The sequence below is a fragment of the Nocardiopsis sp. NPDC055879 genome, assembly GCF_053615935.1.
This window is the reverse complement of the sequence record NZ_JBSHCT010000005.1, coordinates 225,093-313,994: the sequence shown is the minus strand read 5'-3', so window position 1 is coordinate 313,994 and position 88,902 is coordinate 225,093. Positions and strand designations below refer to the sequence as shown.

Sequence of the window (88,902 nt, the reverse complement as noted above, 5' to 3'; positions counted from 1 at the left end):
TCCAAGGCGGCCTGGATCAGCTCGTTATCGGCCCCCGGCCCCCACATCCGTAGCAGGAACCCACCCTCGAAGGTGGGCGAGAATTGGGCACCCCGACTCTCGAACGTCGCGTCATAGTCCCGGTCGGCCTTATCCGGGTCCAGGCGGGCCACGAACCATTTCGCCGCGGCCCGCAACCGGCGCACCGAAGCCTGCGGGCACTCCTGCTTATAGGCGATCAGCCCGTATTCCAACCGGGCCCGAAACCCCTCCGCGTCCGGGTGGGTGGCACGGAAATCCTTATCGCCCTTTTCCCACACCTGCGCCCAATCGGCCACAGCTTTTTCGGTGGAGGTCGCGATCGCGCACGCCTCACCCAAAGACAGAGTCTGCTTCCCGAACGCTTCTTCCACGAGCGGCAGCTGTTGTTTGTACAACGCCCGAGCGAGGGTGGCAAGGCTCTTGGCCTCGGCCGGAGAGGTGCCCCACTGGTGGGTGATCCACGCTTGGATGCTGCGCTGGCCACCCTCTTCCAACAGGGCACCGGTGGCCTCCATGCGGGCCAGGGCGGGCAGCATCCCATAACGGATCCGGTCGACTTCCCCATTGAGCCGGCGAAACTGTGCGAGCACATCGGCTTCGCACCCGAATGGGATATCCCGGCCGGAGAATTCCACCGCGATCTCCCGGGCACCCGCCATCGCCTTATCGACCGGGGTGTTCCCGGTCGGGCGCGGTGCGTGGGGAGGAAAGCTCATACTCTGATTATATGCGAACACCCCAGGAAATGGCAGGCTTACCGGTGGGTATATTCAACCTATTTCCATGTCGGTGAATGCGCCTATCATAGATGGGGCGGCCATTCTGGATTATCCACAACCCCTTCCCCTATGACCGGATCCACCTATCACGGAGATGCTCCTAGCGACTTCGATGGAGGGGCTCCGAAGAGAAACGATCTTGCTCCTAGCGCCATGTTGGGCGCCCAACATGGCGCTAGGAGCAAGATCATCGCTGAGAAGACCAGAGCCGGCTACCGCAGGGACGCGCCCCGCCCCGAACCCCACCTGTAGCGGGCCCTTCGTGACCGGACCCGTCACGTAGTGGCGACGCGCCCCACGAGGACACCAGAGGGGAGGGAAGGGATCCGGCCGCTTGCGGCCGGAGTGGGCCGCAGGCCCGTTAGGGACCTCAACCACTCTCCCCCCTTCCCCGATAGCCGCCAAACCGCCGCCCGTGCCGTACGGGTCAAGGCCACCAACCCCGCTGCCAGAGCACTCAACATTGCCTTGACGCGTACGGTGCGGGCGGCAACAATCACGCGGCGGGGAAGGAGGGAGAACCCACCCCCACCCCGCCAGACCACCGGCAGGCTCTCGACCCGGGGCGCCCCACCAACCACCCGAGCAACCCCCAACAACCCCAAGAGCAGAGACCTCAGGCGCCCCACCCACACCCCACCCACCAACCCCAAGACTCCCGACCCCAGGCGCCCCACCGGCCTCGACGTGAATGCGGGTGTCCTTCGCCTTGTGTGTCAGATGTGTCGACCCAAGTGTTCGGTGGTCAGCCCACGTACTCGGCGCGGACCGCGTAGATGGCGGCCTCGGTGCGCGAGTGCACCTGGAGCTTCTCCAGGATGTTGCGGACGTGGTTCTTCACGGTGTTCTCGGTGATGAACAGGCGCCCACCGATCTCGCGATTGTTCATGGACCTGGCCAGGAGCTTGAGCACCTCGGTCTCGCGGGGGGTGAGCTGGGGGAGCGTCTCCTTGGGCCGATGGGAGGTCTCCTGTTTGGCCAGCTCGGCGAACTCGGCGATCAGCTTGGTCGCCATGGAGGAGTCCAGGCACGAGCGGCCGGTGGCGATGGTCCGCACCACGCGGGGCAGGTCGGTCACGGCCATCTCCTTGAGAAGGTAGCCGGTCGCGCCGGCCTTGAGGGCCTCGAACAGGTCGGATTCGGACTCGCTCATGGTGAGCATCACGAACTTGGCGTCCGGCGCGATGGCGCGGATGCGGGGGCCCGCCTCGATGCCGGTGGTGTGCGGCATCATCACGTCCATGATGATGACGTCCGGTTGCAGCTCGCCGGCCTTCTGGACGGCCACGTCACCGTCGCCGGCCTCGCCGACCACGTCGATGTCGTCCTCGTCGTCCAGGACCGACACCAGGCCACGGCGGAAGAGGGCGTGGTCGTCGACGACCATGATGCGCAGCGGGCGGGTGGGGGTGGGGCCGTCGACCGGTCGTATCTCGGCGGGGGCGGATTGAGGGGTCACCGGAACAGCTCCTGATTTTCGTTCGGACCGGAAGGAGAATGGACGTCGGGCCTTTGTCCGCCTGCGCGGGAACCGCTGTGGCGCGGGGCGAGAGGTGGTCGAGGGAGAGCGGCCATACCCATGGGAACTCCTGATGCCGAGGGTCGGTCCCATGTTCTCACGGGCGGTCGGCTCGTGGCTGTCGATTCCGATTTCCCGCCTGATCGACAGGACCGGCCCGAGCGACGTGACCCGTCCGAGGGGCATGAAAAAAGCCGCGCGCTGAAGGCGGCGGCGTGAATGCACTACGAGTCTGTGCGGGGGCGAGATGGGTCGAGATCGGGCGAGAGCGATTCCAGAGACCTCTCGCCACTTCTAATTTATAGCGCACCCCCGGGCTTGCGGCAAGACCCCGGTGGTGGTTCACAATCGACCATCGTGAGCACAACCCACGATCGGGGAAACGACGTGAACACCCAGGCCACCAGCGCCTTCGACCTTTCCGAACACCTCGCTCCCAAGGCCGACCCGAAGCTGATCGCCGACGACGAGCGACACTTCTCCGCCATCGCGCGCAGCCTCGAAAACGGCATCGCCGACCTGAGTGAACGCCTCGACGTCCAGCGCCGGTCCTCGGGCGGCAACATCCGAGAGACGGTCGAGCGAGACATGGAGATCCACCGCCTGTCCTCCCGGTTGCGCGCCCTGCGTCGCTTCGGCCTGGACCTGTGTCTGGGGCGATTCGTCCGTGAGGGCGAGGACGAGCCCGTGTACATCGGCAGGCTCGGCCTCTCCGATCCGGAGGGCGACCGCCTGCTCATCGATTGGCGCTCGCCCGCCGCCGAACCGTTCTTCGCCGCCACCCACGCCGACCCGATGGGTCTGGTCAGCCGCCGCCGCTACCGATGGAAGCTCGGCCGGATCGGCGACTACTGGGACGAGGTGTTCACCGAGGACGGCTTCGAGGGCCACGCCGCCCTCGACGACCAGTCCGCCTTCATCGCGAGTCTGGGCGCCAACCGCTCCGACCGGATGCGCGACGTGCTCGGCACCATCCAGGCCGACCAGAACGCCATCATCCGGGCGGGTGCCTCCGGCGCCCTGGTCGTCGACGGGGGACCGGGCACCGGTAAGACCGTGGTCGCCCTGCACCGCACCGCCCACCTGCTCTACGCCGACTCCCGACTGGGCTACCGGCGCGGTGGGGTGCTGTTCATCGGCCCCCACCAGCCCTACCTGGCCTACGTCGCCAACGTCCTGCCGAGCCTGGGCGAGGAGGGCGTACAGACCCGCACGCTGCGCGACCTGGTCCCCGAGGGCGCCATGGCCGGCGAGGAGACCGATCCCGAGGTCGCCCGGCTGAAGGAGTCCGCGCGCCTGGTGGAGGCGATCGAACCGGCCGTGCGGTTCTACGAGCGACCGCCCACCGAGGCCATGACCGTGTCGACCCCGTGGTTCGACCTGTGGTTGAGCGCCGCCGACTGGAAGGAGGCGTTCGACGCGGTCGACCCGGGCACCCCGCACAACGAGGCGCGCGAACGCATCCTGGAGGAACTGGTCGCGATCCTGGACGACCGGCACGAGGAGGAGGACGTCACCACGAAGATGTTGCACTCCTGGCTACTGCGCGACCGGGAGCTGATCGGTGCCCTGTACCGGTCCTGGCCGCTGCTGGAACCCACGGACCTGGTGGGCGACCTGTGGTCGGTCCCGGCTTACCTGCGCCTGTGCGCGCCCTGGTTGGAACCCGACGAGGTCCGCGCCCTGCAACGCGAGGACGCCCAGGCCTGGACGGTGTCGGACCTGCCGCTATTGGACGCGGCCCGGCGGCGACTCGGCGACCCGAAGGCCTCCGAGCGCAAGCGCCGCCACGAGACCGCCGCCGAGACCGAACGCGAGCGCGTGTCCTACGTCATCGACGATCTGATGGCCGCGGACGACGACGGGGAGGGGCTGGTGACGATGCTGCACCACGCCGACCTGCGCGAGAACCTGGTCGACGAGGCGGCCCTGCCGACGGGTGACGCGGACCTGCTCGCCGGCCCGTTCGCGCACATCGTCGTGGACGAGGCCCAGGAACTGACCGACGCGGAGTGGCAGATGCTGCTACAGCGTTGCCCCTCTCGAAGCTTCACCATCGTGGGCGACCGCGCCCAGGCCCGGCACGGGTTCACCGAGTCCTGGTGGGAGCGGCTGGAGCGGGTCGGCTTCGACCGGGTGGAGTCGGCGTCGCTGAGCATCAACTATCGGACCCCGACCCAGGTGATGGAGGCCGCCGAACCGGTCATCCGGGCCGTGTTGCCGGACGCCAACGTGCCGACCTCCGTCCGTGAGGGCGTCCCTGTGGAGTACGGCCGTGTCGAGGAACTGGAGTCGGTCGTGGCGGCCTGGGCGGCGGAGAACGACGAGGGCATCGCCTGCGTCATCGGGGCGCCCGACTTTCGCTCCGGTCCGCGAGTGCGGTCACTGACCCCGACCCTGGCCAAGGGGCTGGAGTTCGACCTGGTCGTACTCGTCGACCCGCAGGACTTCGGGGAGGGCACCGAGGGCGCGGTCGACCGCTATGTCGCCATGACCAGGGCCACCGACCGGCTCGTCGTTCTCACGAGTGCCTGACACGAATGTGTGCGGGACCTCCGGTAAAGGAACTTTCGTTCGCCGTGGGTCCCGCGTTAGTCTTGAGCCATGATCCAGTCGGTTCTCTACCTTTAACGGCGTCGTCCGCCGCCCACGCTCGTCGAGCATCTCCGAGCGTCGCGTCGCGGCCATGACGACCTGACCCCATCGAGGGTCGCCGTTTTCGGCATGCCCACCAACCCGGTCACCGGGTGACTTCGGCGTGCCCGTTGTAGAGGACACACATGCCCACCGCCCTTCCTGCGCGTTCGCGCGCGCAACTCGTCGTGTCCGGGGTCTCCGTCGCCCTGGGCGCCCACCGAGTGCTCTTCGACACCGACCTCACCGTCACCCCCACCTCCCGGATCGCGATCGTGGGGGAGAACGGACGGGGCAAGACCACGCTCCTGCACGTACTCGCGGGCACGCTCGTCCCCGACGAGGGCACCGTGAACCTGGTCGGCACGCTGGGCCTGGCCGAACAGGAGATGTCCACCGCCGACCGACGCACCGTGGGAGAGGTGATCGCGGACGCCTTGGCCGACTCCCTGGCCGCGCTCGCCGAACTCGACACCGCCGGGCTCGCCTTGGGCGAGAACGCCGCCGGGGCCGAGGAACGGTACGCGCGGGCCCTGGAACGCGCCGAGGCGCTGGACGCCTGGGACGCCGAACGCCGGATCGACATCGCCCTGGACGCGCTGGGCGCCGAAACGGATCGCTCCCGTCGACTCACCGAACTGTCGGTCGGCCGGCGCTATCGGGTCCGCCTGGCCTGTCTGCTCGGCGCCGAGGACGACTTCCTCCTGCTCGACGAACCCACCAACCACCTGGACCGTGCCGGTCTGGACTTCCTCACCGAACGCCTGCGTCGGCGCTCGGGAGGCGTGGTGGTGATCAGCCACGACCGCGCGTTGCTGTCCGACGTGGCCCACACCGTGGTGGACCTGGACCCCACCGACGACGGCCGTCCCCGAGTCCACGGCGGCGGGTACGAAGGCTACCGCCGGGGTCGCCGGGCCGAACGGGAACGCTGGGAGCAGGAGTACGCGCAACAACAGGAGGAGAGGTCGCGCCTGCGGGACCTGCTGAGTTCGGCACAGAACCGGCTCGTGTCGGGGTGGCGCCCGGACAAGGGCACCGGCAAGCACCAGCGCGCCACCCGCGCGGGCGGACTGGTCAAGAACGTGCACCGTCGTCAGGCCGACCTGGACACACACGAGGTCACCATGCCCGAACCACCGCAGCGGTTCCGGTTCCCCGACCTGCCCACACGGTCCGGTACGACGCTGTTGGCGGCCGAGGGGATCACCGTGGCGGAGCGACTCACCACCCCCGCCTCGCTGACCCTGCGGGGCGGGTCGAGGCTGGTGGTCACCGGCCCCAACGGAGCCGGGAAGTCCACGCTGCTCTCGGTACTCGCCGGTGAGCTGGAACCCACCACCGGCCGGGTGCACGGCTCGGGTGAGGCCCGCGTCGTGCTGTTGCGGCAGGAGTCCGAGCCGCCATTGGATCGCCGGGCCGCCGACGTGTACGCCGACGCGAACGGCTCCGTCGGCCTGTCCTCGCTCGGGTTGTTGCGCCCACGGGAGATGGGAAAGCGGGTCGGTGAACTGTCCATGGGTCAGCGCCGCCGCCTGGACCTGGCACTGGCCCTGACCCACCGGCCGCACGTGCTGCTGTTGGACGAGCCCACCAACCACCTGTCGATCGCGCTGGTGGACGAGCTCACCGCGGCCCTCGAAGCCACCGAGGCCGCAGTGGTGCTGTCCACCCACGACCGGCGATTGCTGCGCGACGTCGGAACCTGGCCGCGCCTGGACCTGTCCGCCTACGCCCGGGGCTGATCCCGAACACGAGGAAGGGGCGGTGGCCGTCTCATCGGCCACCGCCCCTTCCAAGGGTGTGCGATCACTCCGCGGGCGCGGAACGACGGACCAGGAAGGTCGCGAAGAACGCCAGGGTGGTGATGGCGGCACCGAGCATGAACGCGACGTGGATACCGCCGGCCTCGGCCGCGACGGTGCCCATACCGCCCTCGACATGGCTCGCGGCCACCGCGGTCATCACCGCGATGAACGCGGCCGTGCCCGCGGCGCCGGCGACCTGCTGCACGGTACCGACCACGGCGCTGCCGTAGGAGTAGAGCCGCTTGGGCAGGGAACCCAACGCACCGGTCAGCAACGGGGTGAACATGAAGCCCAGTCCGATGCTCAAGAACACGTGCGCGGTCACGATGGAGGCGATCGTGGTCTCGGTGTCGAAGGTGGTCATGGACCACATCACCAGGGTGACCACGGCCGCGCCCGGCGTGACCAGCGGACGGGGTCCGAACCGGTCGTAGAGGCGGCCGACGATCGGGGCCAGCAGACCCATCACCAGACCACCGGGCAGCATCGCCATACCGGTGGCGAGGGTGTCGTGGCCCAGCACGTTCTGCATGTAGACCGGCAGCAGGATGATGACGCCGAACAGCGCCATGAAGCTGGCCAGCACCAGGCTGATCGAGATGGTGAACTGGCGGGATTCGAAGACCCGCAGGTCCAGCAGGGCCCGGTCCTCACGCTGCAATCGCAGCTGACGCCACACGAACAGCGCCAAGGACACGACGCCCACGCCGATGGCCAGGACCGGAGACACGCCGGACCCGGCGTCGGAGGCCTCTCCCAGGCTGGAGAAGCCGTAGACCAGACCACCGAACGCGAAGGCCGACAGCACGATCGACAGCACGTCGACGCGGGCGGTGGTCGGCTCGGTGATGTTGCGGATGAAGACCGCGCCCAGGGCCAGGCCCACCAAAGCGATCGGCAGGACCAGGCCGAACATCCAACGCCAGTCCAGCACGTTGAGGATGAGCCCGGACAGGGTCGGTCCCACGGCCGGCGCCACCGCCATGACGATGGAGATGTTGCCCATCACACGGCCGCGACGGTCGTTGGGGACCATGTTGAGCACGGTCGTCATGAGCAGCGGCATCATGATCGCGGTTCCGGAGGCCTGCACGATCCGGCCGAGCAGCAGGACCGTGAAGTTCGGCGCCAGGAAACAGATCAGGGTGCCCAGACTGAACAGGGTCATCGCCGTGATGAAGACCTGTCTGAGGTGGAACCGCTGCAACAGGAAACCGGTGATGGGAATGACCACGGCCATCACGAGCATGAAGGCGGAGGTCAGCCATTGTCCGGTGGAGACGGTGATCCCCAGGTCGCGGCTGAGGGCGGGCAGGGCCACACCCATGATCGTCTCGTTCAGGATGACGACGAACGCCGAGACCAGGAGGAGCGGGATGACGAGCCGGGTGGCGCGTTGGTCGACGCCCTCGTCGATGGTGGTGGATGGGGTGTGCCTGGTCACGTATTTCCTTGGGCGCTCATGGATGGGCTGGACGTCCGGGGGATCGCGGGGGAGGAGCGGGCCCGCTTCGATGACCGTTTCGTCCCCGACGCAGAGTGAACCCCGCCGAACAGGGCAGTATTCCGCGTCGGGGCGAGTGCGCAAAGTGGTTTTTCGAAGCGAAGCGTCCGCTTTGTCCAGTCTAGAGGACGGGACGTCCCGTCTCGCCGGATTTACCAGCTGCGGCGCCGCGTCCACAGGTGGGCCACACCGACGAACGCCACCGCCCACGCAGTCAGTACCGCCAGGGCCATCACCGGGTGGAGGGTGTCCGTGCCGGCGCCGAAACCGGCGACCGCGTGCACCGCCTCACCCGGCAGGTAACGCAGGACACCGTCCAGGGAGTCACCCGGGACCCAGGCCAGGAGCGTCGGTAGGACGAACAACACCAACGTCCCCACCACACCGCCGGGCAACGAACGGGCCACCGTGGTGCAGGCCAACGTCACCGTGCCGTAGAAGGGGACCATCACCACACTTCCGAGCACGACGCGCGCCACCCCCTCCGCGGTGAACGCGACGGTCGTCCCGTCGGAGAGCACGCTCACCAACTGCCCGGCCGCGAAAGCGCTCAGTCCGGCCGCCAGTCCGCACAACAGCCCGCCCCCGGCCACCACCAGGGCCGAAGCCGCCAATCGTCGCCCGCGCCGGGGCACGGCCAACAGAGCGATCCGGTTCAGGCCGGTGGACTGTTCGGCGGCGACCAGTGAGGCGACCAGGACCACCACCACGAACGTCGCCGCGTCCACCCCCAACATGGAGGTGGTCACCACGTCCAACGCCGACATCCCCGACACCGAACCTCCGGTCGTGGTCTCGGCGGTGAACAGGAACATCGCGGCCACCGCGGCACCCACCACCGCGCACACCACCGGGGCCAGGCGTGTCTGGACCAGCGTGGTCGAACGGGACCACTCGGCGGCCAGCACCGCCCCGAACCCGGGCTTCCTTCGACTGTCAAGCATGGTCGACCCTTCCCCTCTCGTCCTCTTCCTCGCTGTTCAGAGTGAGGAAGGCCTCCTCCAACCCGGTGCGCAACGGGGTGAGTTCGTGCAGTTCCAGGCCCTCCCGCGCGGCCAGCGCACCCAACGCCGGGGCGTCCAGCCCCACCACCTCCACCGCGTCGTCGTCGCCCGGGCGCACCGTGGCGCGCCCCGCCACCAAGCGGGTCAATCTGTCCACCTGGGGGGAGACCACCCGCACCCGAGCGGCGCCGGTACCGCGAGAGAGTTCCTCGGCGGGAAGGTCGGCGATCAACCTGCCCCGCCTCAGCACCAGCACGTGGTCGGCGGTGGCCTCCATCTCGCCCATCAGGTGGCTGGAGACGAACACGGTGCGCCCTTGGGCGGCCAGGTCGCGCAACAGGGCGCGGACCCAGGCGATGCCCTCCGGGTCCAGCCCGTTGAGCGGCTCGTCCAGGACCAGCACCGCCGGATCGCCCAGCAACATCGCGGCGATCCCCAAGCGCTGGCGCATCCCCAACGAGAAGGAACCCACCCGCCGGGTGGCCGCCTCGGCCAGACCCACCTGGTCGAGTAGGTGGTCGGCGCGGGAGAGGGGGATCCGTCCGGCCCGGCACAGCCACCGCAGGTGGTCGCGGGCGGTGCGACCGGGGTGCGGGGCCTGCGGGTCGAGCAGGGCGCCCACCGTGCCCAGCGGGTCGGGCAGGTCTCGGTAGGCCAGACCACCGATCCGGGCGTGACCCGAGGTGGGTTCCTCCAGGCCCAGGAGCATGCGCATCGTCGTGGTCTTACCCGCCCCGTTGGCCCCCAGGAAGCCGGTGACCCGTCCGGGATGGACGGTGAAGTCGAGATGGTCGACGACGGTGGTGTCGCCGAAGGTTCTGGTGAGCGAGTCGACCTCGATCACCGGTGTCGTCGTTGTCATACCTCCACGTTGCCTCTGAGGGAGGGATCCGACCTCGTTCCTTTGTCAGTGGGACACCGTGACGGTTGTCAGGGGTGCGTCGGTCCTCACCGCCATAGAGTCGCCCCATGGCCAGAACAGAGGAGCGATACCCGCTCGTCCGGATCGGCGGCGCCCTGTTGGGGCTGCTCGCCCTGCCGGGGTGGCCGCCGGCCGCCCCGGACCGACCGGTCGCCCTGGTGTTGCTGGTCGGCGCGCTGTACACCGTCTCCTGTCTGGCGTCCATCCCCCTGGTGATGGAGCGTCGGCCCGCCCTTCGACTTCCGGTCTGTGCGGGATTGCTCGCCGCCGGATGGGCGATCCTGGTCTGGCTCGGCCCGCACAATCACTGGGTGTTGCTCTACGCCCTCGTGGTCATCGCCGCGATGTTGCCCCTGTTCTGGACCCTGGCCCTGACCGGGGCCACCATGGTGGGCCTCCTGGTCTGGGGCGCGGCCACCGGAGACGCGTTCGCCCGGGTCCCCGACCTGATCATGATCGCCTCCGTGACCGCCGTGGTCGGGCTCTTGGCCTCCCTCGTGGAGGCCAACACCGAATTGCGCCGGGCCCGCGAGCAGGTCGCCGAACTGGCCACCGCCCGCGAACGCGAACGCGTGGCCCGTGACCTGCACGACATCCTCGGCCACAGCCTCACCACCGTCGCGGTCAAGGCCGGACTGGCCCGCCGGGTCCTGGACAAGGGAGGTCCCCCGGAAACGGCGTCCGCGCAGATCGGCGAGGTCGAGGAACTGGCCCGGCGCGCCCTGGGCGACGTGCGGGCCACCGTCGACGACTACCGCGAGGTACGCCTGCCCGTGGAGCTGTCCAACGCCGCCGAGGCACTGCGCTCCATCGGGGTGGACGCCGACCTGCCCCGTGCCATCGACGACCTCGACCCCGCCCTGCGCTCGGCCTTCGGATACGTGCTGCGTGAGACCGTCACCAACGTGGTCCGGCACGCCCACGCCGACCGGGTACGGGTGCGTCTGGGGAGGGACCACATCGAGATCACCGACGACGGAGACGGCCACCCCGAGGGCCGGTTCGGCAACGGACTGTCCGGTCTGAGTGAGAGGATGCGTGCGGTGGACGGACGGCTGAGCACCGGCCCGGGACTGCTCGATGGCGACCGAGAGGGGTTCACCGTGTACGCGTACGGCGGACGGACGGGGGAGTCACGATGATCCGGGTGCTCGTCGCCGACGACCAGGCCCTGGTGCGCGGTGCCCTGGCCGCCATGCTCGACCTGGAGTCGGACTTGGAGGTCGTCGCCCAGGCCGCGTCCGGGCAGGAGGCGCTGGACGAGGGACTGCGCACCAGACCCGACGTCGCTCTGCTGGACGTGCAGATGCCGGGCCTTGACGGGTTGGGCGCCGCCGAACGCCTGCGCGAACGGTTGCCCTCGTGTCGGGTGGTCATGTGCACCACCTTCGGGCGTCCCGGTTACCTCACCCGCGCGCTGGCCGCGGGCGCGAGCGGGTTCGTGGTCAAGGACGCACCGCCCGAACACCTGGTCGACGCCGTCCGCCGCGTCCACCGGGGCCTGCGCGTCATCGACCCGCAGTTGGCCACCGAGTCGTTGGCCGGTGGTCCCAGCCCGCTCACCGATCGCGAGCGTGACGTGCTGCGCGCCGTGGCCGATGGCGCCACCGCAGCGGCGGTCGCGGTCCGTCTGCACCTGAGCCCGGGTACGGTGCGCAACCACCTGTCGGCGGCCATGGGCAAACTCGACGCCCGAACCCGAGTGGAGGCGGCCCGCGCGGCCGAGGACCGCGGCTGGCTCTGAATCGGGGTGCTCACCCCGGGGTGCCGTTCGGGAGGACCCACAGCTCCCGGGGGTGGCGCATCATCCAACTCTCCACCGGTGCGGTGCCCTCTGGTCGCGGGTCCAGGGCCAGGCGCGGGAAGCGCTCGAACAGGGCCCGCAACGCCACATCGAGCTCCAGTCGGGCCAGCGGGGCGCCCAGGCACAGGTGGGGGCCGTGACCGAAGGCGAGGTGACCGCGGGTGTCCCGGCCCACGTCGAAGGCGTCCGGATCCGTCCAGGCCCGCGCGTCGACATTGGCCGCGGCGAAGCCCAGCAGCAACATCTCGCCCTCCGGCACGGTGACCCCGGCCAGTTCGGTCTCGCGGGTGCTGAAGGCCGCCGGTAGCAGGCTCACCGAGGAGTAGCGGCGCAGGATCTCCTCGACGGCCGCGTCCCACTCCACCTCGCCACCGGTGACGCGCTCCAACTGGTCGGGGTGGTCCAGCAGTGCCCGGATTCCGTTGGTCAGCGTGCCCATGGTGGTTTCGAAACCGGCCATGACCAGGAGGAACACGTTGGCGACGATCTGGTCGTCGCCCAGACGGTCCTCGGGGCGGGCCTCGGCGTCGGTGACGATCAGGGCGCTGACGAGGTCGTCGCCGAGGTTCTCGCGGCGTTCGGCGACCAGCTTCCGCAAGAAGGCCCAGGAGTCGGGGAAGACGCTCGCGTCGGTGAGTTCGAACAGTCGGCGGGCCAGGTCTCCAAGGACCGGGGCGTCGTGGGCGCCGATCCCCAGCAGTTCGACCAGGACCCTCACGGTCAGCGGCCAGGCCAGCCGTTCCTTGACGTCGATGGCGTCGGTCCCGTCGAGGTCGGACAGCAGCCGGTCCGTGATCTCCTCGACCCGGGGGCGCAGGGTCTCCACGCGTCGCCGGGTGAAGTGCGTCTGCAGGGGTCTGCGCAGCCGGGCGTGTTCGGCGCCGTGTGTGGTGAGCAGGCTGCCGATGGCGCCGCCCACCAGCCGGGCGAGCGGGCTTCGGGGGTCGACCTCGCCTTCGCGCAGGGCCCGCCAGTTGCGTCCGGCGTCACCGCGCACGAAGGTTCCGTCGCGGTCGGCCAGGACGGTGCGCAGCGGCTCGTGGTGGGTGACGGCCAGGGCGTTCACCCCGCCCAGGTCCACTTCGACCACCGGTCCGGCCGCGTGCAGGGTGCGGGCGAGGGCGTCACGATCCAGGTCCTGGGGGTCGATGCTGATGCGTCGCGGTGCCACGGAGCTCCTTCGGGGTGGGGGGCTTTGTGGGTCTACCAGCGGATCGGGCCGGAGAAACCCGTAACCCGAAAATCTACGACGTAAAGCCAGCTGTTCTCCTCACTCCACGCGACAATGATCGACATGGACTTCTCCGATCCCCTGCCCGGGACCACCAGCGAGGAAGAGCGTCGAAGCGGTGCGAGGGTGGCGTTGCTGCCCGTGGGCAGCCTCGAACAGCACGGCCCCCACCTGCCGCTGACCACGGACACCGTCATCGCCTCGGCTCTGGCACAGGTCGTGGCCGACGCGAACCCCTCATTGAGGCTCCTGCCGCCGCTCGCCTTCGGTTGCTCGCACGAGCACGCTTCCTGGCCGGGCACGGTCAGCGTCTCGGCGCCCACCCTGCACGCCATGGCCGCCGACATCGCCGCTTCGCTGCGCGCCTCGGGCACCCCCAAGCTGGTGGTGGTCAACGGGCACGGCGGCAACCACGTCCTGGCCAACCTGGTGCAGGCCTCCGGCGGTGACATGGCGCTGTTCCCCGGCCCACACGATTGGGAGGCCGCTCGCAAGGCTTCGGGGATGGGCACCACCAACGACCGGGACATGCACGCCGGGGAGTTGGAGACCTCGGTGCTGTTGCACATCCGTCCCGACCTGGTCCGTGTCGGCTATGAGGAGTCCGATCACCTGGCCGACCGGCGCGACCACATGCTCACCACCGGGCTGAGCCGTTACACGCGGTCGGGGGTGGTGGGTCTACCGTCGCGCGCCACGGCGAACAAGGGGCGTGACCTGTTGGCGTTCCTGGCCGAGTCCTTCACCGGGTACCTGAACGCGCTCGACGGGGCGTAGCCGCCACAGCAGCACCACCACGCCGGGCAGGGCGGCGATCAGGGCGAGCAGCCCGTAGAGCACCGACACGGTCAGGCCGGTCGCCGCACCCAACCCCGCGGCGCCGAAGGTCAGCGTGGTCACCGCCTCGCGTGGCCCCCAACCACCGATGCCGGCCGGCACGCTCATGGCGACCAGGGCCGCGATCGCCAGTGGTACCAGGACGGGCACGGGGGCGGTGACCCCCGCGGCGTGCGCCGCGACCAGGAACAGGGTCACGTGCCCGGCCAGGGCCGCCACCGACACCAGCAGGACCCCGGGGCCGGTGGAGGCGGTGAACAGGCCCGAGCGGGCGTCGGCGAGGGTGGCCGTCAAGGCGTGCCGGCGGCGGGTGCCGTGCCGCCTTGAGAACAGCAGGCCGACGCCCACCACGGTGGCGACCAGGACCGGTGGCGCCAGGGCCGCCGCCAGGGTGAGCAGCCCGGGGCCGAGCAGGGCGGCGGGCAGTGTGAACAGCAGGGTGGCGCCGGTGGCGGCCAGGACCACCTGCCCGGCCGCGCGTTCGAGTACCACCGCGCGTACGCCCCGGGGTAGGTCACCGGCGTAGCGGCCGTGGCCCAGGGCTCGGTGTACGTCGCCCAGGATCCCCGAGGGCAGGACGGCGTTGAGCAGGATGGCGCGGTAGTAGTCGCCGATGGCGCGACCCCAGGGCAGTCGTAGACCCACTCCGCGGGCCACCAGGATCCAGCGGGCCGCGCAGAGCACGGTCGTGACCAGGCCGATGGCCAGGGCGGCGCAGACGGTGCGGCCGTCGAGGGAGGTGAAGGCGTCGGTGAAGGCCTCCACCGGGTACCACCAGACCAGGGCGGCGAGCAGGGCCGCGCCGATGAGTGGTCGGGCCCGGCGTCGCAGGTTCTCGCTCATGGGAACCTCACGGGTGTCCCGGATAGCCGTTGGGGAGGGCGAGCAGGTCGGTGTGGTGTACGAGCGCCACGAGTTCGTGCCGTTCGCACTGGTCCATGCGGTGCCGTAGGTGGTCGGCGGGGATCTGCGCGTGCTGTTCGCCTGCGGCCCGGAGCCTGCCGCGCAGCCAGGCGAGGGTCAGGTCGCGGTGTTCGGGGAGCAGCCGCCAGGGGCTGGGATAGGTCAGGACCCGTCGCCCCAGGGAGCGGAAGGTCCGGGTGGTGAACGCGGTGGCGTCGGGCCCCAGGCGGCCGGCGCGGCGTTGGTGGTCGTTGAAGGCGTCGGTGATGGAGGCGTCGGCCGGGTGCGCGGGGTACAGGTCCACGCGGCCGGTGACGGTCAGGGTGAACAGGACGGCGCAGCCCGCTTCGTCCGCGGCCCGGGCGATGGACAGGACCTGGTCGCGGGTGAGCAGGTCGAGCAGGGCCGAACCGGTGACCAGGTCGGTGTGGGCCAGGTCGGCGGCGGTGACCTGGTTCAGGTCGCGCAGGCACATGCGGGCCTGGACGGTGGATCCGTCGGCGGAGACGCGGGGCATGCGGGCGCCGGCCAGGTTCAGCAGGTGGGGATCCAGGTCGTGGAGCATCCAGGTCTGGGGGCCGGCCAGGCGTGGGGCGAGCCAGCGGCCTTGGGAGCCGGTGCCACAGCCCAGGTCGGTGATGCGGATGGGGCGCCTGCCGGGGCCCGCGCCGCGTTGGGCGAGGTGGGTGCGCAGGGGGTCCAGGGGAGCGGTGGCCCGCGCTTGGCCGTCGGCGTCCTCTCGCAGCGCGAGCCACTCGGCGGTGAAGGCCTCGGGCGCTTGGTCGGATGTCGGGCTCAACGGGATTCCTCCGTGCGGAGAGGGCCGCCGGGGGGCGGATGTTCTTGCCTCCACAGTGCCGGTTCGGTCGGGTCGAAGTGGGTGGTTCACCGAACTGCGACCCGTGTTCTCCCTCTGCGCCGGGTCCTACCCGTTGAGCCGCGGTTTCATGGGGCGGTCGGTTCCTCAGACCTTCTTGGCCAGCTCGGCGTACTGGGGCAGGTCGCGGACGGTGCGGCGTAGGAAGACCCGGTCCGCGAGTGCGACGTCGACGACTTGGGGGGCCAGTTCCTTGATCCTGTCGCCGATCTCGCGGTCGACGGGGTAGTTGTCCTTTCCGCCCAACCAGTGGTTCCAGACCCGTGCGGTGTGGGCGATGGTGGAGTCGATGGGGGAGTCGGTCATGGGGGGCCTTTCAACTCGGATGCCCGTTGTGGGGCGGGTTCTGCATCCGGAGTCTGGTGCCCGGGTGGGCCGGTGGGCAAGCCCGATCAGGTGGGAAGTGGGCGGTTTCCGTCCTTGTTCCGGGGTTCGGGGTCCTGGGTGGTGGGCTCGGGCATGTCGATGGTGTCGCGCAGGCGGACGTCGGGCAGGAAGAACGCCACGGCCAGGCCGACGACGGCGATGCCGGTGGCCACGAGGAACAGGTCGCCGGTGGCCGATCCGTAGGCGTTCTCGACGATGGTGCGTAGGAACGGCGGCATGCCGGCCAGGTCCAGGGTGTCGGCGTCGGCGCCGCCCTTGGGGAGTGTGACGCCGGAGGCGGTCAGGCCGTCGGTGATGTTGTCGGCGACCCGGTTGGCGAGGATGGCGCCCAGGACCGAGACGCCGATGGTGCCGCCCAGGGATCGGAAGAAGGTGATCGCTCCGCTGGCGGCGCCGAGTTGGCTCAGGGGCACGGAGTTCTGGACGACCAGGACGAGGTTCTGCATGGACATGCCCACACCCATGCCGACGGCGAGCATGCCCAGGGAGACCAGGAGTAGTGGTGTGTCGGCGTCGATGAAGGACAGGGCGACGAAGCCGATGGTGAGGGTGGCCAGGCCGGTCAGGACGTAGGGCTTGACGCGGCCGGAGCGGGAGACCATCCAGCCGGCGATGGTGGAGGCGCCCATGGTGCCGAGCATCAGTGGGGTGGTGAGCAGGCCGGCGGCGGTGGGGGAGTAACCGCGGGCGAGTTGGAAGTACTGGCCCAGGAACACGGCTCCGCCGAACATGGCCATGCCCACGGCGACGCTGGCCAGGATGGCGATGGCGGTCTCTCGGCGGGTGACCAGGTGCAGGGGGATGACGGGCTGGGCGACTCGGCCTTCGACCCATACGGCCAGGGTCAGGAGGATGACGCCGCCGGCGACCATGGCGGCGCTCTGCCAGGAGAGCCAGGCGAAGGATCCGCCGACGAAGGTGACCCACAGCAGCAGGGTGCTCACGCCCGCGGCGATGAGGGTGGCGCCGACGTAGTCCACGCGGGTGTCGAGCTTGCGGACGTCGTTCAGGTGCAGGGTGCGGGCCAGGACGACGAGGGCGACCACCATGAAGGGGATGCCGATGAAGAAGCACCAGCGCCAGCCCAGCCAGGAGATGTCGGTGAGGGCGCCGCCGATGAGGGGTCCGCCGACGGTGGCCACGGCCATGACCGATCCGAGGAGGCCGTTGAGCCGGCCGCGTTCCTTGGGGCTGACGAGCGCGCCGATGATGGTCTGGACCAGGACTTGGGAGGCGCCCATGCCCAGGCCTTGGATGGCGCGGAAGCCGATGAGTTGGCCGGTGTTCTGGGCCAGGCCGCACAGGAGTGAGGCCAGGATGAACAGGACGATGGAGATCTGTAGGAGCAGTTTCTTGTCGAAGAGGTCGGCGAGTTTGCCCCATACGGGTGTGGACGCGGTGGAGGCGAGCAGGGTCGCGGTGACCACCCAGGTGTATTGGGACTGGGTTCCTTGGAGGGAGCCGACGATCTGGGGGAGGGCGACCGAGACGATCGTGCCGCTGAGCATCGTCACGCCGAGCACGATGAGGAGTCCGGTGAGGCTGCGCCTGACGGTCTTGCGTGCGGTTTTGTGGGTTTGAGGGGTACTCAAGGGCCGACCTCGGGAAGCTGAAGGCGCAGGTGGAGAAATCCTGCTTGCGGAGCAAAAATACAGAGTAAGAATTTTTGCAGTGAGTGCACGATATCATCGCGGATGTCCGTACCACGTGCGAAGCGGGCGAGAAGCGGATCACACCCGGGGTGGACTCAGACCTGGTCCAGGACGTGACCAAGGGCGCGGGCGGACTCGTCCCAACCCCGCAGGGTGGTGCGGCGCGCGTGCGCCGCGACCCGCCATCGGTGGCGCGTGCGGGGATCGCTCAGCCAGAGGCGTAGTGCCCGGGCCCATTCCTCGACCCTCCCGGCGGGCACCGACATGCCGGGTGTGCCCGAGTGGGAGGATCCGCCCAGGGCCTCGGGAACCCCGCCCACGTCACTGGCCAGAACCGGGACGCCCCGGGCCAGGGCCTCGGTGACGACCATTCCGTAGGTTTCGGCCAGGGAGGGCAGTACCAGCAGGTCGGCCCGGTCGTAGGCGGCGTCCAGGTCCGCGCCGCGCAGGGGGCCGGTGAAGCGCACACCCGCGGGTGCGGGTGGGGGCCTGCCCGGGCCCACGCACACGCATTCCCAGTCCAGGTCGGTGAGGTGTCGCAGTGCCTCGAAGAGCACCCGGTGTCCCTTGCGAGGGGTCAGTGAGGCCACGCAGAGCAATCGGGGCGGGGTCCCGGGCGCCGTGCCACGGGCGAGAGGGGCCGTTTCCACGCCCGGGGGCACCACGGCCACCTCGGGCAGGCCATGGTGCGCGCTGAGGTGAGCGGCCGCCCACCGGCCGGTGGCCACCACCGCGGAGCACGATTCCAACACCCGGCGTTCGCGCGAGTCCAGGTCACGTGCGGTGTCGGGGTCCAGTCCGCCTTCCATGGCCAGCGGTAGGTGGACCAGTACCACCGGGCGTAGCCGCCGCGCGTGGGGAACGATCACCTCGGGCAGCGCGCAGGCCACCAAACCGTCGAGCAGCACCCGACCGCCGTCGGGCACCCGGTCCAGGGCCCGCTCCAACGCCCGTGTCCCCGCCGGGCCCGGGCACGGCCACGCACCCGGTAGGGCGACGATGCCCAGCCCGGTCCCGGCCCGGGCCAGGCGCAGGTCGTACAGGGTGCCGCCGCTGGGCGTGGTGGAGTCGGGGACCAGGAACGGGATCGTCAAAGGTCGCGTTGGTAGCGGGCCCAGGCCACGTGGGACTCATGCAGGGTCACCGAGATCGAGGTCAGGCCCCGCGCGTTGGGTCCCATCGCTCCTTGGGCGACGCGTTCGGCCAGGCGGTCGGCGATCACCTTGGCCAGGTACTCGGTGGAGGTGTTGACGCCGGCGAACTCGGGGACCTGGTCGAGGTTGCGGTGGTTCAGCTCGCCCACGACCCGGCCGAGTTCGCGGGTGGCGGCGCCGATGTCCACCACGATGTTGTCGGGGTCCAGCTCGGGTCGGTGCAGGGTCGCGTCCACTACGAACGTGGCCCCGTGCAGGGCCTGGGCGGGGCCGAACACCTCACCGGTGAGGCTGTGGGCGACCATGAGGTGGTCGCGGACGGTGACGCTGAACAAACGGTCCTCCTCGCTTCGGGTCAGTGCCGGGGCGGGTCGTAGGAGATGCGGTGGCACAGCGCGGGCCGGTGCCCCTGGGCGAGTTCGGGCAGCAGTGCGGGCAGTTCCTCGAAGTGGCTGTGTCCGCTGAGCAGGGAGTCGAAGGCCGGGTCGGTGAGCAGACGCAGAGCCAGCGCCAGGCGTTGGGCGTGGTCGTAGCGGGACCTGCGGGCCGGGGAGATCATGCCGACCTGGCTGGCGCGTACGGCCAGGCGGTGGGAGTGGAAGTCCTCGCCCAGCGGCAGGATGACCTGCCGGTCTCCGTACCAGCTCAGTTCCACGACCTCGCCCTCGGGGTGGAGCAGTTCCAGGCAGCGGATGAGGCCCGCTTCGCTGGCGCTGGTGTGGAAGACCAGGTCGCGATCGCCCACGGCGTCGTCGGGTAGGGCGAACTCGACCCCCAGGCGTTGGGCGACCTCGGCCCGGTCGGGGTCGATGTCGACCAGTTGTACGTGGGTTCCGGGCATCTGGGAGAGCAGGCGGGCCACGCAGCAGCCCACCATGCCGGCGCCGACGACGGTGACCTGGTCGCCGATGAGGGGCGCGGCGTCCCAGAGGGCGTTGACGGCCGTTTCGACGGTGCCTGCCAGGATGGCGCGGTGGGCGGGAACACCTTCGGGTACGGGGGAGACGGCCGCGGCGGGGACCACGAAGTGGGTCTGGTGGGGGTAGAGGGTGAAGACGGTGCGCCCGAGCAGGTGGGAGGGGCCTTGTTCGACCACGCCCACGTTGAGGTAGCCGTACTTGAGGGGCCCGGGGAAGTCGCCCTCTTGGAAGGGGGCGCGCATGACGCCGTACTGGTTGGGTGGGACCCCGCCGCCGAAGACGAGGGTCTCGGTGCCTCGGCTGATGCCGGAGTGCAGGGTGCGCACCAGGACCTGGTCGGGGGCGGGTTCGGGTAGGTCGACCTGTCGGATCTCGCCTTGTCCGGGTGAGCGTACCCAGAAGGCGCGTGCGGTCCGTCCCATTGACTCAGCTCCCTTCGGTGGCGGTGGTCCGGGGTGGGCGCGGGCGCCACAGTCCCGCCACGTCGCGTGTGAACGACCACGACAGCGCGGTCAATGCCGTGGCCACGGTGATGGTCGTTGCCGGTGGGGGAAGTATGCCCGAGACGGCGACGGTGAGCACGATGGGTTGGGCGGCGGCGATGGTCTTGCGGGCCGGGGCGGGCGGTAGGGGGTCGTGTAGTCGGGGCAGGACCAGGGCGGCGGCGCCGAACAGGTAGCGCATCGCGCCGATCAGTAGTACCCAGGGCCCCAGGTCTTGGGCGACCTGGACGCTGAGCACGAGGATGAGGAAGGCGTCGGCCTCCATGTCGAAGCGGGCGCCGAAGTCGGAGCAGGTGCGGGTGCCGCGTGCGACGAGGCCGTCGACCGCGTCCAGCGCCATCGCGGGCACGGCGAAGACGATCAGGGCCCAGGTGTGGTCGCCGTCGGCGACCAGGGCGGTGACGACGCCGATGAGGACGACGCGGGCCGAGGTGACCAGGTCGGCCGGGCCCAGGGGCCGGTGGTGGTAGCGGCGAAGGGCCGCCCCCAACAGTGCCGTGGCCAGGAGCGTGTACAGGATGGCGGCCGTCCAGCCGGGTGCGCCCAAGCCGGTGGTGAGGGTCAGGAGCGCCAGTAGGGCCGCTCCGGCGCACACGGCGATGGTGAGCGCGGTGGCCGGCCGGGCGCTCAGGTGGTGGCCGGCGCGGTCAGTCACGGGTGCCGCCGGCTCCGAGGCCGGGGGAGTGGTCCAGGTGGGGGAGGTCGTGGCCGAGCCGGTCGCGTTTGGCGGTCAGGTAGTCGATGTTGTCGGTGTGGGCGTCGACCAGTAGCGGTAGGCGGGTGGTGACCTTGAGGCCGTGGTCTTGGAGGGCGAGGACCTTGTCGGGGTTGTTGGACAGCAACCGGATCGAGCGCACGCCCTGGTGGCGCAGGATGCGGGCGGCGGGGGCGTAGTCGCGTACGTCCACGGGCAGGCCCAGCGCGGTGGCCGAGTCCACGGTGTCCAGGCCACGGCGGTCCTGTAGACCCATGGTGCGGACCTTGTCGAGCAGGCCGATGCCGCGGCCCTCGTGGCCGCGCAGGTAGACCAGGACACCGCGTCCCTCGACGATGACGCGGTCCAGGGCGGCGTGGAGCTGGTCGCCGCATTCGCAACGCAGCGCGCCGAAGACGTCACCGGTGACGCATTCGGAGTGCACGCGCACGAGGACGTCCTCGACGTCGGTGACCTCGCCCAGGACCAGGGCCAGGTGTTCCCTCCGGTCGACGGGGTCGCGAAAGGCCAGACACCGCAGGTGTGCCCCTCGCAGGGCCAGTCGGGATTCGGCGACGTCGTCCTCGCCCAGTGGGTGCTCGCTCATCGGCCTCCTTCTCCCGCCGCCGGAGGCGGCACACCCGGGCGCTTGCCCCATCGCCGTGGCCACGAAACCTGGTCCGGGCCCTGGCCCATGATCCACGGGGGTTATCGTTCGGGCGCCGTCAAGGTTCTGGAGGTGCCGGCGGTGGGATAGCACGCTTTTTCGCTATCACGCCAAAGGTGCCGAAGGTTCTTGACTCCCAGGCGCCCGAACACGCTGAAGCGCTAGCGGAGGCGCTTAGAGATAGGGCAGTTGGATTCGGATCTCTCCGCCCAGGGTGGACTCGCCTTGCAGGGTCAGGGAGTCGCCGCTCCAGAACCGGCCGGGGTCGTAGTAGCCGGGGCTTTTGCCCTTGGGCAGCAGGCCCATCTCCTCGTAGGTCAGGGCGACGACCTCGGCGCAGTAGGCGGTCTCCAGGCGTCGCTCGCGCGCGGCGCGGCCGAAGGGCATGCGTCCCAGGGCCCAGCGTCCGGCCAGTTGGGCGGTGGAGGGGAAGGGGGTGCCGTTGAGTCGGGCGACCGTGCGCAGGGCGGCGTCCTCCATGGCCCGGTCGGCGAGTGGGTCGAGTTGGCGCAGCCAGCCCTGTTGGCCGTAGCGGCGGCCCCACACCAGGACGGCGTCGCGCAGGTCGTGCAGTTGGACCCCGCGCTGGTGGGTGCCGGTCCACATGTCCACCAGGGAACGGCCCAGTTCGGCGTGCCACATCAGCGGGGGCAGGTCGTCGATGACCAGCGACATCCCGACGTGGTTGACGGGGCTGTTGGTGGTGATCTGGATGGCCCGGTCGGGCACGCTGGTGCCCCGGAAGACCCACAGGTCTCCGGTGCGGGTCGACTCCACCGCCTCGTCCAAGGACATGCTCATGTTCGTCACAAGGCCTAGCCTAGGAGCCATGAAGTGGTGGAAAGCGTTGGGAGTGGCCGCTTTCGTGGGTGTGGCGGCCAGTGGGGTGGCGATCGTGCGTGCCGAGCGGCAGCGTCGTGCCTACACCCCGGACCAGATCAGGGAGCGTCTGCACGCCCGGGCGGCCGAGATCGGTCAAGGTGAGGGCGGTGGGGTGGGGGCGCCGGACGTGCCCCAGGAGAGGGCCGAGGATCGCTCTTGGGTGGGTCGGACGCGGGCTCTGTGGCGGCGTCTTTCCCGGGCGGCGCGCCCAGGGGTGGGGCGCTCCGGTCGGGACGGGTAGCGCGAGGCCTCGCCCTCGCCCCCACCTCCGCCGGGTTCTCACGTGCCCGGCGCCCTAGCCCTGGATGTAGGCCAACAGGTTGCGTTCCACCTGCGGGTCGGGGGCCGGCTCCAGGGGTGGTTCGCCCCGTTCGCGATCCCACGCCAACACGTCGGCGGCGGTGGTCTCCAACGGGGTGGAGGGCAGTCCGACCTCGCGTGCGCGACTGAAGTCGCGTTGGAAGGACTGTTCCCAGGTGCGGTCGGAGCGCACCAGGGGGAAACGGGCCATGACGGTCTCCGGTGGCACCAGCACCAGGTCGATGCCGGCCCGGGCCGCCCGGGCGCAGGTGTGGATCATCTCGGACAGGGTGAGGGGGCGGGCCGGGCCCATGGCGTTGTACACCCCGCCCAGGTCCTGTTCGAGCAGGCGCACCACCAGGTGGGCCAGGTCGCGCACGTCCAGGATCTGCACGGGTTGGCCGGGGTCTCCGGGTAGGACGACCTTCCCGCCCCGGGCGACTCTTCGTACCCAGTAGGTGAACTGGTCGACGTTGTCGTGGGGTCCGGCGAGCATGCCGGGGCGCACGATGGTGGCGCGATCACCGAAGTGGGTGTCGAGTTCGTGTTCGCAGGCGACCTTGAGCGTCCCGTAGGTGGTCGCGCCGATCACCTCGGTGTTCCACTCCGGTTCCTTCAAGGGGGCCGTCTCATCGGCGCCGGGGCCGGCCCCGGGGGCGTACACGGCGTTGGTGGAGATGAACAGGTAGCGGTCCACCCGGTCCTGGAGAACCCGGGCGGCCTGGCGCACGTGACGCGGGACCATGCCGCTGACGTCCACCACGGCGTCGAAGGAACCCTCCTCCAGGGAGGACAGTTCCCCGTCGTCACGGTCTCCGACCAGGCGTTTCACCCCTGGGAAGAGCTCGGTGCCGGTCCGGCCCCGATTGAACAGGGTGACGTCGTGGCCCCGCTCTATGGCGTTGGTGACGATGAACCGGCCCACGAAGGAGGTACCGCCCAGTACGAGAATCCGCATGAGTGTCGACTCTAGCGGGAGGTCATCGCACCGCCCCGCACCGGCACCAGTGGTGGTTCACATGGGTTTGTCCAAGAACCCGACGTTTTCGAGCAGGGTGATGTGGTCGGTGTTCAGAGTGTGCAGGAAAGCGCCGATGTCGCGGTGCGGGGCCCGGTGCAGGGGAGCGCTGGTGCGCACCAACCCCACCTGGGACAGGCCCTCGCCGCCCAACCGGGAGGCGGGGGTGGCGGGTGGATCGACCCGGTACAGACGCCAGGCGCTGCCCCTGGGGGCCGAGGCCAGCAGCATCATCGGTCGGCTCCACACCAGCAACGCCCAGGCCTTGGGGCCTTGGGCGTGCACCAGCACGGGCCCCGGCCCCTGGACTCGCCGGTCCAGGAGTTCGACGACCCGGGCCGCCACGGGTACGGGGTTGGTGAAGGAACCGTGCACCCGGTACAGGCCGGAGTCGAACCCCACGGTCCAGCCCGGATCACCCGACTCCACCAGGAGATCGGCCAGGTGATCGTCGTCCTGGGCGGTGACGGGTTCCGGTGGCGCGGTGGCCGGGACCAGGGCGGTGAGCGTGCCCTGCCCGGTGCGGGTCAGGGCGCTCAGGCGCGAACCCAGGGTCAGGGCGTACCGCCCCTGGTGGTCCTCCCACTCCAGGAGCCCACCGTGCGCGGGGTGGCCGTCGGGGACGGTGCGGGCCTGGGCCTTCAACCCCGCGTCGGCCAGGACGCGCAGCGCCCGCTCGGTGTCCTCGTCGGGCCAGTCCGGGGGCAGGGCCAGCACCACCCGCTCCGGGGCCAGGTGTCGGGCCAGGGACCGCAACGTGGGCGCGTCGGCGCCGCGCAGCGGGGCGTACAGGCACAACTCGCTCACGGGGCCTTGCGGTAGCCGGGTCAGCAGGGAGTCCTCACCGTCGTGCAGGATCCGAGCGTCGGACTCCACCGGGTCGGTCAGCAGCAGATCCTCCACGAGGTCGGCCACCAGGGAGAGACGCTCGGCCATGGCGGCGGGCACGGCGGGCGCGCTCGCGCGCAGACGCAGCCACGCGCCCAGGTCGGCCAACGCCCAGGGCACCCCTTGGGGGCCACCGCTCAGTACGGTCCAGGGACGTCGCTCCGCGGCCGGGGCGCCACCGCCGAAGGCCGCCACCACGTGTGCTCCACCCACCAACAGCGCCAGTTCGGGCAGCGGGTCGGGGGCATCGGCCTCGATCAGGGCCAGGGTGCGGTCGGGCCGGGACAGCGCCGCCGGTTCGGCCCCGGGCGCGGTGACGCCGAGCACGGTGATCGCGGCGCCCATCTCCTGTGCGGTGGGCAGCACGTGACGTTCCAGGGCCGGCAGGTCGAGCCGGTTGCCGATGAGCACGAACTCCTGGAGGGCCGTGTCATCGGTACGCGCGGGCCACTCGCGCAGTAGGGCGAGCGGGGACAGGGTCACAAGCGGGCCTCTTCTCACACCGGGAACGTCGTCGAGTCTAGAACAGGGGACGAGGAGTCCTCCTACCCCGGTACGCGGGTGGCGTGAGCGGGTGCGACGATGAGGGCGATGTCGAAGAGTCCGCCTTGCCGAGCGCTGCGCGCCGGGGTGTTCACCCTGGTGTGCGCGAGCCTGTCCGCGATCGGACACGCGCTGAGTTCGGGGCAGGACGTACCACTGCTCGGATTGGTGCCGGGCGGCGCGCTGGTGTGGGTGATGGCCTGGGCCTCGACCACACGGCGTCTTGGGGTGTGGGCGTTGACCGCCCGCATGCTCTGGGGCCAGTTCGCGCTGCACGTGACCTTCAGTGCCGCCCAGGGATGGGGTGGCGGCCACGGTGGCCACGGTGTGGGCGAGATGGCCGCGCAGTCGATGCCGGCGTGGGCCATGATCGCGATGCACGTGGTCATGGCGTTGGTGAGCGCCTGGTGGTTGCGGTTGGGCGAGGACGCCCTCTTCGCCTTCTTACGGTTCATGGCGCTGTCCCTGGTGCCGTTGTTGCTGGTGGTCGGGGCGCTGCCGAGCCCGGAGCCGGTGCTCGCCTCCCGGTTCGCTCCACCGGACCGGCCGTTGCCGGCCGGGCCTTCGGTGCTGCGCCACACCCGGGTCCTGAGAGGTCCACCGGTCCTGCTCGCCGCCTGAGGGCGAGCGTGAACCGGCCCCTGTGGCGCGCCCGGCGCGCCGTGGCTGTGGTCGGCGTGTTCGTCCGCGGGGCGGCCCTGGCGTGTTCCCTCGGCGCCTCGTGGCGTCGCCAGGACGCCCGCGCCCTCCTGACCTCGGTCATGCCCTCCATAGGTCGTGCCGTGGCCGGGTGTGGACGCGTGCGATGACCGAAGGCTCGAATGTGATGACCGTGGGTGAAGGCGGTGTGCGCGCGACAGTGGCGACCACACCGGTGACCTCGAACGAAGAAGACCCCTCGAACCTGTCCCGTCTGGCGTTGCGCGCCGGGCGGGGCGCCCCCGAGGCGATCGACGCGCTGTTCACGCTGACCCGTGAGGACGTGCGGCGCTACATCGCTCGCAGGGTCGACCCGACCTGGGTGGACGACCTGACCCAGGAGACCTACACCCGTGCCCTGCGCGGCCTGCCCCGCTACTCGGGTCGGGCACCGGTGCGGGCGTGGTTGTTGTCGGTGGCCCGCCACACCGTGGTGGATCGCTACCGGGCGCGCGAGCGCACCCCGCGTACCGATCCGGTACGGGACGTGGAGGGCTGTCTGGGCGACGGGGCGGCCTCCCCTGGCCGTTTCGACGAGTACCTGGCGCTGGCGGCGCTGCTGGAGGAGTTGCCCGAGCAGCGCCGCCGGGCCTTCGTGCTGACCCAGGTGCACCGGGTGCCCTACGCCGAGGCCGCGGCGCTGTTGGGGGTGCCGGTGGGCACGGTGCGCTCGCGTGTGGCGCGCGGGCGCAGGGACCTGGCCCGGCTGGTGCGCGAGGCGGCGTGAGGGTCCACCGCGTGTCCTTGGACGTTGATCAGATGAGAACGGAAAGACCTGACGTGAATGAACCCGTGACCGCCCGATCCGCCTCGTCCCGGCTGTGGCGGCCTGTAGGTGCGGTCGTGGCCGCGACCGCGCTGTTGAGCGGGGTGGCCTGTTCCGCCGGTGGTGGCCTGGACGAGGTCGAGCACTACATGGACCTGTCCGATGAGCCGATGGCGGCCTCCGCGGCGGAGTTGGTGGACGTGGACGGTGAGGCCTGGCGGTTCACCGACGTGGACCCCGACCGGCTCACCCTGTTGTTCTTCGGATACACGAGCTGCCCGGACGTGTGCCCGATGACCATGGCCGAGATCGACCTGGCCCTGGAGGAGGCGGGGGAGGTCGCCGATGACGTGGACGTGGTCATGGTGACCAGTGACCCGGCCCGGGACACCGACGAGCAGTTGCGTTCCTGGTTGGACCGCTTCGACCCCGGGTTCCAGGGGGTGCGGGGCGAAATCGAGGACATCGTGGCGGCCGCCGGCGACTACGGGATCCCCATCGAGGCGCCGCAGGAGACCGAGGGCGACTACCTGGTCTCCCACGGTGGGCGGATCATCGTCCTGACCGAGGGTGGTGAGGCCGCCGGCATGTTCGACGAGGGGGTGGAGGCCGACCAGGTGGCCGAACTGCTTCCGGTGTTGGCCGAGGAGTTGTTGTGAGGGGGCCCTCCCGGCGTGGACTGTTGACCGGTGGAGCGGCCGGGGCGGTGGGGTTGGCCGCCGGTGGCCTGTTGGGTGCGGGTGTGAGCCGCCCGGAGCCCGACCCGGCCTTGGCGGTGACGCTGTCCCGGGGCGGGTACCGGGACGGGTTGCCGCCGGCGTTGCTCACCCCCACCCCTTCCCATGTGCGGGTGGTGGCGCTGGAGGTGGTCGGGGACGGCCCGGAGGAGGTGGCGGCCCGGGCCGGCGAGGTGTTGGAGTCCTGGGGGGAGGAGATCCGGGCGTTGCACGAACACGGGCTGGAGGGGGTGGTGGAGGGCGCGCCCACCCAAGGGCTGCGTCCGGCCTCGTTGGGGGTCACCCTGGGGTTGGGCGGCTCCCTGTTGGAGCGGGCCGGTCTGGGCGATCGGAGACCCGAGGAGCTGGAGGATCTGCCTGACTTCGCCGGCGACCGACTCCGTGAGGAGTGGTGCGGCGGGGATCTGATGCTGCACGTGGGCGCGGAGGACCCGGTGGTGGCCGGGGCCGCCGCCCGCCACCTGGTCGACCTCGCGGGAGGGCGTGTGCGGGTGCGGTGGGCGCTGCCGGGCTTTCGGCGCGGCGCGGTCACCGCCAAGGACCCCTCGGCCACCCCGCGCAACCTCATGGGCCAGGTCGACGGCACGGTCAACCCGCACCCGGACCAGGCGGTGTTCGCCTCGCAGGTCCTGGCCGCCCACCCCGAACCGGCCACGGCGTGGATGGACGGTGGCACCTACGTGGTGGTGCGCCGGATCCGCATGCTGTTGGAGGGCTGGTTCGCGCTCTCCGAAGACGAGCGGGAACGTGTGGTGGGTCGGCGTCTGGACGATGGGGCGCCCCTGGGCGGTTCGAGGGAGGACGATCGGCCGAACCTGGTGGCCCGGGACGATGGGGGGCGGCCGGTGATCGCCCCGGACGCGCACATCCGGTTGGCCTCCCCGGAGAACACCCTGGGGGCGCGCATGCTCCGGCGCGGCTTCGACTACGACCTGGGGTGGGACTCGGAGGGGAGGGTGGACGCGGGATTGTTGTTCACCGCCTGGCAGGCCGACCCGCGTACCGGTTTCACCGCCGTGCAGCGGAGTCTGGACGAGGGCGGGGACGCGCTCGGTGAGTACATCCGCCATGAGGGGAGCGCGGTGTTCGCGGTGCCGCCGGTGAGGGACGAGGGGCAGGTGCCGGGATCGGAGTTGTGGGGGTGAGCGGCGTCACCGGGTTTCCACGTGGGTCGTGGGAACCCGGTGGGGTGCGTGGGCGACGTGTTGGGGTGAGCGTCCCCGACGGAGCGTCCCCGAAGAAAGGCACCCCCATGCGTTACCCACATCGCATCGCCCTGGCAGCCCTCGCCCTGTGTTCGGTGGTGGCCTGTGGCACCGTCACCGACCCGGGGGAGGCCGATCCGGCCGGGGCGGCCGCCGAGCCCGGTGGTCGGGCCCGTGTGGGGGAGCTGATGGTCGAGGACGCCTGGATGCCGGAGCCGGCCAACCCCGAGGTGGGGGTGGTCTATCTGACGATCACCAACACCGCCTCCGATGACGACGCCGTGGTGGGGGTGCGCACCAGCGCCTCGCCGCAGGCCGGTCTGCACAACAGCGAGAGCAACGAGGAGGGGGCGGTGATCATGCGACCGGTCGAGGAGATCCCGGTACCGGCCGGTGGCACCACCACCTTCGTCCAGGGTGGCTACCACGTGATGGTCGAAGACATCCCCGACCCGCTGCGGGTCGGGGACGAGGTCACCGTCACGATCGATTTCGCGAGTGGGGTCGAGGCGCGGTTGGAGGTTCCGGTGCTGGAGATGACCGGGGGTGCGGACCAGGGCGAGCGTTCCGAGGGGCACGACCACCACTGAGGTCACCCGAGCGCCTCCGGAGCCGTGCCCACGCCCGGGAACAACAGTAGGGAGGCCCCCCAGGACCGGCGTGGCCCGGGCCAGGGCGGCGGCCACGGCCACGAAGTGGTGATCGGTGCTCGACCACCGACGTCGCCGGGGGAGGGCGTGGGGTTCCCGAGAAGGGGCGGGCCTTTCAGCGCTCGGGTTCGGGGTCGGCCAGACGGTCCACCCCCGGAACCAGGAGCGGCAGCAGGCTGGTGGTGATGCCCACCACGGCCGCCCAGTACAGGACCGGCCGGGCGCCCACGGCCTGGGCCAGGGCGCCGGCCACCGCGTATCCGACCGGTTCCAGTCCGAAGCTGCCGACCTGGTCGACGCCGATGACCACGCTCAGTCTCTCCTGGGGGATGGAGCGTTGCAGGGCGGTGTACCAGTACACACCGAACAACATGAAACCCGCGCCGGTGGCCACGTAACCGGTCAACAGGATCGGCGCCGGCACGGTCAGGGCCAACCCGAGCAGGGTCAGCGGGAAGAACAGCGTCCCTACCAAGGACACCAGCCCCGGACGGGCCGGGTTCCACCGGGTGGACAGGACTCCGCCCACCAGTTGCCCGGCGGCCATGCACGACAGGGCCAGTCCGTAGACGGGCGCGGGATAGGAGTCGGCGACCACGATCGGCAACAGCACGAACCCGGGGGCCAGCGTGGTCGGGGCCTGGAGGGTGGCCACCGCGATGATGGCCAGTACCCAGGGGCGGCGCACCACCTCGCACAGGCCCGCGCGCAGGCTCGCCCCCATGGTCTCGGTGGTCCGCTCGCCGATGGGCGGGGTCTCGCGGATCAGTGCCAGCACACCCGCGCACACCACGAACAGGGCGGCGATGAGCCAGAACACGGTGCGCACGTCCAAGACCACGACCAATACCCCGGCCAGAGCGGGACCGGTGATACCGGCGGCGCGGCCCACGATGTTGCGCAGGGCGTTGGCCTCCCGTAGCCGCTCGGCGGGCACGATCAGTGGCATCATCGAACCGGCGGCGGGTTCGGCCACCGATCCCGACACCCCGCTCAGCGCCGCCAGGACCAGTGGCCACCAGGCCGCGTCGGGGCCCAAAGCGAAGGCGGCCATCACCGCCGCCTGCACGGTGTCGTTGAAGACCAGTGCGGTGGACTTGCGCACCCGGGTGAGCAGGGCGCCGGTCAGCAGTGCGAACAGTGACCCGGTGGCCCCTCGTCCCCCCAACACCAGGCCCAGCAGCAGGGGACCATGTTCGACCAGCACCAGGCCCACCATCGCCACGGGGAGCATCTCGGCCCCCAGGTCGCCGAGGCCGCGGCCTGTCAGCAGCAGGCGTAGACGCCGGTGCCGTAGCGCCCCTGGAACCCACCCCACCGCACGCCCCTCGCTCCGGATCGTCGACCAGCGGTCAGTGTGCCTGACCCGGAGCCGCCCACACGAGTGGTTTTCGCGCCTGCGGGTGGTGGGCAGGCGAGGTGGTAAGGGCCGGTGTGGTCCGGTGCCGAGGCGAGAGCGGGTGGACGGCTGATGGACGTGTGCGAGTTCGGTCACGGGGAGGAGGCGGGTGGGTGCTCCCGGTTGTCCGAAAATGATTACCGACTGGTAGGTTCGCTTTGTTACCCGTAAGTAAGAAGGCGAGCAGACCCGTGCACGAGGGCGCCCTGACCCGGCTCAGATCCGTACCCCACAGCCGTTTTCGGCTCTTCGTCCTGCACCACGCGGGCGGCTCGCACCTGGGATACCGCGGGTGGGTTCGGCACTTTCCCTCCGACTGGGAGATCTGCCTGGTGGACGCCCCCGGGCGGGCGCGCAGGTCCGGCGAGGAACCCTTCCGCGAGGCCGGATCCCTGGCCGATCACCTGTGCGACGTCGTGCGTCCCGAACTCGACCGCCCCTACGGTCTGTTCGGGCACAGCATGGGCGCCCTGATCGCCTACGAGATGACCCACCGCCTGACCGAAACACCGCCCGCCTGGCTGGGCGCCTCCTCTTGGAGCCCCGCCCCCGGCCCCGAACGGGCCCAACCCCGACATCGCGTCCCCTCCGGACGCCTGCGTGAGGCCATCGCGGAGATGGGCGGCACCCCGCACCACGCGCTGGAGGACCCCGAGCTGTGGGCCTACGTCGAACCGCTGGTCCGCGCCGACCTGCAGGTGGTCGACACCTGGAGCCCCGACCCCCAGGCCCCGCCCCTGCGGGTTCCGCTGTCGGTCTTCGGTGGCGCCGAGGACCTCGGTATGACCCCCGAGCGCCTGTCCGGTTGGGGCGACCACGTCCAAGGCGACTTCGCACACCACACCCTGCCCGGCGGTCACTTCTACTTCACCGGCCGCACCGGCGAGCTGGTCGCGCGCATCACCAAGGACATCCAGGCCGTCCTTCCCTGACCCCCGGACTTGTCCACAGGCCACCTCACCGAGGGTGGCGCGGGGGCCTTCGTTGTGGTGACCTGGACCTATCGGGGGATCTCGCGCGCCGCCGGCCGCGGTGTGACCGCTCCCTTCCACGAAAAAACCTTCGCCCGGATGTCGAGAACCCGTGGCCCGCTCCGTCCCAGGGATGAAGGCGACCATGATGGGTCGCGGAGACCGAGGAGGATCACCATGGCCAAGTATCTGTTGCTCAAGCACTACCGGGGCGCTCCGGCGGCGGTCAACGACGTGCCCATGGACCAGTGGACGTCGCAGGAGATCTCCGCGCACATGAAGTACATGCGCGACTTCGCCGACCGGCTGGAGAAGAGCGGGGAGTTCGTCGACGCCCAGGCCCTGGCCCCAGAGGGCACGTTCGTGCGCTACGACGGAGAGGGCCGGCCGCCGGTCACCGACGGTCCCTTCGCCGAGACCAAGGACCTCATCGCCGGATGGATGGTCATCGACGTCGACAGCCGTGAACGCGCCCTGGAACTGGCCGCGGAGCTCTCGGCGGCCCCCGGCGCCGGCGGGCGGCCCATCCACGAGTGGCTCGAACTGCGACCCTTCCTGACCGAGCCGCCCACCATCGAGGACTGAGCCGGTGGACGAGGTCCTGCTGCGCGGCCTCACCCCGAGCGTCCTGACGATCCTGGTCCGTCGCGGAGCCGAATTCGCGGCGGCCGAGGACGCCGTGCAGGACGCCCTGGTCGAAGCCCTACGTGTGTGGCCCACCGATCCACCCCGGGACGCCAAGGGGTGGTTGGTCACCGTGGCCTGGCGACGGTTCCTCGACGCGGCCCGTTCCGAGAGCGCCCGCCGTCGACGAGAGGAGCTCCTCCAAGGAGAACCGGAGCCCGGGCCCGCGCCCGGGGTGGACGACACGCTCCGGTTGTACTTCCTGTGCGCCCACCCGTCCCTGAGCTCCTCGTCGGCGGTCGCGCTCACCCTGCGCGCGGTCGGTGGGCTGACCACCCGCCAGATCGCTCGCGCCTACCTGGTGCCCGAGGCGACCATGGGTCAGCGCATCAGCCGCGCCAAGCGCACCGTGGCCGGGGTGCGCCTGGACCGTCCTGGCGACGCGGCCACCGTGCTGCGCGTCCTCTACCTGGTCTTCAACGAGGGCTATTCCGGTGAGCTCGACCTGGCCGCCGAGGCGATCCGGCTCACCCGCCGGCTCCACGCCGCCTTGGAGCATCCGGAGTCGGCCGGGCTGCTCGCCCTCATGCTGTTGCACCACGCCCGGCGCCCCGCGCGGACCACGTCCGAGGGGGCTCTGGTGCCGCTGGCCGAACAGGATCGGCGTCGTTGGGACACCGGGGCGATCTCCGAGGGGATCGGGATCCTGCGGGCGGCCCTGGACCGGGACCGGTTGGGCGAGTACCAGGCCCAGGCCGCCATCGCCGCGCTGCACGCGGACGCGCTCAGGGCCGAGGAGACCGACTGGGTACAGATCGTGGAGTGGTACGACGAACTCGTCCGACTGAACCGGAGCCCGGTGGTGAGACTGAACCGAGCGGTGGCCGTCGGTGAGGCCGACGGACCGGCCGCCGGCCTGGCGGCGCTCGCCGAACTGGACGAGTCGTTGCCCCGCCACAGCGCGGTGGCGGGGCATCTGCACGAGCGTGCCGGTGACCTGGACACCGCGGCCCGCTTGTACGTCGAAGCCGCCCGCAAGGCCACCAACCTGGCCGAACGCGAACACCTGACGCGCCGGGCGGCACGTCTCGACCACCGCCCGGGGCATTGAGGTTCGACCACCTCAGCCGAGGGTGGACAGGGTGCTGGTGCCCATGGCCACCACGAACCCCGGACCGTCGGCCTCCAGCGCCACCTCGCCCTCCAGCCGGGCCTTGATCCCGCCGCCGCTCTCGACCACCTTCAGGTCCCGGGCGTCCAGGTCGCCCAGGGCACCACCGACCTCTCCGTGCGGCCCATCGGTCAGGTGCACCAACACCACCTGCTCGCCCAGGGTGCGCAGGAACGTCATGTGGTGCTCACCGGTGTCCAACCAGCGCAGACCCCCCGACTGCAGCGCCGGCAGCTCCCGGTGCAGCGCCAACAGTCGACGGTGGGCCGCCAGCACCTCGGTGTCCCAGTCCCGGGTCCGGTGCCAGGGCATCGTGCGCCGCGAGTTCTCCCCATCGCGCCCCAGCAGCCCGATCTCGTCCCCGGCGAACACGAACGGGACCCCCGGCAGGGTGGCCTGGGCGGCCACACCCACCGCCTGGCGCACCGCGTCACCCACCACCGTGCGAAAACGCGCCGAGTCGTGGGTGCTCAGCGCGTTCACGCTGTGCGTCCGCACCCGCCAGGGCAGCCCCGCGTTGGCCGCCCGCAGCGCCCGCACCGCCTCGGCGGCCCCGCTGGAGGGCAGCGGAGCCGAGGTGTGCGTGGCCGCGTACCGCACCCCCTCGGGGCCGGTGTTCAGCCACGCCCACACCGGGCGGGTGAACCCGGCGTAGTTCATCACACCGTGCCAGCCGTCGTGGCGGGTGTCGGGGCCGGCGTCGTAGAAGTGCTCGGCCAGCAACCATGCGCGTGGGGCGGCCTCGCGCATGCGCGAGGCGATCTCACCGGACACCTCGTGGTTGAGGTCCAGGGCGCCCAGGCGACCGGTCATGTTGGCCACGTCGATCCGCCACCCGTCCAGCGGATCCTCGCCGACCAGGCGTGAGACCAGCACCGAGTCATCGGCTCCGTACACGCGCTCGCGCAGTTCGGTGTCGGTGTAGTCGAGCTTGGGCAGGGAGCGCACCCCCAGCCAGCTCACGTACTCCTCCGGATGGGAGGTGAAGTGGTAGAAACCGGCCTCGGCCGAGTCGGCGTCGGCCTTGGCGGCGCGGAACCACTCGTGCTCGTCGCCGGTGTGGTTGGTGGTCAGGTCGCCCATCACCCGCATACCGCGCGCGTGCGCCTCGCGGACCAGGGCGCTCAGTGCCGCGTCGCCGCCCAGCCAGGGGTCGACCTCGTCGAAGGAGGAGGCGTCGTAGCGGTGGGTGGACCTGGCGGGGAAGAAGGGGGTCAGGTACACCACCTCGGCGCCCAGGTCGGCCAGGTGGTCCAGGTGCCGGCGCACGCCTTCCAGGGTGCCGCCGTAGAACTCCCGGGACGCCAGGAGGCCGGACCCGGCGGGTTCGTGGTCCCAGTCCCGGGGCAGGGCCCACTCGGGGTGGTCGGCCGGGGAGTCGACGGAGTCGTCATCGCGGGCGAAGCGGTCGGGGAAGATCTGGTAGACGGTGGTCGCCGGTACCCAGTCGGGTGGGGCGGGGGAGTCCAGGAACCGGAAGTCGCCGTCGTCGGTGACCTCGTGGTCGTGCGGGCCCTCCTGGTTCAGCCAGGTGTAGTGGCGATCGCGCACGATGGCGAACCGGTAGGTGGTGACCACCTCCAGCCGGGGCAGGTCCACCCCGTACCAGCTCACCCCTTCGGCCTGGTGTTCCAGGCGGGCCTCGACCAGTACGGCCTCGCCGTCCTCCACCAGGCGCGCGTACACCCCGTCGGCGTCGCCGGGGACCCGAACCCGCACGTGGACGTGGTCCCCGTTCACGGTCAGGTAGTCGGGGGAGCCGTCGTGATGGGGGTCGTGGCTGAACCGCATGTGGGGACACTCCGATGAGGCCGGTTGGAAGAATCTCCCACATCATTGCAAGAAAACGTCGCGTACGCGAAAGAGTTTTCGCCCGTTTCTTGCGTTGAGGGGTGTGAAGGCCGCCGGAGCCGGAACCGGTCGGCTCCGGCGACCTCCTTCACGCGACGGGAACCGGCCGCCGCGTGCGTTCGGTCAGGCGCCGGCGTTCTCGGCCAGTTCGTGGGCGATGTCGGGGATGAAGGAACCGGCCGGTCCCGCGCACCCGTCGGCCTCGCCGGGCAGCTTCACCCACACGAAGGCGTCCACGACCGGGCTGCCGGTGTCGGAGGTGGTCGGGGTGCCCAGGGCGCGGCCGGGCGGGTCGCACCATTCGCTGTCGTCGGCGGGGCCGTTGCCGTTGCGGCTGGTGTCCACGATCGCGGTCAGGTCCAGGCCACTGGCGGCCACGATGGCCTCGGCGTGGGAGACCTCGTCGGCCGTGGTGCGGTAGTTGGAGACGTTGGTGGCGATGCCGTGGGCGGTCTCGCCCGCGTCCACGCCGTGCAGCAGCTCGGCGATGTCCTCGGGGGTGTGCCAGTTCGAGTTGCCTACGTCGAGGTAGACGCGCGCCTGGTCGGAGGCCTGCCGAAGGGTGCCGCCGGCGTAGGAGATGGACTCCATGACCTCGGCGGGCGGTTGGCCCTCGCAGCTGCCCATGAGCGAGAGCGCGTCGGGCTCGATCACGATGGTGGCGGGGCGACCGTCCAGGCCGGCGGCGAAGGAGTCGATCCAGGAGCGGTAGGACTCGTGGTCGGGGGCGCCGCCGTCACTGTGGTTTCCGCAGTCACGGCCGGGGACGTTGTAGACGACCATGACGGGTACGGTGCCGTCGGCCTCCGCGGCCGAGGCCAGGGCGTCCACCTCGGCCTCGATGGTGGTGGGGTCGTAGTTGGCGAACCAGGTCGCCTGGGCCACGCTCGCGATGCGCTCCTCGATGAGCGCGGCCCGTGGGTCGTCGGGGTTGTCGGCCACCCATCGGGCCGCGGAGGCGTCGGGGTTGACGTAGAACCCGCTGTCCTGGGTCGCTTCGGGGACTTCTTCGGCGTGGGAGACGGTCTGTGCGGGGGTGGCGCAGCCTGCGACGAGCAGGCCCAGCGCCACTGTGGTCACGGCCCTCAGGGCCGTGCGTGGTGTCGTCATCTCTCGTTCACTACTCCTAGCGGATCGGAGTCGGGGGATAGGGATGGACCAGAATGTGGGAGCGCTCCCAATTTGGAACCCTAGCGACCGCCGCGCTCCGTGTGAAGGGGGTCACGGAAAGCTTCCAGCGTCGGAACCTCCGGTCGAGGAGGCCCTGTCGGTCAACGCCCAGGCCTGCCGGGGCAAGGTATTCGGACTCATGTGGCAGCCCCCCTGTGCCGGTGCTTCGTAGAGCGCTAACGTTGTGATATGAGCCTTGAGCTGCCAACCGACCGACTCCTGATCAGGGAGTGGGAGCTGGACGACGCCGAATCGGCCCTGAGGGTGTACGGGGCCGACGAGGTCGCGCACTGGCTGACGCCGGAATGGCAACCGGTGACCGACGACAGCGCCATGCGCTCGGTGCTCCACGCCTGGATCGAGGCGGGACCGAACCTGATCCCACCCGCCGGGCGCTGGGCGATCGTTCGCAAGGAGGACGGAGAGCTGGTGGGAGGGCTTTCACTGAAGCTGCTCCCGCCCTTCGAGGAGGACTTCGAACTGAGCTGGGCCCTTCGACCGGAGGTGTGGGGCCAGGGGTACGCGACCGAGGCCAGCCGGGCCATCATCGCCTGGGCCTTCGAGCAGGGCATCGAGGAGGTGTTCGCGGTCGCCCGGCCCAAGAACGAAAGAGCCATCGCGGTGGCCCGAAGACTGGGTATGGAATGGGTCGGCGAGACCGAGAAGTACTACAACATGCGTCTGCAGGTCTTCCGCCTGCGACCGGGATAGTCCCACCTTCCACAGGCACGGGGTCCGCCGGAGGCATCGACGGGCCCTTCGCCATGGCGGGCTCGCCCCCGCCGACTCAGGGTGCCGTCGGGCGCGGGGGATCGGCGACCACGCCCACCCCCACCAGGTACCGGTACACCTGGCCGGCCAACGCCGAGGCCAGCCCCACCGGCACGGCGTTGCCGATCTGGCGGGCGATCTGCAGCTTGCTCCCGCACCAACGGAAGTCCTCGTCGAAACCCTGGATGTGGGCGGCCTCCATGTGCGTGATCGGCCGGTGCTCACTGGGATGCAGGTAGCGCCCCTTCTCGGGTTTGAAGAACTCGGTGCGGATGGTGACCGAGGGGCGATCCGTGCGCAGACGGCCCATGACGTCACCGGTCCCGGTCCGGTGCCGCAACCAGGCACGCGTGGACAACTCCGGTGGCAGGTCGTTGCGGTTGCCCCCGGGCGGGATCGCCTCATAGCGCAGGCGCGACAGGGGCCTGGGGTTACGGCCCAGGTGCAGCTCGAAGGTCCGGTAGGCCCCGGGAAGCTCGACCCCCAACGGTGCGCAGGAACGCGCGGGCAGTTCGGTCGTGGTGGTCGCGCGCGGGGTCTTGGCGAAGATCGACTCCACCGTCTCCCACGGCGACAGCGGCGCGCCGCCCCCCAACATGGGTTCGACCGGTCCGGGCATCGGGCCACCGTGCCGGACGCGGGTGTGCGTGGGGCGGGGGTGGTCCAGGCCCAGCCCTTCGGGGGCGGCGGCGAGCACGTCTCGTCGGGTGGCCAGCACGATGGCCCGCCGGCGGGCCTGGGGGACCCCGTAGTCGGCCGCGTTCAGCACCCGGGCCTCGGTCAGTTCGTACTCGCCCAGCAGCCCGCCCGGGTCCTCGGTCTCGGCGCGCAACAGCGCGTACTCTCCCGAGTCCAGGAACCTCGCCACGTTCTCGATCACGAACACCTTGGGACGCAGGGCCCGCACCACCCGCACGTACTCACGCCAGAGCACGTTGCGCACGTCGCCCTGGTCGCCGAGCAGGTTCTTCTTGTTGAGCGCCGAGAACCCCTGGCAGGGTGGGCCGCCCAGGATGACGTCCACTTCCTCTTGGACCACACCGGGATCCCAGGCCTCGATGTCACCGGCGTGGACGCGTTCGATACCGGTGTGCTCACCGAAGTTGGCCGCGTAGGTGGAGGCCGCCGCCAGGTCGTGCTCGACCGCGCCCACGGTACGGAAAGGGGAGTCGTCGCGTCCTGGTGTCCGGTAGGAGTGGAAGCCCGCGGTGAGCCCGCCACACCCCGAGAACAGGTCGACGATGGTGATCGAGTCGTCCGTGAGCATGAGGTTCAAGATAGATGAGGCGTCTCGCGTGGGCGAATCGTTAGGATCGAGGGCGATGGACGCGCGACGGCCGACACGAGCGGCGAACGAGGGCACCCGTAAGAGCATGCGGTCCAACAAGGGGCGTGACACCCGGCCCGAGTTGGCGATCCGCCGCAGGGTGCACGCGGCCGGGTTGCGCTACCGGGTCTCGGCGCGACCCCTGGCGGGGTTTCGGCGCACGGCCGACCTGGTGTTCTCCCGGATCAAGGTCGCGGTGTTCGTCGACGGTTGTTTCTGGCACGGTTGCCCCCAACACCACACCAAGGCCGCCACCAACGCCGGCTACTGGGCGGAGAAGGTGCGCGTCAACCGGGCACGCGACGCCGAGACCAACGCCCGGCTGAACGAGGCGGGGTGGCACGTGGTGCGGGTGTGGGAGCACGAGGACCCCGACGCCGCGGCCGCGCGCGTGATCGCCGAGGTCCGCGCCGTGCGCGGAACACGCCCTAGGACAGGAAGCGGCTGATCCGCTCGACCTCTTCCTCGGAGAGCCGTACGGCGGCCGCGGCCGTGTTCTCCTCCAGGTGCGCCACCCTCGAAGTGCCCGGGATGGGCAGCATCACGGGGGAGCGGTGCAACAGCCAGGACAGTGCCAGCCGGACCGGGCTGGTGTCGTGTTCGGCGGCGATGGAGGCGAGCGGGGAGTGGGGTGAGGCCATCTCCCCGCTCCCGACCGGCGCCCAGGGCAGGAAGGCGATGCCGTCCTTCTCGCACTGTTCGAGTACGTCCTCGGACTGGCGAAAGGAGGGGGCGTACTGGTTCTGCACCGAGACGATCGGGGTGATGGCGCGGGCCGCCGAGAGCTCGTCCACACTCACCTCGCTCAGCCCGATGTGTCGGATCTTGCCCTCTTCGCGCAGTTCCACCAGGGCGCCGAGCTGGTCGGCCAGCGGCACCTGGGGGTCGATCCGGTGCAGTTGCAGCAGGTCGATGCGTTCCAGGCCCAGGTTGCGCAGGCTCAGCTCCACCTGCTGCTTGAGGTAGGCGGGGTGGCCCAGTCTGTGCCACTGGGAGGGGCCGGTGCGGGCGAACCCGGCCTTGGTGCCGATGACCAGGTCCTCGGGGTAGGGGTACAGGGCCTCCCTGATGAGCTGTTCGCCGATCTGGGGGCCGTAGGAGTCGGCGGTGTCGATGAAGTCGATGCCCAGTTCGACGACGCGGCGCAGCACCGCCAGGGCCTCGTCGCGGTCACGGGGCGGGCCCCACACCCCCTCGCCGACGAGGCGCATCGCCCCGAACCCCAGGCGATGGACGCGCAGGTCACCGCCCAGTGTGAGTGAGCCCGCCTGCCGTGCGATGGGGGTGGTGATGTGTGCGTCGGTCACGGTGTCCCTTCCGAAGCGGCGCCAGGGCCGGATTCCCGCCATGGTGTCAGTTCACCGGCGGCGCGGCTCGTTCTCGCGTGGTCGTGTCGCCGCCGGGTTCGGGCAGGATCCCAGCCCGGGCTCGGGCCCCGCAAGGCCCGAGCCCATGCGCGGGTGCGAGGTTCCGGGTCGGGTGAGGCCTTCAGCGGGTGGCGTCGCGGCGGGCCACGGCGGCCAGGTCGGCCTCGATCCGGGCGGTGGTCTCCAACAGCGCGGGCAGCAGGTCGCGGCGCACGTCGTCGATGGAGGAACGGTTGGCGTGGGCGGAGACGTTGGCGGCGGCGATGACCTTGCCGTCGGTGTCGCGGATGGGCGCGGCCAGGGAGCGCAGACCTTCCTCCAGTTCCTGGTCGACGATGGCGTAGCCCTGTTCGCGTACCTTGAGGATCTCCGAGCGCAGCCGGGCGGTGTCGGTGATGGTGAAGCGGGTCAGGGAGGGGAGTTCGACCCGGTCCAGGTAGCCGGTGAGGGCGGCCTCGCCGAGCCCGGCCAGTAGGACACGGCCCATGGAGGTGGCCGCGGCGGGGAAGCGGGTGCCCACGGTGATGGCCACGGCCATGATCCGGGAGGTGGCCACGCGGGCCACGTAGAGGACGTCGTCGCCCTCCATCACCGATACCGAGGCGGACTCGCGCACGCGCTGGGAGAGGTCCTCCAGGTGTGGTTGGGCGACGTCGGGCAGGCCGGCGGAGGCCACGTAGGCGTAGCCCAGTTCCAACACGCGCGGGGTCAGGCAGAACATGCGCCCGTCGGTGCGCACGTAGCCCAGGTCCACCAGGGTGAGCAGGAAGCGTCGGGCGGCCGCGCGGGTGAGGTCGGTGGCGCGGGCGACCTCGCTGAGGGTCATGGAGGGTCGTTCGGCGGAGAAAGCGCGAATGACGGTCAGTCCCCGTTCCAGGGACTGGACGAAGTGGGCTCCGCGTCGAGGCGCGTCTTCGGTGGTCATGGAGCCTTCCGGGTCGGGGGGTCGGGTGCGTTCCGCCGTCGGGCGCTGCTCGGCCCACGGACGATGTTCTCATACCGAACACATGTCGAATCTCTTGACCCGTTCTGTGACCGGCGCTACTGTCGTACCCAAGATGTTCGCACTGTGAACATGCATTCGCTATACGAACGGGAGGGTAGCTATGGCCGTGCCCCTGGACGAGGCGGTCGGGCAGCTCGTCCACGACGGAGACACCGTCGCCTTGGAAGGCTTCACCCACCTCATCCCCGTGGCCGCCGGGCACGAGATCATCCGTCAAGGTCTGCGCGACCTCACCTTGGTGCGGATGACGCCCGACATCGTCTACGACCAGCTCATCGGCGCCGGTTGCGCGCGCAAGCTCGTCTTCTCCTGGGGTGGCAACCCCGGGGTCGGCTCGCTCCACCGTTTTCGAGACGCCGTCACCCACTCCTGGCCGGTCCCGTTGGAGATCGAGGAACACAGCCACGCCGGGATGGCCAATCGCTACGTCGCGGGCGCCTCCGGGCTCCCCTTCGCCGTGCTGCGCGGCTACAGCGGTACCGACCTGATCGGCAACAACCCCCACATCAAGACCATCGTCTGCCCCTTCACCGGGCAGGAGTTGGCCGCCGTCCCCGCGCTCAACCCCGACGTGACCGTCATCCACGCCCAGCGCGCCGACGCCGCCGGCAACGTGCAGCTGTGGGGCATCACCGGGATCCAGAAGGAGGCCGCCATGGCCGCCGACCGGGTCCTGGTCACCGTCGAGGAGGTCGTCGACGAGCTCGAAGCCGTGCCCGGCCAGGTGGTCCTGCCGGCCCGGGTCGTGGACGCGGTCAGCGTGGTCCCCGGTGGGGCCGCCCCCTCCTACGCCCACGGTTACTACGAGCGCGACAACGCCGCCTACCGGGACTGGGACGCCGTGGGGCGCGACCGTGAGGCCTTCGGCGCCTGGCTGGCCGAACTCACCGGGCCCACCGGTTCCCAGACCCCATCGACCTCCGACCCCGAACCCGTGGGAAAAGGCGCATGACCACCCTGACCTGGACCTCCGACGAGATCATGACCGTGACCGCCGCGCGCTCGCTGCGCGATGGCATGTCCTGCTTCGTCGGCATCGGTCTGCCCAGCACCGCCGCCAACGTGGCGAGCCGCACCCACGCCCCCGACCTGTGGATGATCTACGAGTCGGGAACCCTGGGCGCCTCCCCGGACCACCTGCCGCTGTCCATCGGTGACGGGATCCTCGCCGAGACCGCCGACACGGTGGTGTCGGTGCCCGAGGTGTTCAACTACTGGCTCCAGGCCGGGCGGATCGACGTCGGTTTCCTCGGCGCCGCCCAGATCGACCGCTACGGCAACATCAACACCACCGTCATCGGTGACTACGCCGACCCCAAGGTGCGTCTGCCCGGAGCGGGTGGTGCCCCCGAGATCGCCGCCTCCTGCCGCGAGGTCATCGTGATCATGCGGCACGGTCGACGGGCCTTCGTCGACAAGGTCGACTTCGTCACCTCGGTCGGGCACGGCGCGGGCCCCGGTGATCGGGAACGGTTGGGGCTCACCGGTGCCGGACCGGTGCGGGTCATCACCGACCTGGGCGTGCTCGAACCCGACCCGATCACCCGCGAGCTCACCCTGGTGGGCGTGCACCCGGGTGTGGAGGTCGCCGACGTGCGCGAGGCCACCGGTTGGGACCTGAGGGTCGCCGAGGATCCACGGCGCACCCCCGAGCCCACCGGCACCGAACTGTCCGTTCTGCGCTCCCTGACCGGTGCGGCCCGACCCTGACCCGATACCGTTTACCTAACGCCGTTAGGTAACTGTACGCCCCACACCCCAGGAGACACCGGTGACCGACGTCCACGTTCTCGACGCCGTCCGCACCCCCTTCGGTCGATACGGCGGCGCCCTCTCGGGCGCCCGCCCCGACGACCTGGCCGCCCACGTGGTCCGCGCCCTGGTCGAGCGCGCGCCCCACCTGGACCCCGCCGCCCTCGACGAGGTCCTGCTCGGCAACGCCAACGGCGCGGGCGAGGAGAACCGCAACGTCGCCCGCATGGCCGCCCTCCTGGCCGGCCTTCCCACCTCCGTGCCCGGGGCCACCGTCAACCGACTGTGCGGCTCCGGGATGGAGGCGGCCGTCCAGGGCGCCCGCGCCGTCCAGACCGGCGACGCCTCCCTGGTCCTGGCCGGGGGAGTGGAATCCATGAGCCGGGCCCCCTGGGTGATGCCCAAACCCACCAAGGCCTTCCCCGTCACCGACGGCGCCCTGCACTCCACCACCCTGGGCTGGCGCATGGTCAACCCGCGCATGCCCAAGGAGTGGACGCTGTCGCTGGGGGAGAGCACCGAGAAGCTCGCCGACCGGTACGGCGTCGACCGCGCCGACCAGGACGTCTTCGCCCTGGCCAGCCACACCAAGGCCGCCGACGCCTGGGCCAAGGGCGTCTTCGACGACGAGATCGTCCAGGTCGAGGGCGCCCACCTGGAACGTGACGAGAGCATCCGCGAGACCTCCCTCGACAAGCTCGCCTCCCTCAAGCCCGCCTTCCGCGAGGAGGGCACCATCACCGCGGGCAACGCCTCACCCCTCAACGACGGCGCGGCCGCCCTGCTGTTGGGTGACGACGCCGCGGTCCGGGCCACCGGGCACGAGCCCCTGGCCCGCCTGGTCAGCCGGGGCGTGGCGGGGGTCGATCCCGACGTCTTCGGCATCGGCCCCGTGCGCGCCGCCGAGGTCGCCCTGGACCGTGCGGGCATCACCTGGTCCGACCTGTCGGCGGTGGAGCTCAACGAGGCCTTCGCCGCCCAGTCGTTGGCCTGTATCCGCGGCTGGAAGGGGCTGGACCCCGACATCGTCAACCCCAACGGCGGCGCCATCGCCATCGGTCATCCCCTCGGTGCCTCGGGGGCGCGCGTCATCGGCTCACTGGCCCACCAACTGCGCCGCAACGGTGGCGGTTGGGGGTTGGCCGCCCTGTGCATCGGGGTCGGTCAGGGGTTGGCCGTCGTCCTGCACGCCTGAACGGGCACGCCTGAAAGGAACAGCACCATGTCCGACACCTCCCACGAGGGTCTGTACGTGCCCGGCTACGTGCGCGACCACGACACCCATCCCCCGCTGGACTACCCGTTCTACAAGAGCACCTCGCTGCGCCACCCCCGACGTCCGCTCACCCTGCTCCCGCACATGCTCACCGAGATCACCTCACCCGTTCTGGGCGAGGACCGCGTCGTCGGTGACGACCACGACCTGACCCGCCAACACGACGGCGAAGCTCAGGGTCAGCGCATCATCGTGCACGGGCAGGTCCGTGACAGCGACGGCCGCCCCGTCCCGCACACCCTCGTGGAGATCTGGCAGGCCAACGCCGGTGGCCGTTACCGGCACACCGCCGACAACTGGCCCGCGCCCCTGGACCCGAACTTCAGTGGTGTGGGCCGTGTCCTCAGCGACGACCAGGGCCGCTACCGGTTCGTCACCATCCGCCCGGGCGCCTACCCCTGGAAGAACCACCAGAACGCCTGGCGTCCCGCCCACATCCACTTCTCGCTGTTCGGCCGCGCTTTCACCCAGCGCCTGGTCACGCAGATGTACTTCCCCGACGACCCGCTCTTCTTCCAGGACCCCATGTGGCAGTCGGTCCCGGACGAGAGGGCCCGCGAGCGCATGCTCGCCCGTTTCGACTACGACACCACCGAACCCGAGTGGGCCCTGTCCTACCGGTGGGACATCGTGTTGCGCGGACGCGAACAGACCCCGTTCGAGTCCGAGGAAGAGGTCCTGGAGGACGACGAGTGAGCACCCATCCCACCACCCCGTCCCAGACCGTGGGCCCCTACCTGCACATCGGCCTGCCCTGGCCCGACGGCCCCTTCGCGGTCGCCGAGGGCACTCCGGGCGCGGTGTGGTTGCGCGGCACCGTCTACGACGGCGCGGGCTCGCCGGTCACCGACGCCCTGATCGAGACCTGGCAGGCCGACCCCGACGGTCGCTTCGACCACCCCGACGACCCGCGTGGGGCCCGGCACCTGCCCGGCTTCCGCGGGTTCGGGCGCTGCCCCACCGACGACACCGGCTCCTACGCCGTCCTCACCCTCAAACCCGGCCCCGTCCCCGGGCCCACCGGGGACCAGGCCCCGCACGTGGACGTGTCGGTCTTCGCGCGCGGCATGCTGCACCGCGTGGTCACCCGCCTGTACTTTCCGGAGGAGGAGGGCGCCAACGCCCAGGATCCGGTGTTGAACACCATCGAGGACCCGAGGGCGCGCGCCACCCTCATCGCCCACCGTGAGGACGACGGCTACCGCCTGGACATCCACCTGCAGGGCGAGGACGAGACCGTCTTCTTCGACATCTGAGCACAGCGAGGAAACCGCCATGACCGGCCTGTTCGACGGGGTTCTCGACCGAGGCCCCGTGGGTCCGCTCACCGACGACACCGCCTGGCTGCGGGCTCTGCTGGACGCCGAGTCCGCCCTGGCCGGGGCGTTGGCCGACACCGGACTCATCACCGTCGAACAGGCCGGTGCCATCGCCGACGCCTGTGTCGCCGACCGCTACGATCCCGTGGCCCTGGGCGCGGCGGCCGCCGGCGGGGGCAACCCCGTCATCCCCCTGGTCAAGGAGCTGACCGCGCGGGTCCGTGCGAGGGACCCCGAAGCCGCCCGGCACGTACACCGCGGTGCCACCAGCCAGGACGTCATGGACACCGCGGCCATGCTGGTGGTGCGCCGGGCCGGTCGCGCGTTGCACACCGACCTGACCCTGCTGAGCGTCGACCTCGCCGACCTGGCCCACCGGCACCGCACCACGCCCATGCCGGGGCGCACCCTCCTCCAACAGGCCCTGCCCACCACCTTCGGCGCCGTCGCGGCCGGCTGGGCCCAGGGGTTGAGTTCGGCCGCCCGGCGGCTCGACGAGGTCCTCACCCACCATGTGGCCGCCCAGCTCGGCGGCGCGGTGGGCACCCTGGCCTCCCTGGACCCGCACGGCCCCGACGTGGCCGCCGCCTACGCCGCCCGCCTGGAACTGCCCGAACCCCCGTTGCCCTGGCACACCGAACGCGGGCGCGTGGCCGAGGTCGCCGCCGTCCTGGGACGGGTGTGCGGTGCGGCCGGAACCGTCGCCCAGGACGTGGTCCTGCTCGCCCAGACCGAGGTCGGGGAGGTCACCGAGGAGGGCGGTGTCGGGGTCGGGGGGTCCTCCACGATGCCGCACAAACGCAATCCGGTCGCGGCGGTCTCCGCCCTGGCCAACGCCCGACAGGCCCCCGGGCTGGTCGCCACCCTCCTGGCCGCGCAGATCCAGGAACACCAGCGTGCGGCCGGTTCCTGGCACGCGGAGTGGCTGCCCCTGACCGACCTGCTGCGCCGGACCGGTTCGGCCGTGTCCTGGCTGCGCACCGGCGTCGAACGTATGCGCGTGCACCCCGACCGAATGCGCGCCAACCTCGACCTCACCGGCGGCCTGGCCCTGAGCGAACGCCTGACCACCGACCTGATCCCCGAACTGGGTCGTATGGAGGCCCACCGCCGGGTCACCGAGGCCTGCCGGGAGGCGGTGGCCCAGGGCCGCGACCTCGTCGACGCGGTCACCGAACGCCTCGAAGGGGCACGCACCTCCGAACAGGTCCGTGCCCTGCTCGACCCGTCCGCCTACCTGGGCGCCGCCCCCGTGTTCACCGATCGGGTCACGGGTAGGACCGGCCCGGATGGGATCGGCCGGCCGAGTCGTACCGACAGTGAAGAAGGAAGTCCATGAGCGTTGAACTCCACCACACCGTGAGCGGCCCGGCGGACGCCCCGCCCCTGGTCCTGGGGGGTTCCCTCGGTACCACCCTGGACATGTGGGAGCCGCAGGTCCAGGCCCTGTCCACGAACTTCCGGGTGATCCGGATCGACCATCGCGGACACGGGGACTCGCCCGCGCCGGAGGGCCCCTACAGCATGGCCGACCTGGGCGGGGACGTGTTGGCCCTGCTGGACCGGCTGGGCATCGAACGCGCCCACTACGCGGGGCTGTCCATCGGTGGGATGGTCGGTCAGTGGTTGGCGATCAACGCCCCCGAACGGATCGACCGGCTCGTCCTGTTGGCGACCTCTCCCCACATGGGTCCGGTGCGGAACTGGCGCGACCGCGCCGCCACGGTGCGGGAGAAGGGCACCGTCGCCCTGGCCGGCACCGTGGTGGAACGTTGGTTCACCCCCGGCTTCGTCGAGGAGTATCCCGATGAGGTCCGTGTGCTGCGCGAGCAGATCGTGGCCACCCCCGACCAGGGGTACGCGGGCTGTTGCGGGGCCATCGAAGGCCACGACACCCGCGAGGACCTGCACCGTGTTTCGGCCCCCACCCTGGTGGTCTCCGGGGCCCAGGACCCTTCCACCCCGCCCGAGGAGCACGGCGCGCTACTGGCCGAACGCATCCCCGGGGCCCGCTCCGTGGTGCTGGAGGGTGCCGCGCACCTGCTCTCCTGGGAACGCGCCGGGCGGGTGAACACGCTCATCACCGAACACCTGACCGCCGCGGACCGGTACGCCGCCGGCATGCGGGTGCGCCGGGGCGTGCTCGGTGACACCCACGTGGACCGGGCCGAGTCGCGCAAGACCGAGTTCACCGAACCCTTCCAAGACCTGATCACCCGGTACGCCTGGGGTGAGATCTGGACCCGCCCGGGGTTGGATCGCCGTACCCGCAGTTGCATGGTGCTGACCGCCCTGGTCGCGAAGGGGCACTGGGGCGAACTGGCCATGCACGTGCGCGCCGCGCTGCGCAACGGGTTGAGCCCGGACGAGATCGGTGAGGTGTTCTTGCAGGCCGCCATCTACTGCGGGGTGCCGGCCGCCAACAAGGCCTTCGCCCTCGCCCAGGAGGTCTTCGACGAACAGGACTGATCCCCTACCGGGCGGTCCAGGGTCGGAAGTACCCCACGCGGGGGTGCGCCGGTCATGGCTTGAAGGCGACCCCGGAGAGCTCCCAACGTTTGACGCCGGGATCGGCCGGCCGGGAGATGGGGTCGCGGTCGGGGTTGCGCCAGGTGGAGCAGTCCACCTTGCGCGGCTCCTCCTCGCGACCGTCGGTCCAGGCGCTGACCACCTCCAACCCCTCGAATACGGCGGCGGCCTCCTGGGGACTGCGCACCCGGCCCCAGGGGGTGCCGAAGGACAGGATCTTGTCGGTCATCCAGGCTGCGGCCTCGGGGTCGTCGGAGACGATGTGGGAGAAGATGATCGCAGACCCGGGGGCGAGCCGTTCCACCAGCCCGCGCACCATCCCGAAGGGGTCGCTGTCGTCGGGCAGACAGTGCAGCAGGGACACCATCATGACGCAGACCGGCCGGTCGGGGTCGATGAGCTTGACGGCCTCGGGCGAGCGCAGGATGCGGTCGGTGTCGCGGATGTCGGACAGCAGGAACGCGGTGGTGTCGGTGTCACCGAGCAGGGCGCGTCCGTGGGCGAGCACGATCGGGTCGTGGTCGATGTACAGGACCCGGGCCCGGGGGTTGGCCCGTTGGGCGACCTGGTGGGTGTTGTCGGTGGTGGGCAGGCCGGCGCCCAGGTCGAGGAACTGGTCGATGCCGCGCGAGCTCACGTAGTCCACGGCCCGGCCCAGGAAGGCCCGGTTGTCGTTGGCGAAGGAGACGAGTTCGGGGATGCCCGCGGCGAGTTCTTCGCACGCCTTGCGGTCGGAGGCGAAGTTGTCCTTTCCGCCCAGCAGGTAGTCGTACATTCGTGCGATGCTGGGGGTGTCCATGTCGATGTGCGGGGGGAAGCGATCGGCCATATGAGAATACCAATCAGGGCTAGTTGTTCGAGTTCGTCTCCAGGTGAATGGTAACCGTGTTTCGTCGGACTTACCGGCGTTCGGCGAAAGAAAAACGGGTGGGCCGTTCAGGGGGTCTCGAATTGGGGGAGCTCGTCGGCGACAAGTCCCGGTGCGGCGGCTCTGACGCGGTCTCCGGTGCCTGAGGGGAGGGTGGGAACAGGGGGTTGTGGTATCGGGTTCCAAAATGAGTCGGGCGAAAACCGATCCGTGGTTATCGCCCCCGCGGCCAAAACATCACCGGAGCCTTCTTCCCTCGAATACGAAGAGTCCTCCCCGTCGTTCTCGACGCTCGGAAGTTCCCTATCACCCGTGGAGAGGTCCCGGACCAGCGCGACCAACGACCGTCGGTCCAGGCCCGCCCACCGGGTCAGCACGAACGGGTCCGCGTCGGCCTGTTCGCCCAGTGCCGCGGCCACCGCTCGCAGATGGGCGCACCGTCCACGCCAGTGCTCGCACGAACAGGTCGTGACCAGGTCCCCCCACCCCGCCGGGACCAGGTCCAACCCCAACAGCGCGAACACCCGCGCCGCGGCCTCGGGCAGTTCACCGGCCAGTAGCCGGGCGCGGAAGAGCGGTTGGGAGGCCAGCGCGGCCCCGACCCGGGACCACTCACGCTCGGGCCACACGGCGCGGATCAGGCTCACCTCGTGAGGGCCCACCCGGGCCAGCGCCTCGCCGGGGCGCACCCGCAACCCGGTGACGGTCTCGGCGCCCCCCGAACCCGCCAAGGCCTCGCCCACCAGAGTCGACCAGCTCATCCGGCCACCGCCTCGGGTGCCAGGCGCACCACCTCGCGCAGGTCCTGTACCGACAACCCGCCCAGCCACTCCTCGCCGGTGGTCACGGCGGCGTCGGCCAGCGCGCTCTTGCGTTCGATCATCTCGTCCACACGTTCCTCCACGGTGCCCACGCACACCATCTTGCGCACCTGCACGTCGCGGCGCTGACCGATGCGGAACGCCCGGTCGGTGGCCTGGTTCTCCACCGCCGGGTTCCACCAGCGGTCCACGTGCACCACGTGGTTGGCGGCGGTCAGGTTCAGGCCGGTTCCGGCGGCCTTGAGGGAGAGCAGGAACACGGCCGGTCCCCGCAGCGTCTGGAAGTGCTCGGTCATGTGCTCGCGGTCGGCCCGGGAAGTGCCCCCGTGCAGCCACAGCACCGGAACCCCCAGACGAGAACGCAGGTAGGGCGCCAGACGCTCGCCCCAACGCGCGTACTGGGTGAAGCACAGCGCCTTGTCGCCCTCGGCCACGGCCTCGCCCAGGATCGCCTCCAACCGCTCCAGCTTGCCCGAACGCCCCGCCAGGGCCGACCCGTCCCCCAGGAACTGCGCCGGGTGGTTGCAGATCTGCTTGAGCCGCGACATCGTCGCCAACACCAGCCCCTTGCGCTCCTTGTCGTCGGCCTCGGCCAGACGCTCGCCCATCTCGTCCACCACGGCCTTGTACAGCGAGGCCTGCTCGGGGGTGAGCGTGCACCAGGTGCGCATCTGGTGCTTCTCGGGCAGGTCGGCGATGATCGACCGGTCGGTCTTCAACCGGCGCAGCACGAACGGGCCGGTCAACCGGCGCACCAGGTCCGTGCCTCCACCACCACCGTCGCCGCCCGAGCCGCCGGGACCGTCCAAGGACGCCGCGCCACCGTCCACCTCGGCCTCGGCGCGGTCGGCCACCGCGCGTTGGAAGTCGGCGGACGTGCCCAACAGCCCGGGGTTGGCGAACTCCATCACCGACCACAGCTCACCCAGGTTGTTCTCCACCGGGGTTCCGGTGAGCGCGATACGGGTCGCGGCCGGCAGTGAACGCACCGCTCGCGCCTGGCGGGTGTCGTGGTTCTTCAACGCCTGCGCCTCGTCGCACACCACCCGGTGCCAGGGCATGCCCGCCAGTTCGTCGGCGTCGCGCGCCACCACTCCGTAGGTGGTGACCACCAGGTCGCAGTTGCCGACGATGCGCGCCATCGCGTTGCCCGTGGGCCGGTCCGGTCCGTGTTGGACGTGCACCCGCAGGTCGGGGGCGAACCTCTCCGCCTCGCGCCGCCAGTTGCCGACCAGCGACACCGGGCACACCAGCAGGGTGGGACCGGGGGCGGACCCCTCGGCGCGTTCGTCGGTGAGCAGCGCCAACAACTGCACGGTCTTGCCCAACCCCATGTCGTCGGCGAGCACCGCGCCCAGGCCCAGTTCGCCCAGGAACCGCAGCCAGGAGGCACCGCGGTCCTGGTAGGGGCGCAGCGCCCCCTTGAACCCGACCGGGGTGCCCATGGGGCGGGGCTCGGCCTTGGCGCCACCGTTCAGCAGGGCGCCCAGGGGGCCGTCGGCCACCACGTCCGCCACCGGCAACGGGACGGGCGCGGCCCCGATGGCGGCCCTCAGCGCCTCTTCCCGGCCCATCGGTCGCCGTGCGCCGCGCCGCATCAGCTCCAGCGCCGAGGCGACCCGCTCGGGGTCCATCTCCATCCATCGGCCGCGCACGCGTACCAGCGAGCGTTTGAGCCGGGCCAGTTCGGCCAGCTCGGTGAGTTCGTCCTCGCTCAGCGCGGTGGTGTCCTCGGGGCCGGTCAGCAGCGCCTCGAAGGACACGTCCACCAGGTCCATGGGGCTCACCCCGCCGCGACGGCGGCGCGCGGGTTCCTCGGCGACGGTCATCCGCAGGGCCAGGCCGTCGCGCCGGCTCCATTCGGGCAGTACCACGGAGAACCCGGCCTCGGTCAGACGTCGGGCCCCCTCGCCCACGAAGGCCTGGGCCCCCGCGGTGTCCATGAACAGTCGGGCCGGGGCCAGGTCGGCCAGGGCCCGGCTCAGGGCGGGCAGGTGGCGGGCGGCGCGGCGCAGGTCGGCCAGGGCCGTGCTGGCCACGTCCCGGGGCAGCCACGCGGCGCCCTCGCCGAGCCAGACCTGTTCCAGGGGCAGTCGCAGGCCGGGATCGGTGGTGGAACGGACCCAGAACTCCAGGGTCCAGGGGCGAGGGCCGTTACGCGGCCCCTCTGGTTCGGGTTCGCGCAGTACGAACACCAGTCGGGCGCGGCCACCGCCGCGCACCCGGTCCCGCCACTCGCGCAGGGGGCCGCGCAAGGCGTCTGCGGCGTCGTCGTCCAGGCGAGTGCGTTCGGTGGTCAGGGCGGTGGCCAGCCGTGCGGCGGGGGAGGGGAGCCCGTCCCCGTGGACGTGTTCGGGGGCCCGGGCCAGCCGGCGGGCCACGGCGTCGGTGAGCAGTTCCAGGGGCGCCAGCACGCAGGAGCGGGCGGCCTCGGCGCGTTCGGGGCCGTTCAGGTGGGCGATGGCCGCCGGTGGCAGTGCTTCGGTGAGGGCGGACAGGTGTTCCTCGGCGGTGTCCAGCGGGGCGGGCCGCCAACGAGCACGCGGTGGGGTACCGACCAGGTCGGGTAGTACGCACCCGGCGTGGACCAGGCGTTCGGCGAAGGCGTGCACGCCGCACAGGTGGGTCAGGGCCGGTCCGATCCGGGGTGCGTCAGCGTCGGTCGGTCGCGTGCGCAGGGAGCCGAGGAGGAGGTCGGCTCCGACCGTGTCCAGTGCCAGGGCGGGGACACGCCAGGTCCCGAATCCGCCGGCCGGTCCCGACGTTCGTTCTCCAGGGGCGGGGGAGAGGGAGCGCAGGGGGAGACCGTCGGCCTCGGGCAGGGTCAGGAAGGACTCGTTCGGTGCGAGGCGCTCCGGTGGAACCCCGGCCCGGGTGAGCAGCGCGCGCAGCCCGGCCAGATCCTCGGCGAAGGGGTGCGCGCCCGGTGCCGGGTCGCTCACCGCCTCGCCCTCGGCCCACACCATCAGTGTGTCCCTGGACCACATCCCGTGCAGAACCCGCACCGCGCCCCCCTGTTGAACACGCCCGACGTCGCCGGCCCCCAGTATGGCGGGGACCGGCGACGTTTCCGTGTTCGGGTGGGGAGGCCCGCCCTCAGAGCCTGGCGGGCACGGTGTTGCCCACGGCCAGGATGCCCTCGCGCATACGTACGCGCCACAGCAGGAATCCGCCGAGCACGAAGAAGGCCAGCAGTGACAGGATCGCCACCCGGTAGCCGCCGGTCATGGCGACCGCGATGGTGACCACCAGCGAACCCAGGAACGTGGAGCCCTTGTCGGAGATCTGGAAGAGGCTGAAGTACTCCGCCTCTCGACCCTTGGGGATGAGCTGGGAGAACATCGAACGGGCCAGGGACTGGGTACAGCCCAGCACCAGGCCGATGCCCACGCCCAACGCGATGAACAGGGGCACGTTGCCCGCCGGCATCACGTAGCCCAGGCCCACCAGCAGGCCCCAGACCACCAGGCTGCCCAGCACGGTCTTCTTGGGGCCGATGTGGTCGGCGATCCGGGCGGTGGCGAACGCCCCGGCGAAGGCCACGAACTGGATGATGAGGATCGTGACGATCAGCACGTCCTGGCTCAGGCCCAGGTCCTGGGTGGCGAAGGGCGCCGCGTAGCGGATCGCGGCCTGGACGCCGTCGTTGAAGAAGATGAAGGCGAAGAGAAAAAGCACCGTATTGGGATATTTGCGCATGTCGCGCACGGTTCTCCCGAACTGGCGCAGTGACTCGCCGACCTTGGCGCGTCCGTCCCCGCGCGCGGCCAGTGCCCCGTAGCGGTTGCGCAGCGGTTTGATCGCCACCACGGTGAACCCGGCCCACCACAGGCCGACCGTGACGAAGGCGATGCGGGCCGCCATACCGATGTCGTCGGAGGTCAGCACCAGAACCAGGTGGACCGCCAGCAGCAGGGCGCCGCCCAGGTAGCCCAGGCCCCAACCGAAGGCGGAGACCCGGTCGCGTTCGTCGGCCGTGGCGATCTCCGGCAGGAACGCGTTGTAGACCACGATCGACAACCCGAACAGCAGGTTGGCGCCCAGGAACAGGACCGAGGCGAGCAGGTAGCCGTCGGTGGCGAAGTACAGCCCGGTGGTGCAGGCCGACCCGGCCACGGCCAGCCACAGCAGCCAGCTCTTCTTGTGCCTGGTGTGGTCGGCCAGGGCGCCCACCAGCGGCAACAGGATGATCTGTAGCAGGATCGCCACGGTGGTCAACGCCGGGTACAGCGCGTTGGGGTGGACGCTCAGGAAGTCCAGGCCCAGCGGGGTGAGGGCCAGGGAACCGTCCCGGCACGCCTCGGCGTTGGGGGCCCCGGCCGACGCGCAGGCCAGGTTGCTCAGGTAGGGGCCGATGAGGACGGTGACCACCGAGGTCATGAACACCGAGTTGGCCCAGTCGTACATGTACCAGCCGCGTTGTTCGCGTTTGCGCTGGGCCGGGTCGGGCGAGGGGTCCTGCCCTTGGATCCGGTCGGGGGTGGTGGACATGGGGGGCTATCCGTTCTTCGGGGTGGGGCGCGTGTCCTGGTTCCAGCGGCCCCGTCGGATGAGCAGGTCGCGCAGGGCGGAGGTGTTGTCGGTGACGATGCCGTCGACACCGGCGTCCAGGAGGCGTTCCATCACCTCGGGTTCGTTGATGGTCCACACGTGCACCTGCATGCCGATCCGGTGCGCGGTGCGGATGACGTCCCGGCTCAGCAACGGGAACCCGTTGCGCTCCAGCGGGATCTGGGCGCACACCGGGGTGCGCCCGGCGATGGGACGCAGCAGCGTCGACAGGGAGGCCACGCGAAGGCGGGCCACGTCCACGGGGCCGCAGGAGGTGGCCACGCGAGGACCGTACAGCCGGCGGGCCCGGTCCAGACGGTCCTGGTCGAAGGAGCCCACGCACACCCGGTCCCAGGCGTTGGTGCGGCGCAGCACCTCCAGCAGGGGCAGGACGGCGCCGTCCGACTTCAGGTCGATGTTGAAGCGGGCCTCGGGCCAGGTACCGAGCAGGTCCTCAAGGAGGGGCACGGGTTCCTTGCCGGCCACCCGGGCGCGGGCCACCTCGGCGTAGGGCAGGGCGGAGATGGCACCGGTGCGGTCCGTGGTGCGGTCCAGGGTGTCGTCGTGGAAGGCCGTGAGCACACCGTCTCGGGTGGCGTGCACGTCCGTCTCCAGGTACGTGTAACCGAGGTCGACGGCGTGTTGGAAGGCCACCGCCGTGTTCTCCAGTTCGGTGCGGCGCACTCCCTGGTCGTCGGTGAGCCACCCGCCTCGGTGCGCGAGGGCCACGGGGACTGGGGAGGAAAGGTAGGCGTGTGTCACGTGGCCCAGTATGACGGTTGTGGTGTTGAGGCGTTCGCGGTGGTCGGGTCGTGCCCGAGCGGGAAAAGCCGGAATGCCAGGTGGCACGGGCGCGGGTTCGGCCGCTCCTTGAAGGGGTGTAGGTAGTTCGTCCCCCCGAGGAAGGGAACTGTTCATGTCGCACACCTGTGGGACCCACCGTTGCCACCGTGCCTCCTGCGAGGGTCGGCGCTCGCCATGGGCGCCGGTGCGCACCCCCGCGCGCACCCCGCTGCGGCGCATGTCGGTGGGTCGTTGCGGCGCGCCGCTGTTGGAGGGCCACCGCACGCCGGCCGACGTGCGCCGGCTCGCCCAGCACATGGCCGAGGTGCTCGTGGGTCGCCGTGCGCCCGAGGTGCTGCGCGCGCACCTGACCGTGCCGGTGCGCGAGGAGTTGCGCCGGTTGCGGGGCAGCGTCGTCTGCGTGATGACCCCGCGTCTGACCAGGGTCTTCCATCAACCGCTGGGCGCCGGCGGGATGGAGGCCAGCGCGGTGATCGACTGTGGCGACCGCGCGCGGGTGTTCGCCTTCCGGCTGCGCAAGGAGGAGGGGCGGTGGGTCTGCACGAGGTTGGAGACCGACCGACGCCGCTGACGGTGCGGGGATGGAGCACACGCCGAATCTGTCCGGAAAGCCGGAATAGTCATGGATTTTCCATGGTGGGCGCGGATAAGGTCCCCAAGGAAACGTCCCCCGGACCGGGGGCCGGCCCGGCCGACGGGCTCCCAGTACCCAAGGGAAGGAGACGGCGGGCGGCACCCCGCGCCCGCCACTCATCGAATGAAACCCGCTGACATCGCACACCTGCACGGCATCAGCGCACCGTCCCTGGCACCCGACGGCTCCCGCGCCGTCTTCGCCCTGGTCCGTCCGGACCTGGAGGAGGACGCCTACCTCGGTTCCCTGTGGAGCGTGGCCACCGACGGTTCGGAGCGACCGCGTCGGCTCACCCGGGGGCTTCGCGACAGTGCGCCCCGTTACTCCCCGGACGGTCGTTGGATCGCCTTCCTACGCCCGGACGAGAACAAGAGGGCACAGATCCACGTCCTGCCCGCCGATGGCGGCGAGGCCTGGAAGATCACCGACCATCCGCTCGGCGCCGGTGACCTCTCCTGGAGCCCCGACTCCACCCGGCTGGCCTACACCGCCCGGATCCCCGAGGAGGGGCGCTACGTCGACGGCACCCCCGGCCAGGAGGCGCCGCGCCGGATCAGCACCCTCAAGTACCGGATCGACAACCTGGGCTTCCTCATCGACCGGCGACAGCAGATCTTCGTCAGCGCCCCGATCGATCCCACCGGTGAGGTGGGCGAACCGGTTCAGGTGACCGATGCCGAAGCCGACCACGGCCGTCCCCTCTGGACGCCAGACGGCACCGAGCTGGTCTTCGACGCGTCCCTGCACGAGAACAGGGATCACGACCTCTACGAGGACGTGTGGGCCTGCGCGCCGGAGAAGGGCGCCGAGCTCCGCCGTGTCACCCGAGGCGACCTGGGCGTGACGTCGGTGGGCCTGTCCTCGGACGGCTCCACGGTGTACTTCGTCGCCGACGAGCTCGGCGACGAAGGCACCGACTTCGTGGGCAGGGTCGGTGGTCTGTGGTCGATGCCCCTGGACGGCTCTCGCGAGCCTCGGCGCCTGACCGACACCGAAGGTCCGCGTATCAACGGCCTGGGCACCCTGGCCACGGACCGGGGCGTGCTGGTGGCGGGGGAGAACCGCGGGGCCCTCGAACTGTACCGGGTCACCCCCGAGGGGGAACGTGCCACCCTGCTGGGCGGGCGCGTGGAGGTGCAGGGCTTCGACCACGCCGGCGGGGTCACCGTCGCGGTGGCCGCGGGCGAACACGACAGCGGTGAGCTGTACGTGGTCGGGGACGGCGGGACCCGTGCCCTGACCTCGTTCTTCGAGGGTGTGGAGCCGCTGCCGGTCACCGAACTGCTCGCGCACGCCCCCGACGGTCACCCGGTGCACGGTTGGGTGTCCACGCCCCGGGGCGAGGGCCCCCACCCGGTGATCCTGATGATCCACGGCGGGCCCTTCGCCCAGTACGGGTGGCAGCTCTTCGACGAGACGCAGGTGTACACCGAGGCCGGGTACGCGGTCGTCTACTGCAACCCGCGGGGTTCGTCCGGCTACGGCCAGGAGCATGGACGGGCGATCATCGGTTCGGTGGGGTCGGTCACGGCCACCGACCTGCTGGCCTTCCTGGACGCGGCGCTGGAGGACGAGCGGCTGGACGGTTCCCGGGTCGGCGTGCACGGGGGCTCGCACGGCGGGTTCATGACCACCTGGATGGCCGCGCACCACGGTGAGCGGTTCCGGGCGGCGATCAGCGAGCGCGCCGTCAACGCCATCGACAGCTTCCAGGGAGCGTCCGACATCGGGGCGTTCTTCCCCGAGCCGCTGTACGGGCCGCCGGACTCCTGGCCCAAGGAGAGCCCGCTCACCTACGCCGACCAGATCGACAAGCCGTTCCTGATCATCCACTCCGAGCAGGACTGGCGCTGCCCGCTGGAGCAGGCCCAGCGGTTGTTCGTCTCGCTCAGGAAGCGCGGGCACCAGGCGCAGATGCTGCTCTTCCCGGGGGAGGGGCACGAGCTGTCGCGTTCGGGCCTGCCCAGCCACCGGGTGGCCCGCTTCGAGGCGATTCTGGACTGGTGGGAGAACCACCTGTAGGGGTCGCTCATGGGGGCGCCCGATCAGGGCGCCCCCAGGGTCGGGGGCCGGATACGCACGTGTGTTCGGCCCCCTTCCCTCGTCCGGTGTGAGTCGCGTCACGGTCAAGCGGGGGCTTGGTCTGGTTTTGACCCCGATTCTTCGGGAAGAATACGCCCTCATCCTCGCCTACTGGGGGATTCCCGAGCAAATGACACTCACTCGCAGGTCAGCGGGGGTCCCAATGGAAGGTCACGAAAAGGTCGCGTCCACCCCGGGGGATGAATTAGTGTTCCCTCAGGTCGGTTCGCCCCGATTCGTCACCACCCGGTGACAGTGTTCCGGCCTGCCGTTGCACTCTGCTCAGCTCGCTCAACAGCCGCCCTTTTCCCAGGAGCAGAGGCCGTCACGACGCTCGGCGACCCCTCGCGGCCCATCTTCGCCGCCCGCCGGATCCCCCTTACTCGCAGCCCCACGCCGACCCTCGGCGTGCCTTCGGGCTGCCCTGTGTCGGTAAACGGGTGTGGGAGAAAGGCAGTCGGTGTCTTGACTCGCAACCCCGAACCCACCCGCCGTCTCACCACGGTCGGCTTCGTCGCGCTGGGCGCCGTGGTGCTCTCCAGCGGTGTGGCGCTGGCCGACCCCTCCGAGTCGGAGGCCCGGGAACGTTACGAAGAGCTCCAGGAAGAGTTGTCGGTCCTCAACGAGGCCTACAACACCGCCGAAGAGGACCACGCGGCCGCCGAGGAAGAGCTGGAGGAACTGCAGGAGCAGCTCGAAGAGGCGCAAGAGGCCCTCGATGACCGCTCCGAGCGCATTTCCAGCATCGTGCAGAGCTCCTACACCAACGGCTCGGGCGACAGCTTCGGCATCTTCTTCGGTGGTGACGCCGACAGCGCGCTGCAGAACATCGCCGACGTCGACTTCATCTCCACCGGCCAGCAGGAGATGCTGTCCGACTACGTGATCGACGTCGACCACTCCGAGGAGCTGTACAACGCCGCCCAGGACACGGAGGAGGAGGCCGCCGAGGCCCTCACCGCGGCCGAGGAGGCCATGTCCCAGGGCGAGAGTGCCCTGGACGAGCAGGCCGAGGTCCTGGAACAGCTGGGCGGGGTCGATCCGACCGCCTCGCAGGCCTCCACCTCCGCCGACGCCGGTTCCTCCGGTGGCACGGCCGCGGTCTCCGGCGACGTGCAGGCCGTCCTCGACTTCGCCCGCGCCCAGATCGGCAAGCCCTACGTGTGGGGCGGCACCGGACCCGACGGCTACGACTGCTCCGGGCTGACCCAGGCCGCCTGGGCGCAGGCCGGCGTGAGCCTGCCGCGCACCACCTATGACCAGGTCAACGCGGGCACCTCGGTCTCGCGCGACCAGCTCCAGCCGGGCGACCTGCTGTTCTTCTACAGCGCCTCCGCCCCGAGCCACGTGGGCATCTACTCCGGCAACGGCATGATGATCCACGGCTCCAACCCGTCCAAGCCGCTGGAGGAGATCGACCTGGCCTCCTACTGGGACAGCGTCTTCACCGGAGCCGTCCGGCCGGGCTAGACACCGGTTCCCGCGCCAGGGCACGAGCTTGATTCGGGCCTGCGCGTCCTCGCTCCGACGGGTCGCGTATTCTTCCCCGCATGGGACGACTCATCCTCCAGATCGCCGCGGGTGTGGCGGTGGTGATCGGAGTTTTCTGGATCCTGTCGGTGCTGGTGGGACTACTGGTGTGGTTGTTGATGATCGCCCTGGTCATCGGTGTGGTCTTCCTGGGCGTCAAGATGCTCCAGACCGATTCCCGCCGCTGAACCCGCCCACGCGCCCCTCCGCCGGCCCCTCTTCGGGGCCGGTGGAGGAAACGGCGAGAAACCGACACAGCGGGCGAGCGTGACGCTCACACTCGGTGAGGAATCATCGCTATAGTGACTCTGTGTCACTGAATAAGCACGTGGGGTCTCATGTCGACGGGGTATCGCACCGCGGCCGGGTGGAACGCGTCAGCGCCCGGGTCTTCCGCAACGACTGGAACGCGCTGACGCCCCCCATCACCGGCCGCTGGACACCGGAACTCACGGTGAGCGTCGTCATCCCCGCCCGCGGCGGCCAGGACCGACTCGACCTCGCCCTGGCCTCCCTGTCCGTCCAGACCTACCCGGACCACCTCCTGGAGGTCGTGGTCGTGGACGACCACTCCTCACCACCACTGCTCCTACCCGAACACCGCCCCCGCCGATGCCGGATCGTGCCCGCCCCCGGTCACGGCTGGGGCGCCGGATACGCCCGCGCCTACGGAGCCCACGCCAGCACCGGCGACATCCTCGTGTGGATGGACGCCGACATGGTCGCCACCGGCGACTTCGTCGAGGCGCAGGCCCGCTGGCTGCACACCCACGCCGAGTGCGTCACCCTGGGCCGCGTCCGCTTCAGCGACACCGAACCCGACAGTGTCGGGTCCCTCCTGGACGCCCTGCGTTCGGGCGGGCCGGAGCGGATCCTGACCGACGACCGACGCCATACGTGGGTCGAGCGACTCCTGGACCACAGCGACCGACTGCGCGAGGCCGACCACCTCGGCTTCCACGCCCACATCGGCGCCGCGGCCGCTCTGCGACGCAGCCTCTACGAGGCCGCCGGTGGTGTGGACCCCGACCTCGACCTGGGGCAGGACACCGAGTTCGGCTATCGCCTGTGGCAGGCGGGTGCGGTCATGGTGCCCGAACCCGCGGCCACCGCCTGGCACGTGGGCCCGGCCGTCACCGCCCGCACCCGTCTGCCCTCCGAGCGCTTTCGCACCGAGGTCCTGGCCGAGCTCATGCCGCACCCGCACGCCTACCGCGAACGGGTGCCCGTCGAACGGCGCCGCATCCCGCTGGTGCACGCCGTGGTCGAGGTCTCCGGCGCCTCCTACGACCTGGTGCGCGGCTGCGTGGACCGGCTGCTGGGCGGTACCGAGGCCGACCTGGTGGTCACCCTGGTCGCCGACTGGGCGGGGGTGCGTGAGACGACCCTCGAACACCAGGGTCTGGACCTGCGTCTGATCCAGGCCAACTACCTGCGCGAACCCCGCATCACCTTCGCCTCGGTCGCCCCGCGCACCGGGTTCCCCTCCCCGTTCCTGTTCCAGCTGCCGGTGGCCTGGGGGTTGGGCGAGCTGAGCCTGTCACGGTTGCTGGCCGGCGCCGAACGCTCCCGATCCGGTCTCATCGAGCTCTTCCAGGCCTCCTCGCCCACGCGGGACACGAGGGTGCGATTGTGGCGCACCCGTGCCCTGGCCCGGGCCATGCGGGTGCGGCGAGAGGACGAGGAACTGACAGACGTGGTCGCCCAACTGCACGGGCGTTACCGCATCCACGGCGGCGAGGGCACCCTGACCGATCTGACCCTGCACCGTTCGGTGCCGCCGATGCCCGTGCCGGCGTCCGAGATCCGATACGAGGAGGATCCGGGTGTTGCGGGTGGCCCGAAGGGGGAACCGGAGGAGGAACAGGACGGGCGTGGAGCGGCCGAGGACCATCACCCGAAGGAGGAGCCCCCGCACGGCATGGTGCGACGGCGCGGCCTGGGGCGAAGGATCCGGGCGCTGTGGCACCGGGCCTGCCGTGCCTGTGGTCGGGATATGCCCGAGGGCGACGAGTCCGCCGACCCGGGAGGTCCGCCCACGGCCGGGTAGATGGGGGAAGACACCCACCCGAACGGGGACGGACCCCTTCGTATACCGCCACTTCGCGCCATCGGTGACTCTGCGCGATACGGTCTGCGCACAAGGTATCGGATCGCGAACGTGAAAGGGGCGCGCCACAGTGGTGACGCGCCCGCGATTCCCACACCTGTCGAAGATCCCCGCAGTTGGCGGACGGTGCCCTCAGATCAGGAGTTGATCGCCTCGATCGAGTCCAACAGGTTCTCCCGCAGGTTGTCGTTGACCGGCGTGGAGTCGGTCTCGGCGGAGGCCGCCTCCTGACCCTCGGGGCTGACCACGTAGTTCAGGAACGCCTTGACCCGCTCGGCCTCGCCCTCGTCCGGGTAGTCCAGGCAGGCGGTCTCATAGCTGACCAGGACCAGCGGGTAGCTCCCCGGCTCGGTGGTGCCGTAGTCCAGGTCCAACGCCAGGTCGTACTCGCTGGTGTTCTCCTCGCGGCGCGGGGAGTCGGCCACGACCTGGGCGGCCGCGTCGGGGGCGATCTCCACGAACTCGTCGCCCACACCGATGTTCGCGGCGGGCAGGCCGTGCAGGTGCGACATCTCCACGTACCCGATGGCGCCCTCGGCGCGCGAGACGGTGTCGGCGATACCGCTGTTGCCCTGCGCGGACTCGCGCGGGGCCAACGGCCACTGGCCGCCGGGCTCGTGCGGCCAGGAGTCGGGAGCGGCCTCGGACAGGTACTCGGTGAAGTTCTCCGTGGTACCGGAGTCGTCGGCCCGACTCACCTGGGTGATGGCCAGGTCGGGCAGGTCCGCGTCCGGGTTGTCCTCGGCGATCTCGGGGTCGTTCCAGTGCGTGATGTCCTGGTTGAAGATCTTGGCCAGGACGTCCGGGCTCAGATTGAGCGAATCCACGCCCTCGACGTTGAACACCACCGCGATGGCCACCACGTAGGCGGGCAGGTTGATGGTGTCGGAGTCACCGCAACGCGCCAGGGCGTCGGTGTTCTCGTCGGGGTCCATGGCCGCGTCCGTCCCGGCGAAGGCCACCGCGCCGTCGATGAACTGGTTGCGCCCACCACCCGAACCGATCGAGTCGTAGTAGATGCGCGCGTCCTCGCAGGCCGACTGGAAACCCGCGATCCAGGTGGTCATCGCGTTCTCCTGGGCACTGGAACCGGCGCCGTTCAAGCTGCCGGAGAAGCACTCCAGGTCGTCGGGGACCGCCGGCCCCGCGCCCTCGACGGCGTTGTCGCCGCCGCAGGCGGTGGTCGCCAGCATCAACCCGGCCAGTGCGGCCGAGGCGGCGCCCCGGTAGACGTTGGCCCGGCGTCCGGGACGGTCCTGGGTGCGGGTGCGCTTGTTGGGCGGGAGCACGCTGCTTCTATCCCCTTCGTCGGTGGCGGTGGTCCTCGTCGTCTTCACCGTCGGCCGCCGATATCCGGCGCGTTGTCGCTGGTAATGGAACACCGCCGATGAATTCAACCATGATCGGACCGCCTTCCCCAACGCGGGTGTGTGTGGAACCGGACGCATCCGTGGCGACTCGGGGGACTATAGGTGTACAAGAGATGAACTAGGGGTTTTCGACCGGTGAAAGGTAGCGGGACGCGCCCTGGAAGCGGGTTCCGTTCGGGCCCCTCACCAGGGCCGGAACCGTGTGCATGACACGCCGACGACCGGGGCACGGAATCGGATGATGAGCGCTGACAGAACGCCCCACCGCACACCCGAGTCCACCTACCGCCTGCAGTTGGGCCCCGATCTGACCCTGGACGAGGCCACCGGAACGCTCGACCACCTGCACCGGATGGGAGTGGACGCCGTCTACCTCTCACCCGTGCTGGCCGCCACCCCCGGATCGGACCACGGGTATGACGTGGTCGACCCCACACGGGTCTCCGATGTCCTGGGCGGGCCGGCCGCGCTGCGGGCGTTCGCCGAGAGAGCCCACGCCCTGGGACTGGCGGTGGTCGTCGACATCGTCCCCAACCACATGTCGATCGCCCGACCCGACGCGAACCCGTGGTGGTGGGACGTGCTCGCCAACGGGCGCGATTCCGTCCACGCCCGATGCTTCGACATCGACTTCGACTCCGGGCCCATCCTGGTCCCGGTCCTGGGCGACGACGGTGACGACGGACGCGCCGCCTTGAGCGAACTCACCATCGCCGACGGCCACCTGGTCTATTTCGACAAACGCTTCCCCCTGGCCGAGGGCACCCACACCCCTGGCGAGGACGTGGCCGACGTCCACCCGCGTCAGCACTATCGGCTGGTGTCCTGGCGGCGCGGTGACGGCGAACTCAACTACCGGCGCTTCTTCGACGTCGACCACCTCGCCGCGGTGCGGGTGGAGGACCCCGGGGTCTTCGACGCCACCCACGCCGAGATCCTGCGCTGGGGCCGCGAAGGCCTGGTCGACGGGCTGCGCGTGGACCACGTCGACGGACTCAGCGACCCCGGCGGATACCTGCGCCGCCTGGCCGAACGCTTCGGCGGCCGGATCGTGGTGGAGAAGATCCTCGCCCCGGGGGAGAACCTTCCCGCGTCCTGGCCGGTCGCCGGAACCACCGGCTACGACGCCCTGCGCCAGGTGTGCGGGGCGTTCGTCGACCCCGGAGCCGAACCGATCCTGACCACCCTGGCACGCGACCACGGGGTGGCCACCGACGTCCCCGAGATCGACATCCAGGCCAGGGGTCACGCGGCCGGGGAACTCCTGCACACCGAGGTGCGCCGCATCGCCGCACTGATCCCGCCGGAAGGAACCGACCCTCGCCGGGCGGAGGAGGCGGTGGCCGAACTCCTGGTCTCCTTCGACGTCTACCGCTCCTACCTGCCCGAAGGCGAGGACGACTGGGCGCGCGCCGTACGCGCCGCCGCCGACCGCCGCCCCGACCTGCAACCGGTCCTGAAGGGCATCGACCGCTCGGTGCGCACCGACCCCCACGGTGAACTCGCCCGCCGCGTCCAACAGACCAGCGGCATGGTCGTGGCCATGGGCACCGAGAACACCGCCTTCTACCGAGGCACCCGGTTCGTGGCCCTCAACGAGGTCGGCGGCGACCCGGCCGCCTTCGGGACGAGCGTGGCCGACCTGCACACCGCGCAACTGCGCCGAGAGGCCACCGAACCGCACACCATGACCACCCTGTCCACCCACGACACCAAACGCTCCGAGGACGTGCGCGCCCGCTTGGCCGTGCTTTCGGAGATCCCCGGCGACTTCGCCGACGCCGTACGCCGATGGAGTCCGCGCGCGCCCCTGCCCGAACCCGCCCTGGACCTGCTGGGCTGGCAGACCCTCCTCGGCGCCTGGCCCATCGACGACGAGCGACTGACCGACTACCTGCTCAAGGCCGCCCGCGAGGCGCGGCTGGGCACCTCCTGGACCCACCAGGACCCCGAGTTCGAGGAACGGATCCGTTCCTGGCCCGACCGGCTGCGCGCCGACGCCGACCTGTACGCCCAGGTGCGCGCGTTCGCCGAGTCCATCACGGCGCCCGGATGGAGCAACTCCCTGGGCCAGAAGGCCGTCCAGCTGCTCGGTCCCGGCGTGCCCGACGTCTACCAGGGCACCGAACTGTGGGACCTGTCCCTGGTCGATCCCGACAACCGGCGCCCGGTCGACCACGAGGCGCGCGCCGAACCACTGGCCCGGATCGAGGCGGGGTGGCGTCCGCGCGTCGACGCCGACGGCGCGGCCAAACTCCACCTGGTCCGCACCTGTCTGATGGCCCGCCGCGACCTGCGACCCACCGGCTACCTGCCGTTGAGCGCGCAAGGGCCGGCCGCCGACCACGCGTTGGCCTTCGCCCGTACCACCCGCGGCTCCCACGGCCCGGCGCTGGCGGTGGTCGCCACCCGCCTACCGCTGACCCTGGCCGACGCCGGTGGTTGGGCCGACACCGTGCTGCCCTTGCCCTCGGGGCCGGGGGACTGGGTCGACCTGCTGACCGCTCGCCCCATCGTGCCCGAGCGCGTGGACGGCCTCACCACCGCCCACCTCACCGAGGTCCTGGACCGCTACCCGGTCGCGGTGCTGGCCAGAGGTCGAACGCCGGTAGGCTGACCGCGATCATGACGAACACCCACACCGGTCCCCGCCTGCGCATGCCGCAGCGCGTGGCGGACGCCCTGGCCTGCCCCGTCTGCGGGAGGGCACTGACCCGGGACCCTCGCGGGCTCACCTGCCCCGCACGGCACGGCTTCAACGTCGCCCGCGAGGGTTACGCCGGGCTGCTCACCGGCGCCACCCCGCCCGGAACGGGGGACGGCAAGGAGATGGTCGCCGATCGGCTGCGCTTCCAGGCGGCCGGGCACTACGACCCCATCGGCCGGGCCTTGGCCGAGGCCGTGGCGGGCGTCGGCGCGGCCCCGTTGATCGTGGACGTGGGCGGTGGCACCGGCCATTACCTGGCCCAGGTCCTGGAGGCGACGCCCGGCGCGGTGGGACTGACCACCGACGTGTCCAAGTTCGCCGCCCGCAAGGCGGCCAAGGCACATCCTCGCGCCGGAGCGGTCACCGCCGACTCCTGGCGGGTCCTGCCCCTGGCCGACGGGGTCGCCGACGTCCTGCTCAACGTGTTCGCCCCCCGCAACGCCGCCGAGTTCCACCGCGTCCTGGCGCCCACCGGGACGCTGCTGGTGGTCACCCCCGAACCCGACCACCTCACCGAGCTGCGTTCCGCCCTGGGGTTGTTGGACGTGGACCCCCGCAAGGAAGAGCGTTTGGCCCAGAGCCTGCACACCCACTTCACGCCGGTCCAGGCGCGACCGGTCCGTTTCGAGATGGACCTTCCGCACCCGGACGCGCTCACCGTCGTGGGGATGGGGCCCAGCGCCCGCCACATCACCCCCGAGGAGCTGGCCGAACGCGTGGCCGACCTGCCCGACCCCGTGCGCGTCACCGCCTCGATTCGTCTGGGAACCTACCGCCCCCTGTCCCAGGGCGCCTGAGCGGAACGGTCAGAGGATCCCGCCCAGGGGCAGACCCGCTCGCCTGCCCTCGGCGTAGGACAGCGCGTCCTCCAGTTCGGCCACGGCCAACCGCATCCGCTCCACCACCGCCGGGTCGTCGTACTCACCGCGTTCGTCCACACGCGACCCCGCACGGGAGACCACCACGCAGTCGACCAACACCGCGCCCAACAGGGTCAACGTCGGCATCAACGGTGCGTGGGCCCGCATACCGCCGGCCTGACCGGGGGAGGCGCTCACCAACAGGGTCGGCTTGCCCACCAGTCCACCCGAACCCACCAACCAGTCGATGGCGTTCTTGGTCACCCCGGCGGGGCCGTGCGCGTACTCGGGCGTGGCGATCACCAACCCCTGGGCGCGCGCGGCCAGGTCCCGCAACTCGCGCACCGAATCCGGCCAGGAGCCCTCATCGTTCTCGACGTCGGGATTGAACAACGGCAATCGACCGGCCAGGTCCTCACCGGCGAGCGTGAGCTCCGAACCCACCCGTGGCACCAACCGCAACAGGGCCGCGTTGAGCGAACCCCGCCGTAGGCTTCCGCAGATCCCCAGCACCAGACGTTCTTCCATCGCCACACCGTCTCACGGCGCGCCGGTCCCGGCATCCCTGTTTCCGGGATCCGGCCCCTGCCGGAATCGGGGCCCGCCGGATCCCGCCCGTTGAGGACGCCGCGTGGGGCGGTTCGACGCTCGTCGTCCCTGGGTAGGTCACCGTGCGTGAACGAACCGAACCACCCCGCCACCCTCGGACGCGGCGTCCACGGAGACTTCTCGGTCTGGGCCCCCCAAGCCCACCGGGTGCGCGTGCGCGTCGACGGCACCGACCACCCCATGGACCGCGACGACCACGGATGGTGGCACGTCACGGTCGCCGGGGCCGGACCCGGATCCGACTACGCCTACCTGCTGGACGAGGACGAACGGGCCCTGCCGGACCCGCGCTCGCTGTGGCAACCCGAGGGCGTCCACACCAGCAGTCGGGTCTACGACCACGACGCCCACGTCTGGACCGACGCGGACTGGACCGGTCGCCCCCTCGCCGGGGCCGTGATCTACGAACTCCACGTGGGCACCTTCACCCGTGACGGCACCCTCACCGGCGCCATCGACCGCCTCGACCACCTGGTCGAACTCGGCGTCACCCACGTCGAACTCATGCCGCTCAACGCCTTCGACGGCACCCACGGCTGGGGCTACGACGGGGTCCTGTGGTCGGCGGTCCACGAACCCTACGGCGGGCCCGACGCCCTCAAGCGGTTCGTCGACGCCTGTCACCGGCGCGGCCTCGCCGTGCTGCTCGACGTGGTCTACAACCACCTGGGCCCCTCCGGCGCCTACCTGCCGCGCTTCGGCCCCTACTTCCTCGGCGAGAACGCCTGGGGCCCCTCCCTCAACCTGGACGGCCCCCACTCCGACCCCGTCCGCGACCTGATCGTCGAGGGAGCCCTGGACTGGCTGCGCCACTACCACCTGGACGGGCTGCGCCTGGACGCCGTGCACGCGATGAGGGACGACCGCGCCGTACCGATCCTGGTCGAACTCTCCGACGCCGTCGACGCCCTGGCGACCGGACTCGGCCGCCCCCTGTCCCTGATCGCCGAGTCCGACCGCAACGACCCTCGCACCGTCCTGCCCCGCGAGGCCGGCGGTCTGGGCATGACGGCCCAGTGGTCCGACGACCTGCACCACGCCCTGCACGTGGCGCTCACGGGGGAGACCCACGGCTACTACGCCGACTTCGCCGGCCCCCACGTGCTCGCCGACGTACTGCGACACGTGTTCCGGCACGACGGTGGGCCCTCTTCGTTCCGAGGGCGAAGCCACGGCGCACCGGTCGACACCCACCGCGTCCCGGGCAACCGGTTCCTGGGATACCTGGCCACCCACGATCAGATCGGCAACCGCGCCCGTGGCGACCGCAAGGGCGAACACCTCTCACCCGGTCTGCTCACCTGCGGCGCGGCGCTGGTGCTGTGCTCGCCCTACACCCCGATGATCTTCATGGGCGAGGAGTGGGGCGCCACCACCCCCTGGCCGTTCTTCGCGTCCTTCACCGACCCGGCCCTGATCGAGGGGGTACGCGCCGGGCGCCGCCGCGAGTTCGCCGCCCTGGGCTGGGCCGAGGAGGACGTCCCCGACCCCATGGACCCGGCCACCCGCGACGGCGCCGTCCTGGACTGGTCCGAGCCCGAGCGCGAACCCGGGGCGGTGGTCCTGGAGACCTATCGGGCGCTCATCGCCCTGCGCCGCACCGAACCCGAGTTGGCCGACCCGCGCCTGGACCGCTTCGAGGTGAGCGCGAGCGATGACGGCCGGGTACTCGTCCTGCACCGTGGCCGCTTGCGGCTGTTGTGCAACCTGTCCGCCGAGAAGGCCTCCGTCGAGTTGGACGCCGACCCCGGGGAACCCTTGCTCGTCACCGGACACACCCGGGTCGAAGGCACCCGGGTCGAGCTGCCGGGCGAGTCCTTCGCCGTCCTACGTGTCCGGCCCGCCCGTTCGGGCCGTTTCCGGTAGTCGGGCACGCGCCCACTCGGCCAGGTGCTCCCACACCATCCGCCCGAGGGCCTCGGCCCGGTCGGCCGCCGTGCGGTGCGGGCAGGTCCCGACGGTCGAGGGGCTCCTGTCGTTCAGCTCGCATCGGCCGGGACGTCCTCGGGACCGAGCGGGCGGCCCGCCACGTAGGTGCGGCGCACCGCCCGGTCATCGCCCAGGATCGACAACGCGAAGATCAGATCGGAGACCGACTCGGCCGTGTTCGTCCGCCGTGACAGCAGCGGCGTGGCTTGCGGGTCGAGCACCACCAGGTCGGCCTCGTGCCCCGGTGTGAGGGTGCCGACGTGGCGGTCGATGTCCAGGGCGACGGCGCCGCCCAGGGTGGCCAGGTACAGCGAACGCAGGGGATCCAGGCTGTGGCCGCGCAGCTGCGCCACCTTGTAGGCCTCACCCATGGTGGAGGGCAGCGAGAACGTGGTGCCCGCGCCCACGTCGGTGCCGAGTCCGACGTGCACGGGACGCTCGGGGTCCAGCGCCTCGTGCAACGGGAACAGACCACTGCCCAGGAAGTTGTTGGAAGTGGGGCAGTGCGCGATGGCGGTATCGGTGTCGTGGCAGAGCCGGAGTTCGTCCTCGCCCAGGTGCACGCCGTGGGCGTACACGGCGCGCCGACCGGTCAGACCGTGGTGGTGGTACACGTCCAGGTAACCGGAACGCTCGGGGAACAACTCGCGCACCCACGCGACCTCGTCCCGGTTCTCGGACAGGTGACCGTGCACGTGGACGTCGGGGAACTCGCGCCACAGCTCACCGGCGGCCGCCAGCTGTTCGTCGCTGCTGGTGGGGGCGAAACGCGGGGTGATCGCGTACATGTTCCGGCCCTTCCCGTGCCAGGCGCCGATCAGGTCCCGGGAGTCCCGGTAGCCGCTCTCCACCGTGTCGCGCAGGGCCTCGGGCGCGTTGCGGTCCATGAGGACCTTGCCGGCGATCATCCGCATACCGAGGGTGGAGGCCGCACCGAACAGGGCGTCCACCGAGTGGCGGTGCACGGTCGCGAAGGTCAGCGCCGTGGTGGTCCCGTTGCGCAGCAGCTCCGAGAGGAACCGGCGGGCCATCGCGGTGGCGTGCGTCGGATCGGCCATCTGCTCTTCGGCGACGTAGGTGTGGTTGCGCAACCAGTCGATGAGTTGGTCGCCGTGGGCGGCCATCATGTCGCTCTGCGCGTAGTGCGCGTGGGAGTCGATGAAGCCGGGCCCGACCAGACAGCCCGGGTGGTGATCCACCCGTGTGCCTTCGGGGAGTCCGGGCAGGACGTCGGTGGCCGGTCCGACCTCCCGGATCAGCCCGTCCTCGACCACGACCACCCCGTCGACCTGGTGGACGAAGCACTCCCGTATCGGTACGCGGAAGGGATCACCGGTGAAGTAGACGAGGTCTCCGCGTACGGCCGAGAGTTCACCTGCGGGGCAGGGCGGTGTGAGGGGCATCGGTCACGTCCTTGATCGGGTCCGGGGACAGGAGCGTGTCCGCGTAGACGGGGTAGGGTCCCCGCGGAACGCGGTGGGCTCCTCCTCACCGAGCGTATCCAGGCGACCGCCCTCGAACAGGGCGGCCCCGGCGACGAGGCCGGCCACGGTGATGGGCCCGATGTCCCGGTCCGAAGGGTCACTCCAGGGGGCCGGTCCAGGTGGCCTCGTCCTCGGCGTTGGTCATCACCACGGTCAGGTCCTGAGCGCTCTGCGGCGCCTCGCACTCCATGTCCATGGTGTGGGTCCCCGCCTCGGCCTCCGTGACCGGAGCGTCGCTGGTCGCGGGGGTGCCGGCCTCGTCGAAGAAACACTCCACGGACATGTTGCCCAGGCCGAACACCCGGCCGAGTTCGGGCACATCCACGGTCAGGGTGAAGCCGGCGTTCCCGGCTCCGTCGGTGGTGACGTCGTCCACGGTGTAGACCACGTCCTCCTCGATCCCTTCCTGGAACTCCTCCTCGTAGGCGCCCACCGGGTGCGGGAAGACGGCCGGCTCCCCGAAGGCCAGAGTGTCCCCGGCGTCGGGAGCACCGCTCTGGTCCGAAGTGCCCGGGGCGCCGCCCTCCCCCTCGTCGGCCTCATCGGTCGGGGCGGACCCGGTGGTCTCCTCCTCGGTGGCGGAGGTCTCCACCGGGTCCTCCAGCGCCATCTCCGCAGGGGAGGCGCACGCGGCAGCGGCGAGGACCAACGGCAACAACAGTGCGTAAGGCATTATTCGTCGCATAAACCCACGTTAGGTGAGGTCGGTGCGCGATCCCCGGCCTGGCCGGGGCCTCAATCGGTCAGAACACGCGTCAACGTCACCCACTGTCCGGGCGTCACCAACCCCACCGGTGCGCCGGCCGCGACCCGCGCCGTGCCCAGTGCCCTGGTCACCTTCCGTGCCGGGTACGCGCGGCGCAGGGACGCCGAAAGCGAACCGCCCACCCCACCGAAACCGAGTTCCACCAGGCACCGGTACTCGTCCAAGTGCTCCCGGGGCAGCAACGGTTCCTCCCGGGCGCGCAGCACCAGAACACCCGAGTCCACCCGTGGCACCGGACGGAACCTGCGCCGGTCGATCCGCCCGGCCAGGGTCCAGGACCACTCCGGCCAGCTCAGCACGGTCACCTTGCTCCACCGCCCGTAGGCCCCGGTGCGTTTGCGGGCGTACTCCAACTGGGTGACGAGCGTGGCCGAGGTCAGGTGGCGGGCCTCCAGACACCAACGGACGATGTCGGAGGTCCGTGAGTACGGGATGTTGCCGACCACCACGAAGGGGGAGCCCGGTGGACGCGATCGGGTGAAGTCCCCGCGCACCACCCGCAACCCGGGTGCGCGCTCCCGGTAGCGTTCGGCCAGTCGGTCGGCCAGACGCGGATCGAGTTCGTGGGCGATCACCCGCCGCGCGTCCCGGGTGAGGTGGCGGGTGAGGGCGCCCTCACCCGGACCCACCTCCAACACCAGGTCCTCGGGTCCCACTCGCGCGGTGCGCACCACCCAACGGGCGGTCGCCGGATCGGCGAGGAAGTTCTGGGACAGACGTCGACGGTCGTTGTTCCTGGCGCGTGCCATGCGTGCGTGGTCCGTTCCGCCACCGGGGGTGGCCGACGAGGGCGTGAACGGCACGACGGGACCCACGCCCGGCCAGGGCGCGTCAGAAAAGGGACAGGGTCCGCCGGCCGACCGCCCGAAAGGGAAAAGGGGCGTCGGCTGAGACCGGACCGGCGAAGACGCGGGTGCGACGAAGGACGAACCCGGCACCGCCGACGTCGCGCCGATGAGGACGCGGGAACGGCGGTGCGCTCAGAGGGGTTCGGCTACCGGGCCGGCTGAGCGGACCGGAGTCGTGCGTAGGCGACCGCGGGCCAGGCCTGTGGACCCTGGAAGATCGCGTGGAATGCTGCCATGACGTCCACGTTAGGGGAGGGCCATCCGCGCGGGCAACGCATTTTCCGCGAGGGCCATACTCCGGAAAACGGGTGGCCGTACCCGTCCCGAACACGGGATACTCGTCGCCATGGCCGACTTCTCCACCTTCGACACCCGCCACTATCGCACCGTGGACGTGGCCACCGGCTACGACGGATGGTCCACCACCTACGAGGAGTCCGTCCTTGACGCGATGGACCTGGGTCTGCTCGCCGGGCTCACCGCACCCGACTGGGGCACGATCGACCGCGCCGCCGACCTGGGGTGCGGAACCGGGCGCACCGGCGCCTGGCTTCGAGAACGCGGGATCCCACGCGTGGACGGTGTGGACCTGAGCGCCGGGATGCTCGCGCTGGCCGAGAAGCGCGGCGCCCACGCCACCCTCGCCCAAGGCGACGTGCGCGCCACCGGACTGCCCGCCGGCTCCTACGACCTGACCATCGCCTCGCTCATCGACGAGCACCTGCCCGGGCTCGACCCGCTCTACGCCGAGGCGTGGCGGCTCACCCGGCCCGGCGGGCACTTCGTCCTGGTCGCCTACCACCCGCAGTTCATCATGGTCTCGGGGATGCCCACCCACTTCACCGACGCCTCCGGTGAGGACGTCGCCATCACCACGCACGTCCACCACGTCGGTGACCACGTGCGCGCCGCCCTGGCCGCCGGGTGGCGGCTGGTGGCGTTGGAGGAGGCCGTGGTGGACGAGGGCTGGGTGGCGGCCAAACCCAAGTGGGAGAGGTTTCGCGGTCACCCCATCTCGGCCGCCTTCGTCTGGACCCGCCCCGCCTGAGGGGCCGCCGTCAGGGCGCGGTGAGCATCCGCGCCCATAGGTCCGCGTGGTGTTCGATGTGGTCGGCGGCCGGGCCCCAGTGGTCGGCGTGGCCCTCGGCGTGCAACCGCGCCCAGGGTTGTGTCCCGGTCCGCGCGCCCTCCTCCAGCAGTTCGAACATGCCGCGCACCCGGTGCAGCGCGGCCCAGGGCAGCGCCGCGCGCTGTTCGAGGTCGCAGCCGTAGCCGTCGGCCAGCGCCCGCAGACGCCGGCCGTCGATGTCGGGATCACCGCCGGCGTGCAGGGGTGCGAACCCGTGCGCCGCGTAGCCCAGATCGCCCATCCGGGTACCCGGGGCGGCGCCGTCCCAGTCGATGAAGCACCAGTGAGGCTCCGCGTTCCCGGTGTCCCGCCCGCCGACGACCAGGTTCCACGGGGCCAGGTCGTAGTGGCAGATGACCTCGCCCTCCTCCGGCGGGAAGACCGATCCCCACACGGGTTCGCCTCGCGGGATGAAGTCGGTGGTCAGGTCGTGCAGGCGCCGGATCAGCGCGCCCACCCGCCGCAGCCCGGCCGTGGACATCGGCGCCATCCGGTCGGCCAGGGTCCCGGGCACGTACTCCAGACACTGGGAACCCTCCGGGTGCCGCCCGTGCGTGGCGGGTGCGGCCGGATAGCCGTGCCGGTTCAGGTGACGCAGGAGTTCGGTGACGGCGGGGGAGGAGGGCAGCCACGGCTTGCGCACCGTGGCGCCCACGCGCAGCACGCTCTCGGCGACGTTGCCGCCCTCCAACACCTCGACGTCGTCCGGGGCGGGTTCGGTGGAACTCATGCGCCCCATCCTGACCGGGCTAGCGCCCATGGTCCATCGAATTCAGCGGGCTTCCCGGGCGAGGGCCTCGGCTTCGGCGGCGTCGAAGCGCGCGTCGCTCAGCCGGATCAACGGCAGCAACAGCAGCAACATCGACCCGCCCAGCAGCAGGTACATCGGCCTGAGCCCCATGAGGGAGGCGAGTACTCCGCCGGTGGCCGCGCCCAGCGGCATGGTGCCCCAGGCCAGCAGCCGGAAGACGCTGTTCACCCGGCCGAGAAGGTGGTCGGGGGTCAACCGCTGGCGTAGCGACACCACGATCACGTTCCAGACCATGATGGCGACACCGCCCGCGCACAGGCCCGCCGTCACCACCCACAGGTTCGTGCTCAGCCCGGGTACCCCGAGCAGCAGGGCGAACCCGACCACGGAGACGCGTAGCGCCCAGGTGCGCCCGCACCACCGTTCGGCCCACTCGACCAGGAAGGACCCGATCAGGCTGCCCACGGCGGTGGAGATCAGCAGCAGGCCGAACGCGGCCTCGTGCAACCCCAGGTGCGAACCGGGGCCCACCGCGTAGAGCACGAACACCGCGAAGGCCGCCTGGGTGGCGAAGTTGGACGCCCCGACCATGAGGGCGAACCGGCGCAGCAGTCGATTGCCCCATAGGAACCGCACTCCTTCGGCGATCTCGGTGCGCATGGTGGTGGCCGGCCCGGTCCTCTTCACCCGGAATCGGCCCTTGACCAGCAGCAACATTCCCACGGCGGCGGCCCACAGCGCCGCCGGGGTGACGAAGGCCAAGGCGACACCGACCGCCACCAGGGCGCTGCCGAGTGGCGGGCCGATGAACTCCTGCCCGGTCAGTTCCGCCGCGTACAGGCGGCCGTTGGCCCGGGACAGACTGCTCCGGGGGACGATCTGCGGAAGGATCGACTGGGCGGAGGTGTCGTAGAGGGTCTCGGTGACCCCGATGGCGAAGGCGAACGCGTACAGCAGCCAGATCGAACCGAACCCCAGGGACAGGGAGAGCACCAGCAGCACGAGGAGGGCGGCGCGCACGACGTTGGCGCCGACCATGGCCACTCGGCGGTCGAGCCGGTCGGCCAGGACACCGGAGGGTAACGCGAAGAGTAACCAGGGCAGGCTCAGCGCGGTGGCCACTCCGGCGATCAGTAGGGGTGAGTCGGTCAGGCGCAGGGCCACCAGGGGCAGGGCGGCCTTGAGGGCGCCGTCGGCGAGGTTGGACAGCCCTGAGGAGGTCCATAGCCGCCAGTAGGGGCCGCCCAGTGGTCCGGGGGCGGTCGTGGTGGTGCCGGACGGAGGGGTGGAGGGCGTGTGCCCGTCGTTCTCGGCCATGGATCGACGATGACAGATCGATTGATAAAACTCAATCGATTGGCTTCAATCTATCGACCCGGTAGCGTTGCCCACATGAGTGAGTCGGAGCCGGCCCCGCCCGCCGCGTTCGAGCCGGGCAAGCGCCGCCCCGCCACCGCCCAGGAGGCCAAGGCCCTCGGGCACCCCCTGCGCCTGCGCATCCTCCGCGAGTGCCGATTGCGCGAACTCACCAACAAGGAGCTCGCCGACCGCCTGGAGACCTCACCCGGCACGGTCCTCTACCACGTCCGGCAGTTGGTGGAGGCGGGGCTCCTGACGGCCGCCCCGGTCCGCACCGGCAGTGGGGGAGCCCTGGAGAAGCCCTACCGTGCCACCGCCGTGACCTGGTGGCTGGACGGTCCGCTCGCGGACGAGGAACCGATCGCGCGGGCCGCGCCGGTCCAGGCCTTCCAAGACGAACTCGCCCAGGCCGGGCCCGAGTCGCTGCGCACCTACGCCCGCTTCGTCCTGCACCTGAGCGACGACGGGCTCCAGGAACTGGACCGGCGAATCCTGGCCATTCTGGACGAATACGTGGCCACCGACGAGGAACGCCTCGACCAGCCCGCCTACGGCGGCATCTTCGTCCTACACCGCCCCGCGGACTGACCCCGCGGTCATCCGTTCGGCCTCGTCGGCTCCGCCGGCCCCGGGCACGGTCGTGGCGGGCTCAGAAGAACTGCCAGGGCCCCTTCGGCGGTCGCTGATCCACCCCCGGACGCGACCAGTCGCACACCCCTTCCGCGAAGACCTCCCGGGCTCGTTCGGCCTGTTCGTCGTCGAACTCCACCGGATGCTCACTCTCGTCGAAGGGGGTGAGCCGGCACTTGACCACGTCCGAAGCGAGCGGGCCGCCCGCCACCGTCCGCGGCGAACCGTGCACGGGGAAGGCGTCCGCGCACCGGTCGCCCTGACCGGCCGGCAGGGGCAGTTGGGGCGCGACCACACGCTCGCCCCCGATCCAACAGGAATCGGTCAGCCAGTCCGGGCGGGTGCGCTCCACCCGCTCGATCGGGGTGGAGCGCGGGCGCACCCGCGCGTCGTCGGCGGCCGCGCTCACCCAGGAGTCCAGCTCCCTCAGTGCGCGCCCGGCGACCGGGCTCGATGAGTCGAAGACCCCCGACCGGTAGGGCTCGACCAGCATCACGTGGTTGGCGTCGGTGCCGTTGGCCTGGACCAACCGCTCCCGGGTGGAGAAGGAGTGGTAGCGCATGTGGATGTCACCGCCCGGTGTGTCGTCCTGGTAGGGGCGGTGGTCCACCACGGGGACGTCGGCCAGCCCGCCGCCCCCGTGCAACAACCGGCCGCTGTCGTAGGCCGCCGCGATGGCCTCCGGGTCGCCCTCGGTACGTTCGGCCACCACCTGACCGTCCGCGTCGAGTCCACCGATGTGCTCGTTCAGGTGCAAGAACGCGTCCACGTCGATGTCCCCGGCCATCAGCGCAGACAGACCGTACTGGACACCGACGTTGTCCAACGGCCGCCGGGGCAGCCCGGTGCCGGGATCGGTCCCGTAGACGTTGACGGTGTGCGAGTACAGGTCGCAGCGCGCCCCGTCGGGGTTGTCCTCGGGGTGGTAGCGCTCGGATTCGGGCAGTGAGTCCGGGCACACGCCCCGCGGATCGATCCGCGACGCCGCGCCGGCCATCGCCGTCACCCCCTCGGGGCCACCGAACCCGGAGACCTCGCCCACCTGATCGGGGGTGAGCGCCTCGGGGTGCCTCTCGGCGTAGGAACGCAGCAACAGCGCGTCGGTCGCCGCCGGAGTGGTCGCGAAACCCACGTCCGGGTAGCTCTGCGAGACCAAAATCCCGTCCAGCAGCCCGGGCTGGTTGTCGGTGATCTGGTGGGCCTGGTACGAACCCCCGGAGGACCCCCAGCCCAGGGTGTGGTCGGGGGAGCCGTAGGCGAGGGTGAAACGTTCCTTGGTGGCCGCCATGGTCTCGGCGGCGAGGAGGTCGTTGCAGTTGTTGCCGAACACGTTCAAGGACGCCGAGGCCACCGCGTACCCCTGGGAGAGCATGCCGTGGTCCACCACCCCGGCGGTGTGGTCGCCCTGCGTGTACCAACCGCCCGGGCAGCCACCGCCGAACTTGTACACCAGGCGCCGATTCCAACCTTCGGGGGAGGTCCACGGGTCGGGTTCGGGGTCGCGGGGATCATGCAGTAGGGCCGTCTCGTATACCGAACGGTTGGCCGTCCCGGTCTCCACCCGCACGGTGTAGGGCACCTCCGCCCCGGTGGAGGTGGTCGTGGTGGCCACGTCGGTGGGCAGCCGGTCCCGGTCCGGCAACGCCTTGAACTCCTCGTCGGTGGATCGGTACACGTACCCCACACGGGTGGTGACCGAGCAGTCCTCGTCCAGGGCGGCGCCCAGCGTCCCGCCCCAGGCCAGGTCGAAGTCCTCGGTCCGACACACGAACGGTTCCTGGTGCGGCCCGGAGAACACCGGCCCCGACAACGGGTGGGCGGTCACGATCAGCTCCACCGGTTCGGGCGCGGAGCCGCCCTCCCGGGTCGTCTCCTCCTCCGCGGCCTCGATCGAGGCCACCAGTGAGTTGGTCCCCTCGGACAGGTTCGAGACCGTCCCCTCCAACACCGGGCCCACCCCGGGTAGAAGCACCCGCCGCAGCGCCTCGGTGACGTCATCGCCATTCGATTCCAGCCGCACCCGGTGGGGTTGGTGGGGGGCCGGCGGCGTCACTCGGACCAGTACCGTCTCGCCCATGACGGTGTCGGGCCGAGAGGACAGCACCTCGACGGCGAGCCCGTCCTCGGCGGTCCGCGAAAGGGGCTCCAACGGCGCCGCCGAAGGGGGAGTGTTCAGCGCGGTGGCGTGTTCGGGCACCGCGGCGCCCGAGACGGAGAACAACGTCGCGACACCGGCCGCACCCGCGCCCAGGGCCACTCGTCGCCAGGTCGTCCTCATCACGGCGCCCCCGGACATGGAGGGGCGGCGGCGAGGGTCGGGGGCCGAAGAGGAACGAACCGGTCGATGGCACATGCCGGCATGCTCTCCGCGCCACGTCCCCGCGAAGGGGGGACGCACCGTGTCGGGAACCGGCTTTGCATTCCCATGCCGCCATCGATACCCGGAAAGACGACAGAACGAACAAAAAGGCCGGGTGTTCGGATCCTTCCTGATCCGGACACCCGGTCCATGTGCGTGTTCGCGGGATCAGGCCCGCTGGATCTCCCGACCGCTGATCCGGGCCGGGACGATCTTCAGGACCTGGTCCCGCGGGCCGGCCGCCCATGGTCGCGGCATACGGCCCTGCGGGACGCGTTCCAACTCCCCGTCGTCACGGACCCACCGGCAACGCCCCGAACACAGCACGCTCCACCCCTCACGGCGTTCCTCGTCGAGGTGGTCGACCTGGAAGGCCGCGTACCCGCGCGCGTAACGCATGATGGAGCCGGCCAACGTCGAGCGGAACACGATCGTGTCGTTGAGCAGCGCGTAGTTGACGGGCAGCACCGTCGGCGCGGCGTCCCCGTCGATGGTGAAGGCCACCCGCCCGATGTCCCGTGTGGCCAACAGGTTCAGACAGGTCTGACGCTCCAGGACGGTGAACGAGACCTGCCCGCCGGTGGACAGGTCCGCGCCCAGCGATCGCCGCTCGCCCTCGTGTAGACGTTCGGTGCCCGCGAACTCCTCCGACGCCGTGCGCTGTTCCGGTGGCGATCCGGGTCCCGTGTCCCGCCCGCTCCTGGACGCCCCGGCGTCGCTTGTTCCAACCACCACAAGCCCCCCGAAATCCGGTACCTTCCGTGCATCCGCCCTCTTCATCGTCGTCCGTCCACGAACACCGGAAAAGGGGCCGGGATCCCCCTGATCCACGGCGAAGGTCCTCGTTCGCGCATTACCCGTCGGGACACAGGACTCAAACGGGAAGGGACGTTCGCCCCCTCTGGTGGCGAACACACCCGGATAGGGTGGTAACACCTGGTCCGAGCCTTCGGACCGAGGGCGAACACACGGCTCGCAACCGCCCGACGGTGCGCCACAACGGGCGGCGAAGGCCCACAACCCAAGGCGGCGCTGCCGCCTCAGGTCACCAGTGCTATGGAGGTGCGCACCTGATGGGCGGCGACAGATCGATCCGGGTGTTCCTGGTCGACGACCACGAGATCGTCCGGAGAGGCGTGGGGTCACTCCTCGACGACGAGGAGGGCATCGAGGTGGTCGGCGAGGCCGGTACCGCCGCGCAGGCCCTGGCCAGGGTGCCCGCGCTCCGACCCGACGTGGTCGTACTCGACGTTCGACTCCCCGACGGTGATGGTGTCACCGTCTGCCGGGAGATCCGGTCGATGCTTCCCGACACCCACATGCTCATGCTCACGTCCTACTCCGACGATGAGGCCCTCTACGGGGCGGTCATGGCGGGTGCCGCCGGCTACATCCTCAAACAGATCCACGGAACCGACCTCGTCGGCGCCGTCCGCACGGTCGCCCAGGGGCGATCCCTGCTGGACCCGGAGTCGACCGCGCGCATGCTCAAGCGATTGCGCGACGAGGCCGGCCGCAAGGACCCGCTCAGCGAGCTCACCGAACAGGAACGCCGTGTCCTGGAGCTCATCGGTGAGGGACTCACCAACCGGGAGATCGGCGCCAGGATGTACCTGGCGGAGAAGACCGTGAAGAACTACGTGTCCCGAGTCCTGGCCAAGCTCGGCATGGCCCGCCGTACCCAGGCGGCGGCCTACGCGGTGCGTCTGTCCATGGACCAGAGCGCCTGAGCCGTGCGGAACGGACAAGGAGTCGGGCCTCCCGAAGGGGGCGGGCCCGGCTCCTTGTCCGCTCTCAGGGGTTGTCGAGGCAACGGGATTTCGAAACGCCTCGGATCCGACCGCCGGGCCCGATCAACCTTCCAGGGTCTGTCCCTCACGCTGGACGGGCGCGGACCACTCCACCACCGTGCCCTCGCCGGGGCCGGAGGCCACCGCCATCGCACCGCCCAACTCCTCGGCGCGCGAGGCCAGGTTGCGCAACCCGCTGCGCGCCACTCCCTCGGGGACGCCACGGCCGTTGTCGGACACCCGCAACACGACCTCACCGTTGTCCACCGACAGCTCCACGTCCACCGAGGTCGCCCCCGAGTGCCGGGCCACGTTGGACAGCAGCTCACGCAGCACCGGGATCAGGTGCTCGCCCACCCGCTCGTCCACGGCGTTGTCCACCGGGCCCTGGGTGAGCAGCCTGGGCGCGAAGCCCAACGTCTCAGCGGAGGCGTTGACCAACTCCAGCACCCGCGAACGCAACCACGAGGAGTCGTCCTCACCCGAACTCTGTAGGGCGAAGATGGTCGACCGGATCTGTCGGATGGTGTCGTCCAGGTCGTCCACCGCGCCCTGCACCCGCTTGGAGGAGGTCGCGTCGTCGATCCGTCGCACCGTGCCCATCAACGTGATGGCGGTGGCGTACAGCCGCTGGATGACGGTGTCGTGCAGGTCGCGGGCGATCCGGTCCCGATCCTCCAGCACGCTCAACCGTTCCGAGTCCAGGCGGGCCTCGGCCAACTCCAGGGCGACCGCCGCCTGGTTCGTGAACGACGACAACATGTTCGACCAGCTGTCCTGGAAGTCCTCTCGGCCGCGGTCCCGGGCCAGCACCAGCACACCTCGGGCCCCGTCGGGCGGACCGAACGGCAGCACCAGCACGGGACCGACCCCCATCCGGGTGAGGAAGCCGACCCCGAGGTGCTCGAACTCGGACACGTCCGTCTGAAGTGGGGTGCCGCTCAGGTAGACCCGGCCCAGCAGGGTGTCCTCGGCCCGGGTCAGGGTCGCCCCGCGCGCCCCCGCCGCCAAGGACTCGCACTGGTCCTCGGGGCCGTCCCACACCCGCACCGTGAGGGTCTCGGGGTCCTCGCCGGGCATGGCGATGATCGCGATGTCGGAGTGCGCCATCACCCGGGCCCGGCGCGCCACCAGGCGCAATACCTCCTCGGGTGCGGCCCCGGACAGCAACCGGGTGGTGATCTGCCCGGAGGCGTCCAGCCAGGTCTCACGGCTCTGGGTCTGCGCGAACAGTTGGGCGTTCTCGATCGCGGTGCCCGCGGCCGTCGCCAGGGCGCGCATCAGGAGTTCGTCGTCGCCGGTGAACTCCGTACCGTCGTGCTTGTCGGTCATGTAGAGGTTGCCGAACACCTTGTCGCGGATGCGGATCGGCACCCCCAGGAAGGTGTGCATCGGCGGGTGCCCCTCGGGGAACCCCCGCGACTCGGGGTGGTCGCTCACCTCTTTGAGCCGCAACGGCTCGGGTTCCTTGATGAGCAGCCCGAGGATGCCCTCGCCCCGGGGCCAGTGGTCGATGGAGGAGATCTCGTGGGGTTCCAGACCCACCGGGATGAACCGACTCATGTTCCCGTCGGGACCGATCACCCCCAGGGCTCCGTAGCGCGCGTTCACCAGTCCGGTGGCGGTCTCGGCGATCCGCAGCAGGAGGGGGTCCAGTTCGAGGCCCTCACCGATGGAGATGACCGCTTCCAGGAGGGTGTGGACGCGTTCCTGTTTGCGGGAGATCTCGGTCAATCGGGACCGGACCTCGTCGAGCAGGTCGTCCAACCGAACCTGGGGCAGGGACAGCCGGTCGTGTTCGTGAGGATCGAAGTGGTCGCCGTCTGTCTCACTCATGGGGACTCTTTCCGGCTGCTGTCCAAAGGTTCCACAACCGAGTCTATGGGCGTTCTGTACGGGTTCGACTCGCCCCCACGAACTACGACGTGCCTCAAGTCACCCACCCTGACCGGCTACTTTCCCGAGCTGTCACTCCGTCGCACGCAAGTGCCGAAGGCCTCCGGTAAAGGGGTCTTTGGACCATTCTTCACGGCGGTCCCACCCATGTCCCTTTCCCGCCGGACTTCACCTGCTCAGTGCTCCGTCGACAGGTGGCCGGCCTTACCGAGAGCGCTTCGGTCTCTTCCGCTGAGAATCTCGGAGCAATGCTGGTGGACGTTCGCGTACCACTTGAGACCCGGGGCCGAGGGATTCGGCCCCGATGACCTTCCGGCGCCCGAACCCGGCGACCTCGATGGTGAGGTCGGTGGCCCCGGCCAGGTCGGTCAGGTCCACCGGACCTGGTCCACGTACCAACAATGTTCGTAGGCGCGGCATGTCCCGAAGCCACATGGGTGGGCGCATGGTCGCCGCACCATGAATCAGTTCCAGACGACGTACCGCCGGTAGCGACGCGAGTACCTTCGCCGATGCCGGGGTGGTCGCCAAGGCTTCGCTCAGCTCCAGATCCTCGAGCAGTGGAAGTTCCCTCAGCGGAGTCAGATCCAGTTCCGGGTTCACCTCTCCGTAGTAGAAGAAATGGGACAGAGATTCGCTCTGACTAGCGATCCCTTCGATGTCCTTGAGTTCCGGACAGCTCAACAATCGGACCTTCTCCATCGAATCCGGAACGGTCGCAAGGTAGTTCAGATCGGAAATTGTCTTGTCATGCCGGATCGAGAATTCGCTCAGGCGATCCACCGGAAGGAGGTCTCGGAGCGGCTCGCGCGGGAGCCCGTACCCGAACCCCATCTCTTCCAGGGTCACCATCTCGCTGAGGAGTCCCAGGTCATCGGTGAGGGCAGGGTGCGAAAGCACGATTTGCTCGAGAGGACTGTCGATGAGGGGTGCGATGCTGGGGGTGAAGGTGAGGCCGAGGCACATCAGGAGACGCAGCGAGGGCATTCCGCGTAGTGGTTCCAGATCGATGTTCCACTGCTCGTCAGACGAATCCGGGCTCAGGATGAGCGAGACCAATCGGGATATCCTCGACAACGTCTTGACGGAGTCGTTCGCACGACCCCTCAAGACAAGTGATCGGATCGCTTCGATTTCATTGTGGGAGGCGATGAGATCGAGGTGTTCGGCCCAGATGGGGAAGGCGTAGGTATAGGTGGTGAGGGTGTCGACCAAGAGCACTTCGGCGAGCTCTACTGAGGGGTCGCGCTCCCATGCTTCGTCCACCGCGAAGAACGTGTCCCTGCCGCGGAAAGGTAGAGCCTGTTCGATGACGGAATATGATCCGGGCCCGCCGATATGGGACGCCGCCCTGATCGACTTGGCGGCCTCTCGCGCGTTGGTCGGTGGGGTACGGGCCAGGAGCGGCAGAGCGGCCTCGCCCACCAGACTCAGTGCGTGCACGTGTTCCTTGGTTCTCGGCGGGAGGATGCGCTGAACCCTCTCGGTCACCTCCGAGTGGAGCCGTTCGGCGAGTTGAGGTGAGGTCTCCAGGCAGGCGAACGCCACCAGCAGTAGCCGGTCGTGGTGTTTCTTGACCTGGTCCGCGCGTTCCAGTAGCCCGGTGACCAGTTCCTCGCGCTGGGCCGGGGTGGCGTGTCCGGCGGCCATGACCACGACCTCGTGCCACTGGTCGTCGTGGGCGTGCTTGACCAACAGCGGGAGACTGTCCTCCTCCACCAGGGCCTTGGCCGCCAGGTACTCCTCGAAGGTGCGGTGCAGGAAGCTCACCCGGTCGACGGTCGGGCACTGGAGCAGCCCGCTGCGCACCCTCAGATGCGTGAAGACCTCCTCCGGGCCCTCTTCGATGTGGTGCATCGCGGCCAGGAGCCTGCCGACCTGACGCTTGGCGGTGGTGATCGGGGCGTCCGAACTGCCGTTGAGGATCAGCCACTTGGCCAGCTCCTGCAGCAGGAGCACCAACTCCCGGCGCGAGAGGTCCACGCCCGGGACCCCGCGCTGGTGGTCGCGCTCCTTGAGCAGCATGGCCAGCGCCGCCTCGTACACCTCCATCCGATCCCGTGGCAGGGACGTGTGCCGATCCCGGTGCAGCGCGCACAATAGGGCGCAGAGCAACGGTGTGGAGGCGATGGATCTCAAGTGGCGTTGGCCCAGCACCTTCCGAGTGAGTTCGGCTTCGTGCCGGGTCAGCACCGCGCGTTCGGTCTCTTCGGTGACCTCACCGCGTACCGCTTCGTGCCAATGGTGGATGAAGGCCCGTACGTCCTCCTCACCGAGTGGTTGGAGCTCGGCGGCGGTGAACCCCTCCGTGTCCAACCAGGACTCCGAGGCCGCACCGGGCCTGGTGGTGACCACGTAACGGCAGTTGGGAAAATCGGTGAGCAGGCCACGCAGCCAACGGCGGGCGGCCTCACGCTGGCTCTGTGGAAGTTCGTCCACCCCGTCAAGCAGAACGATGCCCCGGCCCTGGGACATCACCGTGGTGGCCCAACCCGCAGGGGCCTGATCGGCCAGGTGACGGCCGGTGTGCCGGACGAAGTCGGCGGGCTCGGGCAGGTCGCGGTCCACGTACTCGCGCAGCGGAACCAGGAAGGGCACCGACCCGGTCCAGGAGGCCATCGTCTCGGGGAAGTCTCCCTGTCCGGCCCGCACACCCACCCAACGGAGCAGGGTGGTCTTGCCCGAACCCGCCGGACCGCGCAGGAAGGTGCGCCGGTGCAGGGCCAGGACCTGCTCCACACGAAGATCACCGGTCGGGTAGGGAGAGTCATGATCGAAGAGGTCGAGCTCCCTCTCCCGCCACTCACCGGACACCCGCAGGCTCAGATACGCCGTGCTCAGCGGATATCTCCTCGTTCCCGCTTCGGTGCCGAACAGCTCCAGCACGTCCCACCGCTCCGCCGCCTTGCGGCGGTAGGCGGTCAGGAAAGCCGCGTCCTCGTCACGCTCGCGTCCGGCGAGTTCCTCCTGCCTCGGCACCCGGTCCAGGAGTTCCTCGACCTTGCCCAGGAGCAGCGTCTCCCGCCGCAACAACTCGGTGAACGCACCCGTCTGGAACCGTGGCAGCGCCGACAGGGTCGCCATCACGTACGCGCACGACTCCGGCAGCACCCGGTCGTATAGGGCCACCGCCGCCTGACTCAGGTCCCGGGTCGCCCGTGGCGCTTTGGCGCGCAGGTACCGCTCCAGGTACAGCGGATCCAGGTCCTGCTCGAACAGGGTGCGGTCGGTCAGCCCGGCCTTGTCGAAGGTGTCGGCCACGGCGAGCACCGCCGCCTCGCGTTCGTTCTCGGCCAGTCCGCGGAACTCGTGATCGAGGTAGCCGAGCACCCGTTCTGCGACGCTCTCCTCGATCTCGTCGAAGCGGCGCTTGAGTCTGCGCCGCTCACGGCTTCCGGTGACCTTCTCCTGCACGAGGTCGGCCACGGTGGTCGCGGCGCTCTCGGCGAGCGGGTTGCCGATCCAGATCCCACAGGCGGCCTTGACGACCGACACGCCCAGTTTCAGCGCGGCTTCGAACACGAACGCTCCGGAGGGGGAGGGGACAGGGGGTCCCTCCAGATTAGAACGAGAAGGGCCGGTTCGGTGGGTTTTCCACAGCCCGAACCGGCCCGGTCCCTCGGGCCCGCCCGCTCCGTGCGGGCGGGCCTCGTCCTCCCTACAGCCCTTCGGTGGTGAAGACCGTGTCCGGTTCGTCGGCGAATCCGTCGGGCCCGCCCAGGAACACGGCGTACTCGTCGTCGGCCGTGCGGTACATGGACTGTTCGGCGGTGCTCAGCACCAGGTCGGCGTGCCCGTCACCGTCGTAGTCGGCCAGCGAGTGGTGGCGCAGGTAACCCAGGTCGGAGGAGGGCACCGGCACGGTGACCGCGCCCTCACCGGTCGGTCCCTCGGCTCCGCCCAGGAGCAGGGTGGCCTCGGAGTAGCCGTGGAACGGTCCGGTCATGGCGACGACGTCATCGACACCGTCGCCGTCGACGTCGCCGACCAACAACCCGTTGCCGAACCCGTCGCCGTCCTCGGCCGCGCCGGGAACGCCCTCGGTGTCACGGTCGACGCGTACCGGATCGGCGTCCAGGTAGCCCTCGGCGGAGAGGTGGGTGTCCACGTACCCGGGGTGCAGTTCGTCGTCGTGGCCGGGCTCGTTGTTGGGGATCCCGCTCACCCCGACGAGCAGGTCGGTCGCGCCGTCGCCGTCGACGTCGCCGGCCACGTGTTCGTGTCCGGGCGCGGTGTCGCCCACGATCTCCTGGGCGGGGCCCTCCGGACCCGAACGCAGTACCACGTGGGATACGGGCGACTCGTCGGAACCGCGGACCAGCAGTAGGTCCTCGTAGGCGTCGCCGTCGGCGTCGAACGCCCTGATCGTCGCGTCGTCCGCGTCGCTCGGCAATGGAAGTTCGTCGGTGGCGGCGGGGGCGCCCTCACGGTCGAAGGGGCCGTGGTGGAAGGTGCTCTCCCATTCGTTGGTGGGGGTGCCCATGAGGCTGTCCAGGACCGCGACGTCGGTGTCGCCGTCACCGTTCATGTCGCCCACGGCCAGGGAGATCGCGTTCATACCCGAGGGGTGGTCCACCGAGAGCCAGGGCAGCGGGACGGCCGGCCCGACGGGACCCTCCGGACCGCCCCACACGAGGTATCCGCCGTCCTGTGCGTCGACGATGAGGTCGGTGTGACCATCTCCGTCCAGGTCGCCGGTGTCCATGACCAGCATGTATTCCTGTTCCCCGGACAGTTCCAGGTCGGATCGGGTCAGGACCACGGAGCGTTCGACGTCGAGTCCGCCCTCGCCGCCGAAGAGCGCTCCGACGTACGGTTCGCCCTCGAACTCACCGCCCACATACCCATGGACGGGCAGCAGGGGGAGTCCGTCCACGAGGATTCCGGTTTCTCCCCGGGCGGGGGCGGCGTCGGACAGGTCGGTGGTGGCGTTTGCGCAACCGGCCGCGGCGATCAGGGTGAGGGCCAGGAGCGGTGGAAGGGTGAACCGTTGCTTCATGCGGGAGGTCTTTCGATGGAGTGGATGCTCGTGTGGGTTCGACGCGCGGGCATTGAAATCCGTTGACGGAACCCTACTGATGGGTGCAGGTTTCCTACGGAACCGGGTGTCGAAAGGTGGGTCGGTCCCGTTCGGGCGCACGAGGAAGCGGGCCGGGCGGCGATGCCGTCCGACCCGCTCGGGTGGGGGTGATGCCTTCCAAGCGCTACCGGGTGACCTTCGCGGAGATCTCGTCCAGGTCGGCGTCACTGGTCTCCCTGCCGACCAGCAGGGCGCCCAGGGTGATGCACCCGACCAGGACCAGATAACCGCCGACCCAGGCCAGACCGAAGGTGCCGGCCAGCCAGGTCGCGATGTAGGGCGCGAAGGAGGCGCCCAGCAGGCTGGCCAGGTTGTAGGCGGCCGAGGCGCCGGTGTAGCGGACCCTGGTCGGGAACAGCTCGGGCAGGACCGCGGCCATGGGGCCGAAGGTCAGACCCATCAGGGACAGACCGATGATCAGGAAGGCCATCACGCCGAAGGTGCTGCCGCTGCCCAGCAGCGGGCCCATGGCGAAACCGAACACGATGATGGCGACGGTGACCGTGACCAGGGTGGGTTTGCGACCGAAGCGGTCGGCCAGCAGACCCGAGATCGGGGTGAAGATCCCGAAGAACACCACACCGATGAGCAGGAACACCAGGAACTGCGAACGCTCGTATCCCAGGCCGGTGACCGGATCGGTGCCGAAGCCCAGCGAGAACACCGTCATCAGGTAGAACAGCACGTAGGTCGCCAGCATGATCAGGGTGCCGATGACCACGGCCGGCCAGTTGCTGCGGAACAGCTCGACGATGGGGGTCTTGACGCGCTCACCGGAGGCGACGATCTTGGCGAAGGCCGGGGTCTCGTGCAGGGTCAGGCGCACCCACAGGCCGATGACGATCAGCACGATGGAGATCAGGAAGGGGATCCGCCAGCCGTAGGCCAGGAACGCCTCGTCGCTCATGGCCTGGCTCAGGATGAGGAAGACCCCGTTGGCCAGAAAGAACCCGATCGGCGCGCCCAACTGTGGGAACGTGCCATAGAAGCCGCGCTTGCCGGCGGGGGCGTTCTCGGTGGCCAGCAGTGCCGCGCCGCCCCACTCGCCGCCCAGTCCCAGTCCCTGACCGAACCGGCACAGCGCCAGCAGCAGGGGCGCGGCCACGCCGATCTGCGCGTAGGTGGGCAGTAGGCCGATCGCCACGGTGGCGATGCCCATGGTCAGCAGGGACGCCACGAGGGTGGTCTTGCGTCCGATGCGGTCGCCGAAGTGACCGAAGAGCCAGGAACCGATGGGGCGGGCCACGAAGGCGATGGCGAAGGTCGCCAGCGACTGCAGGCGGGCCGCCATCATGTCGCCCTCGGGGAAGAACAGGTAGGGGAAGACCAGGACCGCGGCGGTCGCGTAGACGTAGAAGTCGTAGAACTCGATGGACGTGCCCACGAGGCTCGCCGTGAGGACCTTCCGCTTGGGGTTGGTCGGGGGTTGCGCCGACTCGGCCGGTGGCCGTTGCGGCGACGGTTTCCCTGCGGAGACGTCCGTCATTTGACTTCTTTCCAGGTCAGTGCGGGTTGATGGCTGAATATTAGTTCCCGTGGACATTATGTGGAACATTTGTCTCGCGATGTGGACGCATGGGGGGCGATGTCCATGTCGGGGGTAAGGCTTGAACGCGAAAACCCCTGCCATCTCGGGCTTTTGGCGTCCTGGGTGATCAGGGCCACTCGGCATGATCGATTCTTGGCGGTGCAGACCCCCGGCTTCAGCCGTGGGGTTAGGTGCTCTCCGTATCCGGTAGACTACTTTTCGTCCACGACAGCCAAGTGGACACGCGCCGCAGGGCATGCGGTGCCAGCCTGTGGAGACCTCGGGGTTGCCCGGTCTGTGAAGCAGGAACCAGCTACGGCCGCGAGGCGCGTAGCGCCACCCGGCCGTCAGGCCGGGTCGGAATCC

75 protein-coding genes and 2 pseudogenes are annotated in these 88,902 nt (G+C 70.4%); 35 read left to right on the top strand and 42 right to left on the bottom strand.

The features are described 5' to 3' along the window. Positions 1-737: pseudogene (locus ACWGKS_RS08225) on the bottom strand (hypothetical protein); the annotation flags it as partial. Between the two features lie 808 nt (positions 738-1,545). Next, complete coding sequence (locus ACWGKS_RS08220; protein ID WP_358509346.1) at positions 1,546-2,259, bottom strand: response regulator transcription factor; 714 nt, start codon at positions 2,257-2,259, stop codon at positions 1,546-1,548. 447 nt (positions 2,260-2,706) lie between these two features. On the opposite strand from ACWGKS_RS08220, the gene helR reads away from it, so the two are divergent. Together helR and ACWGKS_RS08210 are read left to right on the top strand one after the other, a co-directional pair. Then, positions 2,707-4,854, top strand: coding sequence for an RNA polymerase recycling motor ATPase HelR (helR, locus tag ACWGKS_RS08215; protein ID WP_452522164.1), 2,148 nt, complete (start codon positions 2,707-2,709; stop codon positions 4,852-4,854). 245 nt (positions 4,855-5,099) lie between these two features. Continuing rightward, complete coding sequence (locus ACWGKS_RS08210) at positions 5,100-6,698, top strand: ATP-binding cassette domain-containing protein (RefSeq protein WP_358509343.1); 1,599 nt, start codon at positions 5,100-5,102, stop codon at positions 6,696-6,698. A gap of 64 nt (positions 6,699-6,762) precedes the next feature. Here ACWGKS_RS08210 and ACWGKS_RS08205 read toward each other — a convergent pair whose 3' ends face one another. The 3 genes from ACWGKS_RS08205 to ACWGKS_RS08195 form a co-directional block, all read right to left on the bottom strand. Then, positions 6,763-8,205 carry an MDR family MFS transporter gene (locus tag ACWGKS_RS08205; RefSeq protein ID WP_358509340.1) on the bottom strand — a complete coding sequence of 481 codons (1,443 nt, stop codon included), beginning with the start codon at positions 8,203-8,205 and terminating at the stop codon, positions 6,763-6,765. A 212-nt stretch (positions 8,206-8,417) separates the two neighbouring features. Next, positions 8,418-9,209: an ABC transporter gene (locus ACWGKS_RS08200; protein ID WP_358509337.1), complete on the bottom strand. Its 792-nt coding sequence runs from the start codon at positions 9,207-9,209 to the stop codon at positions 8,418-8,420. Continuing rightward, positions 9,202-10,131 carry an ABC transporter ATP-binding protein gene (locus tag ACWGKS_RS08195; RefSeq protein ID WP_452455051.1) on the bottom strand — a complete coding sequence of 310 codons (930 nt, stop codon included), beginning with the start codon at positions 10,129-10,131 and terminating at the stop codon, positions 9,202-9,204. Before ACWGKS_RS08195 ends, ACWGKS_RS08200 begins: the two co-directional genes overlap by 8 nt. A gap of 107 nt (positions 10,132-10,238) precedes the next feature. Here ACWGKS_RS08195 and ACWGKS_RS08190 point away from each other — a divergent pair, with 107 nt between their 5' ends. Both ACWGKS_RS08190 and ACWGKS_RS08185 read left to right on the top strand, forming a co-directional pair. Beyond that, positions 10,239-11,333, top strand: a complete 1,095-nt coding sequence (locus tag ACWGKS_RS08190) for a sensor histidine kinase (RefSeq protein ID WP_358509332.1) — start codon at positions 10,239-10,241, stop codon at positions 11,331-11,333. Beyond that, positions 11,330-11,935, top strand: coding sequence for a response regulator transcription factor (locus ACWGKS_RS08185; protein ID WP_358509329.1), 606 nt, complete (start codon positions 11,330-11,332; stop codon positions 11,933-11,935). The genes ACWGKS_RS08190 and ACWGKS_RS08185 overlap by 4 nt, the downstream gene beginning before the upstream one ends. A 10-nt stretch (positions 11,936-11,945) precedes the next feature. Here the strand turns inward: ACWGKS_RS08185 and ACWGKS_RS08180 are convergent, their stop codons facing one another. Beyond that, complete coding sequence (locus tag ACWGKS_RS08180) at positions 11,946-13,166, bottom strand: cytochrome P450 (RefSeq protein ID WP_358509326.1); 1,221 nt, start codon at positions 13,164-13,166, stop codon at positions 11,946-11,948. A gap of 123 nt (positions 13,167-13,289) precedes the next feature. Here ACWGKS_RS08180 and ACWGKS_RS08175 point away from each other — a divergent pair, with 123 nt between their 5' ends. Beyond that, the gene (locus ACWGKS_RS08175) at positions 13,290-14,003 is read left to right on the top strand and encodes a creatininase family protein (RefSeq protein WP_452522154.1); all 714 of its coding nucleotides are present in this window, start codon (positions 13,290-13,292) and stop codon (positions 14,001-14,003) included. Here the strand turns inward: ACWGKS_RS08175 and ACWGKS_RS08170 are convergent. The 10 genes and pseudogenes from ACWGKS_RS08170 to ACWGKS_RS08125 form a co-directional block, all read right to left on the bottom strand. Next, complete coding sequence (locus tag ACWGKS_RS08170; protein ID WP_358509319.1) at positions 13,908-14,906, bottom strand: lysylphosphatidylglycerol synthase transmembrane domain-containing protein; 999 nt, start codon at positions 14,904-14,906, stop codon at positions 13,908-13,910. The genes ACWGKS_RS08175 and ACWGKS_RS08170 overlap by 96 nt on opposite strands. 7 nt (positions 14,907-14,913) lie before the next feature. Beyond that, on the bottom strand, positions 14,914-15,765 hold the full coding sequence (locus ACWGKS_RS08165) for an SAM-dependent methyltransferase (RefSeq protein ID WP_452522152.1): 852 nt from the start codon (positions 15,763-15,765) through the stop codon (positions 14,914-14,916). Positions 15,766-15,963: 198 nt separating this feature from the next. Further along, positions 15,964-16,149 (bottom strand): annotated as a pseudogene (locus tag ACWGKS_RS08160) (SAM-dependent methyltransferase); the annotation flags it as partial. 86 nt (positions 16,150-16,235) lie between these two features. Further along, a complete protein-coding gene (locus ACWGKS_RS08155) occupies positions 16,236-17,822 on the bottom strand; it encodes an MDR family MFS transporter (RefSeq protein ID WP_358509314.1) in 1,587 nt (528 codons plus the stop codon). Positions 17,823-17,977: 155 nt separating this feature from the next. Then, the gene (locus tag ACWGKS_RS08150; RefSeq protein ID WP_358509311.1) at positions 17,978-18,976 is read right to left on the bottom strand and encodes a glycosyltransferase family 4 protein; all 999 of its coding nucleotides are present in this window, start codon (positions 18,974-18,976) and stop codon (positions 17,978-17,980) included. Beyond that, on the bottom strand, positions 18,973-19,371 hold the full coding sequence (locus ACWGKS_RS08145; RefSeq protein WP_358509308.1) for a 6-pyruvoyl trahydropterin synthase family protein: 399 nt from the start codon (positions 19,369-19,371) through the stop codon (positions 18,973-18,975). Before ACWGKS_RS08145 ends, ACWGKS_RS08150 begins: the two co-directional genes overlap by 4 nt. Before the next feature lie 20 nt (positions 19,372-19,391). Beyond that, positions 19,392-20,378, bottom strand: a complete 987-nt coding sequence (locus ACWGKS_RS08140) for a zinc-dependent alcohol dehydrogenase (RefSeq protein ID WP_358509305.1) — start codon at positions 20,376-20,378, stop codon at positions 19,392-19,394. A 4-nt stretch (positions 20,379-20,382) separates the two neighbouring features. Beyond that, on the bottom strand, positions 20,383-21,114 hold the full coding sequence (locus tag ACWGKS_RS08135) for a CDP-alcohol phosphatidyltransferase family protein (protein ID WP_452455056.1): 732 nt from the start codon (positions 21,112-21,114) through the stop codon (positions 20,383-20,385). Then, complete coding sequence (locus ACWGKS_RS08130) at positions 21,107-21,760, bottom strand: GTP cyclohydrolase II (RefSeq protein ID WP_358509300.1); 654 nt, start codon at positions 21,758-21,760, stop codon at positions 21,107-21,109. Before ACWGKS_RS08130 ends, ACWGKS_RS08135 begins: the two co-directional genes overlap by 8 nt. 234 nt (positions 21,761-21,994) lie before the next feature. Next, the gene (locus ACWGKS_RS08125) at positions 21,995-22,621 is read right to left on the bottom strand and encodes a hypothetical protein (protein ID WP_358509355.1); all 627 of its coding nucleotides are present in this window, start codon (positions 22,619-22,621) and stop codon (positions 21,995-21,997) included. A gap of 28 nt (positions 22,622-22,649) precedes the next feature. Between ACWGKS_RS08125 and ACWGKS_RS08120 the strand changes: the two genes are divergently transcribed. After that, a complete protein-coding gene (locus ACWGKS_RS08120; protein WP_358509297.1) occupies positions 22,650-22,943 on the top strand; it encodes a hypothetical protein in 294 nt (97 codons plus the stop codon). A 54-nt stretch (positions 22,944-22,997) separates the two neighbouring features. On the opposite strand, the gene ACWGKS_RS08115 is transcribed toward ACWGKS_RS08120, so the two are convergent. Both ACWGKS_RS08115 and ACWGKS_RS08110 read right to left on the bottom strand, forming a co-directional pair. Beyond that, positions 22,998-23,960 (bottom strand): NAD-dependent epimerase/dehydratase family protein, encoded by a 963-nt coding sequence (locus ACWGKS_RS08115; protein WP_358509294.1) that lies wholly within the window; start codon positions 23,958-23,960, stop codon positions 22,998-23,000. 57 nt (positions 23,961-24,017) lie between these two features. Continuing rightward, complete coding sequence (locus ACWGKS_RS08110) at positions 24,018-25,391, bottom strand: hypothetical protein (RefSeq protein WP_358509291.1); 1,374 nt, start codon at positions 25,389-25,391, stop codon at positions 24,018-24,020. A gap of 99 nt (positions 25,392-25,490) precedes the next feature. On the opposite strand from ACWGKS_RS08110, the gene ACWGKS_RS08105 reads away from it, so the two are divergent. From ACWGKS_RS08105 to ACWGKS_RS08080, 6 genes are all read left to right on the top strand, one after another. Beyond that, a complete protein-coding gene (locus ACWGKS_RS08105) occupies positions 25,491-26,072 on the top strand; it encodes a hypothetical protein (RefSeq protein WP_358509288.1) in 582 nt (193 codons plus the stop codon). Positions 26,073-26,080: 8 nt separating this feature from the next. Next, positions 26,081-26,260 (top strand): hypothetical protein, encoded by a 180-nt coding sequence (locus ACWGKS_RS08100; protein ID WP_452522147.1) that lies wholly within the window; start codon positions 26,081-26,083, stop codon positions 26,258-26,260. 17 nt (positions 26,261-26,277) lie between these two features. Then, positions 26,278-26,877 (top strand): RNA polymerase sigma factor, encoded by a 600-nt coding sequence (locus ACWGKS_RS08095; RefSeq protein ID WP_452522145.1) that lies wholly within the window; start codon positions 26,278-26,280, stop codon positions 26,875-26,877. 116 nt (positions 26,878-26,993) lie between these two features. After that, entirely contained in the window at positions 26,994-27,575 is a 582-nt protein-coding gene (locus ACWGKS_RS08090) for an SCO family protein (protein WP_452522143.1), read from the top strand. Continuing rightward, positions 27,572-28,798 carry a Dyp-type peroxidase gene (locus ACWGKS_RS08085; RefSeq protein ID WP_358509279.1) on the top strand — a complete coding sequence of 409 codons (1,227 nt, stop codon included), beginning with the start codon at positions 27,572-27,574 and terminating at the stop codon, positions 28,796-28,798. Before ACWGKS_RS08090 ends, ACWGKS_RS08085 begins: the two co-directional genes overlap by 4 nt. A gap of 107 nt (positions 28,799-28,905) precedes the next feature. Then, positions 28,906-29,448 carry a copper chaperone PCu(A)C gene (locus ACWGKS_RS08080; protein WP_358509276.1) on the top strand — a complete coding sequence of 181 codons (543 nt, stop codon included), beginning with the start codon at positions 28,906-28,908 and terminating at the stop codon, positions 29,446-29,448. Between the two features lie 175 nt (positions 29,449-29,623). On the opposite strand, the gene ACWGKS_RS08075 is transcribed toward ACWGKS_RS08080, so the two are convergent. Continuing rightward, positions 29,624-30,826, bottom strand: a complete 1,203-nt coding sequence (locus ACWGKS_RS08075) for an MFS transporter (protein ID WP_452522140.1) — start codon at positions 30,824-30,826, stop codon at positions 29,624-29,626. A gap of 272 nt (positions 30,827-31,098) precedes the next feature. On the opposite strand from ACWGKS_RS08075, the gene ACWGKS_RS08070 reads away from it, so the two are divergent. From ACWGKS_RS08070 to ACWGKS_RS08060, 3 genes are all read left to right on the top strand, one after another. Further along, positions 31,099-31,839 carry a thioesterase II family protein gene (locus ACWGKS_RS08070; protein WP_358509270.1) on the top strand — a complete coding sequence of 247 codons (741 nt, stop codon included), beginning with the start codon at positions 31,099-31,101 and terminating at the stop codon, positions 31,837-31,839. Between the two features lie 216 nt (positions 31,840-32,055). Further along, entirely contained in the window at positions 32,056-32,463 is a 408-nt protein-coding gene (locus tag ACWGKS_RS08065; RefSeq protein WP_358509268.1) for a YciI family protein, read from the top strand. Between the two features lie 4 nt (positions 32,464-32,467). Further along, positions 32,468-33,613, top strand: a complete 1,146-nt coding sequence (locus tag ACWGKS_RS08060; RefSeq protein WP_358509265.1) for an RNA polymerase sigma factor — start codon at positions 32,468-32,470, stop codon at positions 33,611-33,613. Positions 33,614-33,625: 12 nt separating this feature from the next. Here the strand turns inward: ACWGKS_RS08060 and ACWGKS_RS08055 are convergent, their stop codons facing one another. After that, positions 33,626-35,464 (bottom strand): alpha-amylase family glycosyl hydrolase, encoded by a 1,839-nt coding sequence (locus ACWGKS_RS08055; protein WP_358509262.1) that lies wholly within the window; start codon positions 35,462-35,464, stop codon positions 33,626-33,628. Between the two features lie 183 nt (positions 35,465-35,647). Next, the gene (locus ACWGKS_RS08050; RefSeq protein ID WP_358509259.1) at positions 35,648-36,634 is read right to left on the bottom strand and encodes a glycoside hydrolase family 6 protein; all 987 of its coding nucleotides are present in this window, start codon (positions 36,632-36,634) and stop codon (positions 35,648-35,650) included. A 249-nt stretch (positions 36,635-36,883) separates the two neighbouring features. Here ACWGKS_RS08050 and ACWGKS_RS08045 point away from each other — a divergent pair, with 249 nt between their 5' ends. After that, complete coding sequence (locus tag ACWGKS_RS08045) at positions 36,884-37,405, top strand: GNAT family N-acetyltransferase (protein ID WP_358509256.1); 522 nt, start codon at positions 36,884-36,886, stop codon at positions 37,403-37,405. 76 nt (positions 37,406-37,481) lie between these two features. Here ACWGKS_RS08045 and ACWGKS_RS08040 read toward each other — a convergent pair whose 3' ends face one another. After that, a complete protein-coding gene (locus ACWGKS_RS08040) occupies positions 37,482-38,732 on the bottom strand; it encodes a DNA cytosine methyltransferase (RefSeq protein ID WP_358509253.1) in 1,251 nt (416 codons plus the stop codon). 55 nt (positions 38,733-38,787) lie between these two features. Here ACWGKS_RS08040 and ACWGKS_RS08035 point away from each other — a divergent pair, with 55 nt between their 5' ends. Then, positions 38,788-39,240, top strand: coding sequence for a very short patch repair endonuclease (locus tag ACWGKS_RS08035; protein ID WP_358509250.1), 453 nt, complete (start codon positions 38,788-38,790; stop codon positions 39,238-39,240). Here ACWGKS_RS08035 and ACWGKS_RS08030 read toward each other — a convergent pair. Further along, complete coding sequence (locus ACWGKS_RS08030; protein ID WP_358509247.1) at positions 39,221-40,099, bottom strand: aldo/keto reductase; 879 nt, start codon at positions 40,097-40,099, stop codon at positions 39,221-39,223. The two genes, ACWGKS_RS08035 and ACWGKS_RS08030, sit on opposite strands and share 20 nt — an antisense overlap. Before the next feature lie 181 nt (positions 40,100-40,280). Continuing rightward, complete coding sequence (locus tag ACWGKS_RS08025; protein WP_358509244.1) at positions 40,281-41,084, bottom strand: IclR family transcriptional regulator domain-containing protein; 804 nt, start codon at positions 41,082-41,084, stop codon at positions 40,281-40,283. A gap of 181 nt (positions 41,085-41,265) precedes the next feature. Between ACWGKS_RS08025 and ACWGKS_RS08020 the strand changes: the two genes are divergently transcribed. The 7 genes from ACWGKS_RS08020 to pcaDC all read left to right on the top strand — a co-directional run bounded on the left by ACWGKS_RS08020 (position 41,266) and on the right by pcaDC (position 47,981). Beyond that, positions 41,266-42,117, top strand: coding sequence for a CoA transferase subunit A (locus ACWGKS_RS08020; RefSeq protein WP_358509241.1), 852 nt, complete (start codon positions 41,266-41,268; stop codon positions 42,115-42,117). Beyond that, on the top strand, positions 42,114-42,875 hold the full coding sequence (locus ACWGKS_RS08015) for a CoA-transferase subunit beta (RefSeq protein ID WP_358509238.1): 762 nt from the start codon (positions 42,114-42,116) through the stop codon (positions 42,873-42,875). Before ACWGKS_RS08020 ends, ACWGKS_RS08015 begins: the two co-directional genes overlap by 4 nt. Positions 42,876-42,936: 61 nt before the next feature. After that, the gene (locus ACWGKS_RS08010; RefSeq protein WP_358509235.1) at positions 42,937-44,112 is read left to right on the top strand and encodes a thiolase family protein; all 1,176 of its coding nucleotides are present in this window, start codon (positions 42,937-42,939) and stop codon (positions 44,110-44,112) included. A gap of 27 nt (positions 44,113-44,139) precedes the next feature. Beyond that, complete coding sequence (gene pcaH, locus ACWGKS_RS08005) at positions 44,140-44,889, top strand: protocatechuate 3,4-dioxygenase subunit beta (protein ID WP_358509232.1); 750 nt, start codon at positions 44,140-44,142, stop codon at positions 44,887-44,889. After that, positions 44,886-45,449, top strand: coding sequence for a protocatechuate 3,4-dioxygenase subunit alpha (gene pcaG / locus ACWGKS_RS08000; protein ID WP_358509229.1), 564 nt, complete (start codon positions 44,886-44,888; stop codon positions 45,447-45,449). Before pcaH ends, pcaG begins: the two co-directional genes overlap by 4 nt. Before the next feature lie 19 nt (positions 45,450-45,468). Next, complete coding sequence (gene pcaB / locus ACWGKS_RS07995) at positions 45,469-46,851, top strand: 3-carboxy-cis,cis-muconate cycloisomerase (RefSeq protein WP_358509226.1); 1,383 nt, start codon at positions 45,469-45,471, stop codon at positions 46,849-46,851. Then, positions 46,848-47,981 carry a bifunctional 3-oxoadipate enol-lactonase/4-carboxymuconolactone decarboxylase PcaDC gene (gene pcaDC / locus ACWGKS_RS07990; RefSeq protein ID WP_358509223.1) on the top strand — a complete coding sequence of 378 codons (1,134 nt, stop codon included), beginning with the start codon at positions 46,848-46,850 and terminating at the stop codon, positions 47,979-47,981. The genes pcaB and pcaDC overlap by 4 nt, the downstream gene beginning before the upstream one ends. A 52-nt stretch (positions 47,982-48,033) precedes the next feature. Here pcaDC and ACWGKS_RS07985 read toward each other — a convergent pair whose 3' ends face one another. The 5 genes from ACWGKS_RS07985 to ACWGKS_RS07965 form a co-directional block, all read right to left on the bottom strand. Continuing rightward, positions 48,034-48,870: an SAM-dependent methyltransferase gene (locus ACWGKS_RS07985; RefSeq protein ID WP_358509220.1), complete on the bottom strand. Its 837-nt coding sequence runs from the start codon at positions 48,868-48,870 to the stop codon at positions 48,034-48,036. A gap of 107 nt (positions 48,871-48,977) precedes the next feature. Beyond that, on the bottom strand, positions 48,978-49,670 hold the full coding sequence (locus ACWGKS_RS07980) for an SWIM zinc finger family protein (RefSeq protein ID WP_358509217.1): 693 nt from the start codon (positions 49,668-49,670) through the stop codon (positions 48,978-48,980). Continuing rightward, entirely contained in the window at positions 49,667-52,735 is a 3,069-nt protein-coding gene (locus tag ACWGKS_RS07975; RefSeq protein WP_358509214.1) for a DEAD/DEAH box helicase, read from the bottom strand. The genes ACWGKS_RS07980 and ACWGKS_RS07975 overlap by 4 nt, the downstream gene beginning before the upstream one ends. Positions 52,736-52,826: 91 nt before the next feature. Then, positions 52,827-54,221, bottom strand: coding sequence for an MFS transporter (locus tag ACWGKS_RS07970; protein WP_358509211.1), 1,395 nt, complete (start codon positions 54,219-54,221; stop codon positions 52,827-52,829). A gap of 6 nt (positions 54,222-54,227) precedes the next feature. Next, positions 54,228-55,043, bottom strand: coding sequence for a glycerophosphodiester phosphodiesterase (locus ACWGKS_RS07965; RefSeq protein WP_358509208.1), 816 nt, complete (start codon positions 55,041-55,043; stop codon positions 54,228-54,230). Positions 55,044-55,197: 154 nt separating this feature from the next. On the opposite strand from ACWGKS_RS07965, the gene ACWGKS_RS07960 reads away from it, so the two are divergent. The 5 genes from ACWGKS_RS07960 to ACWGKS_RS07940 all read left to right on the top strand — a co-directional run bounded on the left by ACWGKS_RS07960 (position 55,198) and on the right by ACWGKS_RS07940 (position 61,381). After that, a complete protein-coding gene (locus ACWGKS_RS07960) occupies positions 55,198-55,656 on the top strand; it encodes an Rv3235 family protein (RefSeq protein ID WP_358509205.1) in 459 nt (152 codons plus the stop codon). A 186-nt stretch (positions 55,657-55,842) separates the two neighbouring features. After that, a complete protein-coding gene (locus ACWGKS_RS07955; RefSeq protein ID WP_452522131.1) occupies positions 55,843-57,741 on the top strand; it encodes a S9 family peptidase in 1,899 nt (632 codons plus the stop codon). Positions 57,742-58,266: 525 nt separating this feature from the next. Continuing rightward, a complete protein-coding gene (locus tag ACWGKS_RS07950) occupies positions 58,267-59,271 on the top strand; it encodes a C40 family peptidase (RefSeq protein ID WP_358509199.1) in 1,005 nt (334 codons plus the stop codon). An 80-nt stretch (positions 59,272-59,351) separates the two neighbouring features. Next, positions 59,352-59,519 (top strand): hypothetical protein, encoded by a 168-nt coding sequence (locus ACWGKS_RS07945; protein WP_358509197.1) that lies wholly within the window; start codon positions 59,352-59,354, stop codon positions 59,517-59,519. A 179-nt stretch (positions 59,520-59,698) separates the two neighbouring features. Beyond that, positions 59,699-61,381 (top strand): glycosyltransferase, encoded by a 1,683-nt coding sequence (locus tag ACWGKS_RS07940; RefSeq protein ID WP_358509352.1) that lies wholly within the window; start codon positions 59,699-59,701, stop codon positions 61,379-61,381. Between the two features lie 197 nt (positions 61,382-61,578). Here ACWGKS_RS07940 and pstS read toward each other — a convergent pair whose 3' ends face one another. Next, complete coding sequence (gene pstS, locus ACWGKS_RS07935; protein ID WP_358509194.1) at positions 61,579-62,730, bottom strand: phosphate ABC transporter substrate-binding protein PstS; 1,152 nt, start codon at positions 62,728-62,730, stop codon at positions 61,579-61,581. A 322-nt stretch (positions 62,731-63,052) separates the two neighbouring features. On the opposite strand from pstS, the gene treY reads away from it, so the two are divergent. Together treY and ACWGKS_RS07925 are read left to right on the top strand one after the other, a co-directional pair. Then, complete coding sequence (gene treY, locus ACWGKS_RS07930; RefSeq protein WP_358509191.1) at positions 63,053-65,428, top strand: malto-oligosyltrehalose synthase; 2,376 nt, start codon at positions 63,053-63,055, stop codon at positions 65,426-65,428. Positions 65,429-65,436: 8 nt separating this feature from the next. Further along, the gene (locus tag ACWGKS_RS07925) at positions 65,437-66,315 is read left to right on the top strand and encodes a putative RNA methyltransferase (RefSeq protein WP_358509188.1); all 879 of its coding nucleotides are present in this window, start codon (positions 65,437-65,439) and stop codon (positions 66,313-66,315) included. Positions 66,316-66,324: 9 nt separating this feature from the next. On the opposite strand, the gene ACWGKS_RS07920 is transcribed toward ACWGKS_RS07925, so the two are convergent. Further along, positions 66,325-66,906, bottom strand: a complete 582-nt coding sequence (locus ACWGKS_RS07920; protein ID WP_358509185.1) for an NADPH-dependent FMN reductase — start codon at positions 66,904-66,906, stop codon at positions 66,325-66,327. Positions 66,907-67,053: 147 nt separating this feature from the next. On the opposite strand from ACWGKS_RS07920, the gene treZ reads away from it, so the two are divergent. Continuing rightward, complete coding sequence (gene treZ / locus ACWGKS_RS07915) at positions 67,054-68,853, top strand: malto-oligosyltrehalose trehalohydrolase (RefSeq protein WP_452522127.1); 1,800 nt, start codon at positions 67,054-67,056, stop codon at positions 68,851-68,853. Between the two features lie 113 nt (positions 68,854-68,966). On the opposite strand, the gene guaD is transcribed toward treZ, so the two are convergent. The 3 genes from guaD to erm all read right to left on the bottom strand — a co-directional run bounded on the left by guaD (position 68,967) and on the right by erm (position 71,915). Further along, entirely contained in the window at positions 68,967-70,319 is a 1,353-nt protein-coding gene (gene guaD / locus ACWGKS_RS07910) for a guanine deaminase (protein ID WP_358509181.1), read from the bottom strand. Between the two features lie 178 nt (positions 70,320-70,497). Next, positions 70,498-71,073 carry a hypothetical protein gene (locus tag ACWGKS_RS07905; RefSeq protein ID WP_358509179.1) on the bottom strand — a complete coding sequence of 192 codons (576 nt, stop codon included), beginning with the start codon at positions 71,071-71,073 and terminating at the stop codon, positions 70,498-70,500. A 62-nt stretch (positions 71,074-71,135) separates the two neighbouring features. Further along, the gene (gene erm, locus ACWGKS_RS07900; RefSeq protein WP_358509176.1) at positions 71,136-71,915 is read right to left on the bottom strand and encodes an ErmE/ErmH/ErmO/ErmR family 23S rRNA (adenine(2058)-N(6))-methyltransferase; all 780 of its coding nucleotides are present in this window, start codon (positions 71,913-71,915) and stop codon (positions 71,136-71,138) included. Positions 71,916-72,360: 445 nt separating this feature from the next. Here erm and ACWGKS_RS07895 point away from each other — a divergent pair, with 445 nt between their 5' ends. After that, on the top strand, positions 72,361-73,062 hold the full coding sequence (locus tag ACWGKS_RS07895) for a class I SAM-dependent DNA methyltransferase (RefSeq protein ID WP_358509173.1): 702 nt from the start codon (positions 72,361-72,363) through the stop codon (positions 73,060-73,062). A gap of 10 nt (positions 73,063-73,072) precedes the next feature. Here ACWGKS_RS07895 and ACWGKS_RS07890 read toward each other — a convergent pair whose 3' ends face one another. Together ACWGKS_RS07890 and ACWGKS_RS07885 are read right to left on the bottom strand one after the other, a co-directional pair. Then, complete coding sequence (locus ACWGKS_RS07890; RefSeq protein ID WP_358509171.1) at positions 73,073-73,873, bottom strand: phosphotransferase; 801 nt, start codon at positions 73,871-73,873, stop codon at positions 73,073-73,075. Positions 73,874-73,915: 42 nt separating this feature from the next. Next, positions 73,916-75,211, bottom strand: a complete 1,296-nt coding sequence (locus ACWGKS_RS07885; protein ID WP_358509168.1) for an MFS transporter — start codon at positions 75,209-75,211, stop codon at positions 73,916-73,918. A gap of 75 nt (positions 75,212-75,286) precedes the next feature. Here ACWGKS_RS07885 and ACWGKS_RS07880 point away from each other — a divergent pair, with 75 nt between their 5' ends. Then, the gene (locus ACWGKS_RS07880; protein ID WP_358509165.1) at positions 75,287-75,841 is read left to right on the top strand and encodes an ArsR/SmtB family transcription factor; all 555 of its coding nucleotides are present in this window, start codon (positions 75,287-75,289) and stop codon (positions 75,839-75,841) included. Between the two features lie 61 nt (positions 75,842-75,902). Here the strand turns inward: ACWGKS_RS07880 and ACWGKS_RS07875 are convergent, their stop codons facing one another. Beyond that, positions 75,903-78,161: a DUF6351 family protein gene (locus tag ACWGKS_RS07875; RefSeq protein ID WP_358509162.1), complete on the bottom strand. Its 2,259-nt coding sequence runs from the start codon at positions 78,159-78,161 to the stop codon at positions 75,903-75,905. A gap of 249 nt (positions 78,162-78,410) precedes the next feature. Then, positions 78,411-78,974 carry a pyridoxamine 5'-phosphate oxidase family protein gene (locus ACWGKS_RS07870; RefSeq protein WP_358509160.1) on the bottom strand — a complete coding sequence of 188 codons (564 nt, stop codon included), beginning with the start codon at positions 78,972-78,974 and terminating at the stop codon, positions 78,411-78,413. Between the two features lie 341 nt (positions 78,975-79,315). Between ACWGKS_RS07870 and ACWGKS_RS07865 the strand changes: the two genes are divergently transcribed. Beyond that, on the top strand, positions 79,316-79,972 hold the full coding sequence (locus ACWGKS_RS07865; protein ID WP_067601144.1) for a response regulator: 657 nt from the start codon (positions 79,316-79,318) through the stop codon (positions 79,970-79,972). A gap of 123 nt (positions 79,973-80,095) precedes the next feature. Here the strand turns inward: ACWGKS_RS07865 and ACWGKS_RS07860 are convergent, their stop codons facing one another. From ACWGKS_RS07860 to ACWGKS_RS07845, 4 genes are all read right to left on the bottom strand, one after another. Further along, positions 80,096-81,868, bottom strand: a complete 1,773-nt coding sequence (locus tag ACWGKS_RS07860; protein WP_358509157.1) for a sensor histidine kinase — start codon at positions 81,866-81,868, stop codon at positions 80,096-80,098. A 264-nt stretch (positions 81,869-82,132) separates the two neighbouring features. After that, positions 82,133-85,450: an NACHT domain-containing protein gene (locus tag ACWGKS_RS07855; protein WP_452522122.1), complete on the bottom strand. Its 3,318-nt coding sequence runs from the start codon at positions 85,448-85,450 to the stop codon at positions 82,133-82,135. Between the two features lie 136 nt (positions 85,451-85,586). Further along, positions 85,587-86,927, bottom strand: a complete 1,341-nt coding sequence (locus ACWGKS_RS07850) for an FG-GAP repeat domain-containing protein (protein WP_358504575.1) — start codon at positions 86,925-86,927, stop codon at positions 85,587-85,589. A 205-nt stretch (positions 86,928-87,132) separates the two neighbouring features. Then, positions 87,133-88,494, bottom strand: coding sequence for an MFS transporter (locus ACWGKS_RS07845; RefSeq protein ID WP_358504578.1), 1,362 nt, complete (start codon positions 88,492-88,494; stop codon positions 87,133-87,135). Positions 88,495-88,902: the final 408 nt, after the last annotated feature.

Bases quoted from the DNA above. Each gene is read 5' to 3' on its own strand.
- ACWGKS_RS08035 (WP_358509250.1), top strand. From the start codon at position 38,788: ATGGACGCGCGACGGCCGACACGAGCGGCGAACGAGGGCACCCGTAAG.
- ACWGKS_RS07955 (WP_452522131.1), top strand. From the start codon at position 55,843: ATGAAACCCGCTGACATCGCACACCTGCACGGCATCAGCGCACCGTCC.
- ACWGKS_RS07890 (WP_358509171.1), bottom strand. From the start codon at position 73,873: ATGAGTTCCACCGAACCCGCCCCGGACGACGTCGAGGTGTTGGAGGGC.
- ACWGKS_RS08015 (WP_358509238.1), top strand. From the start codon at position 42,114: ATGACCACCCTGACCTGGACCTCCGACGAGATCATGACCGTGACCGCC.
- ACWGKS_RS08025 (WP_358509244.1), bottom strand. From the start codon at position 41,084: ATGACCACCGAAGACGCGCCTCGACGCGGAGCCCACTTCGTCCAGTCC.
- ACWGKS_RS08125 (WP_358509355.1), bottom strand. From the start codon at position 22,621: ATGAGCATGTCCTTGGACGAGGCGGTGGAGTCGACCCGCACCGGAGAC.
- ACWGKS_RS08080 (WP_358509276.1), top strand. From the start codon at position 28,906: ATGCGTTACCCACATCGCATCGCCCTGGCAGCCCTCGCCCTGTGTTCG.
- ACWGKS_RS07905 (WP_358509179.1), bottom strand. From the start codon at position 71,073: ATGCCTTACGCACTGTTGTTGCCGTTGGTCCTCGCCGCTGCCGCGTGC.
- pcaB (WP_358509226.1), top strand. From the start codon at position 45,469: ATGACCGGCCTGTTCGACGGGGTTCTCGACCGAGGCCCCGTGGGTCCG.
- ACWGKS_RS08065 (WP_358509268.1), top strand. From the start codon at position 32,056: ATGGCCAAGTATCTGTTGCTCAAGCACTACCGGGGCGCTCCGGCGGCG.
- ACWGKS_RS08130 (WP_358509300.1), bottom strand. From the start codon at position 21,760: ATGAGCGAGCACCCACTGGGCGAGGACGACGTCGCCGAATCCCGACTG.
- ACWGKS_RS08200 (WP_358509337.1), bottom strand. From the start codon at position 9,209: ATGCTTGACAGTCGAAGGAAGCCCGGGTTCGGGGCGGTGCTGGCCGCC.
- ACWGKS_RS08095 (WP_452522145.1), top strand. From the start codon at position 26,278: ATGACCGTGGGTGAAGGCGGTGTGCGCGCGACAGTGGCGACCACACCG.
- ACWGKS_RS07980 (WP_358509217.1), bottom strand. From the start codon at position 49,670: ATGAGCTGGTCGACTCTGGTGGGCGAGGCCTTGGCGGGTTCGGGGGGC.
- ACWGKS_RS08050 (WP_358509259.1), bottom strand. From the start codon at position 36,634: ATGACGACACCACGCACGGCCCTGAGGGCCGTGACCACAGTGGCGCTG.
- ACWGKS_RS08040 (WP_358509253.1), bottom strand. From the start codon at position 38,732: ATGCTCACGGACGACTCGATCACCATCGTCGACCTGTTCTCGGGGTGT.
- ACWGKS_RS07875 (WP_358509162.1), bottom strand. From the start codon at position 78,161: ATGAGGACGACCTGGCGACGAGTGGCCCTGGGCGCGGGTGCGGCCGGT.
- ACWGKS_RS07895 (WP_358509173.1), top strand. From the start codon at position 72,361: ATGGCCGACTTCTCCACCTTCGACACCCGCCACTATCGCACCGTGGAC.
- ACWGKS_RS07845 (WP_358504578.1), bottom strand. From the start codon at position 88,494: ATGACGGACGTCTCCGCAGGGAAACCGTCGCCGCAACGGCCACCGGCC.
- ACWGKS_RS08020 (WP_358509241.1), top strand. From the start codon at position 41,266: ATGGCCGTGCCCCTGGACGAGGCGGTCGGGCAGCTCGTCCACGACGGA.
- ACWGKS_RS07865 (WP_067601144.1), top strand. From the start codon at position 79,316: ATGGGCGGCGACAGATCGATCCGGGTGTTCCTGGTCGACGACCACGAG.
- ACWGKS_RS07960 (WP_358509205.1), top strand. From the start codon at position 55,198: ATGTCGCACACCTGTGGGACCCACCGTTGCCACCGTGCCTCCTGCGAG.
- ACWGKS_RS07945 (WP_358509197.1), top strand. From the start codon at position 59,352: ATGGGACGACTCATCCTCCAGATCGCCGCGGGTGTGGCGGTGGTGATC.
- ACWGKS_RS08115 (WP_358509294.1), bottom strand. From the start codon at position 23,960: ATGCGGATTCTCGTACTGGGCGGTACCTCCTTCGTGGGCCGGTTCATC.
- ACWGKS_RS07920 (WP_358509185.1), bottom strand. From the start codon at position 66,906: ATGGAAGAACGTCTGGTGCTGGGGATCTGCGGAAGCCTACGGCGGGGT.
- ACWGKS_RS07985 (WP_358509220.1), bottom strand. From the start codon at position 48,870: ATGGCCGATCGCTTCCCCCCGCACATCGACATGGACACCCCCAGCATC.
- guaD (WP_358509181.1), bottom strand. From the start codon at position 70,319: ATGCCCCTCACACCGCCCTGCCCCGCAGGTGAACTCTCGGCCGTACGC.
- ACWGKS_RS07880 (WP_358509165.1), top strand. From the start codon at position 75,287: ATGAGTGAGTCGGAGCCGGCCCCGCCCGCCGCGTTCGAGCCGGGCAAG.
- ACWGKS_RS08140 (WP_358509305.1), bottom strand. From the start codon at position 20,378: ATGGGACGGACCGCACGCGCCTTCTGGGTACGCTCACCCGGACAAGGC.
- pcaDC (WP_358509223.1), top strand. From the start codon at position 46,848: ATGAGCGTTGAACTCCACCACACCGTGAGCGGCCCGGCGGACGCCCCG.
- ACWGKS_RS08120 (WP_358509297.1), top strand. From the start codon at position 22,650: ATGAAGTGGTGGAAAGCGTTGGGAGTGGCCGCTTTCGTGGGTGTGGCG.
- ACWGKS_RS08055 (WP_358509262.1), bottom strand. From the start codon at position 35,464: ATGCGGTTCAGCCACGACCCCCATCACGACGGCTCCCCCGACTACCTG.
- ACWGKS_RS08185 (WP_358509329.1), top strand. From the start codon at position 11,330: ATGATCCGGGTGCTCGTCGCCGACGACCAGGCCCTGGTGCGCGGTGCC.
- ACWGKS_RS08210 (WP_358509343.1), top strand. From the start codon at position 5,100: ATGCCCACCGCCCTTCCTGCGCGTTCGCGCGCGCAACTCGTCGTGTCC.
- ACWGKS_RS08170 (WP_358509319.1), bottom strand. From the start codon at position 14,906: ATGAGCGAGAACCTGCGACGCCGGGCCCGACCACTCATCGGCGCGGCC.
- ACWGKS_RS07860 (WP_358509157.1), bottom strand. From the start codon at position 81,868: ATGAGTGAGACAGACGGCGACCACTTCGATCCTCACGAACACGACCGG.
- erm (WP_358509176.1), bottom strand. From the start codon at position 71,915: ATGGCACGCGCCAGGAACAACGACCGTCGACGTCTGTCCCAGAACTTC.
- pcaH (WP_358509232.1), top strand. From the start codon at position 44,140: ATGTCCGACACCTCCCACGAGGGTCTGTACGTGCCCGGCTACGTGCGC.
- ACWGKS_RS07925 (WP_358509188.1), top strand. From the start codon at position 65,437: ATGACGAACACCCACACCGGTCCCCGCCTGCGCATGCCGCAGCGCGTG.
- ACWGKS_RS08195 (WP_452455051.1), bottom strand. From the start codon at position 10,131: ATGACAACGACGACACCGGTGATCGAGGTCGACTCGCTCACCAGAACC.
- ACWGKS_RS07885 (WP_358509168.1), bottom strand. From the start codon at position 75,211: ATGGCCGAGAACGACGGGCACACGCCCTCCACCCCTCCGTCCGGCACC.
- ACWGKS_RS08105 (WP_358509288.1), top strand. From the start codon at position 25,491: ATGAGGGCGATGTCGAAGAGTCCGCCTTGCCGAGCGCTGCGCGCCGGG.
- ACWGKS_RS08175 (WP_452522154.1), top strand. From the start codon at position 13,290: ATGGACTTCTCCGATCCCCTGCCCGGGACCACCAGCGAGGAAGAGCGT.
- ACWGKS_RS07970 (WP_358509211.1), bottom strand. From the start codon at position 54,221: ATGTCCACCACCCCCGACCGGATCCAAGGGCAGGACCCCTCGCCCGAC.
- ACWGKS_RS08190 (WP_358509332.1), top strand. From the start codon at position 10,239: ATGGCCAGAACAGAGGAGCGATACCCGCTCGTCCGGATCGGCGGCGCC.
- ACWGKS_RS08045 (WP_358509256.1), top strand. From the start codon at position 36,884: ATGAGCCTTGAGCTGCCAACCGACCGACTCCTGATCAGGGAGTGGGAG.
- ACWGKS_RS07850 (WP_358504575.1), bottom strand. From the start codon at position 86,927: ATGAAGCAACGGTTCACCCTTCCACCGCTCCTGGCCCTCACCCTGATC.
- treY (WP_358509191.1), top strand. From the start codon at position 63,053: ATGAGCGCTGACAGAACGCCCCACCGCACACCCGAGTCCACCTACCGC.